This is a genomic window from Pontibacter sp. BAB1700 (assembly GCF_000277005.1).
GTDB classification, from domain to species: domain Bacteria; phylum Bacteroidota; class Bacteroidia; order Cytophagales; family Hymenobacteraceae; genus Pontibacter; species Pontibacter lucknowensis.
Map to the genome: position 1 here is coordinate 1 of NZ_AKIS01000116.1, position 82,870 is coordinate 82,870.

At 50.6% G+C, this 82,870-nt stretch carries 79 protein-coding genes, 3 tRNA genes, 3 pseudogenes and 1 riboswitch; of the genes and pseudogenes, 32 read left to right on the forward strand and 53 right to left on the reverse strand.

Annotated features, from left to right (window positions below):
• Positions 1–878, forward strand: an 878-nt coding sequence (locus O71_RS13945; RefSeq protein WP_007657868.1) for a DnaB-like helicase C-terminal domain-containing protein, incomplete at its 5' end; no start/stop codon positions are given.
• 154 nt (positions 879–1,032) lie between these two features.
• Here the strand turns inward: O71_RS13945 and O71_RS13950 are convergent.
• A complete protein-coding gene (locus O71_RS13950; protein WP_040574306.1) occupies positions 1,033–1,617 on the reverse strand; it encodes a nitroreductase in 585 nt (194 codons plus the stop codon).
• A 282-nt stretch (positions 1,618–1,899) separates the two neighbouring features.
• Between O71_RS13950 and O71_RS13955 the strand changes: the two genes are divergently transcribed.
• Both O71_RS13955 and O71_RS13960 read left to right on the forward strand, forming a co-directional pair.
• Positions 1,900–3,156 carry a PAS domain-containing protein gene (locus O71_RS13955; RefSeq protein WP_040574307.1) on the forward strand — a complete coding sequence of 419 codons (1,257 nt, stop codon included), beginning with the start codon at positions 1,900–1,902 and terminating at the stop codon, positions 3,154–3,156.
• Positions 3,157–3,199: 43 nt separating this feature from the next.
• Complete coding sequence (locus O71_RS13960; protein ID WP_007657874.1) at positions 3,200–3,553, forward strand: CZB domain-containing protein; 354 nt, start codon at positions 3,200–3,202, stop codon at positions 3,551–3,553.
• A 59-nt stretch (positions 3,554–3,612) separates the two neighbouring features.
• Here O71_RS13960 and O71_RS13965 read toward each other — a convergent pair.
• Together O71_RS13965 and hppD are read right to left on the reverse strand one after the other, a co-directional pair.
• Positions 3,613–5,345, reverse strand: a pseudogene (locus O71_RS13965) (phospho-sugar mutase).
• A 525-nt stretch (positions 5,346–5,870) separates the two neighbouring features.
• Entirely contained in the window at positions 5,871–6,965 is a 1,095-nt protein-coding gene (gene hppD, locus O71_RS13970) for a 4-hydroxyphenylpyruvate dioxygenase (RefSeq protein ID WP_007657880.1), read from the reverse strand.
• 150 nt (positions 6,966–7,115) lie between these two features.
• Between hppD and O71_RS13975 the strand changes: the two genes are divergently transcribed.
• The 3 genes from O71_RS13975 (at position 7,116) to O71_RS13985 (ending at position 10,117) form a co-directional block, all read left to right on the forward strand.
• Positions 7,116–7,514 (forward strand): hypothetical protein, encoded by a 399-nt coding sequence (locus O71_RS13975; RefSeq protein ID WP_007657881.1) that lies wholly within the window; start codon positions 7,116–7,118, stop codon positions 7,512–7,514.
• A 307-nt stretch (positions 7,515–7,821) separates the two neighbouring features.
• Positions 7,822–9,144 carry a S41 family peptidase gene (locus O71_RS13980; RefSeq protein ID WP_040574309.1) on the forward strand — a complete coding sequence of 441 codons (1,323 nt, stop codon included), beginning with the start codon at positions 7,822–7,824 and terminating at the stop codon, positions 9,142–9,144.
• Positions 9,145–9,274: 130 nt separating this feature from the next.
• Positions 9,275–10,117 carry a sulfurtransferase gene (locus tag O71_RS13985; RefSeq protein ID WP_007657883.1) on the forward strand — a complete coding sequence of 281 codons (843 nt, stop codon included), beginning with the start codon at positions 9,275–9,277 and terminating at the stop codon, positions 10,115–10,117.
• 70 nt (positions 10,118–10,187) lie between these two features.
• On the opposite strand, the gene trpS is transcribed toward O71_RS13985, so the two are convergent.
• The 4 genes from trpS to O71_RS14005 form a co-directional block, all read right to left on the reverse strand.
• A complete protein-coding gene (trpS, locus tag O71_RS13990) occupies positions 10,188–11,162 on the reverse strand; it encodes a tryptophan--tRNA ligase (RefSeq protein WP_007657888.1) in 975 nt (324 codons plus the stop codon).
• A gap of 88 nt (positions 11,163–11,250) precedes the next feature.
• Entirely contained in the window at positions 11,251–11,814 is a 564-nt protein-coding gene (locus O71_RS13995; protein WP_007657889.1) for a copper resistance protein NlpE N-terminal domain-containing protein, read from the reverse strand.
• Positions 11,815–12,218: 404 nt separating this feature from the next.
• Positions 12,219–13,130: a DMT family transporter gene (locus tag O71_RS14000; protein WP_007657890.1), complete on the reverse strand. Its 912-nt coding sequence runs from the start codon at positions 13,128–13,130 to the stop codon at positions 12,219–12,221.
• Between the two features lie 214 nt (positions 13,131–13,344).
• A complete protein-coding gene (locus tag O71_RS14005) occupies positions 13,345–14,136 on the reverse strand; it encodes a queuosine precursor transporter (RefSeq protein WP_007657891.1) in 792 nt (263 codons plus the stop codon).
• A gap of 248 nt (positions 14,137–14,384) precedes the next feature.
• On the opposite strand from O71_RS14005, the gene O71_RS14010 reads away from it, so the two are divergent.
• The 3 genes from O71_RS14010 to O71_RS14020 are packed head-to-tail and all read left to right on the forward strand — an operon-like array spanning position 14,385 to position 15,727.
• Positions 14,385–14,849, forward strand: a complete 465-nt coding sequence (locus O71_RS14010; RefSeq protein ID WP_007657892.1) for a hypothetical protein — start codon at positions 14,385–14,387, stop codon at positions 14,847–14,849.
• A complete protein-coding gene (locus O71_RS14015; protein WP_007657893.1) occupies positions 14,837–15,184 on the forward strand; it encodes a hypothetical protein in 348 nt (115 codons plus the stop codon). The genes O71_RS14010 and O71_RS14015 overlap by 13 nt, the downstream gene beginning before the upstream one ends.
• 30 nt (positions 15,185–15,214) lie before the next feature.
• The gene (locus O71_RS14020; protein WP_155800914.1) at positions 15,215–15,727 is read left to right on the forward strand and encodes a hypothetical protein; all 513 of its coding nucleotides are present in this window, start codon (positions 15,215–15,217) and stop codon (positions 15,725–15,727) included.
• 107 nt (positions 15,728–15,834) lie between these two features.
• Here the strand turns inward: O71_RS14020 and O71_RS14025 are convergent, their stop codons facing one another.
• The 4 genes from O71_RS14025 to O71_RS14040 form a co-directional block, all read right to left on the reverse strand.
• Positions 15,835–16,752: a ribonuclease Z gene (locus tag O71_RS14025; protein WP_040574312.1), complete on the reverse strand. Its 918-nt coding sequence runs from the start codon at positions 16,750–16,752 to the stop codon at positions 15,835–15,837.
• Positions 16,753–16,765: 13 nt separating this feature from the next.
• Positions 16,766–17,143 carry an STAS domain-containing protein gene (locus O71_RS14030; RefSeq protein ID WP_007657896.1) on the reverse strand — a complete coding sequence of 126 codons (378 nt, stop codon included), beginning with the start codon at positions 17,141–17,143 and terminating at the stop codon, positions 16,766–16,768.
• 55 nt (positions 17,144–17,198) lie between these two features.
• Entirely contained in the window at positions 17,199–18,146 is a 948-nt protein-coding gene (locus tag O71_RS14035; protein ID WP_007657897.1) for a phosphoribosylaminoimidazolesuccinocarboxamide synthase, read from the reverse strand.
• A gap of 175 nt (positions 18,147–18,321) precedes the next feature.
• Positions 18,322–19,806 carry an SDR family oxidoreductase gene (locus tag O71_RS14040; protein ID WP_007657900.1) on the reverse strand — a complete coding sequence of 495 codons (1,485 nt, stop codon included), beginning with the start codon at positions 19,804–19,806 and terminating at the stop codon, positions 18,322–18,324.
• Between the two features lie 255 nt (positions 19,807–20,061).
• Positions 20,062–20,165: riboswitch (SAM riboswitch) on the forward strand.
• A 295-nt stretch (positions 20,166–20,460) separates the two neighbouring features.
• On the opposite strand from O71_RS14040, the gene O71_RS14045 reads away from it, so the two are divergent.
• The 4 genes from O71_RS14045 to O71_RS14060 all read left to right on the forward strand — a co-directional run bounded on the left by O71_RS14045 (position 20,461) and on the right by O71_RS14060 (position 25,052).
• On the forward strand, positions 20,461–21,795 hold the full coding sequence (locus O71_RS14045) for an O-acetylhomoserine aminocarboxypropyltransferase/cysteine synthase family protein (protein ID WP_007657902.1): 1,335 nt from the start codon (positions 20,461–20,463) through the stop codon (positions 21,793–21,795).
• Positions 21,795–22,853: a homoserine O-acetyltransferase gene (gene metX, locus O71_RS14050; RefSeq protein WP_007657904.1), complete on the forward strand. Its 1,059-nt coding sequence runs from the start codon at positions 21,795–21,797 to the stop codon at positions 22,851–22,853. The genes O71_RS14045 and metX overlap by 1 nt, the downstream gene beginning before the upstream one ends.
• Positions 22,834–23,880 carry a homoserine dehydrogenase gene (locus tag O71_RS14055; protein WP_007657906.1) on the forward strand — a complete coding sequence of 349 codons (1,047 nt, stop codon included), beginning with the start codon at positions 22,834–22,836 and terminating at the stop codon, positions 23,878–23,880. The genes metX and O71_RS14055 overlap by 20 nt, the downstream gene beginning before the upstream one ends.
• A 590-nt stretch (positions 23,881–24,470) precedes the next feature.
• Positions 24,471–25,052, forward strand: a complete 582-nt coding sequence (locus O71_RS14060; RefSeq protein ID WP_007657908.1) for a hypothetical protein — start codon at positions 24,471–24,473, stop codon at positions 25,050–25,052.
• Positions 25,053–25,147: 95 nt separating this feature from the next.
• Here O71_RS14060 and lysA read toward each other — a convergent pair whose 3' ends face one another.
• From lysA to bioB, 11 genes are all read right to left on the reverse strand, one after another.
• Entirely contained in the window at positions 25,148–26,293 is a 1,146-nt protein-coding gene (gene lysA, locus O71_RS14065) for a diaminopimelate decarboxylase (RefSeq protein ID WP_007657909.1), read from the reverse strand.
• Positions 26,286–27,617 (reverse strand): aspartate kinase, encoded by a 1,332-nt coding sequence (locus O71_RS14070; RefSeq protein ID WP_007657910.1) that lies wholly within the window; start codon positions 27,615–27,617, stop codon positions 26,286–26,288. Before O71_RS14070 ends, lysA begins: the two co-directional genes overlap by 8 nt.
• Before the next feature lie 180 nt (positions 27,618–27,797).
• Positions 27,798–28,595 (reverse strand): Ig domain-containing protein, encoded by a 798-nt coding sequence (locus O71_RS14075; RefSeq protein ID WP_007657911.1) that lies wholly within the window; start codon positions 28,593–28,595, stop codon positions 27,798–27,800.
• Between the two features lie 152 nt (positions 28,596–28,747).
• Entirely contained in the window at positions 28,748–31,753 is a 3,006-nt protein-coding gene (locus O71_RS23955; RefSeq protein ID WP_155800918.1) for a hypothetical protein, read from the reverse strand.
• 921 nt (positions 31,754–32,674) lie between these two features.
• Positions 32,675–32,923 carry a hypothetical protein gene (locus tag O71_RS27340; RefSeq protein WP_369750937.1) on the reverse strand — a complete coding sequence of 83 codons (249 nt, stop codon included), beginning with the start codon at positions 32,921–32,923 and terminating at the stop codon, positions 32,675–32,677.
• A gap of 5 nt (positions 32,924–32,928) precedes the next feature.
• Complete coding sequence (locus O71_RS14090; RefSeq protein WP_007657914.1) at positions 32,929–33,828, reverse strand: beta-ketoacyl synthase N-terminal-like domain-containing protein; 900 nt, start codon at positions 33,826–33,828, stop codon at positions 32,929–32,931.
• 74 nt (positions 33,829–33,902) lie between these two features.
• Positions 33,903–34,358, reverse strand: a complete 456-nt coding sequence (locus tag O71_RS27345; protein ID WP_369750930.1) for an aminotransferase class III-fold pyridoxal phosphate-dependent enzyme — start codon at positions 34,356–34,358, stop codon at positions 33,903–33,905.
• Between the two features lie 38 nt (positions 34,359–34,396).
• The gene (locus tag O71_RS27350) at positions 34,397–35,167 is read right to left on the reverse strand and encodes an aminotransferase class III-fold pyridoxal phosphate-dependent enzyme (protein WP_369750932.1); all 771 of its coding nucleotides are present in this window, start codon (positions 35,165–35,167) and stop codon (positions 34,397–34,399) included.
• 172 nt (positions 35,168–35,339) lie between these two features.
• Positions 35,340–35,918 (reverse strand): dethiobiotin synthase, encoded by a 579-nt coding sequence (gene bioD, locus O71_RS14100; RefSeq protein WP_007657916.1) that lies wholly within the window; start codon positions 35,916–35,918, stop codon positions 35,340–35,342.
• On the reverse strand, positions 35,915–37,048 hold the full coding sequence (locus O71_RS14105; protein WP_007657918.1) for an aminotransferase class I/II-fold pyridoxal phosphate-dependent enzyme: 1,134 nt from the start codon (positions 37,046–37,048) through the stop codon (positions 35,915–35,917). The genes bioD and O71_RS14105 overlap by 4 nt, the downstream gene beginning before the upstream one ends.
• 248 nt (positions 37,049–37,296) lie before the next feature.
• A complete protein-coding gene (bioB, locus tag O71_RS14110; RefSeq protein ID WP_007657919.1) occupies positions 37,297–38,295 on the reverse strand; it encodes a biotin synthase BioB in 999 nt (332 codons plus the stop codon).
• A 307-nt stretch (positions 38,296–38,602) separates the two neighbouring features.
• Here bioB and O71_RS14115 point away from each other — a divergent pair, with 307 nt between their 5' ends.
• Both O71_RS14115 and O71_RS14120 read left to right on the forward strand, forming a co-directional pair.
• Positions 38,603–39,349, forward strand: coding sequence for a hypothetical protein (locus tag O71_RS14115; protein ID WP_051017771.1), 747 nt, complete (start codon positions 38,603–38,605; stop codon positions 39,347–39,349).
• 56 nt (positions 39,350–39,405) lie between these two features.
• Positions 39,406–40,548 carry a DEAD/DEAH box helicase gene (locus O71_RS14120; protein WP_007657924.1) on the forward strand — a complete coding sequence of 381 codons (1,143 nt, stop codon included), beginning with the start codon at positions 39,406–39,408 and terminating at the stop codon, positions 40,546–40,548.
• Between the two features lie 115 nt (positions 40,549–40,663).
• Here O71_RS14120 and O71_RS25690 read toward each other — a convergent pair whose 3' ends face one another.
• The 6 genes from O71_RS25690 to O71_RS14145 form a co-directional block, all read right to left on the reverse strand.
• A complete protein-coding gene (locus tag O71_RS25690; RefSeq protein ID WP_237717845.1) occupies positions 40,664–40,912 on the reverse strand; it encodes a hypothetical protein in 249 nt (82 codons plus the stop codon).
• A gap of 26 nt (positions 40,913–40,938) precedes the next feature.
• Positions 40,939–42,330 carry an alpha-amylase family protein gene (locus O71_RS14125; protein ID WP_007657928.1) on the reverse strand — a complete coding sequence of 464 codons (1,392 nt, stop codon included), beginning with the start codon at positions 42,328–42,330 and terminating at the stop codon, positions 40,939–40,941.
• 98 nt (positions 42,331–42,428) lie between these two features.
• Positions 42,429–42,875, reverse strand: a complete 447-nt coding sequence (locus O71_RS14130; protein WP_007657931.1) for a GNAT family N-acetyltransferase — start codon at positions 42,873–42,875, stop codon at positions 42,429–42,431.
• Complete coding sequence (locus tag O71_RS14135) at positions 42,875–44,203, reverse strand: toxin-antitoxin system YwqK family antitoxin (protein ID WP_007657934.1); 1,329 nt, start codon at positions 44,201–44,203, stop codon at positions 42,875–42,877. Before O71_RS14135 ends, O71_RS14130 begins: the two co-directional genes overlap by 1 nt.
• Positions 44,204–44,301: 98 nt before the next feature.
• Positions 44,302–44,832: a HEAT repeat domain-containing protein gene (locus O71_RS14140; protein WP_155800920.1), complete on the reverse strand. Its 531-nt coding sequence runs from the start codon at positions 44,830–44,832 to the stop codon at positions 44,302–44,304.
• Between the two features lie 126 nt (positions 44,833–44,958).
• Positions 44,959–46,143: an acetyl-CoA C-acyltransferase gene (locus O71_RS14145; RefSeq protein WP_007657939.1), complete on the reverse strand. Its 1,185-nt coding sequence runs from the start codon at positions 46,141–46,143 to the stop codon at positions 44,959–44,961.
• A 282-nt stretch (positions 46,144–46,425) separates the two neighbouring features.
• Between O71_RS14145 and O71_RS25695 the strand changes: the two genes are divergently transcribed.
• From O71_RS25695 to O71_RS14160, 5 genes and pseudogenes are all read left to right on the forward strand, one after another.
• Positions 46,426–47,139: a hypothetical protein gene (locus O71_RS25695; protein WP_237717846.1), complete on the forward strand. Its 714-nt coding sequence runs from the start codon at positions 46,426–46,428 to the stop codon at positions 47,137–47,139.
• Complete coding sequence (locus O71_RS25700) at positions 47,046–48,815, forward strand: hypothetical protein (RefSeq protein WP_237717847.1); 1,770 nt, start codon at positions 47,046–47,048, stop codon at positions 48,813–48,815. Before O71_RS25695 ends, O71_RS25700 begins: the two co-directional genes overlap by 94 nt.
• Positions 48,809–49,330, forward strand: coding sequence for a S9 family peptidase (locus O71_RS25705; RefSeq protein ID WP_237717848.1), 522 nt, complete (start codon positions 48,809–48,811; stop codon positions 49,328–49,330). The genes O71_RS25700 and O71_RS25705 overlap by 7 nt, the downstream gene beginning before the upstream one ends.
• A 191-nt stretch (positions 49,331–49,521) precedes the next feature.
• Positions 49,522–51,152 (forward strand): annotated as a pseudogene (locus tag O71_RS14155) (TldD/PmbA family protein).
• Between the two features lie 11 nt (positions 51,153–51,163).
• Positions 51,164–52,495, forward strand: a complete 1,332-nt coding sequence (locus O71_RS14160) for a TldD/PmbA family protein (RefSeq protein ID WP_040574318.1) — start codon at positions 51,164–51,166, stop codon at positions 52,493–52,495.
• A gap of 90 nt (positions 52,496–52,585) precedes the next feature.
• Here the strand turns inward: O71_RS14160 and O71_RS14165 are convergent, their stop codons facing one another.
• Complete coding sequence (locus O71_RS14165) at positions 52,586–53,044, reverse strand: PaaI family thioesterase (RefSeq protein WP_007657942.1); 459 nt, start codon at positions 53,042–53,044, stop codon at positions 52,586–52,588.
• Positions 53,045–53,251: 207 nt separating this feature from the next.
• On the opposite strand from O71_RS14165, the gene O71_RS14170 reads away from it, so the two are divergent.
• Both O71_RS14170 and O71_RS14175 read left to right on the forward strand, forming a co-directional pair.
• Positions 53,252–53,593 (forward strand): zinc ribbon domain-containing protein YjdM, encoded by a 342-nt coding sequence (locus O71_RS14170; RefSeq protein ID WP_040574320.1) that lies wholly within the window; start codon positions 53,252–53,254, stop codon positions 53,591–53,593.
• Between the two features lie 181 nt (positions 53,594–53,774).
• Entirely contained in the window at positions 53,775–54,164 is a 390-nt protein-coding gene (locus O71_RS14175) for a VOC family protein (RefSeq protein ID WP_040574322.1), read from the forward strand.
• Positions 54,165–54,311: 147 nt separating this feature from the next.
• Here the strand turns inward: O71_RS14175 and O71_RS14180 are convergent, their stop codons facing one another.
• Genes O71_RS14180 through O71_RS14205 form a run of 6 tightly spaced genes read right to left on the reverse strand, consistent with a single transcriptional unit; the run spans position 54,312 to position 58,128 of the window.
• Positions 54,312–54,935 (reverse strand): HD domain-containing protein, encoded by a 624-nt coding sequence (locus O71_RS14180; RefSeq protein WP_007657959.1) that lies wholly within the window; start codon positions 54,933–54,935, stop codon positions 54,312–54,314.
• Positions 54,936–54,966: 31 nt separating this feature from the next.
• Entirely contained in the window at positions 54,967–55,479 is a 513-nt protein-coding gene (locus tag O71_RS14185) for a thioesterase family protein (RefSeq protein WP_007657961.1), read from the reverse strand.
• A gap of 53 nt (positions 55,480–55,532) precedes the next feature.
• Positions 55,533–56,141: a TetR/AcrR family transcriptional regulator gene (locus tag O71_RS14190; protein ID WP_007657963.1), complete on the reverse strand. Its 609-nt coding sequence runs from the start codon at positions 56,139–56,141 to the stop codon at positions 55,533–55,535.
• 54 nt (positions 56,142–56,195) lie between these two features.
• Positions 56,196–56,432: a hypothetical protein gene (locus tag O71_RS14195; protein WP_007657979.1), complete on the reverse strand. Its 237-nt coding sequence runs from the start codon at positions 56,430–56,432 to the stop codon at positions 56,196–56,198.
• The gene (locus O71_RS14200) at positions 56,429–57,160 is read right to left on the reverse strand and encodes a tetratricopeptide repeat protein (protein ID WP_007657980.1); all 732 of its coding nucleotides are present in this window, start codon (positions 57,158–57,160) and stop codon (positions 56,429–56,431) included. The genes O71_RS14195 and O71_RS14200 overlap by 4 nt, the downstream gene beginning before the upstream one ends.
• Positions 57,157–58,128: a VWA domain-containing protein gene (locus O71_RS14205; protein ID WP_007657982.1), complete on the reverse strand. Its 972-nt coding sequence runs from the start codon at positions 58,126–58,128 to the stop codon at positions 57,157–57,159. The genes O71_RS14200 and O71_RS14205 overlap by 4 nt, the downstream gene beginning before the upstream one ends.
• A gap of 320 nt (positions 58,129–58,448) precedes the next feature.
• Here O71_RS14205 and O71_RS14210 point away from each other — a divergent pair.
• The 7 genes from O71_RS14210 to O71_RS14235 all read left to right on the forward strand — a co-directional run bounded on the left by O71_RS14210 (position 58,449) and on the right by O71_RS14235 (position 62,333).
• A tRNA-Ser gene (locus O71_RS14210) sits at positions 58,449–58,535 on the forward strand.
• A gap of 118 nt (positions 58,536–58,653) precedes the next feature.
• Positions 58,654–58,727, forward strand: a tRNA-Pro gene (locus O71_RS14215).
• A gap of 71 nt (positions 58,728–58,798) precedes the next feature.
• Positions 58,799–58,872, forward strand: a tRNA-Arg gene (locus O71_RS14220).
• 382 nt (positions 58,873–59,254) lie between these two features.
• Positions 59,255–60,163, forward strand: coding sequence for a site-specific DNA-methyltransferase (locus O71_RS23340; protein ID WP_051017772.1), 909 nt, complete (start codon positions 59,255–59,257; stop codon positions 60,161–60,163).
• Positions 60,160–61,077: a DNA methyltransferase gene (locus O71_RS23345; protein WP_051017773.1), complete on the forward strand. Its 918-nt coding sequence runs from the start codon at positions 60,160–60,162 to the stop codon at positions 61,075–61,077. Before O71_RS23340 ends, O71_RS23345 begins: the two co-directional genes overlap by 4 nt.
• A gap of 9 nt (positions 61,078–61,086) precedes the next feature.
• On the forward strand, positions 61,087–61,653 hold the full coding sequence (locus tag O71_RS14230) for a hypothetical protein (protein WP_007657984.1): 567 nt from the start codon (positions 61,087–61,089) through the stop codon (positions 61,651–61,653).
• Between the two features lie 173 nt (positions 61,654–61,826).
• Positions 61,827–62,333: a phosphomannose isomerase gene (locus tag O71_RS14235; RefSeq protein ID WP_007657986.1), complete on the forward strand. Its 507-nt coding sequence runs from the start codon at positions 61,827–61,829 to the stop codon at positions 62,331–62,333.
• A gap of 61 nt (positions 62,334–62,394) precedes the next feature.
• Here O71_RS14235 and O71_RS14240 read toward each other — a convergent pair whose 3' ends face one another.
• From O71_RS14240 to O71_RS14260, 5 genes are all read right to left on the reverse strand, one after another.
• The gene (locus O71_RS14240) at positions 62,395–62,820 is read right to left on the reverse strand and encodes a cytochrome c (protein ID WP_007657988.1); all 426 of its coding nucleotides are present in this window, start codon (positions 62,818–62,820) and stop codon (positions 62,395–62,397) included.
• Complete coding sequence (locus O71_RS14245; protein WP_007657990.1) at positions 62,804–63,493, reverse strand: SCO family protein; 690 nt, start codon at positions 63,491–63,493, stop codon at positions 62,804–62,806. The genes O71_RS14240 and O71_RS14245 overlap by 17 nt, the downstream gene beginning before the upstream one ends.
• Positions 63,480–63,908: a hypothetical protein gene (locus tag O71_RS14250; protein ID WP_007657992.1), complete on the reverse strand. Its 429-nt coding sequence runs from the start codon at positions 63,906–63,908 to the stop codon at positions 63,480–63,482. Before O71_RS14250 ends, O71_RS14245 begins: the two co-directional genes overlap by 14 nt.
• Before the next feature lie 166 nt (positions 63,909–64,074).
• Positions 64,075–64,419 carry a DUF2267 domain-containing protein gene (locus O71_RS14255; protein ID WP_007657993.1) on the reverse strand — a complete coding sequence of 115 codons (345 nt, stop codon included), beginning with the start codon at positions 64,417–64,419 and terminating at the stop codon, positions 64,075–64,077.
• Between the two features lie 250 nt (positions 64,420–64,669).
• Positions 64,670–64,999 (reverse strand): DMT family protein, encoded by a 330-nt coding sequence (locus O71_RS14260; RefSeq protein ID WP_007657994.1) that lies wholly within the window; start codon positions 64,997–64,999, stop codon positions 64,670–64,672.
• A gap of 446 nt (positions 65,000–65,445) precedes the next feature.
• On the opposite strand from O71_RS14260, the gene gyrB reads away from it, so the two are divergent.
• Positions 65,446–67,404: a DNA topoisomerase (ATP-hydrolyzing) subunit B gene (gyrB, locus tag O71_RS14265; RefSeq protein ID WP_007657995.1), complete on the forward strand. Its 1,959-nt coding sequence runs from the start codon at positions 65,446–65,448 to the stop codon at positions 67,402–67,404.
• Between the two features lie 74 nt (positions 67,405–67,478).
• On the opposite strand, the gene O71_RS14270 is transcribed toward gyrB, so the two are convergent.
• From O71_RS14270 to O71_RS27355, 5 genes are all read right to left on the reverse strand, one after another.
• The gene (locus tag O71_RS14270; protein WP_007657996.1) at positions 67,479–68,243 is read right to left on the reverse strand and encodes a CPBP family intramembrane glutamic endopeptidase; all 765 of its coding nucleotides are present in this window, start codon (positions 68,241–68,243) and stop codon (positions 67,479–67,481) included.
• Positions 68,244–68,410: 167 nt separating this feature from the next.
• Positions 68,411–68,872 carry a DUF302 domain-containing protein gene (locus O71_RS14275; RefSeq protein ID WP_007657997.1) on the reverse strand — a complete coding sequence of 154 codons (462 nt, stop codon included), beginning with the start codon at positions 68,870–68,872 and terminating at the stop codon, positions 68,411–68,413.
• Between the two features lie 4 nt (positions 68,873–68,876).
• Positions 68,877–69,659, reverse strand: a complete 783-nt coding sequence (locus O71_RS14280) for an acyloxyacyl hydrolase (RefSeq protein WP_237717850.1) — start codon at positions 69,657–69,659, stop codon at positions 68,877–68,879.
• Positions 69,644–70,000, reverse strand: a complete 357-nt coding sequence (locus O71_RS25710; protein ID WP_237717851.1) for a RagB/SusD family nutrient uptake outer membrane protein — start codon at positions 69,998–70,000, stop codon at positions 69,644–69,646. Before O71_RS25710 ends, O71_RS14280 begins: the two co-directional genes overlap by 16 nt.
• A gap of 38 nt (positions 70,001–70,038) precedes the next feature.
• Positions 70,039–70,221, reverse strand: coding sequence for a DUF5996 family protein (locus O71_RS27355; RefSeq protein ID WP_369750938.1), 183 nt, complete (start codon positions 70,219–70,221; stop codon positions 70,039–70,041).
• 324 nt (positions 70,222–70,545) lie between these two features.
• Between O71_RS27355 and ppk1 the strand changes: the two genes are divergently transcribed.
• Positions 70,546–72,651 carry a polyphosphate kinase 1 gene (gene ppk1, locus O71_RS14290; RefSeq protein ID WP_007658003.1) on the forward strand — a complete coding sequence of 702 codons (2,106 nt, stop codon included), beginning with the start codon at positions 70,546–70,548 and terminating at the stop codon, positions 72,649–72,651.
• Between the two features lie 165 nt (positions 72,652–72,816).
• Here ppk1 and O71_RS14295 read toward each other — a convergent pair whose 3' ends face one another.
• Positions 72,817–73,719, reverse strand: a complete 903-nt coding sequence (locus tag O71_RS14295; RefSeq protein WP_007658004.1) for a Ppx/GppA phosphatase family protein — start codon at positions 73,717–73,719, stop codon at positions 72,817–72,819.
• 101 nt (positions 73,720–73,820) lie between these two features.
• Entirely contained in the window at positions 73,821–75,173 is a 1,353-nt protein-coding gene (locus tag O71_RS14300; protein ID WP_071530883.1) for a peptidoglycan DD-metalloendopeptidase family protein, read from the reverse strand.
• A gap of 175 nt (positions 75,174–75,348) precedes the next feature.
• Between O71_RS14300 and O71_RS14305 the strand changes: the two genes are divergently transcribed.
• Positions 75,349–76,203: a murein L,D-transpeptidase catalytic domain family protein gene (locus O71_RS14305; protein ID WP_234986373.1), complete on the forward strand. Its 855-nt coding sequence runs from the start codon at positions 75,349–75,351 to the stop codon at positions 76,201–76,203.
• Here the strand turns inward: O71_RS14305 and O71_RS14310 are convergent.
• The 6 genes and pseudogenes from O71_RS14310 to O71_RS14325 all read right to left on the reverse strand — a co-directional run.
• Positions 76,169–76,795: a thioredoxin family protein gene (locus tag O71_RS14310; RefSeq protein WP_237717852.1), complete on the reverse strand. Its 627-nt coding sequence runs from the start codon at positions 76,793–76,795 to the stop codon at positions 76,169–76,171. The two genes, O71_RS14305 and O71_RS14310, sit on opposite strands and share 35 nt — an antisense overlap.
• 99 nt (positions 76,796–76,894) lie before the next feature.
• Positions 76,895–78,186 (reverse strand): annotated as a pseudogene (gene malQ, locus O71_RS14315) (4-alpha-glucanotransferase).
• The gene (locus O71_RS25715; protein WP_007658011.1) at positions 78,180–78,401 is read right to left on the reverse strand and encodes a 4-alpha-glucanotransferase; all 222 of its coding nucleotides are present in this window, start codon (positions 78,399–78,401) and stop codon (positions 78,180–78,182) included. Before O71_RS25715 ends, malQ begins: the two are co-directional and overlap by 7 nt.
• A complete protein-coding gene (locus O71_RS23360) occupies positions 78,398–80,011 on the reverse strand; it encodes a hypothetical protein (RefSeq protein ID WP_007658013.1) in 1,614 nt (537 codons plus the stop codon). Before O71_RS23360 ends, O71_RS25715 begins: the two co-directional genes overlap by 4 nt.
• Entirely contained in the window at positions 80,008–81,120 is a 1,113-nt protein-coding gene (locus tag O71_RS23365) for an alpha-amylase family glycosyl hydrolase (protein ID WP_007658016.1), read from the reverse strand. Before O71_RS23365 ends, O71_RS23360 begins: the two co-directional genes overlap by 4 nt.
• A gap of 65 nt (positions 81,121–81,185) precedes the next feature.
• On the reverse strand, positions 81,186–82,870 hold a 1,685-nt coding region (locus O71_RS14325), incomplete at its 5' end, for a DUF3536 domain-containing protein (protein ID WP_007658018.1).

Genomic DNA, 82,870 nt, shown 5'->3' on the forward strand with positions numbered 1-82,870 from the left:
GTCCTGCGATGGGTAAGACGGCATTCGTGCTTTCCTGCCTGCGCAACGCAGCAGTTGACTTCAAAAAAGGTGTGGCGATATTCTCACTCGAGATGTCCTCGCTGCAGCTGGTGAATCGTCTGATCTCTTCAGAAGCTGAACTCGATTCAGAGAAGATCAAAAAAGGCAGTCTGGAAGATTACGAATGGGCACAGCTCAACCATAAGATTTCGAAACTGACCGAAGCGCCGATCTTTATTGACGATACGCCAGGCCTTTCCATCCGTGAGCTTCGCACCAAGTGCCGCCGACTCAAGGCGCAGTACGACATCCAGATGGTAATCATTGACTACCTGCAGCTGATGAGCGGCAACGCCGAAGGCAAAGGTGGGGGTAACCGTGAACAGGAGATCGCTTCCATTTCGCGGGCCATGAAGATGCTGGCCAAGGAATTGAACGTGCCGGTAATTGCCCTCTCGCAGCTAAGCCGTGCCGTGGAAACCCGTGGTGGTGACAAGCGTCCGCAGCTGTCTGACTTGCGTGAATCCGGCTCCATTGAGCAGGACGCCGACATGGTGCTCTTCCTGTACCGTCCGGAATACTACGGCATCACCGAAGACGAAATGGGCAACCCAACCGCCGGGGTAGGCGAGGTAATCATTGCCAAGCACCGTAACGGTTCACTGGAGAACGTACAGCTTAAGTTCATTGGCAAGTATACAAAGTTTACCAACCTCGACTCTGACTTCGGGGGCGATGGTGGTTTCAATGCGCTACCAAACAGTAGCTTTGATACCGAGACGCCGGGCGCCATCCGACTGGGTAGCCGCATGAACGATGGCAGCAACGGTGGAGGTGGATTCCCGGCCTCAGGCTTTGACGAGGAGCCGCCGTTTTAAGGTACATACATAAGACATTTTTGATATTAGGCTAAAGCGTAAGTGTATCAGTATTTTCACCCTAATCACACTTTCAATGTATTCTTTGAGCCGAAAAGATCCTAAGCCAAAGGAAGAAAAGCCGCTGAACCTGAGAGTCAGCGGCTTTTCCATTTTACATCCACACTACTTTCTCTTCCAGCGGCACGATGCGCTTGCCTACTGTGGCAGGTGTGTCCGAATAGCCCAGGTATAGTATGCCCAGCACTACGTCTTCTTCGCGCAACTGCAACAGCTCTTTCATAGGCGGACGGTACGCCATACCACCCGAACCCCAGTAGCTGGCTATACCCAGGGCCGTAGCGCCCAGTAACAGGTTTTGGATGGCGCAGGAAGTAGCGGCAATTTCTTCAAGGGCAGGAATTTTGGGCAGATTGCCGCGCTGCATGTAGGCTACTATTACATGGGAGGCCTTGTCACCCATATACAGCAGTTTGTCATATTTCTCCTGCAGGTATTTCTCCTGTTCGGTGTGCTTCCTATACAGTTCGGCATGGGCCTGGCAGAAGTCCTGTACCTTATCGCCGGCGTATACCTTAAAGCGCCAGGGTTCTGTATGGCCGTGAGTAGGTGCCCAATCCGCCAGCTCCAGCAGTTTTTCCACTTGCTCGTCCGGTATACGCTGTCCGTTCATTTTGCCGGGCTTAGTCGTTCTGCGGTTCCGGATAATGTTACTTATTTCTGAGAATGATGTATGCATATCGGTAAATTGATCTTGTTTGGTATTGCAAAAGTACGGACAACGAAATTAAATGTCGGGATCAGGGTTTACAGGATTTCGTGTAGTGTTAACACACTTTGGCGCTATCACCAGTGGTACTAAAACTAAACTTGCAGAATACGTGTACATAACCGCCAGTTGTACTGCTCTCAACCTAGCAAAAAATCTACTTTAAAATGCTTATTCCTATAACTGGAGCGGTAAAGTATGTGTACAAGATTTACTATCTTTAAGATTATCTTTATTTGTTAGTAGGCTCCTATGGATTTTAATAGACTGTTTAATAGTATACCCGAACCTATTGTGGTGCTTTCACCCGAGTACAAAGTTGTTGCGGCAACAGATGCCTTTCTCGAGAGCAGCCTGCGTACAAGGGATCAGCTAATAGGCTTACATTTCCTGCTGGAAGCATTCCCTGAGAGGGAAAACTCTTACCAGGACAATGCTATAAAAAAAGGCCTGGATCAGGTGCTGCAAACAAAAAAGGCTGTTCGGTTGGGCGCAATGCGTTATGATATTCAAAAGCCTGAGTCCCAAGGAGGTGGATATGAAGTGCGCTTTTGGGAAGTAAACCAGACGCCGATCCTCGACAGTGAAGGCAATGTGGAATACATTATGCAGAAGCCTTTTGATGTGACGGAACGCGAAGTATCACAGGTAGCTTTGCAGAAGAGTGAAGAGAAGTTCAAGGTGATGGCAGAAGCCCTGCCTCAACTGATTTATACCATAGAACCCGGTGGGAAGACCTCTTATTTTAACAAGCGCTGGGAAGAATACACCGGTATAAATCTGGAAACACTATTACAGATCAAATGGGACCAGATGATTCATCCTGATGACCTGGAAAATACGCTGGCCAAATGGGAGACGGCTGCTAAGGAAGGAGCTGAGATGCAGATGGAGTTGCGTATGCGAGACAAAAACGGGACTTATCGCTGGCACCTGTCCCGCTCCATACCTATGAAAGATGCCGACGGCAACATTACCATGTGGATTGGCAGCTCGACCGACATACACGATACTCGAAAACTGGTACAGGAACTGCTGGATTCAAACGAACAGATGGCGCTGCTATCAGACCAGGTGCAGCACGCCTACGAAAAAGCCGAATCAGAGCGCAAAACACTGGAAAGGCTCATCATGGAAGCCCCAGCTATGTTTGTCATTTTGAGAGGGCCGGAGCATCGGTTTGAGCTGATGAATGACAAATACCAGCAACTGTACCCGGGCCGCAACCTAATCGGGATGCCACTAGGAGAGGCACTGCCTGATATCAAGGCACAGGGCTTCACAAAGTTACTCGACAGGGTATACGAGACGGGTGAAACCTACATTGCAGAGGGCGTGCCCATTATTTTGCCAAAGGACGGCACTGATGAGATGGAGGAAAGGTTCTTCAACTTCTCCTACCAGCCCATGTACGAAGCGGGCAAAATTACAGGCATCCTGGCCTTTGGCTACGACATCACCAATGAGATTCTGTTTAAAAGGAAGTTAGAAGACCTCTCGTCACTTTAGTCAGAAGTCCGTTTAAAAATAGTAATTGAGGGACGTTGTGTAGATGGAGGCAGCACGGCTAGATTTTCAGCAACTTAGGATAAAACATATTCTGTATAAGTCGAAGGTGCGTTCGTTTTTGTACGGCGGAACCTTCGATGCAAGCTTTTTTTCCAGTGCAGGGCCGATAGACATTTGGTTCTCTACAGTGGGTAAGATACGGTACGCCCAGGAACCTGAAATTTTACAGCTTATCCGGCTTCATCAGCAAATGAATGAGATCGCGTTGAACCTTTACAAGCTTTATAGTAAGGGACTGATTGAGCAGGCCCACGATGGGCTGAAGGAAGTGGATTTCAGGTCAGATCAGTTTATCCAGATTCTATCAGGCTTAGATGAAAGGCTTCAAAAGGTATAGGTACACATTAAAAGAGGCCGGCAGTTTTAAACTGCCGGCCTCTTTTATATCCTAAAAGCTTATCGAAGTTTCAGATCCACCAGAATCTGCTCGATCTTCTGGCTCAGCTGCCTATTTACAGCATCAAATTCAACCTTAGAAGCCAAAGGCTCATTCACACTGATATAGAACTTGATCTTCGGTTCGGTTCCTGACGGACGAGCAGATATCTTGCTGCCGTCTTCGGTCAGGTATTGCAGTACATTGGAACTCTCCAAATCCAGTCTGGACTCCTCTCCAGTCAACAGATTTTTTCGGGTACTGTGCTTGAAGTCGCTTACCTCTACCACTTTAGAACCGGCAATGGTCTGCGGTGGATTGGCACGCATGTCGGCCATCATTTGCTGTATTTCCTCTGCACCACGCTGTCCTTTTTTGGTGAAGGAAACCAGTTCTTCTTTGTAGAAGCCATGGCGGGTATAGATCTCCACCATCATCTCGAACAGGCTCTGTCCTCTGTCTTTTGCCACAGCGGCCATTTCGGCGATCAGGCGCAAGCCGAAATGGCATCTTTGTCACGCACGAAGTCACCGATCATGTAGCCGTAGCTCTCCTCGCCGCCTCCGATGTACGTTTCCTTGCCTTCCAACTCACGGATCTTCTCAGCGATGTACTTAAAGCCAGTCAGGGTCTCGTACATGGTCACATTATAGCTATCGGCAATGTCCTTGATTAGATCGGTGGTCACGATGGTCTTCACAATGAATTCCTTACCAGTTAGCTTGCCAGCTTTCTGCCATGCCAGCAGGAGGTAGTTCATTAGCAAAGCACCCGTCTGGTTACCGTTCAGGAGCTCAAACTCGCCTTCCAGGTTTCTTACAGCTATACCTACACGGTCAGAGTCGGGGTCAGTAGCCATCACGAGGTCCGCGTCAATTTCTTTGGCTTTGTTCAGTGCCAGGGTCATGGCCTCTTTCTCCTCTGGGTTCGGGTATACTACGGTCGGGAAGTTACCGTCTGGCGTAGCCTGCTCCTCTACTACATGCACGTTGGTGAAGCCAAATCGCTTGAGTACCTCCGGTACCAAAGTTATACCTGTACCGTGTATGGAGGAGAACACAATCTTGAGGTCATGCTGGTTTTTAATAGCATCCTGTGAAATGGAAAGGTTCTGCACCTTGGCCATATAAGCTTCGTCCATTTCTTGGCCCAGCATGTGGATGTTGCTTGATTTTGCCTCCCATTTTACCTCGTCAATCGACGTGATTTTGTTCACCTCCGCGATGATGTTCTTATCGTGTGGGACAGTTACCTGTGCACCGTCGTTCCAGTATACCTTGTAGCCGTTATACTCTTTCGGGTTGTGAGAGGCCGTTACCACCACACCGCTCTGGCAGCCAAGGTGACGGATGGCAAAGGATAGCTCCGGGGTAGGGCGAAGGGCTTCAAACAGGTAAGCCTCAATGTCGTTGGCCGAGAAAATATCAGCGGCGATGCGTGCGAACACATCGGAGTTATTGCGGCAGTCGTGGGCAATGGCCACTTTTACACGCTGACCCGGAAAGTTCTGCTTCAGGTAGTTGCAAAGACCCTGCGTTGCCATACCCAGGGTATAGCGGTTCATGCGGTTGCTGCCCGCGCCCATGATGCCGCGCAGACCACCTGTTCCAAATTCCAGGTCTTTGTAAAAGGCGTCGGCCAGTGCTTCGTGTTCGTTGCGCTCGAGCAGATTGTTTATTTCTGATTTGGTAGCATCGTCGTAGTTGCCGCTCAGCCAGGCGTTTATTTTCTGCTGTATAGCTGGTTCAATCATAGTCTTTTTGGTAATGTATGTTGTTGATGATAATGTCGTTAGTATGTTTAAAGACAACATGGCGCGAGCGTCCTCGCTCGTGATCTGCTATCGTGGGGCCTCTGGCCCAGTTGTAGCTATTGCAACCTGATTTGTTTCATTGCTTCGCCTGTGCGGCGGGCACTCACTTTTTTCCTTGATGAAAAAATCGAGGCCCCTACCCCCACTTGCTGACCGCTCAAACAAAAAATCGTCGGTTGTGCACTTGGCAGGGCTGTTTGCTACGTAGGTTACGTGCGAGTTACTATGCAATGCGTGCCTGTGCTCTGTGTTCTCAGTGGCATGTGCTACTGGCTTATACCTACAAAACCTTTTCTAAGCTTGCGTCCTGCTAGCCTAAAGCTTTGTCCTTATACTTCCAACGCCACAAAAAATCACACCAGCCCTTCGTTTACCGCTTAACGGTTCTGAGAACTGGTGTGATTTGAATATAGCAAAATCGGAGTATCTAACACGGGTTACACCGTGCTATACTTGGCTTGCGGCTTAAAGGTTACCACGTAACGCCTGCTCACGCTCGATGGCCTCGAACAGGGCTTTGAAGTTGCCTTTACCAAACGATTTGGCTCCTTTGCGCTGGATGATTTCGTAGAATACAGTAGGTCTGTCTTCTACAGGTTTCGTGAAGATCTGTAGCAAATAGCCCTCATCATCGCGGTCTACGAGGATGTTCAGCTTACGCAGGTCTTCCATATCTTCGTCGATGTGACCGATGCGCTCGATCAGGTCTTCGTAATAGGTCTCCGGAACGTACAGGAACTCCACGCCACGGCGACGCAGTTCCGCTACGGTATGCAGAATATCGTTGGTAGCCACCGCGATGTGCTGTACACCGGCACCCTTGTAGAACTCCAGGTACTCGTCAATCTGCGATTTCTTCTTGCCTTCAGCTGGCTCGTTGATCGGGAACTTGATGTATCCGTTGCCATTCGAAACCACTTTCGACATCAGGGCGGTATACTCTGTGCTAATGTCTTTGTCGTCGAAGGTAAGCAGCAGTTTGAAGCCCATTACATCTTCGTAGAACTTCACCCACTCGTTCATTTGGCCAAGTTCCACGTTGCCTACGCAGTGGTCCACATACTTCAGCCCTACCGACTCAATATCAAGCTGGCTTTGACGTGCCACATAACCCGGCATGAACACGCCGTTGTAGTTTTTGCGCTCCACAAAGGTATGGATGGTATCGCCGTAGGTATGGATGGAGGCTACTTTTACCTCACCGTGCTCGTCGGTGAGCGTCTTCGGCTCCATGGCGGGTTTAGCACCACGCTCCACTGTACCACGGAAGGAAGCCTCGGCATCATCTACCCACAGGGCCAGCACTTTCACGCCGTCACCATGCTGATGCACATGTTGGGCGATATCTGAGTTTGGATCAAGGGAAGTAGTCAGCACCAGTCTGATTTTCTCCTGCTGCAGTACATACGAAGCGCGATCTCTTACACCTGTTTCAGGGCCGGCATAGGCGATCAGTTTGAAACCAAATGCCGTCTGGTAAAAGTGAGCAGCCTGCTTGGCGTTACCCACATAAAACTCAATATGATCTGTGCCGTTCAGCGGCAGAATATCTGTTGCCATAGGTATAGGTATGGTTTAAATCATAGATTCTGTAAAAATACAGCTTTTATGCGTTTATCAAAACTCGGGTAGTGCCGCAGTAAATTATCATTGTTAATTCTTGCAATTACTACGGCATGTTTCCAACTTTGTAAAAAACAGAATGACGCTATGAACGCAAATGCACTAAACAGTTCGCTGGTGGCCATCATCAGCAAGAAAGAAGAACTGAATGCGCTTGATTATAATGACGAGCGCTACGACGATATTGAAGAAGAACTGCACGACCTGGAAGACGATTTTAACGAAGAGTACGGCGACTACCTGGAGGATGTACTGGAGGATGTACACGGCAAGTTGCGTTCCGACGCTGACATTCTGCTGCCAACCGCCTACCTGCCTAGCTCCCTGAACGGTGACCATGTGACGCCAGATGGCGAACGTGAAGGCGTATGGGTAGAGTCAGACGAATTTCCGGGTATAGAGATGCGCCTGGTACTGACAGCCAATCCTGCCCGCTTCGTGGTACTGATCGGTGATCAGGAGCGTGAGCTCTGGAAAGCGGAGTAACCAGTTCGCAACACATAAAAAAGAGGTGGTCAGGCATTAGTAACTGAACTGCTTCACAGCTTACTTAAAGCCGCCCTACGCTACAGCCTGCTAGTGTAGGGCGGCTTTTTTTCTTTACACACAAAGGTCTTTCAGTTAAGATGATTTGGAAGCAACAAATGGGTATTATCTTAGTATTCAGGAATATAAAGTGATAAGGTCAGGCTTTGTTACTGATAGGTGGTGTGATGTTCTGCCAGGCACAGTAGGTCAGCAATAAAGGGTAGACCGGCATCTTGTAGGTATGGCGTCATTCAATGTGTGGCTTATGAAAAAGAGTTTCTGGACACTACTCTTATGCCTTTTGTACTTCAGTGCCGTTGCACAGCAGCTTACCATTACAGCAACTGAAAAGGATAGTGTGGTAAAGCGGGTTGCGGCGCTTTTGGAGCAAAACTACGTTTTCCCGAACAAAGCAAAAGATATGGGAAATTATATCCGGTCGCAGCAACAGCGCAAGGTATACGACGGGGTGAATAACTACCAGCAATTTGCAGTGGCCCTGTCCTCAGATCTTCAAAAGACCCACCGCGATGGGCACCTGAATCTGAAGTATAATCCTGGCCTGGTAAAAATGCTGAAAAACTGGAAATCAGCCTCAGAGCCTGGATCGGAGGTAATGCAGGAGCACCTGCGGATGGCGGAGCGCAATAATTTTGGTTTTACAAAGGTAGAGCGCCTGCCTGGCAACATTGGCTACATCAACTTCACACAGTTTTTTCCGGTCAGTGAGCAAGCCCGCCAAACGGTAGCCGCAACTATGGCCTTTATCGCAAATACTGATGCCGTTATAATCGACTTGCGCCAAAACGGGGGAGGGCATCTTGAAATGGTGCAACTGGTGATGAGCTACTTTTTTGATGAGAAGCCTATTCACTACAACAGCATCTATAACCGTCCGCACAAAACCACGAAAGCGTATCATACCCTGGCAGAAGTTGATGGAAAGCGAATGCCCAAAACTGATCTCTACTTACTTACCAGCAGCAGCACCTTTTCTGCGGCTGAGGAACTGACCTACAACCTGCAGTCACTTAAAAGGGCGACGATAGTGGGCGAGACAACGGCCGGTGGCGCGCATCCCGTGCAGCCTTTCATCGTGAACGATCAGCTTGTTTTGGATATTCCCGTCGCCCGCTCCATCAATGCCGTCACCAAAACCAATTGGGAGGGAACCGGTGTGGTGCCCGATATCAAAGTGGAGGCAGACAAGGCATTACTACAGGCGCAGGAAATGGCGCTTAACAAACAGCTTCTGGCCAATACCGATGCACAATATAGGGCCTTGCTGGAGTGGGAACTGCAGCATGTTAAAAGTGAGCTGCAGCCTGTGCAGCTAGAAAAGAAGGTTATGTCTAGGTATGCTGGCAGGTATGGCGATAGGGTTGTCAGTCTGCAAGGAAACGAGCTTTATTATCAGCAGCAAGGCAAAGCACAGCGGAGGCTGATTCCGATCACTGATACCATGTTCCGCATCGAGGGACTTCCTCACCTGCGTATCGAAATCGTAAAAGATGCGTCCGGAAATGTAAGAAAGCTGTTAGAGCTACAGGCAGGGAGCTCCTTTAATGAGTTTGCACGCTCCAACTAATGCCCTTATCGCAGGTATACCGCAGGTGACCATCCTGTTCCGGCAGTAATTCACTTGCAGAAGTTTCTCACGTCTGAACTTTTAACTATCTTCCATCTGCCATCTTGTTATACCTGATAAGCCCTCCCATATGCAACCAATCCTGAATGCAACTGAACTGTCTTCTGTACTGAAGGAAAATCACAAACTGGTCTTGATCGACGCCCGCTCCGGACCCAATGGCCGCGCTAAATATGAAAAGGAGCACCTGGCCGGAGCCCTGCATGTTGACCTGGACAAAGACCTGGCTGATGTGAAAGCTGATGCTGCACAGGGTGGCCGGCACCCCTTGCCGGAACCTGATCAATTTGCCGGGCTGCTAGGCCGGCTAGGTATAACGCCTTATAGCCAGGTGGTGGTATATGATGACATGAGCGGAGCGAATGCTGCCTCCCGCTTCTGGTGGATGCTACGGGCTACGGGACATGATCAGGTGCAGGTATTGGATGGCGGCTATCAGGCAGCTGTAGCAGCCGGTATACCTGTCAGCAGCGGAGTGGAGCAGGCAACATCTGTTGATCCATATCCTTTCAAAGCATGGGAACTGCCGACTATCTCCATGGAGGAAGTTTCAAAGGCAGTAAAGGATCCGGATTACCTGGTGATTGATGTGCGTGATGCAGCACGCTACCGTGGGGAGACCGAACCGATTGATCTGGTGGCAGGGCATATTCCGGGTGCAGTTAACATTCCTTTTCAAAGTAATCTGACGCAGGACGGTACCTACCTGTCGCCTGAGACTTTGAGGGAGAAGTATAGCCAGGCAGTAGGCGAGCGGGATCCGGAGCATGTGGTGGTACACTGCGGCTCCGGCGTAACGGCCTGCCACACAGCGCTGGCCATGGACTATGCGGGATTGGGTATACCGACTCTCTACGTAGGTTCCTGGAGCGAATGGTCACGCAATGACCGCCCGATCGGAACAGGGGCCTGATATAGGTATAAACGAAAAGCGGCTGCTGAATAAATTTCAGCAGCCGCTTTTCGTTTGGCAGGTATAGCTCTTAGTAGCCTAGTTTCTGGCGCACACGCTCCAATACCGGCGTGGCAATGGCTTTCGCTTTTTCAGCGCCTTCCAGCAGCTTCTTGTCTATCTCGGGCAGGTTGTTCATGTAGTAGTTGAACAGCTCACGCTCCTCGGCAAATTTACGAAGGATCAGCTCATACAGCGCCTGTTTGGCATGGCCGTAGCCGTAACCGCCGTTCAGGTAATTGTTGCGCATCTGCAGAATCTCTTCCGGTGAGGCCAGCAGACTGTAGAGTTTAAAGGTCGTGTCTTCGTCCGGATCTTTCGGGTCTTCCAGCGCAGTGCTGTCCGTTACGATGCTCATGATCGTTTTGCGCAGCGGCTTGTCGGCCTCAAATATGTCGATGATATTGCCGTAAGACTTGCTCATCTTCTCACCGTTGATGCCCGGAACAGTCATGACCGTTTCATCCGTCTTTGCCTCAGGAAGGACAAATGTCTCACCGTAGATGTGGTTAAATGAGCTGGCAATATCACGGGTGATCTCCAGGTGCTGGATCTGGTCTTTGCCCACAGGCACAATGTTGGCGTCATACATCAGGATGTCGGCCGCCATCAATACCGGGTAGGTAAACAGGCCGGCATTCACGTCAGATAGTCCTCTGCGGCTTGACTTGTCCTTGAACGAGTGCGCATTGGCCAGCATCGGGAAAGGAGCGAAGCAGTTGAGGTACCAGGTCAGTTCCGTCACCATCGGTACGTCTGACTGACGGTATAGAATATGTTTATCGGTATCGAAACCACAGGCAAGCCAGGCGGCGGCTACCGAATAGGTGTTGTGACGCAGCACCTGTGGTTCGCGGATAGTTGTAAGGGAATGAAGGTCGGCGATGAAATACAGCGCCTGCTCCTGGGATGCCTTCGAAAGTTCGATGGCTGGGAGGATAGCACCCAGCAGGTTGCCCAAGTGTGGACGGCCTGTGCTCTGAATGCCCGTAAGGTATCGTGCCATAGTCGGGAAAATGGTTTACAGTTGCAAAATAACGCAAATTGCTGAAAAACACCCTTAGCCCGGCTACGACAATTCTATACCTAAAGCTTTAAAGTTTCTTTAGAGAGTAATTTCTGGAGTTGCTGATCTCGTCCTGTGTATTGCTCAGCAGCTTCACCTCTGTGTCACTTACCTGCAGAAAATACATGGGGTCGATGTCGCCGGCAGTAGGTATAAGCTGCAGCACTACTGCGTCAGGGTTTTGCTTGTTGCCTTTGGCCAGGAACCATTTGCCGCTGCTGTTCACCACACTCTTATCAGCTGGTTTGCCTATGTATACCTGTTTCATAGTGAAGGAGCCCTTGGAATTGCCATTCAGGGTAAGTTCAGTTTTGATACCCTGGCAGTCCTTGCAGGCGATCGTGCCCATAAAAGTGCCGCTCGGAGGAGCCAGGGCGGGAACTGCTGACGGCGCTTCTTCTGCCGGCTTTGCAGCGGTGCCTTTTGCTGTAGAGGACTTTGCTTTTACAGGAGCTTTCTTAGCAGTTGCTTTTTTACCCCCGCCACGGTTTTCTTCCAGCCATTCCTGATAACTTTTGCCGGACTGCGCCTGTACCTGCTGCAAGCCCAGTGTAAGATTGAATAGGACGATAAGTGTGAGTATTGTTCTCATGCGATGTAGGATTTGTCGTTCAGGGTGAATCATATCAGAAAATATACCAGTTTTTCAGAAGTATCCTTTTGAACAGGCTATTTCTGTTAAAACTGTTGTTAAATGTTAATTATTGTGCGCATCTGCGAATCACGCTTCATGCGGTGGTCCTGATATGATGTAGTAGGATGTGAGATACGAAAGTAGGAGGAGAGGGTTTTCAGCAGTAGAACCTGAGCTTATGGATTGCATTATTTTCTGGCTCTAACTGGATGGCACCCCTATAAAAAGCAAATGACCAGGCGCTTCATTTAAGAGCAGACACCCAGCCATTCAAAAAAAATCAAATCAAATCTTATAGTTTAAAGTCAATTACATCATAGGCTAGTCTCGGTTTAAGTAAAAAACAATCAATCTTGTATCGTTTAGGCTGTCACCAGCTTTTTGGTTTTCTTTGTTTGGTATACCCTGTTGATGTTACTCACAGTAATGGCGAGGAGTATAAGCGCCACACCCAGCCACTGTATCGTCCATACCTCTTCCTGCAGTACGAGGTAGGACATGGCCACGGCCACCGGCAGTTCAGCCGAACTCAGGATGGCACTCAAGCCAAGGCCGGTACGCGGTATTCCATAGGCGAAGAACAGTGGTGGAATAACGGTGCCGAACACGGCCAACAGTAAGCCCCACTTCAGTAGTCCATCACCCAGCGCCCCGTTCACCAGAAACACCGGAGGGAAGACGCTCATGACAAGTATAGTTGCGCCCGTCAACAAAAGGGCACTCTTGGCGGTAGGGTGCAGGTTGTTGCCGGCCGCACCGTTGATCATCAGAAAAACAGAATAGCAGGCTGCTGCAAGTAATCCGAAGCCGATACCAGCTAAGTCAAAATCAGGAACAGTGCCTGAGAACAGTCTGCCCGCCATAGCAGTTCCTATCAGTACCAGCAGCACCATCACGATTTGCGATAGCTGCGGCATTTTGCGCTTAATTACCGCTTCCAGCAGCAGGCTCATCCAGGTGAATTGCATCAGGAGCAAGATGGCGATCGAGGCCGGCACCGCCTGCACGCACTTGTAATAGAAGATGCTCACCAGGCCGGTGCTGGTACCCATGGCTACGAGCTTGAGTTTGTCCAGTGCCGAAACACCAAAACTGCGACGCCCCATCAGCTGGCGCACTAGCACAATGCTCCAGAGTATGATAAAGCCAAAGAGGACCTGCGTGCCGGTGACGTCACCCAGGGTATAGCCTTCTTTGTAAGCCAGTTTTACGAATGTGGATAGTATGCCGAAGCTGCACGCTCCGAGAAATACCAAAAGGATGCCTCTGAACATAGATGTCCCTTTTGAAAATGGTCAAGTAAAAAAATAAGGTAAAAGGGCGGGCTACACAGGCCCAATTAGCGGAAATGGGGACTGTTAGAGGTCGTGCAGGACGTACCCCGTAATGAAAATCTGTGTATGTGCTAAGTGTGCAGCCATTTTGTTTTGCAAGGCCGCAAAGATAAGGGCGTATTTATTTTAAAAGCAAATTTATTTGTAACACAGGCTACTCTTTGCTCTCCTCAGCTGCCACCTCTATCATTGTTGCGGCAGTGCGCTCACCCAGGTAACCGTCTATCAGATAGTGTGCTACATACAGGACAGGGGTGAGCGCAACGGCGATGAAAAATTTGTAAATATAATTGATCGCCGCCACTGACATGACCAGCGAAAGTGGCCAGTTTCCGAAAATATAGAAGGCAACGAAGAGCACGACCACACTATCGATTAGCTGCGACACCAGCGTAGAACCAGTCGCTCTGAGCCAGATCTTGCTGCTGCCAGTGAAGCTGCGCAGCCAGTGGAACACGGTGGCGTCCAGAAACTGCGATATCAGAAAGGCCACCACCGAACCGATGATAATTCCCAGCCCCTGCCGGTAAATGGAATTGAAAGCAAAGTCAATGTTAAAAGGGTTTCCTTGGGCATCCTGATTATTCAGCTCCAGCCAAAATGCAGCTGGCGGCAGACCCGTCACGATGGTGATGACCAGGAAAGCATACAAAATCAGGATGACGGTCAGAATGCTGACTTTCTTCACGCCCTCCTTGCCGAAGTACTCGTTGATGATGTCGGTGGTCACAAACACCACAGGCCAGATAATCACCCCTGCCGTGAGGTTGAAATCGAACTTCTCACCCATGATGCCAATCTGGGCACCCTGCAAACCAAAGAGAGCTTCCGCCGAAAAAATCTTCACACCGATCAACTCAGCCAACAGGGCGTTGGCCAGGAAGATGCCACTAAGGACAAGGAAGAGGTTGGTGCGTTTTTTCTCCAGGGAGGGGGCTGCCGGCATAGGTCGGGTTTTCTTATCACAGCAAGTTTACAAGTTATGGACCGCTAAATCAAATATCATTGCCCTTAGCTTTGCTGCTAACAGTGCTCCAGCTAAAACATTGAGCTGCACCTTCACCAAGTATTTCCTGCCACTCAATAAATATAATATACAGATTGCTAATATTTATAAAAATTGTTTTAAAAAATATTGGATAAAAGCTAAATTTAAATTTGCTAGTTGCTTATTTCAATTAATTCCTTAGTTCTATGAAAAAGATATTTACAGGAGCCGTGCTGCTGCTGTTGTGCTTTGGGTCGGGAGAGGCCGTGGCACAGGGCGGGATGCTCAACAAGCTAAAACAAAAAGCCAACAACATTGCCGAAAAGGCTTTGGACAAGACAATTGAGGACAAAACAGGTATAGGAAACGGCTCCACTAACAATAGCAGCGCTACTGCTGGCAATACCAGTTCCGGCCGGGCCAGAAACAAAGGGGGCGAAGGCCTGATCTCAACGCCGCCTGATGTAAACGCATTTCTGGGAGATGCCGACAAAGCCTTCAAAGCTGGCACTTACGGCGAAGCCCGCTATGCCGTGCAGCAGGCCATGCTGGGAGTAGAGCTTCAGATCGGTCAGAAGATACTCAAGTCGCTGCCGGAGTCGATCAGCGGTTTGAATAAGGATGAAAGTGTAGAGCAGGTGGCCAGCAGCGGATGGGGATGGCTGGCCTGACCATCATGCGCCAGTATACTGACAATAGCGAGAAGGAACTGCGGGTGATGGTGGCCAACAATTCGGTGATGTTATCGGCTGTAAACATGTACCTGGCAAATGGTGGCTATACCCAGACGTCAGGAGAGCAGCAGAACTGGAAGCAAACCAGAGTGAAAGGACACCGTGCCGTGATCGAGTATGATGATGCCAGTGGTTACAAACTGACCGTGCCTATGGGGCAGTCGTCGCTGCTGGTATATGAGGGCGTCAACTTCAAAAACGAGCAGGAGATGATGACAGCGGCCAATGCGGTGGATATTGATGGCATCAAGAAAATGCTGGGTGAAAAGTAAGCATCATAGAAATTTAGAATGAAACCAGACATGAAAAATATAGCAATCCTAGTCGTTTTTACCTTCCTGCCTGTCCTGGCCTTTAGCCAGGATTTCAGCAAAAGCCTAGCAGAAGCCAAAACCTCTTATACTTCAGGTGATCTCAGTAGTTCCCGCTTTGCCATGGAGCAGATGCTTCGCAGCCTTGATGCGGAGATCGGAAAGGAAATCCTAAAGATGCTGCCGGCAAAAATGGAGGACCGCAATCCAAATGTGAAAGAAGATGACGTGACTGGCGGTGGCGCAGGCCTAGGTATGGGCCTGTTTGTGCATCGCAGCTATGGCCCTGCCACCAATCAGGTCACAATAGATATTATCAACAATTCACCACTGATCAACTCGTTGCAAGCTGTTCTGGCTCTGCCATTTATTGGCAACTCCGGTGACGGCAAACAAAAAGTGGTGAAAGTGCATGGCTATAAAGCAGTGCTGAACAAAGTAGAAGGTATGGAAGGGGCTCCAGCTGGCTATGAATGCAGATCCCCCTGCAAAACACGCTGCTAACCTTAAAAGCCGACAATACAAAAGAGGACAATATCCTGAAAATGGCTAACAGCCTACCGCTCGATAAAATTGCACAGATGGCACATTAGCCAAGGTATAGCTATACCTCATTCACGTACACAAAAGATGCTTCCCTCAACAGCTAAGTCCGTTTTGGCGAAGACTTCCTTTGCTTCTTCCAGTATAGGTGTGAGGTCTTTGTAGCGCACCGAAAAATGCCCTAGTAGCAAGTGGCGTACCTGCGCGGCAACGGCCATTTCGGCGGCCTGCCGGGCTGTGCTGTGGAAGGTATAATGGGCCCGCTCCCGCAACTCGTCCGTAAATGTGGCTTCATGGTAAAGCAGGTCCACACCACGTAAGTGGGGGAGGAGGTCGGGCTTATACCTGCTGTCGGCACAGTAGGCGTAGCTGCGGCTGCGCTTGGGCTCCAGCGTAACCACGGAGTTGCGTACCAGCACATTGCCCTGTTCGTCGCGTATGTCCTCGCCCCACTTCAGGCGCACCAGTTGCGGCGGCGTCAGGAAGCCGGGCAGGTTCTCTTTGATCAGCGGACGCGGCTTTGGCTTTTCGCGGAACAGGAAGCCACAGCAGGGTATGCGGTGCTCCATGGGCAGCGTGTGCACCGTGATCTTCTTGTCTTCGTAAATTTTGCGATAAACACTGGTGTCCAGCTCGTGAAATACGAGTTTGTAGCATAGATTAGTGCCGGAGTATTTGAGCTGCAGACTGAGAATTTCGGAGAGGCCGGGAGGGCCGAAGAGGTGCAGTGGCTGTTGGCGGCCCTGCAAATGCATGGTGGAGAGGAGGCCTGCCAGACCGAAGTAGTGGTCGCCGTGCAGGTGGCTGATATAGATATTAGAAATGCGCTGATGCTTTATCTTGTAAAGCATCAGCTGCATTTGGGTTCCTTCTCCGCAATCAATCAGATGAAGCTGATTGTCGATGGTCAGCAATTGGGCGGTATGGTGCCGGTTTGCCGAGGGTGTGGCCGACGAACTGCCGAGTATTCTGAGTTCGAAATCCACAAAGTTGGTTTAACTAGTCTTCCTTGTTGGTCAGGTCCTGCTCGATCTCGTGCAGAAACACGCGGTCGATGGCCTCTTCCACCGTCGGAAGGATGTTTAGCACAGACTCCAGTTTAGAGATCGTGATCAGCTTCATCACATGGTCCTGCAGGCTGGTCAGAATCAGCAAGCCGTTAGAGGAGTTGCAAAGTCTGTTCGCGATCAGGATAGAGCTCAGTCCTGAAGAGTCGGTATATTTTACGTTATTGAGGTCAAGAATCAGGTTGGTGATCCCTTCAGCATTCAATTTCACGAACTCAGATTTTAAATCCGGAGCGATTGAAGTATCCAGTTTCTTCTCGTCTATCGTGATAATCGTGTAGTTTTCTTTCTTATCAATCGTGTACTTCATAGATCTACCAGTAAAGGATTTAAACGCGAATGTACCAAAATCCACGTTAATAATTCTAATTTTTCTCGTTAAAAATGTTTTCTACTATGTGATTCTCAATGCGTGAGAGCACATTATCGTAACTTTCTTTGTGAAAAGGCTGTCCCGTAAATACCTCGTACAACTCGATGTAGCGGTCCGAAATACTGTTCACCACTTCATCGGTCATTTCAGGTATAGCCTGTTCTTCCTTTCCCTGAAAACCGTTCTCGATCAGCCACTGTCGCACAAACTCCTTCGAAAGTTGCTTCTGCGTTTCACCGTTCTGCTGACGCTGCTGATACCCTTCCAGATAAAAGTAGCGCGAAGAGTCCGGCGTGTGGATCTCATCGATCAGGTATACCTCGCCGTTGTAGCTGCCGAACTCGTACTTGGTGTCTACCAGTATCAGTCCGCGCTTGGCGGCAAGCTCTGTACCCCTTGCAAAGAGTGCCTGGGTATAAGCTTCTAATTTAATATATTCTTGCTCAGATACAATGCCTTTTGCCAGAATTTCTTCACGCGAGATGTCCTCGTCGTGCCCTTCGTCGGCTTTGGTGGTCGGGGTGATGATCGGCTCCGGCAGTTTGTCGTTTTCACGAAGTCCTTCCGGAAGCGCTACGCCGCACACACTGCGTTTGCCAGCCTTGTACTCGCGCCAGGCATGCCCCGCCAGATACCCCCTGATCACCATCTCTACTTTGTATGGCTCGCAACGATACCCGATGGTTACGTTCGGGTCTGGCGTCGACAGCACCCAGTTGGGCACAAGGTCTGAAGTAGCTTTAAGGTTTATGCTTGCTATTTGGTTCAATACCTGTCCTTTATAAGGAATAGCCCGCGGCAACACCACGTCAAATGCCGAAATGCGGTCAGTGGCTACGACTGCCAGACGGTCCTCGAAATAATAAACATCGCGCACCTTGCCTCTATAAAAACCGGTTTGCCCGGCGAAGGAGAAGTTGGTTTCTTTTATGGCCTCCATTAGGTCTGTTGGGTTAGAGAAAGGCAAAGTTAAAATTTTTTGTCGGTGCGAGTTATAAGGTATAGGTATAAATGTGAAATGCCTTCGCAGAAAGGATAATCATCTGAGTTTGGACATTGCTGTATACTCTTAAGTATAGCTATAGTTTTATATTATGAAATCTATTGTTTGTACATTATCGAGAATGTGGTGGAGGAGGTGAGATTTTGTTTGCCAACGGCTCGCGGTAATGAATAATGTTGTGCGCCATTCCCTTGAAAATTACAAAATGAAATGGCAGCATCGCATACCAGTATAACCTGCCTGCCAAGCCATCCGGACGAAAAGCGGCCAATTGCTCAAGGTAGTTGCCATCCTTCTCACGATAGATCCGGAACTGCAGCCAAGCCTCGCCGGGCAGTTTCATTTCAGCGTATAGGAGAAGCCGCTTTGCCTGGCGATCGACCGCTAACACACGCCAAAAATCGATAGAATCACCTGCCTGCACGTCTGAGGGGTGCCTCCTGCCGCGCTGCAAACCAACGCCGCCCACCATTTTATCGAGCAGGCCACGTATCTCCCACAAAAAGTCAGTCTTGTACCAGCCACGCTCACCGCCGATGCGCAGGATGTTGTCCATCACTTCCTCCGGCGCTCTGTCGAAACGCATGCGCTGTCGGTCGGTGAGTACGCCGTGTTCTGGTATTTGTACAAAATCCATGAAGTTAAGGCTCATGGTGCCACTCACCAGCGCATCCTTCCAACTGGAGACCACCATGTTTTGCTCCATCTTGGTAAAAGCCAGATTCAGAGCACTCTCGTAACTGAGGCACTTGTGCGGGATCAGCTGTTGTATGCTGCTGTCTTTCACCACGGCATCGTTGCGCAGGCTCTCCACCAGACTGCGGGCCAATGCGTAGTTTGTGCTCGTGACAAAGTATAGCCAGTAGGAGGAGAGCTTGGGCGTGAGCACCGGTAAGGTATAGATGCGCCGCTTCAGGTTTCGTACTTTGGCCAGTTGCAGCAGCATTTGCTTGTAAGTAAGCACATCGGGCCCGCCAATCTCAAAGCGTTCGCCATAGCAGTCCTCACGGCCCAGCACGGCAGTCAGGTAAAAGATGACGTCGCGTATGGCGATGGGCTGGCAGCGGGAGTTGAGCCAACGCGGTGTCACCATCACAGGCAGTTTTTCCACCAAGTCGCGGATGATCTCGAAAGAAGCGCTGCCCGAGCCGATGATGATCGCAGCCCGCAATACTGTGAGAGAAGCTTTGCCCTGCGCAAGCACATCCTCCACCTGCCGGCGAGAAGATAGGTGGCGCGACAAATGTTCGTCGTTGGCAATGCCACTGAGGTAAATCAGTTGTCGGGCGCTTGTTGTATTGAGGTAGCTGACGAAGTTGGCGGCAGATGTTTTTTCGGCCTCCTCAAAGTCAGCCGATCCGGAGCCCATGGAATGCACGAGGTAATAGGCGGCTTCTATGTCACGGGGCAGGTTTTGTAAACTTTCCGGTTTGAGTAAATCTCCCTGAACTACTTGCACCTTACCTTTCAAACTATCTGCCACCTCAAAGCGGCGCAGGTCACGCACAAGGCAGACCACCTCGTGCTGCGCTTCAATCAGTACGGGTAGAAGTCGTTTGCCAATGTAGCCGTTTGCGCCGGTCAGGAGTATTTTCATGCGGGTTATCCAGACAGTTTATACCTGCACAACAGGTATAGCCGGTGAATGTTATGTATGAGCAATTATACTTATTCAAAGATTCTAAACCAACAGGTATAAAGGTTAGCTATTATAAAGTATGTAAAGCATTGGAGAGCAGGTTTATAAAATTGATTTTTCGACGAACTTTAAATTATTTAAAATTTTAATTTGGATTATTTGAAATGCTGCTCTAGCTTTGCATCATCAAGTCTGATATCCCTTGTGGGTATCGATTTATAAAGAAGCGTGGAGAGACAGGCTCTATGAAACGCTAGCAACCAGCCGCAGTGCAAGGTGCTAATTCCTGATTCCGGAAGTCCGGATGTATATAAATTGATAACGTTATGGAAAAGGGAACAACATCAACACCGCTTTTTTTACGATCAACCCCGGCAGCTCAAAGCCTGGTTCTTTCGCATGCCTCAACTTTTGCTACCACCTGTTGTAGCCGAATGTGCATGTGCTGCTGCTGTTGCTAGCAGTGCATTAATCCTCTTTATATCTGCTGCATTTACCGCTTAGCTACAGGCTATACCTGTAATCACGGCTATTGCTGCATCTCTATCTTTTCTTGTCTCAGCACAAGCTAATCTATTCTATATTTTTTCAAAAATCTTAAACAGAACGACTATGTCTAATTCACTTCATTTCGAGACACTTCAATTACACGCCGGCCAAGAGATCGATCCTACTACCCGTTCCCGCGCCGTGCCAATCTACCAGACTTCTTCCTATGTTTTCAAAGACGCCGAACATGGTGCCAATTTGTTTGCGCTAAAGGAGTTCGGTAACATCTATACCCGCATCATGAACCCCACCACCGATGTGTTTGAAAAGCGTATTGCTGCTTTGGAGGGCGGGGTGGCAGCAGTGGCCGTTGCCTCGGGGCAGGCGGCCCAGTTCATCGCCCTCAACAACATCCTGCAGGCCGGCGATAATTTTGTCTCCTCCAGTTTTCTCTATGGTGGCACTTACAATCAATTTAAGGTAGCCTTCAAGCGACTGGGCATCGAAGTGCGCTTTGCCGAAAGCGACGAACCGGAGAGTTACGAAAAGCTGATCGATGAGAACACGAAAGCCATCTATACCGAATCCATTGGCAATCCGCGCTTCAATATTCCTGACTTTGACGCCATCGCGGCTATTGCCCAGAAGCATGATATTCCGCTGGTAGTGGACAATACCTTCGGGGCGGGCGGCTACCTGTTCAGGCCCATAGAGCATGGCGCCAACGTGGTGGTGGAGTCGGCTACCAAGTGGATCGGTGGTCACGGAACGAGCATCGGCGGCGTGATCGTGGATGGTGGCAACTTCAACTGGGGCAACGGCAAATTTCCGCAATTCTCAGAGCCATCGGAGGGCTACCACGGTCTCAATTTTTGGGAGGTGTTCGGTACGGACGGACCTTTTGGGAACATTGCTTTCTCGATCAGAGCGCGGGTAGAGGGCCTGCGTGACTTTGGTCCGGCACTCAGTCCGTTCAACTCTTTCCTGCTGCTGCAGGGGCTGGAGACACTCTCGCTGCGTGTGGACCGCACGGTGCAGAATGCGCAGGCGCTTGCTGAATGGCTGGAGCAGCACGAGCATGTGGAGAGTGTGAACTATCCGGGGCTGCCGTCCAGCAAGTATCACGACCTGGCCAAAAAATACCTGAAACGAGGGTTTGGTGGCGTGCTTTCCTTTAACCTGAAAGGCGACAAAAAACAAGCGGAAACTTTCGTGAACAGTCTACAACTGGTGAGTCACTTGGCCAATGTGGGAGACGCTAAAACGCTGATCATCCACCCGGCCTCCACTACTCACCAGCAGCTTTCGGAGCATGAGCAGCAGAGTGCCGGTGTGACACCAACCTTGCTGCGTCTGTCTGCAGGTATAGAACACCTTGACGATATCAAAGCTGACCTAGAACAGGCTTTTGCCAAAGTGCGGCAGCGCCACGAAGAACCTGTATTGAACGAAGCATAATGCCTGAACAACTAGTATTTCATTACCAGAAACAATTCCAACTGGAGTCGGGGGCCTCGCTTCCCGGCTTCCAGTTGGCCTATACAACCTATGGACAACTCAACCAAGACCAAAGCAATGTGGTGTGGGTATGCCACGCCCTCACGGGCAGCTCGGACTTCACCGACTGGTGGACCGAATTATTTGGCGAGGGAAAATTATATGAACCGGCGGACTGGTTTGTGGTTTGTGCGAACTCCCTGGGTGGCTGCTATGGATCCACGGGACCACTTGCAGTTAATCCGGAAACGCTGCAGCCCTACTACCACAGCTTTCCGCAACTGACCAACCGCGACATTGTACGTGCCTTCGACCTGCTGCGGCAGGACCTGGGTATAGCCAGGGTGCATACCCTGCTCGGCGGTTCGCTGGGTGGGCAGCAGGCGCTGGAGTGGGCTATCTTGCAGCCGGAGGTATGTGGTCATCTGATCCAGGTGGCCTCCAATGCGCGGCACTCGGCCTGGGGCATCGCCTTTAACGAAAGCCAGCGCATGGCTATCCGTCAGGACCCAACCTGGCAGACCAGCACAAGCGAGTCAGGTATAGCGGGTCTTAAAACGGCCCGCGCCATCGCCATGCTTTCCTACAGGCACTATACCTGCTACGAAGCGAGCCAGCAGGAGCCGGGCAACAGCATCACCGATGATTTCCGGGCTGCCTCCTACCAGGTATACCAGGGAGAGAAACTGGCACAACGCTTCAATGCCTACACCTACTGGTTGCTCTCCAAAGCCATGGACTCCCATAACATTGGTCGGGACAGGGGAGGTGTTGAGAAAGCCCTGGAGCGGCTTCGGGCTAAGACCCTATTTGTCGGCGTAGACACTGATCTGCTTTTCCCGATAGAGGAGCAGCAGCAGCTCCACCGGCTGGTGCCGGGTTCTCGTTTCTCCCAACTCCGCTCCGGTTACGGCCATGATGGCTTTTTGGTGGAAACGGCACAGTTGACAAAAGCCATACAGGATTTTTACCAAGCAGAAAAAGTAAAGCACATACACTATGAAAATACAGAAGTTTAAAAAGCGTATCGGCCTGATCGGTTTTGGTTGCGTAGGGCAGGGGCTCTACGATGTGGTGGAGGCCAACCGGCACCTTGGCTGGGAGATCGGGAGTATCTGCGTGAAAGATAAAGACAAGCCGCGCACCTTACCCGCCTCTGCCTTTACCTACAATGTGCAGGAGGTGCTGCAAGATACCAGTCTCGATATCATTGCCGAACTCATCAGCGATCCAGAGGAGGCGCTCGGTATACTCCGGCAGGCGCTGCAGCAGGGGAGGACGGTGGTATCGGCCAATAAAAAAGTAATTGCCGAGAATCTGCCCGAGCTGATCCGGCTGCAGCAGAAATATGGCGGTGTACTGTTGTACGAAGCCTCCGTTTGCGGCAGTATACCTGTGCTGCGCACACTTGAAGCCTACTATGGCTCAGAGCCATTGTTAGAGGTGCGAGGTATACTCAACGGGTCATCCAATTATATACTGAGTAAACTGCACGCTGAGCGGGGAAGCTACCAGTTGGCTTTGGAGCAGGCGCAGGCCTTAGGATTTGCCGAGGCGGATCCTTCCCTGGATGTAGAGGGGGTGGATGCGCTGCATAAGCTCTGCATCCTGGCAACGCATGCCTATGGGGTACTGGTGCATCCGGAGGAGGTGCTGCATTTTGGTATTCAGCACATAAACACTGAAGTCGTTGAGCTGGCTGATGCCTTGGGTTGTCGTATCAAGTTGATTGGGTCTTTAAAAGCTACTGCTACGGGGCAGGTTGCGCTTCAGGTCCTACCTACGCTTATACCTGCAACGGATGCTCTGTATGGTGTGGAAGCAGAATTCAATGGTCTTGAAATAGAAGCACAGTTCGCAGGCAAGCAATTTCTACTCGGGAAAGGGGCTGGAAGTCACCCGACGGGCTCGGCTGTGTGGCTGATATTACTTCGGCAGTACGGGGATATCGCTATACCTATCCAAAGCTTTGCACCAGCCAGACAACAAAGGCCTCCGGAGAGGAGCAGATCACAGTCCTGCTCCAGGGGCAGGGGAGGCCTATAATAACGTTCATAGAATTGCTTCAGTCGACCTTGCACTTTCAGTCGCCGGATAAAAATCAGGTTGTCCTTTCGGTGACGCCGCAGCAACTTAAGCTACACCAGACCTCCTTGAAGTTGCAAGGTGTATTTGTGGCGGTTGTCCCGGCAAGTGTAGCACTTGATAAAATACCAGACCTACTTGCCCGATTTGAGGCGATTCCTGCATAATATGTACAGGTATAGCTTCAGATCTCAGGTGTGATTAAGTGTTTAAAGTGGAAATTGTTTCGGGGATGGATTATAAGAAAAATTCAATTAAATAATTTTAATAATAGCAATTTTGAATTGCACATTAATTGTATAAGTATATTGTGATAAATTGGGTTAAGGCTTTAATAATAACATTTCAAAATATTTATGCAAATAACGCTATCATTTTCATCTGTTTATGGTTTTACTATCGTACAATGAATATTTATGGACGATACATAATACCCGACGGCAATGAAAACCTATATACCTTGGATAAGCACTCTACTTCTGATAATTATATTTTCATCCTGTAGAAACGACAATGTTTCACCGATTCGGAATGTCCGATTTGACCCCGGTTTGCTAAATCCGCTGCAAGCTGGCGGTGGTATGCCCTGTATCGCACATACCTATTATTATAATGATGCAGAGAAGTCGCTGGGAACTGTATACAGTGGCATGATACTCCTGTCATTTAGCCAGGAACTTACCCAAGAAGCGGCTACAGCTGCAGCAGGGCAGTATGCTTTTATTGAAGAGATGGGGCAGCCGATCCATACAAACTCTGCTCGTTTATACCCTGTCAAGTTAGCGGCAGGACTTAGCTGCCAGCAGGTAGAAGGAGCGATATCCGAGGTTTCAAAAGATCCGGCAGTAGCATACGCAGCTCCCTATTTCGAGTCTGCCGGAGGTAAGCTATTGGGTGTATCGAATGAATTTATTGTAAGTGTGGAAAGTGGCCGACAGCCAGCTGAGCAGGTGATCAAACGCCTGACTGCAGCGACCCGCACTGAAGTAGTAACTGAGCTGAGCGCTAATACTTTTGTATTGCGAGCTGATAAAAATTCACGGGGCAATGCGCTCGAGATGGCTAACTTCTTCCATAAGCAGCCGCTCATAAAACATGCTGAACCAGACTTTGTGGTTTCAGTCAGCATGTAAAGTTTTTGATTGTGATGGTTTTGGGTTAAGAGTGAGAAAGCCCCGGTTCCTTGACTGAAACCGGGGCTTTCGTTTTATCAGAGGGGATGCAAAAACTAGCTAAGGTATACGGCAGCCGCTTTGTCACGCAGGTTGTAGGCCGAAGCCATCACCTCGCCATAAGCGCCCGCTGTGCGGATGGCAATCAAGTCACCACGATTAGTCTCGGGCAGCACTACCGCCTTGCCAAAGCAGTCTGACGATTCGCAGATCGGGCCTACGACGTCATATTTGTCCTCAGGGCCTTTGCTAGTCAGATTCTCTATTTTGTGGTACGACTGGTAAAGTGCCGGACGTATAAGCTCTGTCATACCGGCATCCAGGATGGCAAAGTTCGTCGAAACACCTTTCTTGATGTACAGTACTTTGGAGATAAGCGTGCCGCTCTGGGCTACGAGTGCGCGCCCCAGTTCAAAGTGCACCTGCTGGTTAGGACGCACCTCCAGAAACTGATTGAACAGCGAGAAGTATGACTCAAAATCAGGTATAGGCTGCTCGTCCGGACTATAGTAGTCCACGCCAAGACCACCGCCCACGTTAATGTGCTCCAACTGCACCTGCTGTGACTCGAACCAGTCCTGGAATTCGTTTACACGGGTACACAGGTTTCTGAAAGCCGACAAGTCCGTTATCTGAGAGCCGATGTGGAAGTGCAGGCCGATCAGCGACAGGCTCGGGAGTGATTTAAGCAGAGTCAGCACATCTGGCAGTTCCCAAGCATTGATACCGAACTTGTTTTCCTCCAGCCCTGTGGTGATGTACTTGTGCGTATTGGCATTCACGTTCGGGTTGATACGCAGCGCTACACGGGCCGTTTTGCCTTTTGCCTCAGCTAACTCGTTCAGCACGATCAGCTCGTGGCTTGACTCACAGTTGAAGCAGAAAATGTTTTGATCCAGAGCGTAGTTGATCTCTGCATCGGACTTGCCTACACCTGCAAACACCACGTGATCAGCCGGGAAGCCATTTTCAATGGCACATTTCACCTCATTTCCGCTCACGCAGTCAGCGCCAAAACCCACGGCACGCATCTCGTTCAGGATCGGGCTGTTAGTGTTAGCCTTCATGGCGTAGTGCACCTGAAAGTTATATTTAGCTGCCTCCTGGCTGGCCTGCTGCAGGGTTTGGCGCAACAGGTTGAGGTCGTATACATAAAAAGGAGTGGCGTGCTGCTGCAACTCCTGCACAGATAAATTAAGCATTGCTGTTGTTCCTTTCAAAGATGCCCTCATTCAGCAGGACAAGAGATCTTTCTTTATCGGTTGTGTTGATGAGTAAGCTAATGTTGTTTTTGCTTCCGCCGTAAGAGATCATGCGCAGCGGAATATCACGGAGCGCTTTGAAAATCTTGAGGCCGGAGCCGCTGCGATCGGCAATAAAATCGCCAACGATACAAATGATGGTCTGGTCCTGGTCAACCTCTACCTGTCCGTACTCCTGAAGCTCACGCGTGATCTCAGCCAGGAACTTCGGGTTGTCGATGGTCAGGGACACGGCTACCTCAGAGGTCGTGATCATGTCGATCGGAGTCTTATACCGTTCGAACACCTCAAACACGCTGCGCAGAAAGCCATAGGCCAGGAGCATACGTCCGGATTTGATCTTGATTGCTGTGATACCGTCTTTCGCCGCTACCGCCTTGATGCCCCCTTTTCCGGTCTGCGCTGAAATGGTAGTACCCTGCGCCTGTGGCTGCATGGTGTTGAGCAGGCGCACCGGAATGTTCTTCTGCTTAGCTGGCTGTACGCTGGACGGGTGTAGAATCTTGGCTCCAAAATAGGCAAGCTCCGCCGCCTCGTCAAACGACAGTTCCGCAATCGGGAAGGTGTTTTTCACGATGCGCGGGTCGTTGTTGTGCATGCCATCGATATCGGTCCAGATCTGGATTTCGCTGGCATCTGCAGCTGCTCCAATCAAAGAGGCGGAGTAGTCCGATCCGCCACGCTTCAGGTTGTCGACCTCGCCAAAGGCGTTGCGGCAGATGTAGCCCTGCGTGATGAACAAAGTAGCGTCCGGGTGCTTCTCCAGCTCCAGTTTCAGGTTCTTGCTGATGTAGGCCGTGTCGGGCTCCTCATTCTCGTCGATCTTCATGAAGTTAAGGGCCGGCAGCAGCACGGAAGGTATACCTTGCTCTTCGAGGAAGAACTGGAACAAAGCCGTTGACAATAGTTCGCCCTGCGCCAGCACGGCACGCTCTTCGTAAATGGTGAAGAGGTCGAGCGTGAAGGAGCGGATGTGATCAAAATGATGCGAAATCAGCTCAAGTGCCTGTTTTTTCTTGTCGTCGGTAAGGTAGAGCGCCTCTACCACCTGTTTATATTTGTCGTGCAGCGCATCGATGAGCGCATTAGCTTCCTGGTTAGCATTCTGGTAGAGCGTCTCCGCTATCTGTACCAGCTGGTTGGTAGTGCCCGACATTGCCGAGAGCACCACGATCTTCGGCGATCCATCGTTGATGAGGTCCGCCACTGCTTTCATTCTTTCAGCCGACCCTACAGAGGTGCCGCCGAACTTTAAAACTTTCATCTAGTTGGTCTGAAATAAAAAGTATAGTCAGAAGATGATCAGGTATAGCCTTCTGCAAGGTATAGGGTGAGCAAAATCCGGCTGCAAATTTAACAAATTCAGTGCAGAAGTGTGATAACTGGCTAAAAAAGAAAAGGCAGCCGATTGCGGCTGCCTTCTCCTGTAGTGTCATACCTGGGCTTAGTTTTTCATGATGCGTGTGGTTGACTCCATGCCCGCGCCCACTACCTTCAGAATGTACATGCCGGACTGCAGCTGTTCCAGGTTCAGCTCAAGTCTGTTCACCCCGGCGTCAAGCTGCAGGTCTTGGTTCATGACACGCCGCCCGTTCATGTCGTAGATAGTCATAGCGGCCGCCTGCGCCTCCGGTGCCGTAAGCGTTACCTTGATCACATCCTGGAATGGGTTCGGATAAGCTTGGGTCGCCAGCTCACGTTCCAAGCCTCTGGCGTTCACCGCAATCACGTTGCTGTAAGCAAACTGCCCATCGGTATCCACCTGCTTGAGTCGGTAGTAGACGGTGCCCTGCACCGGCGTGCGGTCTACGAACTGGTACTTGGTCTCCAGGCTGGTAGTGCCTTTGCCTTTCACCGTGCCGATCTTCTCAAAGCTCCTCGCATCGTGGCTGCGCTCAATCTCAAACCGGTCGTTGTCCAGTTCCGAAGCCGTGAGCCACTCCAGGTGCGCCTGGTTGTTGCGGACAGCGGCCGTGAAGTAGACCAGCTCGACTGGGAGTGGGATGATGATTGGTTCGTTGCCTATGAGACGAATGACGATGCTGAGGGTGGTAACCTCATCAAACTCATCTGTTAGCTGAATAGTTAGAGGATATACGCCTTCGGTGTCACCAAGAAGACTAACATTGGAAACGCTGATTGTTCCATTAGTTGTATTAAAATCTATACCTTCCGGCAGGCTTCCAAATAAGATTTCTGCGTTTTCTATATCGCCGTCAGGGTCCGTTGCAAATGCGAGCACATCACCATTCGCATATTCATTATTATACCTTGGCGGATTGATGGTATAAAAGGCATCGCAGTTAACTAAAATTTCTACATCATCCGTTGATGGAGTGGCGTCATCGTCACACTGTGAAAGGGAAGTCCACCGGAATATATACCTACCAGAAGTCAACCTGTGATAGTGGCGTTTGGATCGTTTGGTGATGTAATAGGCACAGTAGGTCCCTCAATTTGTGTCCAGGTACCGGCATCTGGCCCCACATCATTAGCATTTAATACAACTGACGACGTGCCGCAAATTCTCTGATCCTCTCCGGCATTGGCTTGCAAGGTTTCGTTAGTTACGATAATTGTGGCTGTATTAACCAACACCAAATTATTACATCCTCCACCACTTACTGTTGCATAAAATACTACCTCACCTTCTGTATTTAGTGTAGGGGTTGGCAAACTTCTTACGTCTCCATTTCCAGTAAACGAGCCAATGAATTGGTCACCCGAAGGATTAAATGTTGGTCCTAGTCTACGGTATATTCTATAGGTATAATTACTATTATCTTCTGTAGCTACATTTATCCGGTTACCCGACCCCACACATACCTTTGCATTATTCGAGAAAACAGCATTGTTAACGGTTGGACCCGCAATAAATATTTCACCTTGGTCAAGTATGGTAACTCCACAGGCTCCTTCTCCTGGAAAGGACACACGTAGGCCGATAGTTGTGAAAGTAGTGATAGGGCCAGAGTTCAATACAATTGCTCCTGTTGATCCAGGGACAGGAGCTCCTACTACATCACCGGTCACCTGATTAACCAACTGGTAAACGTATGCAGGATTTGAGCCAGTTAAGGAGTAACTAACACTACCGGTTCCGCATACAGGTTGCGCACCTATAGGCGTCAGTGTCAACCCTGTAGTAGCTGGTTGTGGCCGTACTGTTACCGTTGCTGTGTTAGCCGAAATAGCGTCGCAGGCTGTACCATCCAAGCTTCTGGCTCTGTAATTAACTGTCTGTGTGATGTTGGCTGAAGTTAAATTGGTGAAAGGACCAGAAACTAGAGTAATAGGCCCACCTGTACCAACTACAGAATTGCCTGATTCTTGATTGTTAACTATTAACCGGTAGATGATGCCGTATTCTGAGCCCGACAAGGTAAAGCTGGTGGTGTTGCCGCCGCAAACTTCCGTTGTGGTAGGGCTTAGTGTAAAGGCAGCTGCCGGAGGACTACATGTTACAATGACTGACTCTGATTGTCTGCTTTCACAGCCATTTGGTGGCGTGAAGGTGGCAGTTACAGTTGCCCCGGCAAACAAATCGAGTGGCGATATACCTTCTACACCCCAGGTAGTGCCTGAGATAAAAACAGGTGTTGGATATGGCGTGCCTTCGATGTACAGCGTGATCTGAGCTCCGGCTGCGGAAGCTGGTGCCGTACCTGTTATGGTTGTGGCGCCTGCCGTGATCGGGTTAACAGTTAAGACACCTTCTGGTCCAGGCGTAGCCGTTACAATGTTAGAGTTTACACTCGATATGTTGCCTGCTGATACTGCTCTGGCTGAGATAGGGGTTCCAGCAGCAATGCCTCCGGCTGTGGTTGATGTAAAATCCGCTACCCAAACACCCGTGCTGGTAACAGTTGCAGTTAGCGGTGTGGTACCGTCATTTTGAGTAACAAGCGCACCTGTTCTATTACCGGCCGTGCCACCTGTGTAAAACTGAATCGTTGTACCGATCGGGTTTGTAGAGGTACCTGATAAGGTAGTAACAAACCCGCAGTCAGGCGCATTGATCACAGGAGCAGTTAAGGTTGGACGAACAGTTACAAAGTTGGAAGGAGCAGATGTTAAACCACAACCATCACCAAAGGTAGAGCGAACAGATAAAATATCGCCAGGAGCTAATGGAGTGGTGAGATTCGCTATGGTTAATGTGTAGGGGCTTGATCCTGCGATAGTGGCAGTAGCTCCTGTCTGATTACCGTTTCTATACAAGACGATTGTTCCTGTGCCTGTCACATTGGCTGGACCTGCCCCACTAACAGTAACAGTTAACGAAGTGAGGTTAGTTGGAACATTTGTGGGGGTAGTTGTGAAGGCTGTGCCATCATAAGTTGCGCCTGTAATGTTTACTAACTGAGAGTTAACTGTTGAATTACCACCAGTAGTTCTACAAAGTTGGTTGGAATTAATAGATTCGCAGCCAGTAGGGTTTCCATTTGCATCAATTGGGGTTGTAGTAATAATATAATTTGTATTATTAGCTGTGCCGTAATTAATTTCTCCAGAACTGCCCTGGTTTAGTGTGAATATCTCCTCGTGGACTGGTTGTTGACTTCTAGTTGTACCACTTATAGTATATACCTTAACCTGTTGACGGCCTGATAAATCTGTTGTAAATAATATGTTTCTTGGGTTGCTCTGTCTGGTGCCCGTAATTCTTGGCGCAGGAGTAGTGCATATACCAGTTGTAACCGTTACGGCATTAGAAAGGGGCGAGATGGTTTTACCAGGTGCCGTCACTCTGGCTGTAACGGTGCTTCCTGGTGTCAGTAAAGTACTTGGTATACCGCTCAGTGTCCAGGTTCCGTTCGCACTCACAGTTGGACAAGTTAGTTGACCAGCGCCTCCACAGATGGATGCACCATTTAGGAGTACATCCACAACAGTGCCTGGTATCTCTGTGCTGGTGCCCGAAATGGAAGTACTGTTGGCATTTATCGGACCATTTACTACTGGCGCTGCAGAAGGAGCAGGGGCTATACCTGAGCTTCTGATCTGGGTTAGAGAGGTAGGTTGAAATACGCCCAGTAAAGCACGCCATGCATCCGGTGCATTGTAGCCATATGATTGAAAATTGACACCACCCACATCTGAAATAGTACCTGTAAAACCACTTTGCGCACTTGTAATGGTAATACCGCTCATACGCAACTGGGTAGTAGGCGTAATTGCTTCTCCGAATACACTAAGTGGCACATAAAAATCGTAAAAATAATCAGGATCGCCTCCGTTTGTGGAGCCAGCTACTGATCGCTGAGAATATTGGTCAACTGCCCCTATAAAAATGGTGCCGCTTGTCGTGCCTCTATGGTCCAATACCTGTACAGCTGAATTAGAAGCTAAAAGCACTTCAAACTCAAATCCAGGGTTTGCTCCCGTACCCTCAAACAAATTGTTCGAGTCGATCAGGACGCTGTAGCCCTTTGACGCACTTGAGTTACCCCCTACACGCATTCGGAACATGAGGTTTGTGCCATCGAAATACACGGCAATGGGCGAGCCTGTGGAGGGAGAAGTGATAGGGGTAGCAGGTCCAGCCAGGTCTGTGTGGCCACCTGCAGTGCCTGTATTGAGATCTCCGGTGGGTTCTGACGTAAGGGCCGGAAACTGTCTGTAAGGAATCTCACTGTTACCTACTCCTTCATCTCTTCCATTGGTGAATCCTGTTCTATTGATGGAGACATACCCATCTCTATTAGGGTCCAATATTTGTTGTCCGGTTCCGACTGATGGTCTTATGATGAGGCCTGGTGTGGTTTGCGCAAATGCACCTGCGATCGTGACTACGAATAAAATGGCAACCCATAGGGTGCTACGTAGAAACGAGACTTGTATAATTTTTTTCATAGTCCAAGTAAAAGTTTGTTATAGCATGTACTTTTTAGGGTAAACAACACAATAACTAATAGTCTGTAAATGGTGCGAAATGGCTTGTCCAGACTACTTGTCCAGACTATTAGATTGTATTGGGTTATACGTTCCTGTGCTACAAAACTTTAGTGTGCAATTGGATGGAAATTGGAGAGGTTTACTTGTTATAATTGTATTAATAAGACGCTATATTTTTATAGAAATATCTAGTGATATAGAGACTCTTAGCTATTTCTTGTGTTATGAGGGGTTTTAAGAATAGTGTCTTGGCCTAGGAGCTGGCAGATTGGTAAGGGGTTGAATTAAGTGAAAAAAACAGTGCAATTTTTGTAAAGGGATTGAGTTGTTTGAAGAGCGGAAATGTACAATATTTACGCTCTATAGCATGAGTGAATATAAGGAAGGTGAGTTGAGGTAAGAATTTAAAAAATCCTTGATTTTCTAAACGATCGAAAGAACGATACTGGCTGCATTTCCACCGAAGCCAGCGGCATTTACTAAGATGCGACGCATAGGGCCAGAAGTGTGTGTTGGGAGTAAATTCGTATAACCTGGGGTAGTAATTTGCTGGGATGAGAGCAGGTGCAGGGCATATTGTAGACTCAATGCACCGGAGGCACCTAACGTGTGACCTATCAAGTGCTTGTTCGTAGTCAGAGAAGGTAATTTATCGCCTAATACAGCTTCGATCGCAGCTAGTTCAGCATTATCTCCGGCTCTGGTGCCAGGGGAGTGGTGATGATCGCATCAATCTGGTTATCATCTTGACCAAGATGACTAATGGCATGTCGCATGGATCTCTGGAAATTCTGGCCCTCTGCTGATATACCTGTTTTACTCGTGATTTGCTCAAACCCAAAACCGACTGCTTCTATAATGACATCAGCTGTTCTAAGTTCTGTTGAAAGAGCTTTTTCGAGAGCGAAAACACCAGCGCCTTCCCCTAACACAAAGGTGTTTTGCCCGGAGATGCCGTAGGGCTGACAAGGAAATAAATCATCTTGTAACCTGGAATATATACCCACCGCTTTCATCTGGGCTATGGTAAAATCTGTGAGTGGCGCTTCGGTACCGCCTGCCAGAAAGCGATTTGCCATACCTGCCCTGAGCCAAGCAACCCCGTTGGCTACAGCCATGAGTGCCGTACTACAGGTAATAGAGTGGCTGATCTGGGCGCCACCGGCATTCACAGCATGTCCTACCCAACTCGATAAATTGCCCAAAGTGGTCGTAGGGGAGGAGGAGGAGGAAAGCTGGCCTAGCTGATATGCGTCGTAATGGTGCTCAAACAATCCGGTTGCTCCTCTGGAGGAGCCAATGTTCACCGCCAGATCTTCCTGCTGAGCTGTACCCTGGTTTAACCAACCTGCCTGCGTAGTAGCCTGTATTGCCGCAAAAATTGCCAGATGCACAGAGCGATCCAACTGGCGGTAGCCCGAATTACTGGAGATAAGTGCCTGTAGTGCTGCCTCTGCCGTTGGCGGAAGGGAAGCTACGGGGGTGGGTTGCCCTTGATGTTGTATAATAGTGATGGCAGGCTTTCCAGCAAGGTAGCCTTGAGCAATCGTTTCACTATCGGCCCCAAGCGATGACACAGCACCACAGCCTCTGACTACGATATGTTCTTTTGCAGATTTCAAATCAGCCGCAAATGTAGCAGAAATTAAGCTTAATCATGCAGAGTGGTCTGCTGAGGGGGCTCAAAATAGCGGTTGCCCGTAATGAGTTCCTGCATGCCTCGTATGGTCTGGTACACCTGATCTAATTGTGCATCAGTAATACAATATGGTGGGATGATGTAAATAATGTTGCCGAGCGGACGCAGGATCACCCCTTGCTCCAAGGCGAAACTATAAAGTGTGTCGCCCAGTTTGTTGAAGTAAGAAGTGCCGTCCGCCTCGAACTCCACCGCCAGAATAGTTCCCTGCTGACGTACTTCAACGACTTTGGGCATCGATTTGAGTTGTTCTGCAAAAGCTGTGTGACGCTGGCTGATGTGCGTGATATGTTGTTGTGTTTCTTCCTGCAGCAGCAAGTCCATGCTGGCCAGGCCAGCGGCGCATGCAACTGGGTTGCCCGTGTAACTGTGCCCATGAAACAGGGTCTTGTGCTTATCGTCGCTCAAGAAGGCTTCGTAAATTTTTTCATTGCAGGACGTGGCGCCTAAAGCATGGTACCGCCTGTCAACCCCTTGGACATGGTAACCATGTCAGGTTTGAGCTGTTGGTAATCACTGGCAAAGATACGTCCAGTGCGTCCAAAGCCCGTCATCACTTCGTCGGCGATGGTCAGGATCTCGTGCCGCTGGCAGATATTTAGAAGTTGGTCCAAAATGTCCGGGGTATACATGACCATACCTGCAGTGCCGAGCACCAGCGGCTCGTAAATAAATGCGGCTATGTCGCCACCGTGGGCATAGGCCTCCAGCTGTTTTACTGTCTTCTCTTCGTTGTCAGGTATAGGCACATCAATAAAGCAGACCTCAAACAAATAAGACCAAAAGGGCGCCGTGAAGGCGCTGCGTGCACTCACCGCCATTGCCCCGAAGGTATCGCCGTGGTAGCTGTTGCGAAAAGCGATGATTTTACGCTTCGGTATACCCTTGTTCTGCCAGTACTGGATCGCCATTTTGAGTGCGACTTCTACGGCTGTAGAGCCATTGTCGGAGTAGAAGATGCGGCTCTGGCCTGTTGGCAGGATCTGTATGAGTCGCTCGGCAAAGGTAATGGCGGCAGGGTGGGTGAAGCCGGCGAAGATTACGTGCTCCAGCGTCTGCAACTGATCGGCTACCTTTTGCGCGATATAAGAATGCGCATGCCCGTGCAGGTTCACCCACCACGAAGCTACGGCATCGATGTACGTCTTTCCATCCTCCGCATACAACAGCGCTCCTTCGCCCCGGACGATCGGTATAGGGAGGGCAGCGGTTTTCATCTGTGTGTACGGATGCCAAATGACGTTATGATCGCGTTCTGCTAAGCTCATTTTTGAATGAGTGAGTTAGTAAATGAGTGATTTTAGTAGAGTTTAATCAATAGGCTTTCAGGTTGTTTATCCTTTGTTATACAGGCTTACAGGTATGGTACAAAACTCTTAGCATACTCAGCTACAGCCTCTTGGCAGAAGTCGGCTTCCTGACGGATAGACGGTAGTCGGCGCAAGCTGTATACTTGATGATGAAGTCCTCGGATGTCTGGTTCTCCTCTCCGTTGAAAATAATGCCCGCCACCGGCACTTTGCGGTAACGCAGTACCTCTGCTGTGAGCAAGGTATGGTTAATGCTGCCGAGGTAGTTTCTGGAAACGAGGATCACCTCCAATCCCAGTTGTTGCACCAGGTCCAGCACTAAGTAGCGCTTGTTCAAGGGCACCATCAATCCGCCCGCACCTTCTACGATCAGGTTGTTCTGTGTTTCAGGAAGCTCCAGTCCGTGCACGTCGATCTCGATGCCTTCGGCTGCCGCCGCTTTGTGCGGAGAGGCGGCCATCTTAAGGCGGTAGGCTTCGGGGTGAAACACGGACTTTTCATTTGAAATAAGACTTTTAACCGTGTCTGTGTCGGTAAAGTCTAGACCGCCCGCCTGTACGGGTTTCCAGTAGTCGGCCTGCAGTGCTTCGGTGAGAATGGCTGCGGCAACTGTCTTGCCAACGTCCGTTCCGATGCCTGTTACAAAATATCTTTTCATGTACCTTTCGCTATGGCCTGCACGAGGCCGTCAATTTCTTCTTCACTATTATAGGCATGCACGATCACGCGGAGCCGCTCTGTGCCGGCGGGCACAGTAGGGGGCAGCACGGGGCGCACATCATATCCTGCTTGTTGCAGCGCAGCCGCTAGCGCCTTGAGTTGCCGGGACTGTTGCGGGAAAACAGATAGGATCACACTGTTTTCCGGAGTGCAGCGAATGCTGCTAAGTTTGTTCAGTTTCTGGTACAGTCGGGTCGCTAATTGCTGCACGCGCTCACGCTCAGGCGCGAGTTTGGACAGCAGGGTATAAGCACACTTTAGGGCCACCAGCGCATGCGTCGGTAGGCCTGTCGTGTAAATAAATGCTCTACTATAATTAATCAAAAAGTCGCGCAGCACCTTGGGCCCAACCACGGCAGCCCCGTGACTGCCCATGGCTTTGCCATAGGTGATTACCTGCGCAAACACCTGGTCCTGTAGTCCAAGTGCCACTGTCAACCCTTCACCGTTCGGGCCATACAAACCCACGGCATGAGCCTCGTCTACAATCAAAGCGGCGCTGTACTCGTTACATACCTGAGCCAGCTCCTTTAGCGGTGCCTTGTCGCCGTCCATGGAGTAGACAGATTCCACCACCACGTATACCTGTCCGGTTGCGTGCTTCAGCTTTTGCCGTAAATCCTCCACACTGTTGTGGCGGAAGGCGTAGGTCTTGGCAAAGCTCAGGCGCAGGCCGTCTTTCATGGAGGCATGGCTGGCCTCGTCATAAAACACGGTATCGCTACGCTGCGGCAGGGCAGACAATAGGCCCACGTTTGCCGTATACCCGGAGTTAAAAAGCAACGCCGCCTCCCCCTTGTGGTAGGGCGCAATGATACCTTCCAGCTCTTCGAAGAGGCCGTGGTTGCCCGAAAGTAGTCGGGAGCCAGTTGCCCCCAATGGTAAATGCCTGTAGTGCTCCTCTTCCTTGTGGATAAGCGCCCGCAATTTCTCACTGCGAGCAAGGCCGAGGTAATCGTTGGAACAGAAGTCAACTAGTCCGGCAGTGATTTTAAGCGTACGCAAAGTACCCTGCGCCGCCCGTTCAGCCAGCTTCTGCTGTAGTTTATTTTTCAGGACATCAGACATGGATTAGAACTCAGTTTTCTGATTTCAATATAGGTTTAATGTCTTGATGCCTCTAAAGTTTAGAGATCAAAAATGATGTCATCTCCTAAAGTATGACATCAGTATCATCAGGCTGGGCTTCCACACCAGGGTTCCCCTCTAGAGAAGGGCAGGGGTGTGTTATAGCTATTGCCTTAATCCTTCGCCTAAAACCCATTCAGGATGACAGAGACAAGAGGCTTTCCGGTAAATTTTGTATTACCAAAGATCTAGCAAACGTGCTGTGCTTCTTCTTTAAAGGATTTTCTTGGAGTAAGACCCAACAGGTCAAACATAGCTTTATCGGCGTCGAAGTCCGGGTTTGGCGTCGTCAAAAGCTTTTCGCCAGTGAAGATGGAGTTGGCACCAGCCAGGAAACAAAGTGCCTGATCGGTCACGCTCATGCGCTCGCGGCCTGCTGACAGGCGTACCATGGTCTTGGGCATCAGGATACGGGCCGTGGCGATCATGCGTACCATTTCCCAAACGGTAACCAGCGGCTGGTTTTCCAGTGGCGTGCCTTTTACCGGTACCAGTGCGTTTACCGGCACTGATTCCGGGTGCTGCACCAGGGTGGACAAGGAATGGAGCATACCGATACGGTCTTCGTCTGTCTCGCCCAGACCGATAATGCCACCAGAACAAACCGATATACCTGCCTTGCGCACGTTCTCGATTGTGTCGAGGCGGTCGTCGTAGGTACGGGTCGTGATGATGTTGGAGTAGTTCTCCTCAGACGTGTCGAGGTTGTGGTTGTAGGCGTACAAGCCGGCTTCTTTCAGCTTCTCAGCCTGGTACTCGTTCACCATACCCAGGGTACAGCAAACTTCCAGTCCCATCTCGTTCACACCTTTCACCATATCAAGCACTTTGTCGAAGTCGCGGTTGTCGCGCACTTCGCGCCAGGCGGCACCCATGCAGAAACGGGTAGAACCGCCGTCTTTGGCACGCTGCGCAGCCGTGAGTACCTGCTCCTGGCTCAACAGTTTGTGCACATCCACACCTGTATGGAAGCGTGCCGCCTGCGGACAGTAAGAGCAGTCTTCCGGACAGCCACCGGTTTTTACTGACAACAAAGTACACACCTGCACCTCACCAGTAGCCTGGTGCTGCTTATGTACATTGGCTGCTTCTACAATCAGTTCCAACACCGGTTTATAATAGATCGCTTTGATCTCCTCCAGTGTCCAGTCGTTACGTATGGCTGCGTTAAGTCCGTCTTGCGTCATGTTTATCGGGTTTGGATTACGAAGATAATTTGAAGATTTAGGAATAAAAAATCAAGGTTGGGGGTATATTCAGTGGATAACTTGTTAACTATTTAAGCACGTGTACTATTTCTGTGGAAAAAATGGTTTGTTAATTTGTTGGGAAGCAGCTTTCAGTAGGGCTGCGCGGCCCTCATGCTGTGGAAATAAAGTTGAAGCCGGACTTGCTGTTTGATGGCCCCAGGCTTTGTACAGGGCAACAGAAGAAGGGATTTTGGGGTATACCTGAATCTGTAAATTGTACCGATCTCTTCTTCATTGTTGACATATGCATTTGACCTCTACTTCCCCTACCACCACACCCTTGTTGCTTTCACCTGAAAATGTGCTTCGGAAGCTTGCTGTCATTATTTTCGTGCTGCTGCTGGCTGATATTGCCGGGATTTTACTGGACAGTGTTTTGCACTACGAATCAAGGTTGACGCGGATATTGATGTATTATTTTACTTTCAACGGCGAGAGCAACATACCTGCTTTTTTCTCTTCGGTGATGTTGTTAGCTGCCAGTGGACTCCTTTTTCTTGTTCACCGCCAACACAAGCACTCTGTACAGGAAACCTATGCCCGTCATTGGTTTATCCTGGGGTGCATTTTCCTGTTTATGGCCATCGATGAGAACACACAGATACACGAGCGGGTGGCGGATTTTGTGCGTCCGCGTCTGGCAACCGATTTGTCAGGCATGCTGCATTGGGCCTGGGTGGTGCCCTATAGCGTGCTCACGCTGGCGGTTGTTGCTTATTTTATCGGCTTTGTGCTTCGCCTGCCCGCTTATACCCGCAATCTCATCCTGCTGTCGGGTGCGCTGTTTGTGGGCGGTGCGCTCGGGCTGGAGTTTTTTGAAGGCTATCTGTACAAGCGCTACGGGCTAGACCACCTGTACAACCGCATCCTCTACTGCCTGGAAGAGCTAATGGAAATGTCAGGGGTAGCGTTGTTTATCTATGCCCTGCTCGACTACCTGACAAGATATGGCACCCAGATCCTGATTGCTCCCAAAAACAGAGACGTATAATATGTGTACCTTTGCCAGTGCGCGGGCAGGTCGCCCGGCGCTCTATACCTGAATCTATGTCATTTTCGTCATTAGGCCTTTCGGCACCACTGCTTCGTTCCATTCAAGAGCAAGGCTATACAGCTCCTTATCCTATACAGACACGGGCTATACCTGCCATTCTGAAAGGAAAGGACCTGTTAGGTATAGCCCAGACCGGCTCCGGCAAGACGGCTAGTTTCGCGTTGCCTATACTGGAGCTATACCAGCAGAAGCAGGCCGGCCGTAACCGCTATGTGCGCACGCTGGTGCTGGTGCCGACACGCGAACTGGCGGTACAAATCGAAGAGGTGTTCAGAGCATTCGGTAAAGGACTGGGCAGACCGGTGAAGACGCTGGCCGTGTATGGTGGCATCTCGATCAACCCGCAGATGATGAAGCTAAGCGGTACAGATGTGCTCGTTGCCACGCCTGGCCGACTGCTCGACCTGATCGAAAACAAAGCAGTGCACCTTTCAGAGGTAGAAACGCTGGTGCTCGATGAGGCAGATAAAATGCTGAATCTGGGGTTTCAGGAGGAGGTGAACAAGCTGCTCGGCATGTTGCCAGCCGGGCGGCAGAACCTCCTGTTCTCAGCTACATTGAGCCAGGATGTGGAGGATCTGATCAGCAAACTGCTGACGGACCCGGTGCGGGTAACCGTGCAGGAGGAAGCCACGGTGCCGGAACTGATCAAGCAGGTAGCCTACCAGGTAGATCCTGAGAAGAAAGGGCCGCTGCTGCGTTACCTGATCCGGCAGCACGACATGCAGCAGGTGCTGGTATTTGCTTCGTCCATCCGTACGGCTGATAATGTGGTGGGTAAACTCAAAAAGCACGGAATTGAAGCCGCTGCTTTTCACGGTGACAGAAGCCAGGGCGGCAGAACGGAGGCGCTTCGTCAGTTCAAGGCGGGCAAGCTCCGCGTACTGGTCGCCACCGATCTGGCCTCACGAGGTATAGACATCAAGTTCCTGCCTTATGTGATCAACTACGAACTGCCGCGCTCTCCTAAAGACTATGTGCACCGGATCGGGCGTACAGGCCGTGCCGAAGCCTCCGGCGAAGCCATTTCGCTGATCACACCGGAAGATGCCCATCACTTTAAAATCATCCAGAAAAAAATGGGAGTGAGGGTGGAGGTGCTTCCTACAGGCGAAATTGAACTGCAGGGACAGTAAGGTATAGGTATAAACTTAGCAGGTAATGCGAACCACAGGTACAGCCACAAAGCTTTAGCTTCATTTTTAAACAAAGCGCCCTTTCTGCTTTAACAGAAAGGGCGCTTTGTTTGCTCTAGCTCTTCTTGAGCAGATGACTTAAGTCACCGGTCCGGAACCAGCGATAGCCGTAGGCATCGAGCGTAATGTAGTGTTTACCCTTCTCGTCAGCTTCGCTTTCATAGTTCACCATCAGGTCGATCAGCTTTTGCTCTTTTTCTTTTTGACCGTTTTGCTTTTGCTTTAAGTCTAAAATTACCTCGTGTGCTTTTTCATCGAAGTTGTGCAGGATGATCAGGGAGCTGCCTTGCCAGCTGTAGTGCATGCAGAGTACCTTCGGTTTGTTTGTTTTCAGGATTTGCAATCCCCAAAGCCAATCTCGGTACACTCCTGCCTTAGGCGGATCAAGGCTGTCATCCAGTTTAGAAGTGAATCCGGTTCACGACGCTGGTTCTCTACATTCACATGGTGATAAGAGTAAGGACCTTTGTCAATGACAGGATGCACCAGTTTGTCTGCTTCGGAAAAGCCCGCTTGGTGGTCATCGGTCCATTGCATTGGTGTGCGCACGGCGTCCCGTTCATTCAGACTCAGGTCATCCCCCATGCCTATTTCATCGCCATAACGGATAACGGGAGTGCCCGGCAAAGAGAACATCAGGCTATAAGCTAACTCACTTTGCTGGCGGTTTCCCAGCATAGTAGAAAGACGACGGCGGATGCCCCGATCGTAAAGCTGCATGTCTTTATCCGGGGCGAAACGGGCAAATACCTTTTCACGCTGTTCATCGGTTAGGCGACCCAGGTCCAGTTCGTCGTGATTGCGCAGGAAGTGGGCCCACTGCACCGTTGCCATGTGGGTGCGTGTTTCTTCCAGGGCCTCCACCAGAGGCTCTATTTCGCCGGTAGCCAGGGCGTAAAACAGGTGCTGGTTCACATAAAAGTTGAACATCATCTGAATGCCATCCCCTTTATCACCGAAGTATTTTTTAGTTTCCTCAGGGAGTACGTTAGCTTCGCCCAGCAGAATAGCATCCCCACGCCGCCATTGCAGAAAGCGTCGCATGTCACGCAGGTAATCAAAGTTTAGTTCATGATTATCTGAACCCGGTACGGGCGACTCGATCATAAAAGGCACAGCATCTACCCTGAAGCCACATACCCCCAATTGCAGCCAAAAGCCCATGATGCGCTGAATCTCTTCACGCACTTTGGGGTTGTCCATGTTAAGATCGGGCTGAAATTCGTAGAAGCGGTGGAAATACCAGGACTTCGCTTTCTTGTCGTACGTCCAGGTAGAGTCCTGCACCCCCGGGAACACCATGCCCTCGTCCCAGTCAGAAGGCTTCTTTTTAGACCATACATACCAGTCGCGGTGCTCGGCATCTTCGCTGCTGCGGGCATCCTGAAACCAGGGGTGCTGGTCGGAGGTATGGTTCACCACCAGATCGATGATGACCTTGATGCCGCGCTTATTGGCCTGGTGCATGAACTCGACAAAGTCACCGCTGGAGCCGTGCCGTTGATCGACACCATAGTAATCGTACACATCGTAACCATTGTCCTTGTTGGGGGTGGGTTGGAAGGGGGCTAGCCAAACACAGTCGATGCCCATAGCGTTGAGGTAATCAAGGCGGCGGGCCAGACCTGCGAAGTCACCCACGCCATCGCCGTTCAGGTCCATGAACGTTTCAAGATCGAGGCTGTAGATGATAGCATTTTTGTACCAGAGCTCTTCAAGCATAGCGAATCGGTTTTGGTTGGTTAAAACTTGATTCGTCTATACGGGAGTTTGGCGTTGAAAGTCGGGAGCGGAGGTATAAGTTCGGCTGTGCCCTTTTGTTAGCGCTTAGTTTTGGCCTGCCAGTCTTCGTAGCGCATTTCAAATTTGATTTCTGAACCGCCGTGTATACCTGTTTCGCGCCAGCCTTGTCGACGGTAAAAGACCTCAGCCCTTGTGCCGGGGTCGGTGCCCAGCCATATTGTTTCTTTCGTTTGTCGGAAGTACCAGTCAAGCATGATGCGGTGCAGTTGCTTGCCTATGCCTTGGCCTTCAAATTCCGGTAGCAGAAATAAAGCCCACACATTGTGCTCCTGCAGGTCGACGATTGAGAAGCCGACCACTTGGCCATCAACTTCGCACACCCAGCCTTTGCCGCGCTCGTTCAGGTATAGCGCGCAGAGCTCGTCCGTCACCAGCGTCGGGTCAGAGAGGATATTCTCTTTTACGGAGTGACGGATGATCTGGAGTCGGGGGATATCGGCGGTGGTGGCTTCGCGGAAGAGCATTACTTCTCCTTCTCCTCTACAACTTCACCATTCCGGTAAAGGCGTGTTTTGTATACCTTGCCTTCGTCGTTGTGGTACTTCCAGGTGCCGGTGGCTTTGTTGTTGCGGTGCTGGCCCAGCACTTCTACTTTGCCATTCTCGAAGTACTGTTTGTAAGGCCCAAAGCGAAGGCCGTCTTTATAGCTTGTCTCGGACTTGAGTTTGCCGCTTTCATAGAACTCCTGGCTGCTCACGATCTTGCCATCGCCTTTGCCATAGGTATATTTTGCCTTAGCCTGACCGTTTTCATAGTAAACAATGCGCTCGCCTGTCAGCTTGTTAGCGTTATAGGTTTCAGCTACCTCTACCTTCTTACCCGGGGCGTCATAGTAGGTTTTCCAGCTGCCGGTGCGCAGTTTGTTTTTGTATTGCTCCTCGGCTTTTATGTTGCCGGATGGGTAGTAGGTCGTGATCTTGCGGTCATCGCCATTGTTACTATATTGTCCTTCTTCCTTCAGCTTGCCGTCTTCAAAGTATACCTGCGATAGGCCCTGTACCTGTCCGTTGCGGTAGGTGATCATGCTGCGCAGGTTGCCATTCTCGAAGTATGACTTGGAAGGTCCGTGCATTTTACCAGAAACAAAGCTGCCTTCTGTGCTCAGTTTACCGCTGCGATAGTAGCTCTTGAAGGTGCCGTTACGCTGACCGGCCACATTGATCACTTCGGTTTCGAGTTGGCCATTGTCGAAGTAAGTCTTGTAGGACCCTTCCAGCATACCGTTGCGATAAGTGGCATCCGTCTCGAGGTTGCCATTATCGAAGTACGTTTTGGCCGGACCGTTCTGCTGGCTGTTCTTGTAAGTGATCTCTGATTTGAGTTTTCCGTTCGGGTAAAACTCCCGCACCAGACCCTCCGGGAAACCGTTTACAAAAGAGGTTTCCTTACGCACCTTGCCATCCGCATAAAAAGTCTTGAACACATCGCTCTGCTGGTCCTTATCATAGCTGCCTTCCTGCAGCAGACGGCCGTCCGGATGGAAAGCCTTGAAAGGCCCCTGTTTCTGATCCTGTACGTAAGTTACCTGCATGCGGGGTTGTCCGTTCTGGTAGAACTCCGTGAACACGCTGTCCTTTTTGCCTTCCACAAATTTGGCAAAGGCCTCCCGCTCGCCGGTAGGATAGTAGCGGTTGTAGTAGCCAACAATGGCCGAATCCGGCGTCATATAGTATACCTCCTTCACGCTGGTCATGGACTCGTCGTGATAGGTTACCACTTTGCGTTGGGTCTGTCCATAAGCCACGGCGCTGAAAAGTAAAACAGCCGGTAAGATTGAAAGCAATTTCGACATGGGTACTAGTTTCTGTCTGATAAATTTTGATAAGCGTGTAAGGTCGTATTAGGGGTAAATCTATTGCCAAAATACCCCTTGTCCTGTCACGTATATGGTCATACCTTCTTTTTAGTGATTTCCTTTGCCACTAACTTCATAAACGGGTCGGTATCCCGCACATATTTCTGGGCTAGCTCTACAGCCTTATTGTGGTTCACTTTGTTCAGGCTCAGCAAGGCGCGTCTTATCACATACTTGTCTTCGCTGTTGATCAGCTGCAGGAGCATCTTCTCTCGACCTTCCACTTCTACATTCCCAAGCAATTCGGCCATTTGCCACCTGGCCTGTGGCTGGTCAGAAAAAACAGCCTTCCGCACAAAACGCAGTGGGCTTTCCAGTTTCTCCTCCACACTTTTCAGCACTACACCCGCTTCGTTGTCAATAGCCAGCGCATATACCAGCAGTTGCGCCAAATCATGGTTGAACTCCTGGTTTAGTTGTTCCAGCGCTTCGTTGGCTGCTTTGTAGAGTGCGTCCCATCCGGGGTACTCAGCTTCCCACTCGCCTAAACCTCTGTTTTCATTATATGTATCGGGCGTCATATCGGCCCACTCCCAGAACTTTGCTAGCTCGTTTTCTAATGACATAAGCGATTCAAATTGGATAAACACCAAAAGTATGGCAAACAGTTTAATATGCTGACCAAGGTATAAAAAAGAAGCCTTACGAAATAACGTAAGGCTTCCTGCAAAAAATATACCGCAAAGCGGAGATTACATTTTCTCGATCACAAGGGCAGAGGCACCGCCGCCACCGTTGCAAATACCGGTCACACCGATCTTGCCGCCTTTTTTGTCGAGCACGTTGCATAGGGTAGTTACGATACGGGCACCGGAAGCGCCAAGTGGGTGGCCCAGGGATACAGCACCACCGAATACGTTCACGTTGCCGCCTTCCAGACCCAGTTTCTGGTTATTAGCGATCGATACCACAGAGAATGCTTCGTTGATCTCGTAGAAGTCCACTTCCTCAGGCGACACGCCGGCGTTTTTCAGCGCCTTAGGTATAGCCAAAGATGGCGTGGTCGTGAACCAGATCGGATCCTGCTCCGCATCTGCAAAGCCACGGATTTTCGCGATCGGCTTCAGACCCAGTTCTTCCGCCTTCTCTTTGCTCATCAGCAACAGGGCCGCAGCACCATCGTTCAGGGTAGAGGCGTTGGCAGCAGTCACTGTACCTGCCTTGTCGAACACAGGGCGCAGACCGGCCATTTTCTCGAAGTTCACTTTCTTGTACTCTTCGTCTTCTGACACCACGATCGGGTCTTTGCCGCGCTGTGGAATTTCTACCGGCACGATCTCGTCTTTCAGCATACCGGCCTCAGCGGCGGCGGCTACTTTCTTGTAAGACTGCGTGGCGTACTCGTCCTGCATTTCGCGGGTGATCTTCATTTCACGGGCTGTGTTCTCAGCGGCGTTGCCCATGTGGAAGTCATTGTATACATCCCACAGACCATCTTTCATCAGGCCGTCGATCATCTGACCGTGACCCAACTTTGCACCAAAGCGGGCTTTGTCAAGGTAATATGGCACGTTGGACATACTCTCCATACCGCCTGCCACGATGATATCTTTGTGACCGAGCATAATCGCCTGCGCCGCAAACATGATCGCCTTTGTTCCGGAGGCACATACCTTGTTCACCGTCGTACATTCTACTTCGTAGCCCAGACCCGCCTTCACGGCAGCCTGACGGGCAGGCGCCTGGCCTACGTTGGCCGACAGCACGTTACCCATAATCACTTCCTGTACCAGGCTTTTGTCAACACCGGCTTTTTCCAGTGCTCCTTTGATAGCGGCTGCACCCAGTTCCGTGGCAGAAAGGCTGGCCAGAGCGCCGCCAAAGCTACCAATCGGGGTACGCACAGCCGAAATAATATATACTTCCTTCGTTTGCATAAGATTGTGTCTAATAGTTTTATAGTGTGAAATTATCAGGATTCAGGCTGAAAACCAAACAATCGTTAGGTAAATGGCTGCTTTTGTAGCTTAAGGGTTTAAATGCTAAATTGTTAACTTCCCATTAGTAGGCTTGTGGCACATATAGGTGGTGGCGGAACTAACTGCCTTTAAACCTTCATTATAAAGTGAGCTCTAAAGGTATAACGGCCACAGCCGCAAAATAATTTGTACATTTAGAAAACCAATCGAAACCGCTAACCGATAGCAAAGCCTTATACAATGAAGAAATTTTTATTGCTGGCGGCCCTGTTTGGTGCAGGCCTTATTCAGGCGCAGGCACAGCAGCAAGCCTCCAAAAAGCCACTCACCCACGATGTATACGACAGCTGGAAAGGCGTAGGCAGCGACAAGCTCTCCAACAACGGCCAATACGTGCTTTTTAACGTCGATCCGCAGGAAGGCGATGGCGCCCTCTACATCCGAAATTACGCCAGCAAGGCCATGCGCGAGTTCTCCCGCGGTACCAAGGCGGAGTTTACGAACGACAGCCGTTATGCTGTGTTCCAGATCAAGCCGGAGTATAACAAGGTACGTGCGCTTAAGCTGAAAAAGAAAAAAGGCGACGATCTGCCGAAGGACTCGCTGGCTATTGTGACGCTGGAGAACATGAACGTGGTAAAAGTGCCGCGCGTGAAGTCTTTTAAACTGCCAAAGGAAGGCAGCAACTGGCTGGCCTATCAATTGGAAAAACCACTTCCGGCGAAAAAAGAAGCCGCAAAGAAAGAAGACTCTAAAACTGAGCCCGCTATACCTGAGGCGACAAAAACCGAACCTGCCAAGCAGCCGCAGCAAAGCCAGCTGCTAAGCCAAAGCAGAAGAAATCTGAAGGTACGGAGCTGGTGTTGCGCAACCTGCAGACCGGACATGAGCAGCGCTTCGACCGTGTGGTGGATTACATGTTCTCTGAGAAAGGCAACATGCTTTACTTCGTGAAGGATGAACTGGACTCGCTGCACACCGCCGGGGTATACGCTTTCAGTACTGCCGACCTAAAAGTAATGCCAATCGATACGGGAAAGGTAACCTACAAAGGCATCAGCACTGACAAGGCGGGTGAGCAACTGGCCTATGTGGCGACAACCGACTCCACAGGGGCAGAGATACGCTACTTCAACCTATACCACTGGAACAAAAAAGACAACAAAGCGGTAACGCTGGCCGATACGCTTACCAAAGGGATGCCAGCTGCCTGGATGGTGAGCGAACATGGTAACCTGCGCTTCTCGGAAGACGGTCGTCGCCTGTTCTTCGGCACCTTCCCGCGCCCGACCCGCTTTGAAAAAGATACTACTAAACTCGACGAGGAGAAAGTGAGCCTCGACATCTGGGGTTACAAAGATCCGCTGATCCAGCCGATGCAGCTCAAACAGCTGAGTCGCGACCAGAAGCGCTCCTTCCTGGCCCTGTACGACTTGCGCGGTAAGAAAATGCAGCAGCTGGCCACCCTTGAGATGCCAGATGTATATCTGGACGCTAACGGTCAGGCAGATGTGGCTTTGGCAGTGAGTGACGAGAAGTATAAAGTGACGATCGGCTACGATACGCCAACCCGAAAGGATGCCTACCTGATCGATCTGAAAAAGGGAACAGCCAAGCAGATCCTGAAAGAAACAAGAGGCTATCCGCGTCTGTCGCCACAGGGAGCTTACGTGTACTGGTACGAACCTACCGACAGCAGCTGGCACGCAATGAACACCAAGGGCGGTGCCAATATCAACCTGACCAAAGGTATAGGCCAGGCTTTCTATGAAGAGGATAACGATGTGCCGGCACTGCCAGGCTCTTACGGTGCAGCAGGCTGGGTAGAAAAGGACAACGCCTTTCTGGTGTATGACCGTTTCGATATCTGGAAGCTGGACCCAAGCGGCAAGAAAGCCCCTGAGAACCTGACCGACAGGTATGGTCGCAACAACAAACTGCGTCTGCGCTACGAGCAGCTCGACAGCGAAGAGAAATTTATACCTGCAGACGCCACGCTATACCTGAGCGCCTTTAACCTGACCGATAAGTCGGCTGGCTTCTTCCGCGACCATGTGAGCAAAACTGCGCAGCCTGAAAAACTGGTGATGACACCGCATGGCTATACCTCATTGCGCAAAGCCAAGAACAGCGATCGCACTACGTTCCGCCGCGGCTCTTTCCGTGAGTACAACGACCTCTATACCTCTGACCTGAGCTTTACCAATTTAGAGAAACTGAGCGATGCCAATCCGCAGATGAAAGACTACCTGTGGGGAACGGTGGAACTGGTGAGCTGGAAATCGACGGACGGTATACCGTTGGAGGGCCTGCTTTACAAGCCGGAGAATTTTGATCCGAAAAAGAAATACCCGATGCTGGTATACTTCTACGAGCGCTCCTCTGACGGCATCCATAACCACCGTGTACCGGCTCCAAGCGCCTCTACTATCAACATCCCATACTTTGTAAGTAACGACTACCTCGTGTTTGTGCCGGACATTGTATATACCGAAGGCTATCCGGGTGAGAGCGCCATGGACTGCATTATACCGGGTGTGCAAAGCATCGTGGCGCAAGGCTTCGTGGATGACAAGAACATGGCTTTGCAGGGCAGAGCTGGGGCGGTTACCAGATCGCCTACATGGTGACCCGCACCAACATGTTCAAGGCTGCGATGGCCGGTGCGCCGGTGTCCAATATGACGAGTGCTTACGGCGGTATACGCTGGGGAACGGGCCTGAGCCGTCAGTTCCAGTACGAGCGCACGCAGAGCCGCATTGGCGGAACGCTATGGGAGAAACCAATGCAGTTTATCGAAAACTCACCGCTCTTCTTTGCCGACCGTGTGAAAACACCGTTGCTGATCATGCACAATGACCAGGACGGGGCTGTACCGTGGTACCAGGGCATTGAGTTCTTCATGGCGCTGCGGCGTCTCGAAAAGCCGGTATGGATGCTTGTGTACAACGGCGAGGACCACAACCTGATGCAACGCAAAAACCGAAAAGACCTGTCTGTGCGCATGTCCCAGTTCTTCGACCACTACCTCAAAGGCGCTCCGGCTCCGAAGTGGATGGATCAGGGGGTGCCAACCTTGCTGAAAGGCAAAGACTATGGTTTTGAGCTGACAGAGCCGCAGGTTTCTTCTGCGCCGAAGGAGTAAGTTATACCTTACATAATTCAGCATAACAGCGGCCGCTTCTGCAAAGAAACGGCCGCTGTTTTTATATAGAATGATTTACCGATCCGGTAAGAAGCATAGTATTTAATCTATTAGTTTAAATTCAATAAAAACTTGTATTTGTGAAAGGTATTGCTTAGCTTCAACTATCTGTTAACTAATGGAATAGAAGCTTGAAACGTCGTGACTTTATGTACCTGGCAGGTATGGGCGCTGGAGCGCTGATGCTGCCTATACCTGTAATGGGGAATCATGTGCCGCCGGAGGCCCTGCTTGGGCAAATGGATGTGGCGCTGAAGAAAGAGTTGGCAGATGTAGCCTTAAACACAGCCCGTTCCAGCGGTGCCACTTATGCCGATATCCGTATTGGGCGCTACTTGAATCAGTTTGTGATCACCCGCGACAATAAAGTGGAAAACACGGTGAACACCGAGTCTTATGGCGCAGGTATACGTGTGCTGGCTGATGGTGCCTGGGGTTTCGTGGCGGCCGATAACATCACACGCGACAACATTGCCAGCATGACCAAGAAGGCTGTCGCCATTGCCAAAGCCAATTCCAAACTACTCGAGCAGCCTGTGGTGCTGGCGCCGCAGCAGGGCTATGGTGAGGTGAGCTGGAAAACACCAATCGAGAAAAATGCCCTGGCTATACCTATCAAGGAGAAAGCCGATCTGTTGCTTGCCGTCAACGATGCCGCCATGAAAAGCGGGGCCAATTACATGAACTCGCTCCTCTTTCTGGTGAACGAACAAAAGTACTTTGCCTCAACCGATGGTTCTTACATTGACCAGGACGTGCACCGCATCTGGCCTATTTTCATCGCTACGGCCATCGACCCTGCCACGGGTAAGTTCGAGACACGTCAGTCGTTGAGCTCGCCAATGGGCATGGGCTATGAGTACCTGGATGGCGCAAAGAAAGCAAGGTTGCCAGCGTGACCACCCTTTACGGCAATCATTACGATATGCTGGAAGACGCCACTGCAGCCGGTAAGCAGGCTGTAGAGAAGCTAAAAGCGAAGTCGGTGGAGGCAGGCAAATACGATCTCGTGCTTGACCCGTCACACCTCTGGCTGACTATACATGAATCGGTGGGGCACCCGCTGGAGCTCGACCGTGTGCTGGGCTACGAAGCAAACTTTGCAGGCACTTCTTTTGCTACGCTCGACAAATGGAAATCCAAGAACTTCAAATACGGCTCAGACAGGGTACACTTGTTTGCAGACAAGACACAGCCCGGTTCGCTCGGTGCCGTGGGCTACGATGACGAGGGCGTGAAGACCAAGCAGTGGGATCTGGTGAAGGACGGCATACTGGTGAATTACCAGGCTACCCGCGACCAGGCGCACATCATCGGCGAGAAAGAATCGCATGGCTGCTGCTACGCCGACAGTTGGAGTTCTGTGCAGTTCCAACGTATGCCAAACGTGTCGCTGGCAGCTGGCAAGACACCGCTTAGCGTGCAGGACATGATCAAGGATGTGAAGAAAGGCATTTACATCATCGGCGACGGCTCCTTCTCGATAGACCAGCAGCGCTATAACTTCCAATTCGGCGGGCAGCTTTTCTACGAGATCAAAGACGGACAGATTGCCGGTCAGCTACGCGATGTGGCCTACCAGAGTAATACCCAGGAATTCTGGAACTCCTGCGCCGCTATCTGCGACGAGCGTGACTACCGATTGGGCGGCTCCTTCTTCGACGGCAAAGGTCAGCCAGAGCAGGTGAGCTCCGTGTCCCATGGCAGCGCGACCACCCGCTTTAATGGAGTAAATGTGATCAATACAGCTAGAAAAATCTAAACTCTCAAACTATGTTATTCACAGAACAACAGGCACGGGAGGTAATGCAGAAGGCACTGCAATACTCCAAAGCAGATGAGTGTGTGGTGAACCTGCAGGGCAGCGACAGCGGTAACATACGCTATGCCAACAATGCTGTGTCTACCAGCGGCGAAAATAGTACAACCAGCTTAGTGGTGACCTCTGCTTTTGGCAAAAAATCAGGTATAGCGACCATCAACGAATTTGACGAAGCCTCGCTGGAGAAGGTGGTGCGGCGCTCCGAAGAGCTGGCTCAACTGGCTCCTGAAAACCCGGAGTATATGCCTATTCTTGGCCCGCAGAAATACAGCAGCTCCAATGCTTATTTCAAGAGCACGGCAGCATTCTCGCCCGAGCAACGTGCCAATGCCGCGGCAGCGAGCATACTGCCCGCCCGCCAACGCAAGCTCATAGCCGCTGGCTACCTGCAACATAATAACGGTTTCCAGGCCATGCTCAACTCCAAAGGCTTATTTGCCTATCACCCCAGCACCGATGTAAGATTCTCGGTAACGGTGCGCAACGAAGCCGGTACCGGTTCTGGTTATGCATCCCGCGGATACAACGACATCACCAAACTGGACACGGGCATAGCGTCCAAAATTGCCATGGACAAAGCAGAAGGCTCAGCCAAAGCGGTTGCCATAGAACCAGGAAAATATACAGTCATACTTGAACCTGCTGCCGTAGCGGTGCTGCTGGAGAACATGTTCTTCAATATGGATGCACGCAGTGCAGACGAAGGACGGAGCTTCATGAGCAAGCCAGGGGGCAAAACCAAGGTTGGCGAAAAGCTGGTAGATTCAAAAGTGAATATCTACTCAGACCCTACCCACCCAGACTTGCCTACGGCCACCTGGAGCGAAGACGGCCGGCCTCTGGAGCGCACAAATTGGATCGAGAATGGGGTGATGAAAAATTTGTATGCCTCGCGCTACTGGGCAGAGAACAAAGGAGCCAAGTCGATTCCGATGCCGAACAACGCGATCATGGAAGGGGGCAAAGCATCATTGGATGACATGATCAAAAACACGAAGCGGGGTATCCTGGTAACGCGCCTATGGTATATCCGCTCCGTTGATCCGCAGACCCTCTTGCTGACCGGACTGACACGTGACGGTACTTTCCTGATCGAGAACGGGAAGATAAAACATCCTGTCAAGAACTTCCGCTTCAACGAGAGCCCGATTATCATGCTGAACAACCTGGAGGAAATGGGCCGCCCGGAAAGGGTGGTAAGTGGCGAGTCGAACATCAACTACATTTTGCCGCCACTCAAGGTTCGTGACTTTACGTTCAGCAGTTTGTCAGATGCTGTGTAAGTAGGATGTGGTAAAATTTTAGAGTGCCTTTTTGCTATGAAACACTAGAACCGCTTCGGTCAATCCGGGCGGTTTTTTAGTTTTTAGTCCTTAATGCTTCGCTTCCAGTCCGTAATGCTCCAGGCTCTCCCAGGACTGGTTCGTTCGCATAAATTGCCCAGTTCCAAAAGCGACTTCTTTGCCCTTTTCATTGTACAAGGTCGCCTCTGCCACAAACAGGTTTTTGCTGACTGAGCGAACGGTACCGACCGCTTTGAGTGAGCCGCTTGTAACGGGTCTGGTCAAATTGATCTGGAAAGAGAAAGTGACGATAAACACATCCGTCACCAGCGAAGCCACTGCAAAATAGGCGGCATCATCGAGCAGCTTGAAGTAAGTCGCTCCGTGTATGGCCTGCGCTCCGTGAAAATACTTTGGATCGACGGGCAGTGTGATTTCGGACTTGCTATGCGACACTTCGATGCTGCTGCCACTGAACAGTTGCTGTACATTGGCGCTTAGGTATAGCCTTTCCAGTTTCCGGTGATGCGCTTCAGATTTGGTTGACATGCGGTGTTTTTTGTGCAAGTATACGCAATGCTACTCAGGCGATTGAGCATTTATAGAAGAAAGAAAAGGCAGTGATTGCAGGAATGTTAGTATATTCGCTTGTCGCAGGTATAGCTGAACAAGTTGCGATGGATATGGAATGGAGTTGCCTTTTCATTGTTCACTTGCTGTACATAAGCATAAACAGAGTAAAAATAGAACACCATTATGTCAGATGAATTGAAACAGTGTCCGAAATGTAGCTCACCTTACGGATACGCCATGAGCCAAGAGCTTTATGCCTGCCCGGAGTGCGGCAATGAGTGGAATCCGAATGAAGTGGTAGAAGAAGCAGGCTTGAAAGTGGTGGATGCGAACGGTAATGTTCTTCAGGATGGCGATTCCGTTGTTGTTATCAAAGACCTTCCAGTAAAAGGCGCTCCTAAGCCGGTGAAGGCTGGAACCAAAGTAAAGAACATACGCCTGACTGATGGTGATCATAACATCGACTGCAAAATCGATGGCTTTGGCTCTATGGGGCTTAAATCAGAGTTTGTAAGAAAGGCTTAAACAGTTTGGTCTGTTGCTGGGCAGGGGCAGCATTGTATGGTAGATATCATCACCGAAATAGACATTAACAGACCACTTTTTGAAGTGTTGGCTGCGGAAGGCCAATAACAAGGATTTGAAAAAGCTAAAGGAAATCCTGGAAAACAGATAGCTAGGTAATTTTTGCAAAGCTGCTATGACGATGAAATATCCCTATAGCCCCGGTATCAACCACATTGAGTTTTGGGTGAAAGACCTGGAAACGTCAATGCTTTTTTACGGGGAGCTATTCCCGATGATCGGTTGGTATGCGCTCAACGAAACCTCTTTTAGCTGTGGCCAGCACGAAATCTACTTCAAGCAAATGCCGGTTGAGTTTTGTGACAGCCTGGGTGTGCGGCATATATGTTTTCATGCTATAAGCCGGGAGGTGGTTGATCAGGTAGGGGAGTGGCTTCGGAAGCAAAATGCTGCTATTATACGCGGTCCGCAGGAGATGCCGCACTACAGTGCGAGTTACTATACCGTCGATTTCCGTGACCCGAATGGCTTCGTGCTGGAGGTGGCTTATACCCCTGAAATCAAGTTATAGAACGGATTCGGCAGCAGCGTAAAAAAACAAAGGCAGCTAGTGCTAGCTGCCCGTTTTTCATAGTTATATTTTGTGCTATGAACTCCTTATACTCCTAATCCAAAACTATGTTGTGGCTAGGTCAGAAATTATTGTTTAGCTACTTTTTTACCGGGCAGGCATGCTTTGTCTTACGGTCGTAGTACAGATGCCTGCGGCCTCCATTTTCAGAATGGCCATTTCCTCTATCAAGGCTCTGAACTCCTCCAGCCCTTTGTCAAACGAGGTATGGCGGCCCATCAGGAAAACGAACTCCCGTTCGATCTCAATCCAGGTGCTGATGTCGGCGTGGTTGTGCTGAATCTGCACCTCTAATTTGTCGAGAGCATTGGCTACTTTTGCCTCGTACGTTTCCTTTTCTTCAAACTCATACCACAGGTCATAGATCTCCTGGCCGGTTGATTCGCGCAACTGGTCCCGCAGGTTGAGAATGGCTTGCTGTTCACGCTGCTGCTTTAGCAGTTTGGTTTCCTCATTCACAATGTCGAAAGCAGGCACATCACCGGCTTCGGCCTCTACCAGGTCATGAATGATGATCATTTTGAGCAGCCTGGCCATGTCAACTCGCTGCTCCAGGTATGGCTCCAGCAGGACAGCCATCAGGCTCATGCGCCAGGTATGTTCCGCCACGCTCTCCTGCCTGCCATTGGAAAGCCAGCTATGGCGCATCTCAAATTTGATCTTTTCTGCCAGGGTTAGTACCTCCAGCACTTTTGCAAGGTTCTCTTTCATAGGTGGTATTTTGTGCTGCAAAAATAAGATTTTATTTTTCTAATGCAGCCACTGCAGCCAAACGCAGCTCTCTTACACGGTCTTCGAAGTACTCCGAAGGCTTTCCTTCTCCCAGTACAGCCACTTTGCCAAACAGCTCAGTCAATTCCTCGCTGTGCTCAGCTTTCTGGCCCTTGCGGATGTCGATGTAGGCGAAGCGCGTCCATATGACAGAAATGATCGCGCCTGTTTCAGGGTCTACCATCTGGCCCTCCATCATCAGGTCGGAGCCGCTGTACCAGCGCAGGCAGGTCTTGATCGTAACCGTTTCCATGAACTTCACTTCACGCAGGTAGGCAATCTGATTGGAGGCTACGACCCAGGCCCTGCCCGTCGTTTTCCCCATGGCATAGATGTCCAGGCCATAGTTGTCGCGCAGCTGATCTTCCCGGGCGTTCAGATAATAATCGATATAGCGGCCGTTGTTCAGGTGACCGAAAGGGTCGCAATCTTCAAAGCGGATCAGTGCCTTGCTTTCCAGAATTTTGCTATAATTTTTTTCCATAATGAATAGTTTAAAAAAAAAGACCGATTGGTTTATTTTAGATCAAAAAAATATCAGGTTTGCAATTCAGACTCGAGCATATGTTCCAGTTGAGAAATAACGGTGTTGAGGTATTTGTTGTCACCGTAAGCTTTTGAAAGCATGATACCGCCTTCAACCATGCTCACAAACAGAATAGAAAATCTCTGTGGGTCTGTTTCAGGTCTGAATTCTCCCCGGTCTATACCTTGCAGCACAATGTTGGCAACCGCTTTGTGTAGACGGTTGAGCACTTTAACTACACTAGCCCTTAAGAGCGGGTTGGTGTCGTCCGCTTCTACTGCTGTGTTCAGAACAGGGCAGCCACCCTGTACAGGAGGCGAGAAAAGGTAGGTTTTATAGAATTGCAGAATCGCCTTCAACTTATCCGAAGCACTTTCTTTAGCTGCTATCCGTTCCCCGATCATTCGGGTGATGATACCGGCAGCATGTTCAAAGGCAGCCAGGGCAATCTCTTCCTTGCTCTCAAAATGTCCGTAGATGCCTCCTTTCGTCAGCCCGGTGGCAGTCATGATATCCTGCATCGACGTGCCGGCATAGCCCATCTGATTGAACAGAGGGGCCGATCGCTCTATGATGAGCTGGCGTGTGCGTTCTGCTTTAGATAAGGTTGTCTGCATCATTCAGAATTGAATACGCAAAATAAACCAATCGGTTTTTAATTTCCAAATTGTGGCCTACCAATCCGGTTTGGTAGGATCAGGCTTGCGTGTCGCTTTTTTGGGGAGTTGCTGGATGTACTGTTGCTCTGCGCTGCGCATCGCCTCCAGCATCAGCCGTGCCTTTTCGGGGTTGATGTTGAGCTGCTGCAGTCGGTTGTTCCGGGTTTGCGCTCTTTGTTCGGCATCAGAGAGAGGTTCTCCACTGCGGCTTCGCTCTGGTCGGCTCGGGTCAAATTGGCTGTCAGGGTTCATGCCCTGCGTATCGCCGGGCTGCTGCCCACTTGTTTCCGTTTTTTCGGACTGTTTGTCACTGCCGTCTTTATCTGGCTGCTGACCTCCTCCTTGTTCCTGTTGCTGCCCTGGTCGTCACGCTCTGGCTTGTCTACCTCTGCTTCCTGGTCCCCTTCGCTGTCGGGGTTTTTGCGTGGTTGCTCTGCCTGCTCTTCCTCCTCCGGTTTTTGCTGCTGCGGCTTAGGCTGGTTCTGGGCAGGCTGCTGGTCTGCAGGGAATTGATCGTCCTCTTCATCCGTCTGAGCCAGGTCCGGACGCTGTTCCAGAAGCTTTTTGATCAACTCGTAGTTATACCTAGCCGCCTCGTTTCCGGGCTCCACGATCAGTGTCTGACGGAAATAGGAGAGGGCCTGCCTGTATTTTCTGCTTTGAGAGGAGATGGCACCGAGTTGGAGCAGCGATACCGCCTTGATGTGGCGGGTGGCGTGGTTGGCCAGCAGGGTGTACTGCTGCTGGGCTTTCTGCAATTCGCCCAGCCGGAAGTAGGCGTGTCCCAGGTTAAGCCGTACCTGATCATCCTGTACGTCAAGATCCTCCAGTAGGTACTCGTATGAAGCCACTGCCTCTATGTAATCTCCCCGTTTGTAGGCTGTCGCTGCCAGGTCTGCATGCTCGTTCATGAGCGAGATGGTACGCAGCCCCCCCGACAGAAATCCGATAAATAATATGGCAGCCAGAAAAGCTTTCATATTCTGAGCAGTTTAACGGTGATCAGCACATCCAGCAGTATAAGGAGCAAGGCCAGCGCAAGCGGATAGATGTACTTATTGGCAGTTACATCAATGGTTTTGCTTTCGCGGAGTTCGCCTTCTATGTTATTGATGGCGTTGATCAGTCGGCTCACCTCACTGATGCGGCCGTTTACTTCAAAGTACTCACCATCGGTAGTCTCGGCCAGCTGCTCCAGCCCTTCTGGATGCAAGCGGGTGATAACAGGATTGCCCTGCTGGTCCTTTTTGAAGGAGTTGCCAACCGGTATCTGGGAGCCGTCAGTAGTGCCGATGCCCAAAGCAAACACCCGTATGTTTTGCTCCCGCAGCCTGTCAGCCCAGTCAGAGGTACGGCCTCCAAAATCCTCCCCATCACTGATCAGCACCAGGATGCGGGCTTTTTGCTCACTCACCTCAGGCGACGCCGCCTGGCCAAATTTCTGAGACACAATTTCCAGCACAGGTATAAAGCTGGTCCCGCCGTGCGGTAACAGACCGGTGCGCAAGGTTTGGGTATAAAGCGTGAGCGCCTGTTGATCGTAGGTGAGCGGGCTTTGCAGGTAGGCCTCAGAGTCAAATACGATCAGGCCGATGCGGTCCGAGTTGAAGCGACTGATCAGCCTGATGATGTCGCGCTTGGCTCGTTCCAGTCGGGAAGGCTGCACGTCGTTGGCGTCCATGGACGCCGAAAGATCCACGGCGATGTAAATGTCTTTGCCAATGGTTTTGATCTCCTTTTTCATCGCCCCGAACGATGGCCCGAGTATTGCAATGATCAGCAGCACGACATAGGCGTGTCGCAGCACAAACTTCACCCACACACCGTGCGGGCGCTGTCCAAAAAAGGCAGACACCTTCCGCACCCGCCACAGATAGCCCACGTACAGTCCCATAAAGAGAATGCCGAACAGTATTTCAAGCAGTGTTAAAGTTTGGTACCAGGTCATGTTGTGCAGGTTCAGGCCAACGCCCGATGACAAATATAAGAAAGGAAAGCCAATGTAAGGGGTTTTTGAGGCACCTTGTCGGTAGATACAGGTATAGCAGTAAGGGGAGGCAAGAGGTGGGAAGGTGAGAAGACGACAATGCTCTAAAATTTTTTCTGAAAATTTCGTCTCAGAAAGCTGAATAGAATCAAGTAGTTAGTTTTCGAAAAGGGAGTCTAGAGGTATGCCAGGCGGGTTTGTTTGCTAAAATTTTGGTGAGTGCTATTGTGTGGGCAAATTTAATGTAGTATGTTTGCAATCTCTTCAGCAGGGAGAGACCCGGAGGGGTGGGTGAGTGGCTTAAACCAGCAGTTTGCTAAACTGCCGTACTGGAAACGGTACCGGGGGTTCGAATCCCCCCTCCTCCGCAAGCGAAAAAAATAAATTGAAAAAGTTTTGACAATTTAAATTCTTCGCTTACTTTTGCACCGCGTTCAACATTAACAGCGACATCAAACATCGCTAACCGGAGTTGAAAGCACAGTTCGGGGTGTAGCGTAGCCCGGTATCGCGCCACATTTGGGATGTGGAGGTCGTAGGTTCGAATCCTGCCACCCCGACTTAAAAAATTTCGGAAGCAATTCCGAAATTTTTTGTTTAAGGGTAGAGCTAATGCTCTCCTAAGGACGCTGGTCTCGTAGCTCAGCTGGATAGAGCAACTGCCTTCTAAGCAGTAGGTCTTTGGTTCGAATCCAAACGGGATCACTTCAGTATCAAGCACTTATAAGGTAAAACTTATAAGTGCCTTTTTTATTGCAGACGGTTTTAGAACTATTGATATAACCAGCTCTCTCAAAATAACAGCTCTCTATTTCAAAATCAACATAGAAAAGATGGGTGACTATTAATATTAGAAAACTTCCTTTCATTCATCTCCCCTTTATTCCTTATCTTGAAGTTTTGCCTCCAAGAGCCAGAGGTAAAATAACAGCAGATCATTTTACAGCAAAGCACAGGACATATCTGGTGCTAATGAGGTGAGTTAGGACTTAGACTTGAGGTTCTTTATCAGATCATCATTTAGGGCCGGAGCCACACTCTGTTGAGTGGTGCCTGATAGCATACTGACTAGATTAATACAATAATAATGAACGGAGACTCCAATAGTATTTCGGAAGACCTGCTTTCTAAACTGAAGGCGCTTATACCTGCTGCTTTTCATGGGAACAAGCTGGATGTAGCGCAGCTGAAGCAATTGCTGGGGGAGCACGTTTATACAGCCCCGGAGGCCTACCAATTGAGCTGGGCAGGCAAGGCAGAGGCCTATAAGCAAGTCCAGGAACCTTCGACCGATACACTTATACCTGTTTCGGATGCGTCAGTTAACTGGGATAAAACGAAGCATGTGTTCATCGAAGGGGATAACTCCAAAGTGCTGAAGGTGCTGCAGAAAGCTTATTCCGGGAAGGTAAAGGGCATCTATATTGACCCTCCATACAATACTGGTTCCGATAGCTTCATCTACGCTGATAACTTTGCAGGGAAAAATGGCCGTTCTCAGTCCGACCGTAGGAAAAACGGCCATTCGAACTGGCTCAGTATGGTGCTGACAAGGCTGTCGCTGGCCCGTCATCTGCTGCGTGAAGACGGTATTATTTTCGTGAGCATCGATGACAATGAATTGGCTAATCTGAAACTGGTGATGGACGAAGTGTTCGGGGAAGAGAACTTCATCGATTACTTTTCGTGGGCCAAGTCCGAAACGCCTGCTAACCTGAGCAGAAAGAGTAAAAAAGTAGTGGAGTATGTGATCTGCTACCAAAAAAATAAGAACAGTGAGAAATTCAAGGGCATCAGGAAAAACAGCACCAGTTCCAACGGGCTGCTGAACCAGTCGAATAAACCGGGCATATTGACCTTCCCGGCAGATGTGGTTATTACGCGTCTGAAGGATGGCCTGCTACAGAAAGGCAGTTACGGAACGGACAGCTATGCCATTGAATTGCTCGAGGACACCGAGGTAAAGGACGGCGTGTTTGTAAAGCTGTTGTATTGAAGGCTAAATTCAAGTGGTCGCAGCCGAAACTGGATGAAGAAATAAGCAAAGGTACCCGGATCAGTATACCTACGATCAAACTTAGTCCTTCTTATGAGAAGCTGGTGTATGACAAAGAGGTGCCGCCTAACCTGATCAATTCAAAGGTTGGCGTGGGTACAAACGAAAACGCCAGCGCCCAACTGGAAGCTCTGTTTGGAGCAAAAGTGTTTGACTTTCCGAAACCACCCAGCCTGATCAAGTACCTGCTAGGCTTCTCCGACGATCCTGATGGCATCTTCATGGATTTTTTTGCCGGTTCGGGTGCCACTGCCCAGGCCGTGCTCGAAATGAACCAGCAGGATGGCGGCAGCCGGAAGTACATCTGCGTGCAGTTGGATGAGCAGATCGCCCCAGCGACTAAAGCCTATCAGCTAGGCTTCAGAACCATCTCCGAGATTACCAGAAAACGATTGCTGTTGCTACATGAAAAAATGCAGGGACAGGAGGAGACGGAGGCCATCGACACAGGTTTCAGGTATTTTAAACTAGCCCCTTCCAGATTCAAAACCTGGCGTGGAGAAAATAGCAATGGTGCAAATGAGCATGCAAAACAGCTGACCTTATTTAAGCAGGTAGAAAAACAGAAAGAGCATTCAGAACACATGCTGTGGGAGTTGCTGCTCAGGTCCGGTATACCGCTGACAGCTGCCATAAACAAAGTGCCTGCCGGTGATACGATGCTGTATGAGGTTGTGGAAGAAGGGCTCCTGTATGGGCTGGATAGGATCAATGAAGAAGTCCTTCGGAAAGCGATCGAGCTGAAACCCAAGGCCTTTATTTGTCCAGACTCGCTTTTCCAGCTGAACGAAATCTCCAGAACTAATTTACAACTAACCTTGCAGGACATTGGTATTGATTTTAAATCAATCTGATGAAATGCAATGCTGGTACAAAACTTCGACTTTGACGCTAACCTCGCCATAGCCCGGCAATGTGCGGCTGACATGGTCCGCAACGGCCTGTATTCCCGCTTTGGCCTTTCAGAGAAAGAGCGCCTCGAGAAGGCGGTGCTGGGATGCATGGGGGAGTACGCTTTCGAACATTGGCTTAAGTCCCTTGGCTATACCTACGAGGTTGATCGTGCCGGCTTCGAAAACAGGAATGCGGATGCGTTCGACTTTTTGATTGGCGGCTGTAAAATAGATGTGAAAGTTGCGAAGAAATCAACTGACAGGCCACCGAACGACAACTGGACCTATGGTTACCCGCAGGAGCAAAAGCCGGCTTCAAAAGATTATGTAATCGTAGGTTGGGTGGATTTTAGCAGAAAAGAAGTAGGGTATTATGGCTGGATAGCGGGTAAGGAAATCAGCAGATTTCCGGTGGTGACAAAGAATACCTTTGCCGGCTACAGCTACCGTACGCCTAACCACGAGTTTAAATGGGGAGCCTTGCACAAAAACTTCGAACGTTTCTTCCAAGGCGTTCTACAGAGCAAGGAAGCATAAGATCGCCGGCGACTGGTGCTACCCCCTCAGGTAAGAGTGAGCTCTTTCAATGTACAGTCTTGACTTCTGTACAATTATGCTAAATTTGCGCCCCGCCTCAACAGGCGAGCTGCATTTTGCGTTAGCATATACCTGCATGTATAACGCTAACACCCTTAAAGCCTGATTTGAACATGACAACCGATACGATAAATAAAGCAGCCCTTTTCGCAGAAACAGAACAGCAACTAAAACAACAACACTTTAACATCAGCAGCCAGGACCAGGACCGTCCCTGGGGCGGATTTTTTGTGATCGACGAAGCCCAGGCACAGGACTTTGCCAACACCTATTTCGACAACATGTCGGTAGATGAACTGAAGATATCCGGCAAGTTAAGCCCGAAAATACTGCTGGTAGCACCGCACAAGCGACTGAGCTGGCAGTACCACCATCGCCGCGCCGAAATATGGAAAGTAGTGAAAGGTTCTGTAGGAGTTGTGACCAGCGACACAGATGAAGAAGGGGAATTGAAAGTGCTAAGCACCGGTGACCTGATTACCCTGCGTCAGGGAGAACGTCACCGCCTGGTGGGCCTTGACGATTGGGGTGTGCTGGCCGAGATCTGGCAACATACCGATGCGGCCAATCCTTCCAACGAGGATGATATCGTGCGTGTGCAGGATGACTTTGGCAGGTAAAATCTGAATTTGACAGGTATGGAAATGGCGCTGCAGCTAAGCTACAGCGCCATTTTTATTTTTATTGCTCCAGCAAATGCCGGCATTTAAGCAGTTGCTTTTCCACTTCCTGTATGGTGAAGCGCGGGTTGCTGTTGCCGAAGTTGGTCTGCACGTAGTTGAGAATGTTGGTGATCTGCCCTTTGTTAAGGTGCTCAAAACCTGGCATACCCTGGTTATAGTTTTTACCATTCACGACAATGTTGCCCGTCTGCCCGTGTTGGATGATGCAGGCCAGCTCATCGCGGTGATTCTCCAGGTAGTCGGCGCCTGCCAGCGGCGGAATGAGGTTGCGGAGTCCGCTGCCGTCATCCATGTGGCAGTTGGCGCAGTACTGGGTATAGAGCTTTTCTCCTTCGTTTTGCTTATCAGTGTAAAAGCACTGGGTCAGAGTGAGTAAAGCGGCTATACCGGCAGCATAGTGCAGGAATTTAGTTTTTATCAGCATCCTTCTTTTTCTTTTTAGGCAAAAGGGCCGGTATGTCACGGATCAACCGATCGACCTGGGCTGGGTCGGTGCCATCGTAGATGCCGCGCACGTGGCGGTTCTGGTCCACGAGCACAAAGGCGCCGCTGTGCACAAAGCCGCCGGGCTCTTCCTCGTCTTCCATCGCCGACACCATGTACTGCATGGCAATGCTGTAGATGCTGTCTTTCTCGCCAGTCACAAAATGCCATTTGTCGCTGTTCACCTGCAGGCGGTCAGCGTAGTCACGCAGCACGGCTACTGTATCGTGTTTCGGATCAATGGTATGAGAAAGGAGCATGACTCTTGGGTCATCCTCAAAAGCTTCGTAGATGCGCAACATCTGGCTTTTCATCTTAGGGCAGATGGTCGGGCAGGTCGTAAAGAAAAAGTCGGTGACGTATACTTTGTCCTGCACGGTGAGGCTGGTCACCACCTGGCTGTCCTGGTTGATGAAAGCGAAGTCAGGTATGCGGTGGTATACCGTATCGGTTACCTGCTGGCCGTCAACTTGGCGCTGCACCAGCTGCCGCTCGCCCAGGTAGGGGAGTGTGCCGGCATCAGAGGACTGTTCCTGCGAACAGGCCTGCCAGCTGAGTGCAGACAGGCCAAGCAGCAAGGCTGAAAAAAAAGTGTTTAGTTTATTTCTTTCCATAAGTCGCATAAGTTTCCTGTGCTTGGGTGATGGTGCTGTCCATTAGCGATTTTACCCGTTCCATTTTCTGGTGTTCAGCATTCAGATATAGCATCGCCTGCTGGTGTGCCAACGTGTCGGGAGCCTTGTACTGGCGCATCCACTCCATCATGGCTTCATCGGCCTGGTCCAGTTCCTGTATACGGCGCGTGAGCAGGCTAATGGTCGCGGTGTCGGCAGACTGTGCCTGCAGCGTATCGCGGAGGCTGGTGAGGTTGCGGCGCAAGCGGTAGATTTTACTCATGTCGGCCATGGCCTCGTCGTGCAGGTCCATCACCTCTGTTTCCAGGGCCTGTTGTCGCTCCCCTTCACTGGCGCCGCCCTGGCAGGCAAGCAGGGTGAGGGGTAAACTCAGGTATAGCAGCCACTTTTTCATCGTTCAGCTGATAAGGTTAGGTATAAGAACAGGTATAGCTGCAAAGGTATAGGATATGGCAGAATAATGGCCCCTCAGGTGCTAAGTTTTGGGCAATTCCCTTTAGGCGGGCATTAAAAAGCCCGGCACGGTGGCCAGGCATTGGTTTAAGATAAGTTTGTTTTGATTAGGCAGGAACCATTAGTTCTGAATGCAGGGCTTGAGCTACCTGGTTGTATTGTCCCTCGGAGATACGGCTTCGCAGAAACTTCATTACATCCTGGAAGGCATAGTGGGCGTGCTCCAGTGTCGGGAAATCGGCCATGTCAGCAAAGGCGTCTTTGGAGCGAATAAACTCCAGCCATTCTTCTTCATGGCGTATGCGCACGGGCTCTTCCCGCAGCGTGAAGCCATCAAAGTATATACCTTTCCAGACGATCGGAAGCTGGGCCGCCAGGTGTATCGCTTCTCCGGCAGGTATACGGTCACGGATGGCGTGCAGCACTGCTCTGAAGATGCGGGCAGCTTTCATCTCGTCTTCTATACCAGGTAGTCACAGAGCTCGTGTAACCAGGTCTTTGCCTCCTTTTGATAATTCTCAAAATTCATGGACATGTTTACCTCCTTTTTTATGGTTAAACATCATGTACTCTGTTATTTACAACGAATCAGCCAGGAGAGGGTTATCAGATAAAAGGGAGTACGCTCACAAGCACGCCAATAGCATTGAAACAATGGTAAACGCCCAAAACAATTTAACCATCAACAATTTAATAATTTGACTACCACTTCTTAAAGACAAAGAACACGGCCAGCAGGATGAAAATGAAGCCAACGATGTAATTCCATTTCACCTCTTCGCGCAGGTATAGCACCGAGAAGCCTACAAACACGACCAGCGTGATGACCTCCTGTATCGTTTTGAGTTGAAAGGCAGTGAACTGTCCGTGCCCGATCCGGTTGGCAGGCACCTGGAACATGTACTCAAAAAAGGCAATGAACCAGCTCACCAGGATTACCTTCCAGAGCACGGTGTCTTTGAACTTCAGGTGACCATACCAGGCGAAGGTCATGAAGATATTGGAGATAAGGAGGAGTATAATCGTTTTCATGCCCGAAATTTAACATAAGGCGCATTCATGATGGCATAAAATTTAAGCAACCTTCGCAATGCTGAGTCAGTATGTTCGTTTACAACACGATGCAATGCCTGACTGAGCTATGAAAAAAACCGGGTCGGCCCTCGAGCCGCCCCTAAGGGCAAAGTAGACGAAAAGCGAGTAAAATCACTTGCGTCCATCTGCCGATATATTTTGCATTCGACTTGATCAGAAAGACCGCCTCCATAAGAGGTGGTCTTTTTGTGTTTTTAAGGTATAAGTATTTGTGAAACAGGCACTAATGGGCTTTCGTTTTTGTTTAAATCAAGGTGTGCTTCCTGCTTATACCTGATGGGATCACAGGTATGCAGCAATCGGTGTAAAGTACTGCTCCGAAAAGCATAGATAAAATGAAATAAATTGGTAATTTTACCTATTCAATCTACCCAGATACACACATGAGTGACGTAGAAGAAAAACAATTGCATAACAATTATTCAGCAGATAGTATTCAGGTACTGGAAGGACTTGAGGCCGTTCGCAAGCGTCCTGCCATGTACATCGGTGACATTGGCATCAAAGGCCTGCACCACCTGGTGTGGGAAGTAGTGGACAACTCCATTGACGAGGCCCTGGCCGGTCATTGCGATACGATCAATGTAACCATCAACACTAACAATTCCATAACTGTGTCGGACAACGGGCGCGGTATACCTACCGACTTCCACCAGAAAGAAGGCCGTTCGGCCCTGGAGGTGGTTATGACGGTACTGCACGCCGGTGGTAAATTCGATAAAGACACATACAAAGTATCCGGTGGTCTGCACGGTGTAGGTGTATCGTGCGTGAACGCACTGTCTACTGATTTGCACGTAACCGTGCACCGCAACGGAAAGGTATTTGAGCAGCACTACAACATCGGTGTGCCAGCTTATCCGGTGCGTGAAATCGGCACGACAGATAAGACTGGTACTACAGTAACGTTCCAGCCTGACGCTTCGATCTTTACCACCACAGAGTATAAGTATGACACCATCGCCAGCCGTCTGCGCGAGCTTTCTTTCCTGAACAAGGGCATCCGCATTAACCTGACGGACCTGCGTGAGACTGGTGAGGACGGACAGCCACTTTCTGATTCTTTTTACTCAGAAGGCGGCCTGAAGGAATTTGTGGCCTACCTGGACGAGACGCGTGAGAATCTGATTCCAGAGCCAATCCATATTGAAAGCGAGAAAAACGGCGTACCGGTAGAGATCGCTCTTCAGTACAATACCTCATATACTGAGAACATCTTCTCGTACGTGAATAACATCAACACCATAGAAGGTGGTACACACGTTGGTGGTTTCCGTCGTGCTCTTACCCGTACTTTGAAGGCTTATGCCGACAAGTCAGGTATGCTGGACAAGTTGAAGATCGATATCGCCGGTGATGACTTCCGTGAAGGTTTGACGGCCGTTATTTCGGTGAAAGTGCAGGAGCCGCAGTTCGAAGGACAGACCAAAACCAAACTGGGTAACTCCGATGTGGGTGGTGCTGTGGATACGGCTGTGGGCGAAATGCTGAACCAGTTCCTGGAAGAAAACCCGAAAGAGGCCCGCACGATCGTGCAGAAGGTGATACTGGCGGCGCAGGCCCGTAACGCAGCCCGCAAGGCCCGCGAAATGGTGCAGCGTAAGAACGTGCTTTCGAGCACCAGCTTGCCTGGCAAACTGGCCGACTGCTCTGACAATAATCCGGAAAACTGCGAAATCTACCTCGTGGAAGGTGACTCAGCAGGTGGTTCTGCCAAGCAGGGCCGTAACCGTATGTTCCAGGCCATTCTGCCGCTTCGTGGTAAGATCCTGAACGTGGAGAAAGCACAGGAGCACCGCATCTACGAAAACGAAGAGATCAAGAACATGATCACCGCCCTGGGCGTGAGCTTCGGAACCGCAGAAGGCGAGAAGGCCCTGAACATGGAGAAGCTTCGTTACCACCGCATCATCATCATGACGGATGCGGACGTGGACGGTTCGCACATCCGTACCCTGATCCTGACCTTCTTCTTCCGTTATATGAAAGAGCTGATTGAGAATGGTTATATCTACATCGCCCTTCCTCCGCTATACCTGGTGAAGAAAGGCAAAGAGGAGCGCTACTGCTGGAGCGAGCAGGACCGCATCGATGCCATTGCTGAACTAGGCAAGGGTAAGGAGGACAGCGTAGGCGTGCAGCGTTACAAAGGTCTTGGTGAGATGAACCCGGAGCAGCTTTGGAACACGACCATGGACCCTGAAACCCGCAGTTTGAAACGTGTAACAATTGAGTCTGCCGCTGAGGCTGACCACTTGTTCTCGATGCTGATGGGTGACGAGGTAGGTCCTCGCCGTGACTTCATCGAGCGCAACGCCAAGTACGCTCGTGTAGACGTGTAATCTATATCAAAACATAAAACAGCAGCGGCTGCTTTCGGAAGAAGGCAGCTGCTGCTGTTTTATGACAGGTTTGTTCAATACAGGTCAGGCGCCAGTGCTATACCTGACTTCAAGCGGTTCCTGTAGAACCCCCAAAGTATTAACAACACTAACAGCAATCCCCAGCAGCCTGCCAGTATCCAGGTGCTGGCATCACTTGAAGCCGACGTAGTGCTGAATAGGCTTCTCGTTGATTCGTAGGCGATGTTGGCGCCCCAGTGTATGCCGAAGGCAAGCCAAAGCGATTTGGTAATGATGACCGCATAGGCCAGCACTAGGCCTAATAACAAAAGATAGGAGAGGACTGCCGCACCGTCACCTAATCGCCAAATGTGATTCAGCACATAAACCAAAGCGGATAGCAACGCCCAATGAACAGGCTTCATATACTTTTCCAGATGAGCATATAAATAGCCCCGGGTTAGAATGTCCTCCGCTACAGAGGGAACCGCAGTCATCAGCAGGAGCATGGGGACTTGTCCTACAAAGGTTGTGATGGTTATGCTGGGAACAATGCTTTCATACCCCAACAGAACCGAGAGGTAGAACGATAGGATGAAAAATGTCAGGCCTAGCAACAGCCCCACCAAAAGCTGCCGCAACCATTTATCTTTCAGACTCAGGCCATAGCCCCCAAGTCCTGTCCACCCCTGCGCTCTGGCCAGGAAAAAAGCTGCCACTATAAACCCGGTTTTAAACAGTGCCATTATCCAAAAAGAAGTAAAAAACTCAGGGAAATGATAAATGGCGAAAAGGAGGAAAAATCCTGCTGCACATGAGAGTAGACTACGTATAGGCATAGCTTTTCCGAAGAGCCATTAGAAGCTCTCAAGCAACAATAATAATTTAAATTATAGGTACTTACAATGTATAGGGAGGGGTAAATTTCGGACAAATGGTTTGTTGATTATTCTTTTGTCAGGTTGTATGCATTTGCACATCTAAAACGCTACCAAAGCACAGGCACCTACTTGCTTACCGCTTCACTCAGTTTCTCAAATACCTTCCCCATTTTATCCAACACAGCTTGCTGATCGCTTAATTTGTAGTCCTGCTGCAGGTCGTTGGGATGGCGGTAGCTCAGGTATACCTGGCCTTCTTCGTCTTCCCACACCAACAGGCGCAAAGGCAGATCTAAGCCGGCACGCTGATCGGCCTGCATCAGGTTAGTGCCAACCAGCGGATTGCCGAAAATAAGCACATGTGTAGGCCGGAGATCCAGCCCCTTGTCACTGGCGGCTTTGGCGTGGTCTACTTCCGCTACCAGGTTGATGCCCATACCCTCTATTGCAGTTCGGAGTCGTTTCAGTGTTTCCTCCATGCCATAGGCGCTTGGTTTAGTGGTTAGCTGTCCGGTTTGCGAAGGCTGTGCTATACCTGCACAGGCAATGCAGATCAGCAGGAAAAATGCTAATGTAAGGTGCTTCATCTTATTAGAATCTAAAACCGACGCGGGCATCCAGAAAATCCGCCACATGGCGGTGGGCCTTCAGGTTGATGCCGTAAAACATGCGCCCTCCTGTATGGTACTCCAGGCCCCAGCGCTGGTACACCGGGTCGCGGGCTTTGTATGGAGAGTATACGTATACCCCAAGCTGCTGATTGAACCGGAAACGACCTATGCGCAGTTCGTGCCCCACCAGCAAAGCACCCCGCTGAAAATCACGCCCGTCCTCTTCGTCCTGCAGGTGCTTACGCAAGGTATAGTCTGCTATCCACTCGGCCCCACCAGTCAGCGCACTGATGCGGCCAACGGGCTGGCTGACGTAAGCAGTTATACCTAGCAGTGGCAGCTTGCGCGATGGTTCGTCGTGGCGGTCCTTGCCGGTGCCAAACACGGCTACCAGAAAATTACGCACCTGCTGCTCCTGCATACTTGCGGACATTTGGCGCTCAGGGAAAGCGGCAGGTCGCAGGGCATAGTTGAGCCCCAGTGTAGCCGAGGGAAAGTTGATGCCCTTGTTCGGCTGACGCAACCCTCCATTCGAGATATGCTTGTACGTACCGCCTGCCCGCAGCATCCAGCGCTCGCTGAGGCGGTAGTTGCCCATCAGGTTAATTTCGAGCGGAAAACTGATGGCTGTGCTGTAAAATAGATTTTCAGGGTTGGTGTCAGGGTCATAGATGTTGTCCATGTAGGCCAGCCCAGCCCCGAAACGGAAAGACAAACTGAAGCGGCGATGCGCTGATAGAAAAGGCTCTACATACAGGAGCAAGGTATAGCATTGCCCAGAATGTCAGGATTGTCAAAGTTGTAATAAGCCAGTGCGGCACCCAACCTGGGGTAACCCTGCAGGTACTGCCAGGCGCGTTCGTTGGTAAAGTGCAGACTCACATCCGCCTCTATACCCCAGGGATTGGAACCGGAAATATCCCGAATCTCTCTGGAATGTGGAATGATGAAGCCCGTGTGCCCCGTCAGGCCGATGTTGATCGCAGACCGGGTGGAATCGCTTTGCCAGGCAGCAATTGCCAGTACAGGCTCACATAGTAGCGACAGTACCATAGCCAGGGATAATAGCAAACCGGTATGAAAACCTCTTCCACTGTTCGTCATCTTTATAACTTTTTGCTGCCTCAAGGCAATTTAACTCTTCAACAGGCCAGTTCGCCAGTTTGGCACCTGCCTGGTAGTCTTTCTCCAGAAAGTCGGGCAGGGCCTGGTGCGCTCACGTACAGCATAACACGCCACCAATGATTAAGCAGGGGCATCAGCGTCAGGCGTATCTTGCCTACAATCTGAAGGTACAGATGCGGCGTGTCCTGTGGGCCTCCCAGTCGGCAAGGGGTAGGGGAGGACGTTCAAACTCGCTGGTGTCGGGCTTGTTTGTACAGCTTCTTACATTGGCTCTTGTTTTATACCGGGCGCCTGCTGATTGGTTTTGAGATTCTGGTATAGATCAGGGTAAAGCCGGGCTTTTTTGGCGCCGGGCGATGCTCTTGGAAAACATTTATGCAAGCTTTCGTCAAAAGGCATGACAAATTCACTAACAAAAATTATATTAGCAGTTGGGCATACTTAATCTAATGTCCGTATACCTGCGTCTGTCAGGGAGCCTCTGTTCTCCGACTTGATATGAGGCTCCTTTAATATCTGAAAACATGTTAACCAATAAGGTTTCTGACCAAATAAAGAGAAGTAAATACATTAGCCGCGACCTGAGCTGGCTGCGTTTTAACTACCGTGTGCTTGACCAGGCCCGCGACACGAGTCGCACCATTTTTGACCGGCTCAAGTTTATGGCCATCACGGCTTCCAACCTCGACGAGTTCTTTATGATCCGGGTAGGCAGCTTGTATAACTACATCGATTACGGCAAAGAGCGACTGGACTACTCTGGCCTGCGCGAACTGCCCTTCCGTAAGAAATTGCTTGACTACGCGCACCGCTTTGTCAACGATCAGTACCTGACATTCAACAACGAACTGACCGAGCTGTTTGACAAAAGCGGTTTTGACATACTCAAGGTAGGCGACCTGACCGAGATCGAGCAGAAGAAGGTAGACAGCTATTTCAAAAATACGATCTATCCGCTGCTCACGCCCATGGTGTTTGACAACTACCATGGCTTCCCGCTGCTCATGAACCAGCTGCTGACCTTTGGTGTGGTGACCCGCACCACCGAGGAGCAGAAGGCGCAGGACCGCGTGACCTTTGTGCAGATACCCCAGAACCTGGCCCGTTTTTACGAGATCAACCGCAAGGACAAGATCATCTTTGTACCGATTGAGGAGATCATCCGCTGGAAAATCAAAAAGCTGTTCCGTAACGTGGAGATCGTGTCAGCGAACCTCTTCCGCATTACCCGAAACGGAGATTTTACACTGGAGGAGTCTGACGATATTGAAGCTGACTTTGTACAGGAAATCAAGTCGAAGCTGAAGACGCGCAAAAAAGGGCGTGTGGTGCGCCTGGAGATTGAGCGCAATCCGTCTGCCTTTATGATGAAGGTACTGAAGGAGCGCTGGACCATCGACAATGCCAATGTCTTCACGATCACGAGCATGATCGACCTGCGCGGTCTTTGGCAGATCATCAACCACAGGCAATTCAAAGACAAAGGTTTTAAGCAACCCGCATCTGTAACGCCGCTTAGCCTTCCGGCCGAGTCGGTGGACATGTTTCAGTATCTGAAAGAGCATGACGTACTGCTGCACCACCCCTACAACAACATGGAGCCGGTAGTGCAGCTACTGGAGCGAGCCGCCGAAGACCCTTATGTACTAGGCATCAAGCAGACGATTTACCGACTGGCGGATCAGTCACGTGTGACGGCTGCTTTGCTGAAGGCTGCTGAAAACGGCAAGCACGTATCGGTGCTGTTTGAGGTGAAGGCCCGCTTTGATGAGGAGCGAAACCTGCGTGAGGGTGAGCGTCTGGAAAAGGCTGGCTGTTTTGTGATCTACGGCATCAGCAAGTATAAGACGCACACCAAAATGCTTATGATCATCCGGAAGGAAGGGGAGAAGGTGACGCGCTACGTGCACATCGGAAGCGGTAACTATAACGAGCAGACCGCCCGCCTGTATACGGACGTGAGTCTGCTGACGACCAACGATGTGTATGCGCATGACGTGTCGGAGTTTTTCAATGTTATAACCGGTCACTCCCGACCAAACGAGTATAAATACCTGCTCACTTCTCCTAAATCCATGCGCCAGCAACTGATCGAGCTGATTCGCCATGAAGCACGCAATGCCAAGAAAGGACTGAAGAGCGGAATCGTGATCAAGATCAACTCACTGGAAGACAAGGAGGTGATAGATGAATTTTACAAAGCTTCCAAGGCAGGTGTACCGATTAAGCTCATCGTGCGCGGCATCTGCTGTTTACGCCCGGGCCGTGAAGACCTGAGCGAGAATATTTCAGTAAAGTCGATTGTAGGAGAGTACCTGGAGCACAGTCGCATCTATTACTTCCACAACAACGGTGACCCGAAGGTATACGGAGGCAGTGCCGACGTTATGGTGCGCAGCTTTGACCGCCGTATCGAAGCACTTTTCCTGATCGTGAATGAGGAACTGAAAAAAGAGGCGATCAATATTCTGTACTACAACCTGCTCGACAACCAGAACTCCTACATCATGCGCGAAGACGGTACCTATTCCCGTAAAAAGCCCGCCGCCAATGAAGAGATCGTTGATGTGCACAAACTGTTCTACAAGAAGGTGTTCGAGGAAACAACGCAGGAGGTAGAGTTAGTATAAAATCAGGTTTTATCTTCCGCTGAAAACAAGAACGGGAGTGGTACATGATCATCATGCGCCACTCCCGTTTTTTATAAAAGTCCCGCCCGGCTAAGTCATTTCCACCATAGTAATCACGTGCGAGGAAGATCGCTCCATAGCATGTGCCTGCGGGCAAGGCGAAAACTACCTGCTGATCTGACTGATCACAAACCGCTCCTGATGATGCTGCTCATATAAAGCGTGAATCATTCCGTCTTTGAGGCCGACGGCAGGCACGAGCATGCTCTCGAGCTTGGCCCACTTCATGGCGGACAGGTATATCTCAGCAGCGGGGAGGATAACGTCGGCGCGGTCAGGGTTGAGGAGCAGTTCGGTGATGCGCTGCTCCATGGTCATCGCTGCTACCCGCTGTGTGATCTCTTCAATCTGCTTGCGGAAAATCGCCTTGCCCACTGCCTTGCCTGACAGGTCAAATATCTTGTTGATGTTACCTCCTGTGCCAATGGCGCGGGTGAGATGGTATTTTTTGGCGTTCTCTTCGATCCATACCCGCATGTTGTTCCAAAGCTCCTGTGAGTCCACGCCGTGCATGTGCCGGATGGAGCCCTGCTCAAAGGATTGCGAGGCCATCTTCTCCCGGTTCACATAGATGTTGAACTCGGTGCTACCGCCGCCCACGTCAATGTGCAGGTAATTACGCTCATCCAGAAAGTTCACGATAACTTTGTTGATCAGGTCGGCTTCGGCTACCCCGTCGATCACCTGGATGTTCATGCCGATGGCCTGGTGCACACGGTCCAGAATTTCAGGGGCATTTTGGGAGGTGCGCATGGCAGAGGTGGCGCACACCATATAGTGGTCCACGTCGTGCACGTCGAGTAGCAGTTGAAAAGCGTGCAGTAGCTTGATGAACTTCTGAATTTTGTGCTCGCTGATAAAACCGGCATTGAACACATCCTCTCCAAATCGGATGGCGTAGCGGATGTATTCAACTCTTTTAAAAATTACGTTTCCATTCTGATTCAGAACGTTGGAGATCTGGCACCTCACCGCGTTCGAACCGATATCAATAGCAGCTAACTTCAAAAATTATCCGGTTAAGAGCGTACAACATGCTTTACTAAGCCAAATATAGGTATAAATGCTGTACGCAGAAAGTATCGGTGCTGCCAATTAAACCGGCAATTTTACTCAGCAGCCTGCACCCAGCCGAGTCTGCCGTCTGGCTGTCGCACGAGGTCAAATTGCCCGTTCACGGCTACTACAGGTACAGCGGCTCCTGCCGGCAGACTGTCCATTTGCCCGGCTTCGGGGTGCGCGTCATCCAGCAGCGGACGCTCCTGGCGCAGTTTCTTAACGGCGATGGGTCTGGCTATACCTTCCACCAGCGAGCTGATGATGTAAGCCTCCGACTGATCGGGCAGGCGCACGCGGTACCAGTTGTTTGCGGCACCCACCACCTGGAGCGGCGTGTGCTTGCTGAGGGAGGTATGGAGTGCTGCTTTAGCTGAAGGCTCTGTCCGCACATTGGCCATTTTGGACGACACCCTTACCCAGTTGCCGATCTGCGTGGCATCCACTTTCACGGTAGGTATAGGTGCTGCAGACTGGTGCACGTAGGGGTAGGGGTTGGTGGCACCGCGACCATAGCGGTAAATGCCGAAGTGTAGGTGCGGGCCGGTTCCCCTGGCATTGCCGGTGTTGCCGACCAATCCGAGCGTGTCGCCTACACTGACGCGCTGTCCGGCTGTAACCAGCTGCTGGTCAAGGTGGGCGTAGTAAAGGTTCTGCCCACGATTCAAATCCGAAAGCCAGATCACCTTGCCGCCACGGGGCGTTTCGTTCACACGCGACACGACACCGTCTACCGAGGCGATGACGGGTGTGCCGCGCGGTGCGAAAATATCAATGCCTTCGTGGCTGCGAGCGCCTGCATCACGTGGGTCACCCCAGATGCTGGCGATGTGACGACTTGACTTACCAGGTATAGGAAAAGCCAGGGTAGGCTGTGCCTGTATAGTGATGGTATAAGTGCCGCCGCGCAGCAGCTCCGGCTGCACACGCAGCAAGTGCGCCATGTCCTCATCCACCACGTAAGTCAGCGTAGTGGCTGTGCTATCTGTGTGGGCAACCTGTTTGGGGGCTCTGGCCGGGTCGGTGCTGGCTTCAAACAGATCCATGAAAACCTGCATAGTCTCCCGTGCTTTCATCTCCAGGCTCACTACCAGTTTCTCGCCACGTTTGGCTTCTACTCTGTAACCGAGCGCTCGTGGTTTGTCAGCCGGAAAGTAGCCGGTTTCTTTGAAAGGCAGCGTAACCGGCGTGGGTGTTTGCAAGGCAGTTTGCCCTGTCGCCAGCCAGTCCTGCCCCACAGCCGTCTGATCAAGTTTGGCGCTCTTCAGGGATGAGACATAGGCCTCGTAAGGCGTCTCTTTTTTGAACACGCCACGCAGCGTTTCCCGGCTTCCGCAACTGGAGAGGAAGAGGGTAACGAGTAAGAAGTATAAGAGAGAAGAATAGCTTATCGGCTTTCTGTTCATGTTTGGTTTCGTTTCCGGATTTCAGATGTGTATCCCTTTCTATACAAATATGATACCTGATTTGATTCCTTTTACTTGATATAGAATGATTTAAGCGCAATGTTGTACCTTTTGGGCAAATCTGAACAGTGCCTGAGCAGTCACGTAAAAACAGGTGTACCAATTGGAAAGGATCGTGAGAACGAACGTCAGAAAGAAAAGTATCAAAGAGCGGTGGCGCAACCGCGGAAAGAGAATGGGCAAACGACTGTTGCCTCTTTTTGCGCCGCTCATACTATCACCCTCCGCCTCCATAGGGGCTGGTAAATATGTATCCGTCAATCATAAGGTGAAGCCTAACGTGACAGCATTGTCTGTCATGCGGTTTGAGCAGGTATCCTTTGACCTCTACACTCAAATGAACCTGAGTGAATCGGACCTGAACTACGATGTGTTTAACAATGCCTTGATGGGCTATTATGGCATGTACAACGAAGGGCGTCTGTCAGATAAAGGCATCCTGACCATAGTAGACTTCACGAAGCCCTCCAGCGAAAAACGTCTCTGGGTGCTCGACCTGAACAACCGGCAGGTGCTCAGCAACACGTATGTGGCGCATGGCAGAGGCTCAGGCGAAGTGATGGCACAGACTTTTTCCAATGAGCACAAGTCCTTTATGAGCAGTGTGGGCTTTTACGTGACCGACGAGGTATACTATGGCAAGCACGGCAAATCGCTGCGGCTAGATGGACTGGATGAGGCCTATAACTCCAATGCCCGTGACCGTGCCGTGGTGATGCACGGTGCCGAGTATGCTACTGAAGACTTTATGAACAAATACGGCAGACTGGGCCGCAGCCTGGGATGCCCGGCGGTGCCACTGGGTGAGCACGAAAGCATAATCGATGCAGTAAAAGGCAAGACAGCCCTTTACATCCACTCGGGTGACCAGACCTATACCTCGCACTACCTTGACAATGCCAATGCCGTGGCGGGCTATATGGCAAGCACGCAGCCTACCCAGCTTCCGCCAGCGGAGTTTTCCATTTAATGCCACAGCCTATACCTGGTTTCTGGTCAGCTCTAACCTGATCACCGTTCAGCAAGGCATTAAGCGCCTGTCGCAGGTCCTGTCCTGTTACGGGCGTTTCGCTTTTGGGGCGTGCGTCATCAAACTGGCCATGGTAGGCCAGGCGCATGTTGCGGTCGAACACAAAAAACTCTGGTGTGCATACTGCCTGGTAGGCGCGGGCCACTTGCTGGGTCTGGTCATACAGGTATGGAAAAGGAAAGCTTTTTTCGCCGGCCAATTCCCGCATCTGCTGCGGACCGTCCTGTGGATAATTCGCCGCGTCGTTTGCGCTGATCCCTACAAAACTTACCCCTTTTTGCTGATACTCGCGGGCTGCCTTCACCAGTTCGTCCAGTATGAGCTGTACGTAAGGGCAGTGGTTGCAGAGGAACATGATGACAGTGGCTTTGTTAGAAACCACATCCTCTAAACAGACGAGCTTGTCGGAAGCCGTGTCGAGCAGGCAAAGTTGGGTGCTACAGTGCCCAGTGGTAATGCTGTGGAAGCTAATGGCATAATGCTGTAGATTAGGTGAGAGAATCTTTCTGGCTATACCTGAAAGCTGAATCAATGTAAGATTTTTGTGTGAATTAAAAAAGAAAAGGGGTGCTTATTACGCAACAGCTTTCAGCTGCGTAATAAGCACCCCTTTTCTGATTTTTTGGCGGAGCTATCTGCCGTACAGCTCTATTTCCTTTCTCAAGCGCTGCGCTGTAGTTTTGGTAAACATACCGGGCTGCAGGCGCCACTGCCAGTTACCCCTGGCGGTAGAAGGCTTGTTCATGATCGCTTCCTTACCCAGACCCAGCACATCCTGTATAGGCAGTACCACGAGTTGCGCCACCGACATGTAAGCCAGGCGTGCCATCACCTCATGCACGTTCTCTTTTGAAAGGCGCTGGGCACTGTAATCGCTCAGGCGCTTCTTATCATCTCGGCTGGCGTCCTGCTCATACCAGGCCCGCACGGTGCTGTTGTCATGGGTACCGGTGTATACAATGCTGCTTTTGATGTGGTGGTGTGGCGCATAAATACTCTCGGGCAAGTCTTCACCGAATGCAAAGAGCAGCACCCGCATGCCCGGCAGATCAAACTGGCTCATCAGGTCTCGTACCGGCTGGTCTATCTCACCCAGGTCCTCGGCGATGATGGGCATGGCAGGGAATTTCTTGCGTACCACGTTCAGCAATTCGGCTCCCGGGGTATTCACCCATTTCCCGTTGATAGCGGTCTCCTCTCCGGCAGGCACTTCCCAGTAAGCCGAGAAAGCCCGGAAATGGTCGAGGCGCAGCAAACCGAAAAGCTCCAGGTTATGGGCGATGCGCTGCAGCCACCAGTCAAAGTTTTGGTCCTGCAGTTTCTTCCAGTCAAACACAGGCGTGCCCCAAAGCTGTCCTGTTTCGCTGAAGTAGTCCGGTGGCACACCCGAAACAGCGGTAGGCATGCCGGCCCGGTCCAGTTTGAATAAATGCGGGTGTGACCAAACATCGGCACTGTCATGGCTTACATAAAAGGGCATGTCACCGATAAAGGTGATCTCTTTGGAGGTACAGTATGCTTTGAGTGCCTCCCACTGGCGGTAGAACAGGAACTGGAAAAAGGCTTCCCGCTCAATCTCACCAGCCAACTCAGCCAAGAGTGCCTCCATAGCATGATCCTGCCGTGTTTTAACTTTCTCAGGCCATTCCACCCAGGGTTTCTGATCGTAATAATGTTTGAAAGCCACAAAGCTTGTAAAGTCTGGCAGCCATGCCTTGTGCGTTTCCTGAAAGCGGATAAACGCGGCTTTGAGTTTGCTAGCCTTGCCGTCTTTGTAGTTGTCGTACGCCTGTCGCAGCAGCTTCACTTTATAGTCCGCCACCTCGGGTAGTTTACCTTGGATTTGTCGAAGCCGCCGCCCGCCCGTATGTCCTTTTTGTCCAGCAGGCCATCTTCCACCAGCCGTTCGGGGCTTATCAGCAGGGGGTTGCCGGCAAAGGCAGAGTGGCTGCTGTAGGGTGAGTTGCCGAGCCGATTTCAGTCGGGTTGAGCGGCAGAATTTGCCAGTACCGCTGGCCCGCCTCGGCCAGCAGGTCGGCAAACTTATAGGCCTCTGAGCCCAGGTCGCCGATGCCATAAGCGGATGGGAGCGAGGTGATGTGGAGCAGGATGCCGCTGCTTCGTTTGGGTATAATCATGCGTTTGAGGATGTTAAAAGTGCAACCGGGAAAGTCTTGAAAATCTCGGCCAAAGGTATAGACTGCTTTGCCTGCACCTGCTGTCCGCCAAAAAGCTGCTGCCAGTTTTGCGGCGCTTCGGCAGGAAGTTCCACCATCGTGTCACCCCACACCTGTTCGCCCAGTGGCAGTTCCTTTTCTGAGATGATGCTCGTGAGCAGACGCGGCACCACCACAATGCACCAGTTCTCTTCGTGGTGGCGGGCGAAGGCCATGGCATGGCGGCTGTGCTGGCCCTTTAACTTTAGCGGGATATAATCGCCCTCGTCGAAAAGTGATTTCAGCTCTTTGCGCAGGTGGAGTACCTGGTGCAGCAGGTATAGCTTCACGCGGGCATCGGTGGGGGAGGAGAGCAGCTCCTGCTGCAGCTCATCACCGTTTTCGTTGTGCTTTATTTCCTGCAAAAATTGCTGTCGTTGCTCGTAATCCACAGGGCGGCGGTTGTCCGGATCTACCAGGCTGAAGTCCCAGAGTTCGCAGCCCTGGTATACATCGGGCACGCCCGGACAGGTGGTTTTGAGGAGCGTCTGGCACAAGGAGTACAACCAGCCAAAATGAGCCGCCTTCTGGAAAAAGGGCTTGAAAGAAGCCATGAAGTCCTTGTCTTCCTGCAGCAGTTGCTGCACCAGATTTTTGACCGATGTTTCATAGGCTTCATTTGGCTCCGACCAGTTGGTGTTGACCTTGGCCTCCCGGAAAGCCTTCACGAGGTACTCCTGCACCCGCTCCACCAGTGTGTCATCCACCTTGCCGTCGATCGGCATCACGCCCAGCAGGGTTTGCAGGATGAAGTAAAGGTCGTTTGCTGTCGGTCCGTCGGACTTGCTATGCTTCCGTGCCAGTTGCATCCATTCTGTCGCGTTTTTCTCCCACTCTTCCGGCAGCTCACTCAGCACCTGCAGGCGCATGCGGGAGCCTTCGCCGCGTTTAGTGTCGTGCGTGGCCGTGGCGTTGATGGAGTGCGGATAAGTTTGCATGCGGTATTGCATGCGCTCATGGAAATCACGGCGGTCCAGGTTGAATACATCCGGGCTGTTTCCCACTTCGTTGAGCGCCAGCAGGCGGTTGTAGTTGTAGAAGGTGGTGTCTTCCACCCCTTTCGCTGCCAGCGGACCTGTAAACTGCTGACTGCGCATCACAAAGTATAGCTTTTCTCGCTTTAGTTCTTCGCTGTCCTGCTCACCTGACTCGAACAAAGTGTGCAGGTGCTCCAGCTCTGCTTTGACCTCAGGCGCTTTTTCATGGGCAATGCCAAAAGCTTTGTCCACCATTTCCATGGCCCCAGACGGCAGCGGGAAGGCATGGCCGTAGATGCGGTACACCGGGAAGGAGGCCAGCAATGTAGCCAGGGCATGGTGCCAGTTCTTGTCTCCGGAAGAGGCAGGTATAAGTTCACAATCACGCAGCAGGCGCAGCAGGTTTTGCAACTCGCCCTGCATGTAGTTCTCAAGGATCAGCAACTTCTTCTCGTAAACCAGCTTTTCGTAGTCGAGGGGTGCTTCGGGCACCAGGCGGTGATAAATCTCAGTCAGTTTTTTCTCACCTTCGGCATTGGTAAAGAGGTTGCTCACCCAGGCCAGAAAATCGTAGCCGCTGTTGCCTGTATCGGCCAGTAGTCGGGCATGTTTTCTTCACCTTCCAGAATTTTCTCCACCACCAGGTATACCTGCTCACCCGTCATTTCCCGCAGTCGCTCCAGGTAGTTGTCGGGGTCGAAAAGGCCGTCGACGTGGTCTACCCGTAGCCCCTGCACCAGTTGCCGCATGCAGAGCTCCTTGATAAACTGATGGTAATGGTGGAATACCTCCTCCCGCTCCATGGCTGTGCAGATCAGGTCGTTGACCGTGAAGAAGCGGCGGTAGTTGATACGCTTCTCTGTTTCCTGCCAGTGACTCAGAATATAATATTGCTGCCGGAGCAGTTCCTGAAGGGCTGTCTTGTCCTCGTTTATACCTCGTAGTACATCGGCTATACCTTGCTTTACTGCAGAATGATCTTGTGCAATCTGGTAGAGAGCCTGTTTCGCCTGCTCCCAATCGTTAGGCTCCAGCCTGTCGTGCGACATTAATTGCTCCAGCTTTTGCACCTGCTCCGTTAGTGCTGCGCTGGCTTCTGAAGAATTGAGCTTTTCGGCTACGCGCTCCAGCAGGAAGGTATAGCTGTCGATGCTGATTGGGTAAATATTGTCGAAGTAGTGTAGCCGGAAACCCTGTTCATCGAAACTGAGCTTAAGCTGCCCCTGCTTGACCACTTCCTGCAGAGGCTCTCCCAGGAAGGGTACCATTAGTTGGCCCTTAAAGTCAGGATGGTTGAAGTTGACATCGAAGAAGGTATAGAAACGCGACTTCTGGCCTTTTTCCAGCACGTCCATCAGCCAGGCATTGTTCGGGTGAAAGGCCATGTGGTTTGGCACGATGTCCTGCAACCAGCCCATGCCATGTGCTTTCAGTTCGTCTGCTATCGCCTGTAATTCTTCCATGGTGCCCACATCGGGGTTGAGCTGGTGCGGATCCGTCACGTCATAGCCGTGCTCACTGCCGGGACGGGCCGTGAAAAAAGGCGCAGCATAGATGGTGCTGATGCCCAGGTCCCGCAGGTAGGGGAGTATATTTTTCAGGTCCTTCAGTTTAAACTTCGGGGACAGTTGTAGTCTGTATGTCGAGGAAGGTATGTATACCATGTTGTTTTCTTTTTAGCTGTATAAGGAAAGGTGGCTTAGTGGGCAAAGTCTGCGAGATGTCAGCTTCATATTTTCAGATTCAGGCTATTATACAACTCTTCGAACTGCTTGCACCAGGCATCGGCTTTTTCGTTTTTTTCATCCTGTTTTTTGCGGTTCGTCTCATAGGTACTTTGTCGCATCCTGAAAGCGATGTTCTGCGACTGCCAATACTCCGGCTGCAGACTGGAGCCGTTGATGACCGTCAGGAGTTCGATCAGATATTGCATGTGTTCCGTGTCATCGGGATTTTCCTCCAGGTAGTGCATCGCTTCTTCTACATGGATAGTCGCCGCATAATTCACCGCTTCTTCATCCAGTTTCACGCCCATGCGATCGACTTCTTTCAGGAGTTTGAGCACGGTGTCCACATCCACCCGTTCGGCCATCAGGGCTTCAAGCAGGCGTCCCGATACAATGTAGTCTACCGTGATCTGCAGTGGCCGCGGCAGGTTCATATCCACGTTTTTGATGGCTGCCATCAACGGATAGTTATTGTCGTATACCTGCTGAAAATCATGCTCCAAAGCCCGCATGGTTTGCTCCAGTACCTGGTCCAGAATCTTCTTCTGGTCATCGCGGAAGAGGTGCCAGAAAGAGTAGTTGTGCGACTCGAAGTGCTTGTCAAGCAGCATGATTACTTCTGTGATATTGCCTTTGTCAAAGGCGGTGCTGAGTTCATGGTGCAGGGTGGCGAAGGCATCGGGGCTTACGAATTTGCGCACGCCCCCGAACAACTGATGATCACCAATGTGTAGCACGCCAAACGAAACGTCCACTTCCTCCCAGGTAATGGTGGAGCGGATGAAAGCTTTGCCAATGGCCAGCCGCTGACGTCCCGCCTCTAGCATTTCATAATATTCGGAAGTGGCCTTGTAGCTGTAGAGTGGTAGCTCTTCCGGGGAGTCGGCAAAGAGCGACGACACGGCATAATGGGCACCAACCCGCAACAGGTCCAATTGAGTTGGCTGCACTATTTTGTAGTAGGCCTTGGAAGCGTCGCCGTACTCCTTGTTATTGCTCTTAGCTCGTTTCAGGAATTCCACGAATGTTGTTTCATAGTCGTTGCCGCTCAGGTCCTTTGCCAGTTGCAGGGCTCGTGTCGCGTACAGAATGTCCTGCATCGTTTCGATACCGGTCACCTCGTCAAAAAACCAGCCGCAGCTGGTGTACATCAGCATGGCGTGGTACTGCATTTCGAGCAGTTTCAGAAACTTGATCTGCTCGCCTTTGCTCAGTTCCCGGTTAGTCTGTGAATGGATGAAATCATGCACATTGTCCTCGTTCCGGTCCATGATCACCTGGATGTAGTTGTTACGCGTCTGCCACGGATCGGCTCCCAGCTTCTGCATCTCCTGCTCAAAGAGCGGCTCCAGCTGATCGCGCACCCAGTCGAAGGCTTCCCGCACAGGAGCCCGCCAGGCCTGGTTCCAGTCATCGTGGCCGCCGGTGTGGCAGCCGCAGTCGCTGCGCCAGCGCTCTACGCCGTGCATGCAGCTCCAGGATGTGTTCTCGATGATTTCAGCTTCGTATTTAGGCGGGTATAGCTCCAGGTATTCTCCGTAGATCGTGATCTTGGCCAACTCTTCCTGCTCAATGTGGTGCAGGGCGTAGGAGAGGGCCATTTCACCGAAGCGGTGGTGGTGGCCGTAGGTTTCGCCGTCTGTGGCGATGTGCATGAGCTGCGGATCTTTGCTGTGCTCGTCGAAGG

Bases quoted from the DNA above. Each gene is read 5' to 3' on its own strand.
- O71_RS13950 (WP_040574306.1), bottom strand. From the start codon at position 1,617: ATGCATACATCATTCTCAGAAATAAGTAACATTATCCGGAACCGCAGA.
- O71_RS13955 (WP_040574307.1), top strand. From the start codon at position 1,900: ATGGATTTTAATAGACTGTTTAATAGTATACCCGAACCTATTGTGGTG.
- O71_RS13960 (WP_007657874.1), top strand. From the start codon at position 3,200: ATGGAGGCAGCACGGCTAGATTTTCAGCAACTTAGGATAAAACATATT.
- hppD (WP_007657880.1), bottom strand. From the start codon at position 6,965: ATGGCAACAGATATTCTGCCGCTGAACGGCACAGATCATATTGAGTTT.
- O71_RS13975 (WP_007657881.1), top strand. From the start codon at position 7,116: ATGAACGCAAATGCACTAAACAGTTCGCTGGTGGCCATCATCAGCAAG.
- O71_RS13980 (WP_040574309.1), top strand. From the start codon at position 7,822: ATGAAAAAGAGTTTCTGGACACTACTCTTATGCCTTTTGTACTTCAGT.
- O71_RS13985 (WP_007657883.1), top strand. From the start codon at position 9,275: ATGCAACCAATCCTGAATGCAACTGAACTGTCTTCTGTACTGAAGGAA.
- trpS (WP_007657888.1), bottom strand. From the start codon at position 11,162: ATGGCACGATACCTTACGGGCATTCAGAGCACAGGCCGTCCACACTTG.
- O71_RS13995 (WP_007657889.1), bottom strand. From the start codon at position 11,814: ATGAGAACAATACTCACACTTATCGTCCTATTCAATCTTACACTGGGC.
- O71_RS14000 (WP_007657890.1), bottom strand. From the start codon at position 13,130: ATGTTCAGAGGCATCCTTTTGGTATTTCTCGGAGCGTGCAGCTTCGGC.
- O71_RS14005 (WP_007657891.1), bottom strand. From the start codon at position 14,136: ATGCCGGCAGCCCCCTCCCTGGAGAAAAAACGCACCAACCTCTTCCTT.
- O71_RS14010 (WP_007657892.1), top strand. From the start codon at position 14,385: ATGAAAAAGATATTTACAGGAGCCGTGCTGCTGCTGTTGTGCTTTGGG.
- O71_RS14015 (WP_007657893.1), top strand. From the start codon at position 14,837: ATGGCTGGCCTGACCATCATGCGCCAGTATACTGACAATAGCGAGAAG.
- O71_RS14020 (WP_155800914.1), top strand. From the start codon at position 15,215: ATGAAAAATATAGCAATCCTAGTCGTTTTTACCTTCCTGCCTGTCCTG.
- O71_RS14030 (WP_007657896.1), bottom strand. From the start codon at position 17,143: ATGAAGTACACGATTGATAAGAAAGAAAACTACACGATTATCACGATA.
- O71_RS14035 (WP_007657897.1), bottom strand. From the start codon at position 18,146: ATGGAGGCCATAAAAGAAACCAACTTCTCCTTCGCCGGGCAAACCGGT.
- O71_RS14040 (WP_007657900.1), bottom strand. From the start codon at position 19,806: ATGAAAATACTCCTGACCGGCGCAAACGGCTACATTGGCAAACGACTT.
- O71_RS14045 (WP_007657902.1), top strand. From the start codon at position 20,461: ATGTCTAATTCACTTCATTTCGAGACACTTCAATTACACGCCGGCCAA.
- metX (WP_007657904.1), top strand. From the start codon at position 21,795: ATGCCTGAACAACTAGTATTTCATTACCAGAAACAATTCCAACTGGAG.
- O71_RS14055 (WP_007657906.1), top strand. From the start codon at position 22,834: ATGAAAATACAGAAGTTTAAAAAGCGTATCGGCCTGATCGGTTTTGGT.
- lysA (WP_007657909.1), bottom strand. From the start codon at position 26,293: ATGCTTAATTTATCTGTGCAGGAGTTGCAGCAGCACGCCACTCCTTTT.
- O71_RS14070 (WP_007657910.1), bottom strand. From the start codon at position 27,617: ATGAAAGTTTTAAAGTTCGGCGGCACCTCTGTAGGGTCGGCTGAAAGA.
- O71_RS27350 (WP_369750932.1), bottom strand. From the start codon at position 35,167: ATGAAAACCGCTGCCCTCCCTATACCGATCGTCCGGGGCGAAGGAGCG.
- bioD (WP_007657916.1), bottom strand. From the start codon at position 35,918: ATGAAAAGATATTTTGTAACAGGCATCGGAACGGACGTTGGCAAGACA.
- O71_RS14105 (WP_007657918.1), bottom strand. From the start codon at position 37,048: ATGTCTGATGTCCTGAAAAATAAACTACAGCAGAAGCTGGCTGAACGG.
- bioB (WP_007657919.1), bottom strand. From the start codon at position 38,295: ATGACGCAAGACGGACTTAACGCAGCCATACGTAACGACTGGACACTG.
- O71_RS14115 (WP_051017771.1), top strand. From the start codon at position 38,603: ATGCATTTGACCTCTACTTCCCCTACCACCACACCCTTGTTGCTTTCA.
- O71_RS14120 (WP_007657924.1), top strand. From the start codon at position 39,406: ATGTCATTTTCGTCATTAGGCCTTTCGGCACCACTGCTTCGTTCCATT.
- O71_RS25690 (WP_237717845.1), bottom strand. From the start codon at position 40,912: ATGCACTACAGCTGGCAAGGCAGCTCCCTGATCATCCTGCACAACTTC.
- O71_RS14125 (WP_007657928.1), bottom strand. From the start codon at position 42,330: ATGCTTGAAGAGCTCTGGTACAAAAATGCTATCATCTACAGCCTCGAT.
- O71_RS14130 (WP_007657931.1), bottom strand. From the start codon at position 42,875: ATGCTCTTCCGCGAAGCCACCACCGCCGATATCCCCCGACTCCAGATC.
- O71_RS14135 (WP_007657934.1), bottom strand. From the start codon at position 44,203: ATGTCGAAATTGCTTTCAATCTTACCGGCTGTTTTACTTTTCAGCGCC.
- O71_RS14140 (WP_155800920.1), bottom strand. From the start codon at position 44,832: ATGTCATTAGAAAACGAGCTAGCAAAGTTCTGGGAGTGGGCCGATATG.
- O71_RS14145 (WP_007657939.1), bottom strand. From the start codon at position 46,143: ATGCAAACGAAGGAAGTATATATTATTTCGGCTGTGCGTACCCCGATT.
- O71_RS25695 (WP_237717846.1), top strand. From the start codon at position 46,426: ATGAAGAAATTTTTATTGCTGGCGGCCCTGTTTGGTGCAGGCCTTATT.
- O71_RS25705 (WP_237717848.1), top strand. From the start codon at position 48,809: ATGGTGACCCGCACCAACATGTTCAAGGCTGCGATGGCCGGTGCGCCG.
- O71_RS14160 (WP_040574318.1), top strand. From the start codon at position 51,164: ATGTTATTCACAGAACAACAGGCACGGGAGGTAATGCAGAAGGCACTG.
- O71_RS14165 (WP_007657942.1), bottom strand. From the start codon at position 53,044: ATGTCAACCAAATCTGAAGCGCATCACCGGAAACTGGAAAGGCTATAC.
- O71_RS14170 (WP_040574320.1), top strand. From the start codon at position 53,252: ATGTCAGATGAATTGAAACAGTGTCCGAAATGTAGCTCACCTTACGGA.
- O71_RS14175 (WP_040574322.1), top strand. From the start codon at position 53,775: ATGAAATATCCCTATAGCCCCGGTATCAACCACATTGAGTTTTGGGTG.
- O71_RS14180 (WP_007657959.1), bottom strand. From the start codon at position 54,935: ATGAAAGAGAACCTTGCAAAAGTGCTGGAGGTACTAACCCTGGCAGAA.
- O71_RS14185 (WP_007657961.1), bottom strand. From the start codon at position 55,479: ATGGAAAAAAATTATAGCAAAATTCTGGAAAGCAAGGCACTGATCCGC.
- O71_RS14190 (WP_007657963.1), bottom strand. From the start codon at position 56,141: ATGATGCAGACAACCTTATCTAAAGCAGAACGCACACGCCAGCTCATC.
- O71_RS14195 (WP_007657979.1), bottom strand. From the start codon at position 56,432: ATGAACCCTGACAGCCAATTTGACCCGAGCCGACCAGAGCGAAGCCGC.
- O71_RS14200 (WP_007657980.1), bottom strand. From the start codon at position 57,160: ATGAAAGCTTTTCTGGCTGCCATATTATTTATCGGATTTCTGTCGGGG.
- O71_RS14205 (WP_007657982.1), bottom strand. From the start codon at position 58,128: ATGACCTGGTACCAAACTTTAACACTGCTTGAAATACTGTTCGGCATT.
- O71_RS23340 (WP_051017772.1), top strand. From the start codon at position 59,255: ATGAACGGAGACTCCAATAGTATTTCGGAAGACCTGCTTTCTAAACTG.
- O71_RS14230 (WP_007657984.1), top strand. From the start codon at position 61,087: ATGCTGGTACAAAACTTCGACTTTGACGCTAACCTCGCCATAGCCCGG.
- O71_RS14235 (WP_007657986.1), top strand. From the start codon at position 61,827: ATGACAACCGATACGATAAATAAAGCAGCCCTTTTCGCAGAAACAGAA.
- O71_RS14240 (WP_007657988.1), bottom strand. From the start codon at position 62,820: ATGCTGATAAAAACTAAATTCCTGCACTATGCTGCCGGTATAGCCGCT.
- O71_RS14245 (WP_007657990.1), bottom strand. From the start codon at position 63,493: ATGGAAAGAAATAAACTAAACACTTTTTTTTCAGCCTTGCTGCTTGGC.
- O71_RS14250 (WP_007657992.1), bottom strand. From the start codon at position 63,908: ATGAAAAAGTGGCTGCTATACCTGAGTTTACCCCTCACCCTGCTTGCC.
- O71_RS14255 (WP_007657993.1), bottom strand. From the start codon at position 64,419: ATGAAAGCTGCCCGCATCTTCAGAGCAGTGCTGCACGCCATCCGTGAC.
- O71_RS14260 (WP_007657994.1), bottom strand. From the start codon at position 64,999: ATGAAAACGATTATACTCCTCCTTATCTCCAATATCTTCATGACCTTC.
- gyrB (WP_007657995.1), top strand. From the start codon at position 65,446: ATGAGTGACGTAGAAGAAAAACAATTGCATAACAATTATTCAGCAGAT.
- O71_RS14270 (WP_007657996.1), bottom strand. From the start codon at position 68,243: ATGCCTATACGTAGTCTACTCTCATGTGCAGCAGGATTTTTCCTCCTT.
- O71_RS14275 (WP_007657997.1), bottom strand. From the start codon at position 68,872: ATGAAGCACCTTACATTAGCATTTTTCCTGCTGATCTGCATTGCCTGT.
- O71_RS25710 (WP_237717851.1), bottom strand. From the start codon at position 70,000: ATGACGAACAGTGGAAGAGGTTTTCATACCGGTTTGCTATTATCCCTG.
- ppk1 (WP_007658003.1), top strand. From the start codon at position 70,546: ATGTTAACCAATAAGGTTTCTGACCAAATAAAGAGAAGTAAATACATT.
- O71_RS14300 (WP_071530883.1), bottom strand. From the start codon at position 75,173: ATGAACAGAAAGCCGATAAGCTATTCTTCTCTCTTATACTTCTTACTC.
- O71_RS25715 (WP_007658011.1), bottom strand. From the start codon at position 78,401: ATGATTATACCCAAACGAAGCAGCGGCATCCTGCTCCACATCACCTCG.
- O71_RS23365 (WP_007658016.1), bottom strand. From the start codon at position 81,120: ATGGTATACATACCTTCCTCGACATACAGACTACAACTGTCCCCGAAG.